The 115,343-nt window shown below is 53.8% G+C and carries 80 protein-coding genes and 1 pseudogene (2 of these 81 only partly in view); 34 read left to right on the top strand and 47 right to left on the bottom strand.

Features of this window, described 5'->3' with window-relative positions; translation table 11 throughout:
- Positions 1-3,055, bottom strand: partial view of an AAA family ATPase gene (locus BMW93_RS06175; RefSeq protein ID WP_090374318.1) — the 5' portion only. It extends 2,594 nt beyond the left edge of the window; only the first 3,055 of its 5,649 coding nucleotides appear in the window; its start codon is at positions 3,053-3,055; its stop codon lies off the left edge, out of view.
- A 180-nt stretch (positions 3,056-3,235) separates the two neighbouring features.
- Between BMW93_RS06175 and BMW93_RS06170 the strand changes: the two genes are divergently transcribed.
- The 8 genes from BMW93_RS06170 (at position 3,236) to BMW93_RS06135 (ending at position 10,362) form a co-directional block, all read left to right on the top strand.
- Positions 3,236-4,489: a styrene monooxygenase/indole monooxygenase family protein gene (locus BMW93_RS06170; protein WP_143061607.1), complete on the top strand. Its 1,254-nt coding sequence runs from the start codon at positions 3,236-3,238 to the stop codon at positions 4,487-4,489.
- A 45-nt stretch (positions 4,490-4,534) separates the two neighbouring features.
- Entirely contained in the window at positions 4,535-5,320 is a 786-nt protein-coding gene (locus BMW93_RS06165; protein ID WP_090374316.1) for a hypothetical protein, read from the top strand.
- A 228-nt stretch (positions 5,321-5,548) separates the two neighbouring features.
- Positions 5,549-7,228: a circadian clock protein KaiC gene (kaiC, locus tag BMW93_RS06160; protein WP_229240225.1), complete on the top strand. Its 1,680-nt coding sequence runs from the start codon at positions 5,549-5,551 to the stop codon at positions 7,226-7,228.
- A gap of 9 nt (positions 7,229-7,237) precedes the next feature.
- The gene (locus tag BMW93_RS06155; protein WP_090374314.1) at positions 7,238-7,543 is read left to right on the top strand and encodes a circadian clock KaiB family protein; all 306 of its coding nucleotides are present in this window, start codon (positions 7,238-7,240) and stop codon (positions 7,541-7,543) included.
- Positions 7,544-7,548: 5 nt separating this feature from the next.
- A complete protein-coding gene (locus tag BMW93_RS06150; RefSeq protein WP_090374313.1) occupies positions 7,549-7,875 on the top strand; it encodes a circadian clock KaiB family protein in 327 nt (108 codons plus the stop codon).
- A gap of 1 nt (position 7,876) precedes the next feature.
- Positions 7,877-9,166, top strand: coding sequence for an ATP-binding protein (locus BMW93_RS06145; protein ID WP_090374312.1), 1,290 nt, complete (start codon positions 7,877-7,879; stop codon positions 9,164-9,166).
- 202 nt (positions 9,167-9,368) lie between these two features.
- Positions 9,369-9,566: a hypothetical protein gene (locus BMW93_RS06140; protein WP_090374311.1), complete on the top strand. Its 198-nt coding sequence runs from the start codon at positions 9,369-9,371 to the stop codon at positions 9,564-9,566.
- A 49-nt stretch (positions 9,567-9,615) separates the two neighbouring features.
- The gene (locus BMW93_RS06135; protein ID WP_090374310.1) at positions 9,616-10,362 is read left to right on the top strand and encodes a TylF/MycF/NovP-related O-methyltransferase; all 747 of its coding nucleotides are present in this window, start codon (positions 9,616-9,618) and stop codon (positions 10,360-10,362) included.
- 45 nt (positions 10,363-10,407) lie between these two features.
- Here BMW93_RS06135 and BMW93_RS06130 read toward each other — a convergent pair whose 3' ends face one another.
- Positions 10,408-11,544 (bottom strand): glycosyltransferase, encoded by a 1,137-nt coding sequence (locus BMW93_RS06130; protein WP_090374309.1) that lies wholly within the window; start codon positions 11,542-11,544, stop codon positions 10,408-10,410.
- Positions 11,545-11,837: 293 nt separating this feature from the next.
- On the opposite strand from BMW93_RS06130, the gene BMW93_RS06125 reads away from it, so the two are divergent.
- Positions 11,838-12,554 carry a class I SAM-dependent methyltransferase gene (locus tag BMW93_RS06125; RefSeq protein WP_177194023.1) on the top strand — a complete coding sequence of 239 codons (717 nt, stop codon included), beginning with the start codon at positions 11,838-11,840 and terminating at the stop codon, positions 12,552-12,554.
- A gap of 48 nt (positions 12,555-12,602) precedes the next feature.
- Positions 12,603-14,063 (top strand): lipopolysaccharide biosynthesis protein, encoded by a 1,461-nt coding sequence (locus BMW93_RS06120; protein WP_090374307.1) that lies wholly within the window; start codon positions 12,603-12,605, stop codon positions 14,061-14,063.
- On the opposite strand, the gene BMW93_RS06115 is transcribed toward BMW93_RS06120, so the two are convergent.
- Positions 14,056-15,021, bottom strand: coding sequence for a methylenetetrahydrofolate reductase (locus BMW93_RS06115; protein WP_090374306.1), 966 nt, complete (start codon positions 15,019-15,021; stop codon positions 14,056-14,058). The two genes, BMW93_RS06120 and BMW93_RS06115, sit on opposite strands and share 8 nt — an antisense overlap.
- Between BMW93_RS06115 and BMW93_RS35110 the strand changes: the two genes are divergently transcribed.
- The 4 genes from BMW93_RS35110 to BMW93_RS06100 all read left to right on the top strand — a co-directional run bounded on the left by BMW93_RS35110 (position 15,020) and on the right by BMW93_RS06100 (position 22,273).
- On the top strand, positions 15,020-15,340 hold the full coding sequence (locus tag BMW93_RS35110) for a hypothetical protein (RefSeq protein WP_143061606.1): 321 nt from the start codon (positions 15,020-15,022) through the stop codon (positions 15,338-15,340). The two genes, BMW93_RS06115 and BMW93_RS35110, sit on opposite strands and share 2 nt — an antisense overlap.
- A 380-nt stretch (positions 15,341-15,720) precedes the next feature.
- Positions 15,721-18,852: a TonB-dependent receptor gene (locus BMW93_RS06110; protein WP_090374305.1), complete on the top strand. Its 3,132-nt coding sequence runs from the start codon at positions 15,721-15,723 to the stop codon at positions 18,850-18,852.
- A gap of 18 nt (positions 18,853-18,870) precedes the next feature.
- A complete protein-coding gene (locus tag BMW93_RS06105; RefSeq protein WP_090374304.1) occupies positions 18,871-20,379 on the top strand; it encodes a RagB/SusD family nutrient uptake outer membrane protein in 1,509 nt (502 codons plus the stop codon).
- Positions 20,380-20,485: 106 nt separating this feature from the next.
- Positions 20,486-22,273, top strand: a complete 1,788-nt coding sequence (locus BMW93_RS06100) for a M43 family zinc metalloprotease (protein ID WP_090374303.1) — start codon at positions 20,486-20,488, stop codon at positions 22,271-22,273.
- Between the two features lie 69 nt (positions 22,274-22,342).
- On the opposite strand, the gene BMW93_RS06095 is transcribed toward BMW93_RS06100, so the two are convergent.
- The 3 genes from BMW93_RS06095 to BMW93_RS06085 all read right to left on the bottom strand — a co-directional run bounded on the left by BMW93_RS06095 (position 22,343) and on the right by BMW93_RS06085 (position 27,887).
- On the bottom strand, positions 22,343-23,545 hold the full coding sequence (locus tag BMW93_RS06095; protein WP_229240224.1) for an epoxide hydrolase family protein: 1,203 nt from the start codon (positions 23,543-23,545) through the stop codon (positions 22,343-22,345).
- Positions 23,546-23,646: 101 nt separating this feature from the next.
- Positions 23,647-24,552, bottom strand: a complete 906-nt coding sequence (locus BMW93_RS06090; RefSeq protein ID WP_090374302.1) for an AraC family transcriptional regulator — start codon at positions 24,550-24,552, stop codon at positions 23,647-23,649.
- Positions 24,553-24,713: 161 nt separating this feature from the next.
- Positions 24,714-27,887: a metallophosphoesterase gene (locus BMW93_RS06085; RefSeq protein WP_177194022.1), complete on the bottom strand. Its 3,174-nt coding sequence runs from the start codon at positions 27,885-27,887 to the stop codon at positions 24,714-24,716.
- Positions 27,888-28,152: 265 nt separating this feature from the next.
- Between BMW93_RS06085 and BMW93_RS36120 the strand changes: the two genes are divergently transcribed.
- Positions 28,153-28,728 (top strand): collagen-like protein, encoded by a 576-nt coding sequence (locus BMW93_RS36120; protein ID WP_090374300.1) that lies wholly within the window; start codon positions 28,153-28,155, stop codon positions 28,726-28,728.
- Positions 28,729-28,863: 135 nt separating this feature from the next.
- Here the strand turns inward: BMW93_RS36120 and BMW93_RS06075 are convergent, their stop codons facing one another.
- The 8 genes from BMW93_RS06075 to BMW93_RS06040 all read right to left on the bottom strand — a co-directional run bounded on the left by BMW93_RS06075 (position 28,864) and on the right by BMW93_RS06040 (position 38,413).
- Entirely contained in the window at positions 28,864-29,460 is a 597-nt protein-coding gene (locus BMW93_RS06075) for a dihydrofolate reductase family protein (protein WP_090374299.1), read from the bottom strand.
- A 153-nt stretch (positions 29,461-29,613) separates the two neighbouring features.
- Positions 29,614-30,426 carry an AraC family transcriptional regulator gene (locus tag BMW93_RS06070; RefSeq protein WP_090374298.1) on the bottom strand — a complete coding sequence of 271 codons (813 nt, stop codon included), beginning with the start codon at positions 30,424-30,426 and terminating at the stop codon, positions 29,614-29,616.
- 39 nt (positions 30,427-30,465) lie between these two features.
- The gene (locus tag BMW93_RS06065; protein ID WP_090374297.1) at positions 30,466-31,437 is read right to left on the bottom strand and encodes an aldo/keto reductase; all 972 of its coding nucleotides are present in this window, start codon (positions 31,435-31,437) and stop codon (positions 30,466-30,468) included.
- A gap of 95 nt (positions 31,438-31,532) precedes the next feature.
- On the bottom strand, positions 31,533-33,662 hold the full coding sequence (locus BMW93_RS06060) for a cation:proton antiporter (RefSeq protein ID WP_229240223.1): 2,130 nt from the start codon (positions 33,660-33,662) through the stop codon (positions 31,533-31,535).
- Entirely contained in the window at positions 33,663-34,238 is a 576-nt protein-coding gene (locus BMW93_RS06055; RefSeq protein WP_090374296.1) for a hypothetical protein, read from the bottom strand.
- Positions 34,239-34,310: 72 nt separating this feature from the next.
- Positions 34,311-36,158 carry a chloride channel protein gene (locus tag BMW93_RS06050; RefSeq protein ID WP_229240222.1) on the bottom strand — a complete coding sequence of 616 codons (1,848 nt, stop codon included), beginning with the start codon at positions 36,156-36,158 and terminating at the stop codon, positions 34,311-34,313.
- Positions 36,159-36,240: 82 nt separating this feature from the next.
- A complete protein-coding gene (locus BMW93_RS06045) occupies positions 36,241-37,707 on the bottom strand; it encodes a HAMP domain-containing sensor histidine kinase (protein ID WP_090374294.1) in 1,467 nt (488 codons plus the stop codon).
- 1 nt (position 37,708) lies between these two features.
- Positions 37,709-38,413, bottom strand: coding sequence for a response regulator transcription factor (locus tag BMW93_RS06040; RefSeq protein WP_090374293.1), 705 nt, complete (start codon positions 38,411-38,413; stop codon positions 37,709-37,711).
- Positions 38,414-38,551: 138 nt separating this feature from the next.
- On the opposite strand from BMW93_RS06040, the gene BMW93_RS35670 reads away from it, so the two are divergent.
- The 9 genes from BMW93_RS35670 (at position 38,552) to BMW93_RS06000 (ending at position 45,970) form a co-directional block, all read left to right on the top strand.
- Positions 38,552-38,920: a spondin domain-containing protein gene (locus BMW93_RS35670; protein WP_218147666.1), complete on the top strand. Its 369-nt coding sequence runs from the start codon at positions 38,552-38,554 to the stop codon at positions 38,918-38,920.
- A 14-nt stretch (positions 38,921-38,934) separates the two neighbouring features.
- On the top strand, positions 38,935-39,837 hold the full coding sequence (locus BMW93_RS06035) for a spondin domain-containing protein (RefSeq protein WP_218147665.1): 903 nt from the start codon (positions 38,935-38,937) through the stop codon (positions 39,835-39,837).
- Between the two features lie 71 nt (positions 39,838-39,908).
- Positions 39,909-40,376, top strand: coding sequence for a YHS domain-containing (seleno)protein (locus tag BMW93_RS06030; RefSeq protein WP_090374292.1), 468 nt, complete (start codon positions 39,909-39,911; stop codon positions 40,374-40,376).
- Between the two features lie 16 nt (positions 40,377-40,392).
- Complete coding sequence (locus BMW93_RS06025; RefSeq protein WP_090374291.1) at positions 40,393-40,833, top strand: YHS domain-containing (seleno)protein; 441 nt, start codon at positions 40,393-40,395, stop codon at positions 40,831-40,833.
- Entirely contained in the window at positions 40,833-41,228 is a 396-nt protein-coding gene (locus BMW93_RS06020; RefSeq protein ID WP_090374290.1) for a DoxX family protein, read from the top strand. The genes BMW93_RS06025 and BMW93_RS06020 overlap by 1 nt, the downstream gene beginning before the upstream one ends.
- A gap of 61 nt (positions 41,229-41,289) precedes the next feature.
- Positions 41,290-41,796: a DinB family protein gene (locus tag BMW93_RS06015; RefSeq protein ID WP_143061604.1), complete on the top strand. Its 507-nt coding sequence runs from the start codon at positions 41,290-41,292 to the stop codon at positions 41,794-41,796.
- Positions 41,784-43,562: an NRDE family protein gene (locus BMW93_RS06010; RefSeq protein ID WP_090374288.1), complete on the top strand. Its 1,779-nt coding sequence runs from the start codon at positions 41,784-41,786 to the stop codon at positions 43,560-43,562. The genes BMW93_RS06015 and BMW93_RS06010 overlap by 13 nt, the downstream gene beginning before the upstream one ends.
- A 62-nt stretch (positions 43,563-43,624) precedes the next feature.
- A complete protein-coding gene (locus BMW93_RS06005) occupies positions 43,625-44,050 on the top strand; it encodes a hypothetical protein (protein ID WP_090374287.1) in 426 nt (141 codons plus the stop codon).
- A 186-nt stretch (positions 44,051-44,236) separates the two neighbouring features.
- Entirely contained in the window at positions 44,237-45,970 is a 1,734-nt protein-coding gene (locus tag BMW93_RS06000) for a hypothetical protein (protein WP_090374286.1), read from the top strand.
- Positions 45,971-46,021: 51 nt separating this feature from the next.
- Here BMW93_RS06000 and BMW93_RS05995 read toward each other — a convergent pair whose 3' ends face one another.
- Complete coding sequence (locus BMW93_RS05995) at positions 46,022-47,266, bottom strand: hypothetical protein (protein WP_143061603.1); 1,245 nt, start codon at positions 47,264-47,266, stop codon at positions 46,022-46,024.
- 172 nt (positions 47,267-47,438) lie between these two features.
- Here BMW93_RS05995 and BMW93_RS05990 point away from each other — a divergent pair, with 172 nt between their 5' ends.
- The 4 genes from BMW93_RS05990 (at position 47,439) to BMW93_RS05975 (ending at position 53,319) form a co-directional block, all read left to right on the top strand.
- Positions 47,439-48,902 (top strand): hypothetical protein, encoded by a 1,464-nt coding sequence (locus BMW93_RS05990; RefSeq protein ID WP_090374284.1) that lies wholly within the window; start codon positions 47,439-47,441, stop codon positions 48,900-48,902.
- Positions 48,903-49,012: 110 nt separating this feature from the next.
- A complete protein-coding gene (locus BMW93_RS05985) occupies positions 49,013-49,534 on the top strand; it encodes an RNA polymerase sigma-70 factor (protein WP_090374283.1) in 522 nt (173 codons plus the stop codon).
- A 78-nt stretch (positions 49,535-49,612) separates the two neighbouring features.
- The gene (locus tag BMW93_RS05980; protein WP_090374282.1) at positions 49,613-50,569 is read left to right on the top strand and encodes a FecR family protein; all 957 of its coding nucleotides are present in this window, start codon (positions 49,613-49,615) and stop codon (positions 50,567-50,569) included.
- Positions 50,570-50,700: 131 nt separating this feature from the next.
- The gene (locus BMW93_RS05975; RefSeq protein WP_090374281.1) at positions 50,701-53,319 is read left to right on the top strand and encodes a TonB-dependent receptor; all 2,619 of its coding nucleotides are present in this window, start codon (positions 50,701-50,703) and stop codon (positions 53,317-53,319) included.
- Positions 53,320-53,362: 43 nt separating this feature from the next.
- Here BMW93_RS05975 and BMW93_RS05970 read toward each other — a convergent pair whose 3' ends face one another.
- From BMW93_RS05970 to BMW93_RS05950, 5 genes are all read right to left on the bottom strand, one after another.
- A complete protein-coding gene (locus tag BMW93_RS05970; protein WP_090374280.1) occupies positions 53,363-53,770 on the bottom strand; it encodes a Dabb family protein in 408 nt (135 codons plus the stop codon).
- Positions 53,771-53,867: 97 nt separating this feature from the next.
- Positions 53,868-54,956 (bottom strand): Gfo/Idh/MocA family protein, encoded by a 1,089-nt coding sequence (locus tag BMW93_RS05965; RefSeq protein WP_090374517.1) that lies wholly within the window; start codon positions 54,954-54,956, stop codon positions 53,868-53,870.
- A gap of 143 nt (positions 54,957-55,099) precedes the next feature.
- Entirely contained in the window at positions 55,100-56,146 is a 1,047-nt protein-coding gene (locus BMW93_RS05960) for a glycoside hydrolase family 43 protein (RefSeq protein ID WP_090374279.1), read from the bottom strand.
- A gap of 21 nt (positions 56,147-56,167) precedes the next feature.
- Positions 56,168-57,982 (bottom strand): RagB/SusD family nutrient uptake outer membrane protein, encoded by a 1,815-nt coding sequence (locus tag BMW93_RS05955; protein ID WP_090374278.1) that lies wholly within the window; start codon positions 57,980-57,982, stop codon positions 56,168-56,170.
- Positions 57,983-57,989: 7 nt separating this feature from the next.
- The gene (locus BMW93_RS05950) at positions 57,990-61,211 is read right to left on the bottom strand and encodes a TonB-dependent receptor (RefSeq protein WP_090374516.1); all 3,222 of its coding nucleotides are present in this window, start codon (positions 61,209-61,211) and stop codon (positions 57,990-57,992) included.
- A gap of 281 nt (positions 61,212-61,492) precedes the next feature.
- On the opposite strand from BMW93_RS05950, the gene BMW93_RS05940 reads away from it, so the two are divergent.
- The 3 genes from BMW93_RS05940 to BMW93_RS05930 are packed head-to-tail and all read left to right on the top strand — an operon-like array spanning position 61,493 to position 69,798.
- Complete coding sequence (locus tag BMW93_RS05940; protein ID WP_090374276.1) at positions 61,493-65,668, top strand: hybrid sensor histidine kinase/response regulator transcription factor; 4,176 nt, start codon at positions 61,493-61,495, stop codon at positions 65,666-65,668.
- Between the two features lie 25 nt (positions 65,669-65,693).
- Positions 65,694-67,649, top strand: a complete 1,956-nt coding sequence (locus BMW93_RS05935) for a sialate O-acetylesterase (protein ID WP_090374275.1) — start codon at positions 65,694-65,696, stop codon at positions 67,647-67,649.
- A 40-nt stretch (positions 67,650-67,689) separates the two neighbouring features.
- Positions 67,690-69,798 carry an alpha-glucuronidase family glycosyl hydrolase gene (locus tag BMW93_RS05930; RefSeq protein WP_090374274.1) on the top strand — a complete coding sequence of 703 codons (2,109 nt, stop codon included), beginning with the start codon at positions 67,690-67,692 and terminating at the stop codon, positions 69,796-69,798.
- Positions 69,799-69,814: 16 nt separating this feature from the next.
- Here BMW93_RS05930 and BMW93_RS05925 read toward each other — a convergent pair whose 3' ends face one another.
- From BMW93_RS05925 to BMW93_RS05900, 6 genes are all read right to left on the bottom strand, one after another.
- On the bottom strand, positions 69,815-71,512 hold the full coding sequence (locus BMW93_RS05925; protein ID WP_090374273.1) for a GH39 family glycosyl hydrolase: 1,698 nt from the start codon (positions 71,510-71,512) through the stop codon (positions 69,815-69,817).
- A 63-nt stretch (positions 71,513-71,575) separates the two neighbouring features.
- Positions 71,576-73,159: an SLC5 family protein gene (locus BMW93_RS05920; protein ID WP_090374272.1), complete on the bottom strand. Its 1,584-nt coding sequence runs from the start codon at positions 73,157-73,159 to the stop codon at positions 71,576-71,578.
- 7 nt (positions 73,160-73,166) lie between these two features.
- Entirely contained in the window at positions 73,167-74,177 is a 1,011-nt protein-coding gene (locus BMW93_RS05915) for a GntR family transcriptional regulator (RefSeq protein WP_090374271.1), read from the bottom strand.
- Between the two features lie 113 nt (positions 74,178-74,290).
- A complete protein-coding gene (locus tag BMW93_RS05910) occupies positions 74,291-75,727 on the bottom strand; it encodes a trehalase family glycosidase (protein ID WP_090374270.1) in 1,437 nt (478 codons plus the stop codon).
- 90 nt (positions 75,728-75,817) lie between these two features.
- Positions 75,818-77,530, bottom strand: coding sequence for a RagB/SusD family nutrient uptake outer membrane protein (locus BMW93_RS05905; RefSeq protein WP_090374269.1), 1,713 nt, complete (start codon positions 77,528-77,530; stop codon positions 75,818-75,820).
- A 17-nt stretch (positions 77,531-77,547) separates the two neighbouring features.
- The gene (locus tag BMW93_RS05900; RefSeq protein ID WP_090374268.1) at positions 77,548-80,601 is read right to left on the bottom strand and encodes a TonB-dependent receptor; all 3,054 of its coding nucleotides are present in this window, start codon (positions 80,599-80,601) and stop codon (positions 77,548-77,550) included.
- A 470-nt stretch (positions 80,602-81,071) separates the two neighbouring features.
- Between BMW93_RS05900 and BMW93_RS05895 the strand changes: the two genes are divergently transcribed.
- A complete protein-coding gene (locus BMW93_RS05895; RefSeq protein ID WP_090374267.1) occupies positions 81,072-82,712 on the top strand; it encodes a T9SS type A sorting domain-containing protein in 1,641 nt (546 codons plus the stop codon).
- A 76-nt stretch (positions 82,713-82,788) separates the two neighbouring features.
- On the opposite strand, the gene bioA is transcribed toward BMW93_RS05895, so the two are convergent.
- The 12 genes from bioA to BMW93_RS05835 form a co-directional block, all read right to left on the bottom strand.
- Positions 82,789-84,063, bottom strand: coding sequence for an adenosylmethionine--8-amino-7-oxononanoate transaminase (bioA, locus tag BMW93_RS05890; RefSeq protein ID WP_090374266.1), 1,275 nt, complete (start codon positions 84,061-84,063; stop codon positions 82,789-82,791).
- Complete coding sequence (gene bioD / locus BMW93_RS05885; protein ID WP_090374265.1) at positions 84,060-84,704, bottom strand: dethiobiotin synthase; 645 nt, start codon at positions 84,702-84,704, stop codon at positions 84,060-84,062. The genes bioA and bioD overlap by 4 nt, the downstream gene beginning before the upstream one ends.
- Entirely contained in the window at positions 84,691-85,812 is a 1,122-nt protein-coding gene (locus BMW93_RS05880) for an aminotransferase class I/II-fold pyridoxal phosphate-dependent enzyme (protein WP_090374264.1), read from the bottom strand. Before BMW93_RS05880 ends, bioD begins: the two co-directional genes overlap by 14 nt.
- Positions 85,805-86,413: a hypothetical protein gene (locus BMW93_RS05875; RefSeq protein WP_090374263.1), complete on the bottom strand. Its 609-nt coding sequence runs from the start codon at positions 86,411-86,413 to the stop codon at positions 85,805-85,807. Before BMW93_RS05875 ends, BMW93_RS05880 begins: the two co-directional genes overlap by 8 nt.
- A gap of 109 nt (positions 86,414-86,522) precedes the next feature.
- Entirely contained in the window at positions 86,523-88,715 is a 2,193-nt protein-coding gene (locus tag BMW93_RS05870; protein WP_090374262.1) for an alpha-galactosidase, read from the bottom strand.
- Between the two features lie 97 nt (positions 88,716-88,812).
- Positions 88,813-91,482, bottom strand: coding sequence for a hypothetical protein (locus BMW93_RS05865; RefSeq protein ID WP_143061602.1), 2,670 nt, complete (start codon positions 91,480-91,482; stop codon positions 88,813-88,815).
- Positions 91,483-91,554: 72 nt separating this feature from the next.
- A complete protein-coding gene (locus BMW93_RS05860; protein WP_218147664.1) occupies positions 91,555-93,267 on the bottom strand; it encodes a RagB/SusD family nutrient uptake outer membrane protein in 1,713 nt (570 codons plus the stop codon).
- A 45-nt stretch (positions 93,268-93,312) separates the two neighbouring features.
- Positions 93,313-96,711: a TonB-dependent receptor gene (locus tag BMW93_RS05855; protein ID WP_177194021.1), complete on the bottom strand. Its 3,399-nt coding sequence runs from the start codon at positions 96,709-96,711 to the stop codon at positions 93,313-93,315.
- A 240-nt stretch (positions 96,712-96,951) separates the two neighbouring features.
- Positions 96,952-98,100: a FecR family protein gene (locus BMW93_RS05850; RefSeq protein ID WP_090374258.1), complete on the bottom strand. Its 1,149-nt coding sequence runs from the start codon at positions 98,098-98,100 to the stop codon at positions 96,952-96,954.
- Positions 98,101-98,193: 93 nt separating this feature from the next.
- Positions 98,194-98,799 (bottom strand): RNA polymerase sigma factor, encoded by a 606-nt coding sequence (locus BMW93_RS05845; protein WP_229240220.1) that lies wholly within the window; start codon positions 98,797-98,799, stop codon positions 98,194-98,196.
- 58 nt (positions 98,800-98,857) lie between these two features.
- Complete coding sequence (locus BMW93_RS05840) at positions 98,858-99,766, bottom strand: AraC family transcriptional regulator (protein WP_090374257.1); 909 nt, start codon at positions 99,764-99,766, stop codon at positions 98,858-98,860.
- A gap of 60 nt (positions 99,767-99,826) precedes the next feature.
- Positions 99,827-100,639: an SDR family oxidoreductase gene (locus BMW93_RS05835; protein ID WP_090374256.1), complete on the bottom strand. Its 813-nt coding sequence runs from the start codon at positions 100,637-100,639 to the stop codon at positions 99,827-99,829.
- A 176-nt stretch (positions 100,640-100,815) separates the two neighbouring features.
- On the opposite strand from BMW93_RS05835, the gene BMW93_RS05830 reads away from it, so the two are divergent.
- Positions 100,816-101,241: a hypothetical protein gene (locus BMW93_RS05830; protein ID WP_090374255.1), complete on the top strand. Its 426-nt coding sequence runs from the start codon at positions 100,816-100,818 to the stop codon at positions 101,239-101,241.
- Between the two features lie 35 nt (positions 101,242-101,276).
- Here the strand turns inward: BMW93_RS05830 and BMW93_RS05825 are convergent, their stop codons facing one another.
- The 5 genes from BMW93_RS05825 to BMW93_RS05805 form a co-directional block, all read right to left on the bottom strand.
- Positions 101,277-103,592: a glycosyl hydrolase family 95 catalytic domain-containing protein gene (locus BMW93_RS05825; RefSeq protein WP_090374254.1), complete on the bottom strand. Its 2,316-nt coding sequence runs from the start codon at positions 103,590-103,592 to the stop codon at positions 101,277-101,279.
- Positions 103,579-105,033 carry a RagB/SusD family nutrient uptake outer membrane protein gene (locus BMW93_RS05820; RefSeq protein WP_090374253.1) on the bottom strand — a complete coding sequence of 485 codons (1,455 nt, stop codon included), beginning with the start codon at positions 105,031-105,033 and terminating at the stop codon, positions 103,579-103,581. Before BMW93_RS05820 ends, BMW93_RS05825 begins: the two co-directional genes overlap by 14 nt.
- A 73-nt stretch (positions 105,034-105,106) precedes the next feature.
- The gene (locus BMW93_RS05815; RefSeq protein ID WP_090374252.1) at positions 105,107-108,586 is read right to left on the bottom strand and encodes a TonB-dependent receptor; all 3,480 of its coding nucleotides are present in this window, start codon (positions 108,584-108,586) and stop codon (positions 105,107-105,109) included.
- Between the two features lie 160 nt (positions 108,587-108,746).
- Positions 108,747-109,814, bottom strand: coding sequence for a FecR family protein (locus BMW93_RS05810; RefSeq protein ID WP_090374251.1), 1,068 nt, complete (start codon positions 109,812-109,814; stop codon positions 108,747-108,749).
- Between the two features lie 79 nt (positions 109,815-109,893).
- Positions 109,894-110,487 (bottom strand): RNA polymerase sigma factor, encoded by a 594-nt coding sequence (locus BMW93_RS05805; RefSeq protein WP_090374250.1) that lies wholly within the window; start codon positions 110,485-110,487, stop codon positions 109,894-109,896.
- Between the two features lie 182 nt (positions 110,488-110,669).
- On the opposite strand from BMW93_RS05805, the pseudogene BMW93_RS36235 reads away from it, so the two are divergent.
- Positions 110,670-110,768 (top strand): annotated as a pseudogene (locus tag BMW93_RS36235) (BspA family leucine-rich repeat surface protein); the annotation flags it as partial.
- 68 nt (positions 110,769-110,836) lie between these two features.
- Here BMW93_RS36235 and BMW93_RS35800 read toward each other — a convergent pair.
- The 4 genes in view from BMW93_RS35800 to BMW93_RS05780 are tightly spaced (at most 40 nt apart) and all read right to left on the bottom strand, a layout consistent with a single transcriptional unit that may run on beyond the window.
- Positions 110,837-111,163 carry a phosphoribosylpyrophosphate synthetase gene (locus BMW93_RS35800; protein ID WP_090374515.1) on the bottom strand — a complete coding sequence of 109 codons (327 nt, stop codon included), beginning with the start codon at positions 111,161-111,163 and terminating at the stop codon, positions 110,837-110,839.
- 40 nt (positions 111,164-111,203) lie between these two features.
- On the bottom strand, positions 111,204-112,664 hold the full coding sequence (locus BMW93_RS05790; RefSeq protein WP_090374248.1) for an NAD(P)/FAD-dependent oxidoreductase: 1,461 nt from the start codon (positions 112,662-112,664) through the stop codon (positions 111,204-111,206).
- A gap of 27 nt (positions 112,665-112,691) precedes the next feature.
- Positions 112,692-114,065: a radical SAM/SPASM domain-containing protein gene (locus BMW93_RS05785; protein WP_090374247.1), complete on the bottom strand. Its 1,374-nt coding sequence runs from the start codon at positions 114,063-114,065 to the stop codon at positions 112,692-112,694.
- Positions 114,049-115,343 carry the 3' portion of a hypothetical protein gene (locus BMW93_RS05780; RefSeq protein WP_090374246.1) on the bottom strand. The gene runs 937 nt beyond the window's last position, so only the last 1,295 of its 2,232 coding nucleotides appear in the window; the start codon falls outside the window, past its right edge — the gene reads right to left on this strand; its stop codon occupies positions 114,049-114,051. The genes BMW93_RS05785 and BMW93_RS05780 overlap by 17 nt, the downstream gene beginning before the upstream one ends.

The raw sequence follows: 115,343 nt of genomic DNA, 5'->3' as shown, positions 1-115,343 counted from the left end.
ACATCAGATGAAACGAATAGCTGTTCGAGGCGTACATGCAATATTCCAGATCGCCCATTTCGACGCCCGTCTGGTAGGATTTCCGCAGCGCTTCGAGCGACTCGTTGATATGCTGCCCCCACGGACGGTTCACGATGTTGTACAAGAGCAACGTTCGCGCCCGCGCCGTCCCGTCGGTCTGCTCGGCCAGTTTCAATGCCATATTCCCGAAGCGGTAGCAAGCCGGGGCATTATTTTCAACCGCATGGACGATCGCTCCGTAAGTGGCGAATGTGATCGCCGACTCGGCCGCTACGCCGTACCTGAGCGAAAGTTCCACCATTTTGATCACCATCAACGGGTACAGCGTCGGGATTTTCACATACACCGTGGCGGTAATGTTCTGCAAGATCCGCATGGCCGTAAGCGCAGGCACGTCCGTCATGCCCGGCAATTCCGCCAGCGACTCGATCGTCCGCCCGCGCAGCCACCATTTCGATTTCAGGTAGGCCGTAATGATATGTATGTTGCCGGGACGGCCGGGGAAGCGGATGCCCAGCTCGCGCAGAACGGCCAGGGAAATCCTTATGGCCTGCTCCTCCTGCTGGTTTAATATCAGGCAGCGGATCTGAACGTCGTAGATTTCCGCTTTGTCTTCCAGGCGCTTTGCGTGAGCGAGCATTTCGCCGGCAATCGCCAGGCAAACCTCCGGGTCGCCGGCCAGGTAAGCACTTTCCGCGCATTGAACGCCGAGCGAAAACGCAAGCGGATAGTAGTGCTGCCAGTCTTCCGCAACCAGCATTTCCCTGCCTTTTTTGAAATAGGCAAATGCTACCGAATAGGCTGCCGACGCCTCGGCCTTTTCTCCGGCTTCGCAATTGAGACGGGCTATCCTGCGGCGCTCGGAGGCCGTTGTATAGTCCCGTCCGTAATTCAGGTGATTGACGATCTCGAAAAGATGCTTATCGCGCTCTTCGGTCGATAACCTTTCGAGCAGGAAATAGCCCGTATTCAGGTGGTTATCGATCTGCTCTTCGGTTGAAAGCAGGTCGTAAGCAGCGCTTTGAACCTGATCGTGTACGAAAATGTACCGTTTTTGAATCAGGTAATGCTCCCCTGGCTGTCGGTCGGATACGACACGCAGCAGGTTTTCGGTTACGGCCTCCTGAATATCGTCGCCCGTTTCCTGCGGGGTTTTGTCGAGAAGGGCGGAAAGCACGATCAGATCGAACTCGGTGCCGATGCACGAGGCGGTGGTCAATGCTTTTCTTGCCGGTGTGGAGAGGTTTGTGATTTTGGTGGCGAGCAAATGCTGGGAAGAAACCGATTTCGCCTCGCCGTCAAGACTTTGAACGTCCCATACCCACTTCCCGTTTGCACCATCATACACAATAAGACCCTGATGGTAAAACCTTTGCAAGGTTTCAGAAACAAAATAAGGATTACCCAACGTCCCCGCCAGCACGATTTCGGCAAGCGGCAATGCGGCACTGACCGGACAGGAAACAGTATCCGCGACCAGCTCCGAAATAGCTTCTTTTTGTAAAGGGAAAAGTGCGATCTGCGTCAACCGCGATTGGCTTGCGTCGAGCTCGCTGATGGCCGTACGGAGCGGGTGCGTGGCGGACACTTCATTATCCCGGTAAGTTCCGATTATGAGCAGGTTATTACCGGTTACCGAATGGGTAACGCGGCTCAGGAAACGCAGGCTGGAAAGATCGGCCCAATGCAGGTCGTCGAGGAATATGACCAGCGGGTGTTCCGGTTTGGTGAAAACATCAATAAAATGGGTAAATACATTCACAAAGCGGTTCTGCGCTTCCAGCGGTGAAAGACGCCCGACGGCCGGCTGGCGGCCGATCAGTTTCTCTAACTCGGGGATCACGTCGATGATGATTTGTCCGAAGGGCCCTACCGCGTCCAGAATGGCGTTTTTCCAGTAAGCCACATTGCCCTGCGATATTTTGCAAACCAGCTCTTTGAAAGATTTGATCACCCCTTCGAACGGAATATTCTGTACATACTGGTCGAATTTTCCGGAAACAAACAACGCCCCCGTGGTTTCAAGTTGCTGCTGCACCGCGGCTACCAGCGACGATTTCCCGATCCCCGATTGCCCCGAGACGAGTACCAGCTCGTTGCCCTCGTGTATGCGTGCATAGGCGCCCAGCACCAGCGCGAGCTCCTGCGTACGCCCGTACAGGCGATCGGCTATCCGGAAAATGCCGGGGACATCGGATTGGCCGGCTATGAAATCTTCCGGCATTGCGTCTTTACAAACCGCCAGATCCGCCAAAATGCCGCGGGTGGTCTGGTAACGGTCTTCGGGCTTCTTCGCCAGCAGTTTCATAACGATGTTCCGAAGTGCCAGGGGCGCATCGGAAGGCCACACGGGCATGCGTGCGATGTGCGCGTGTACGAGCTCGTTGGAATCGGTACTATCGAAAGGCAATTTGCCCGTAAACAGGCGGTATAACAGCACGCCCAAATGGTAATATTCGGTGCGATAACCGACCGGCACGTCGATTAGCCCGCTTTGCTCGGGAGCCATATAATGCAGGTCGATCGCGGCATGCCGGCCGGCAGCATTGGTTCCGGCAGCGGCAGGTTGTGCGCAGGCCATGTCCGCGATCCGGAGCCGGTGCGTCGCCGGATCGGTCAGCAGGTGCGCCGGACGGAAATCACAATGCCTGATGCCATGGTAATGCAGTTCTTCCACGATCCGGACGAGCTCTTCGGCAATGGTAATGCCGGTGGGGACGTCTATTGGGTTGGTATCCAGATATTGTTGCAAAAAAATACCGTCAAAATGGTCCAGCTCGGTGATGTGGTAACTTTCCGTCCGGACGGAGCGCCGGGCATTCAGGATGCGGTCGAACTGAAACGCATTCAGCCAGGCAAATGCTTCGGGCGATTGGCCGTCAGATGGGTCGTTTCCAACTGTAACCGGAACCGCTTTCAGCATCACCTTTTCGGAAGTGCTTTCGCGTACCGCTGAAAAGAACGACCGGTTCGGCTCTTTATAAAGTTCCTGCGTGACCCGGTAATCGGGTATTTGTATAGCGTTGAGGCCCATCGCGTCTTAATAGATTCAGTTTCAAAGCAATGCAAAGGTAACTTTCGGGCAATACCGGCCAATTACGGCAGGCGGATTTTTATATTTTTTTATACTTTTTAAGGAGTACTTACCATTTGGCACCTGTCGCGCACTATACCTTTGTCAGCACCAAAATGAACATCAAAACACATCGGATCAATGAGAAAGATAGCAATCATGGGCGCGGGCCAGTCGGGGCTACACCTTGGTATCAGGTTGGTCAGAAGCGGTTACGACGTGACCATCATTTCGGAGCGTTCGGCGGAGGAAATATTCAACGGCCCGCCTACTGGCGCTACCTACCTTTTCAATGATTCGCTGCAACTGGAAAAGGAACTGGGCCTCGATCTCTGGGCCGATACCGCTTTCCATTCGACCGGCTTCCAGATCAACTTCGGCACACCGGCGGGCGACTTTGCATTTGGTATCCAATCCCGCACCAGCAAGCCCGGCACGTCCATCGATCAGCGTTTGAAATTCTATCAATGGATTAAACTGTTTGAAAAGCTGGGCGGCCAGTTCATCGTGAGTGATACCACGCCTTCCGACCTGCTGGCATGCACCGCGCAGTTCGACCTCGTAGTCGTTTCGTCCGGCAAGGGCCCGTTGGCCAGGCTGTTTACAAGGGACGACGAGCGCTCGACACATACAGCTCCGGCCCGCAAGCTTGTGCAGATCCATATCAACGATTTTGAACACACACACAGAACGCGCTTCAATTCCATCACACTCGATGCGGTGATGGGTGCCGGGGAGATCATTACGGCCCCGTTTTATCAGAAAGACGACATTCAATGCGCTTTCCTGCTCGTAGAAAGCATTCCGGGCGGCCCGATGGACGTATTCGACGAGGCCGATTCGGCGGCCGGTATTCTCGACAAGGCGAAGGAAATGATCCGCACCCTCCTGCCCTGGCGGTACGCGGCATTTGAAAATGCGGCGCTAGTGGGCAACAATGCATTCCTGAAAGGCGCATTCGCCCCCGTCGTGAGAAAGCCCGTAGTGCAGCTGAATTCGACGGCGGCCGTGCTGGGCCTGGGCGACACCGTCATTCTCAACGACCCGATCGTGGGCCAGGGCGGCAACAATGCTTCCAAAATGGCGAATGTGTATGCCCAGGCGATCATCAACCGCGGCGATGCGCCGTTCGATTTGGAATGGATGAACAGGACTTTCGAAGAATTCTGGCAGTATTCGAAGTATGTCAACCGTTTTTGTGACATTTTCCTCGCACCGCCCGCGCCCCATGTGGTCGACGTATTGCAAGCAGCCGCACGCTACCCCGAAGTCGCTTCCGATTTTGTGAATGGCTTCAACCACGCCCCTTCCCTGTTCCCCTGGCTCGACAATGCCGATGCCGCCCGCGAGTACCTCACACGCAAAACCCTGATACCTGCCTCGGCAGCTTTATGAGTAATTCCATTCTTTGCATTCTATATCCATATCCATTTAAATACCATGAAAACTACGTTCAAAACAGTTCTGGGCAATTTCACACTATTTGCCTGCATCGCACTCATATCTGCTTGCAATTCAGAAGACAAGGACCCAAATCCGTCGCAGGAAATCAATTTCACCGAGATCAAAGGCAGCGGCGATATCAATACGCAAATCGCGGCATTCAGGACGTTGCTGGGCGATCCGCTGAACACGACCGTCAATAGTACCGGTCGCCGGGAGATCAACTGGGACGCCGTACCGGATAACCAGACAAACACCGACACCTTCCCGGGCGATTTCTTCAACAGTACCGACCCTGCATTGCCTGCGGGCAGGAAGCGCGGCGTCGTATTTTCCACTCCGGGCAACGGCCTGCGGGTAAGCGACAAGGATTTCAGCGATGTGGTTTCGGGCAACAGCGAGCAATTCAAGGCATTCAGCCCGGCCCGTACGTTTGCCGCCATCGGTAGCAACAAGATGGATTTGACTTTCAAAATCCCGGGCACGGCTAATGCCGCATTCGTGAGAGGGTTCGGGGCTATATTTTCGGATGTCGACCGCGCCAATATCAGCAGCATCGAGTTTTTCGAGGGTGATAAAAGCCTGGGTAAATTCAGCGTCCCTGCGCGGAGCGATGCCAACGGCTTCTCTTTCCTGGGCGTCGTTTTCCCCGGCAACAAAGTAACGAGGGTTACCGTCACGACCGGTTCGGCGGGCATTACCAACGGGTACAAATACAATGCGAACGACGACCTGGTGGTCATGGACGATTTCTTTTACAGCGAGCCGGCGGCAAACCAGTAGCGATTGCTGAAATAGGGGACAAGGAATTCCATCAACAAACTGAAAACCCCGCTGGCCGGTACACCGACCGGCGGGGTTTTTCGCTTTTGTGCAGTGTGTATTTTACCGGACAGGGCATGGTTGGCATCGTTTTTGCAATATTCTCTTCAAACAGTTAAACGAAATGTTTTTCACCGTTAAACCTTTCACGAATTGACAATGAGTTTGGAACCCTCAGAATCAAGAAAAATGCCCCGCACACTTCCCAAATCGAACACCGGCATCCGCGGTCTCGACGAGATTACTGCAGGTGGATTACCTTCCGGCCGGCCCACATTGATTTGCGGCGAGGCCGGGTCCGGTAAAACGCTGTTCTCGATGGAATTCCTCGTGCACGGCGCTACCCAATATGACGAACCCGGTGTGTTTGTAGCTTTTGAAGAAAAAGCCGAAGAACTGGCGATCAATGTAGCGTCCCTCGGCTTCGACCTGAACCAGTTGCAGCGCGACGGCCTGATCCGGATCGACCACGTGCATATCGAACGCAGCGAGATCGAGGAGACGGGCGAATACAATCTGGACGGCCTTTTTATCCGCCTCGCCTATGCGATCGACAGCATCGGCGCCAAGCGCGTTGTATTGGATACGATCGAAAGCCTTTTCGCCGGGCTGACGAACCAGGCAGTATTGAGGGCCGAGCTCCGCAGACTGTTCGAATGGCTCAAAGAAAAGCAGGTAACGACCATTATCACCGGCGAAAAAGGCGAAGCTTCGCTCACGCGCCAGGGATTGGAAGAATATGTATCGGATTGCGTGATCTTGCTCGATCATCGGGTGGAAAACAAGATATCCACGCGTATCCTGCGGATCGTGAAGTACCGCGGCTCGGTGCACGGCACCAACGAATATCCTTTCCTGATCGATGAAGACGGTATTTCCGTACTTCCCGTCACATCGCTCCAGCTGAACCACGCCGTCTCGTCCGAAAGATTGTCCTCGGGTATCCCGGCGCTCGACAAGATGCTTGCCGGAGAGGGATTCTATAAAGCCAGCAGCATACTGGTTTCCGGTACGGCCGGAACAGGAAAAACCTCCATTGCGGGGAGTTTTATAGACAAATCGTGTAAGGATGGCGTGCGCGCCATTTATTTCGCATTCGAAGAATCGCCCTATCAGATCATACGGAATATGCGATCGATCAATATCGATCTGCAAGCGCATATAGATAATGGTTTACTGATGTTCAGCGCATCCAGGCCCACGTTCAATGGACTGGAAATGCATTTGCTGAAGATTATGAAGCTCATCGAACAGTTCAGGCCCAATGTGATCGTACTCGATCCGATCAGCAATCTCATTACCGTCGGCTCGAACAGCGAGGTAAAGAACCTGCTGACACGCCTGATCGATTTCCTGCAAAGCCAGCAGATCACCGTCATGTTCACCGCGCTCGCGCTCAACGATAACAAGACCGAACAAACCGATGAAGGCGTATCGTCGCTCGTGGATGTGTGGATACTTGTCCGCGACATCGAGTCGAACGGCGAGCGCAACCGCGGGTTGTACGTCATGAAATCGCGCGGAATGAAGCATTCCAACCAGGTAAGGGAGTTTGTCATTACCGACGAAGGCCTCAAACTGGTGGAGGTATTCCTCGGCCCCGAAGGCGTACTCACAGGCTCCGCGCGGGAGACGCAGCAGCTCCTGGAAAAAACTTCCGAAGCCATCCGCGACCATGCCTTATCGAGAAAAGACCGCGAGATCGAACGAAAAAGGCTGGTGCTCGAATCCAAGATCGCGACATTGAAAGAAGAATTCGAGTCGTTGCAGGAAGAGCTGAACAAAAGCTATGTCGAGGACGACCTCAAAAAAAGCATTATGGAAAACAACCGCCAGGAACTCACACGCAAGCGTGACGACCTGCTTTAAGAGTCAGTTATGGAAGAAGTAAAAGAAGAAGTAAAGGAAGAAGTATGGGAACTCAGGCTGTACGTCGCCGGAAAGACCGCCCGGTCGGTGGCTGCGCTTGCTAATCTCAAAAAGTATTGCGAGGAGCACCTGAAAGATAAATATGTGATAGAAGTGATCGACTTGCTGGTGCAACCGCAACTGGCCGAAGGCGACCAGATCCTGGCCATCCCCACGCTGGTCAAAAAGGTACCGGAGCCCATTCGCAAGATCATCGGAGACCTCTCCAATGAGGAAAAAGTATTGGTGGGACTCAATATTCGCGCGGCAAAATAAATCACATGATTCAGGGAACACACCAGACACAGGATTGGGACGATGGCGACGAAATGGATGACCACTTCGAGCTAAGACTGTATATCGCCGGTGCTTCCTCCAATTCGATCCGCGCCATCGAGAATCTCCGGGAGATTTGTGAAAAATATATCAAAGAAAGGTACACGCTCCGGGTGATCGACGTCCACCAGGAAAAGTCGCTTGCCTCACAGCAACAGCTTGTCGCATTGCCGCTTTTGGTCAAGTTGAGACCTTCTCCCGAGCGGCGGCTGATCGGCGATATGTCCGACACGCAAAAGGTTTTGAAAGGTTTGGGTATTTCCGGCGAATGATATGGGCGATCTGAAAACTTACGAGCAACTGCTCCGGGAAAACGCCGAGTTGAGCATTCGGTTGGAGGAAGCTAACGACACGATCGAGGCGATACGTACCGGCCAGATCGACGCGCTGGTGGTAAACGACGCCAAAGCCGGGCATCAGCTCTACACGCTCAAAACAGCCGACCACTCCTACCGCGTATTTATCGAGAAAATGAACGAAGGGGCCGTGACGCTCAACGAAAGCGGTATTATCCTGTATGCCAATTCGAGGTTTGCGTCGATCCTTGGCGCGACGCTGTCCGCCATTGTCGGGAAAGATTTCGAATCATTTGTTTCCAGCGACTGCCGCCCGATGTTCAGGGATGTGTTTGCTACTGCCTGGGCCAAGGATATCCAGATAGAAGTAAAGATTTGCCGTAATAGCGGAACTGTGCCCTGCCAACTTTCCCTGACGGCCCTTCAACTCGACGAGGGGCCTTCGCTGAGTATTATCATCACCGATCTCACTTTTCAGAAGAACATCCAGCGTTTACTCAAAGAAAACAACCAGCGGCTGACGATCGCTAATGGGGAGCTGGAAGCAAGCAACCACGATTTGCAGCAGTTCGCCTCCATCGCCTCCCATGACCTTCAGGAGCCGCTGCGAAAGATCCTGATCTTCGCAAATATGCTCAGGGACAGGCATATGCAGGACCTTCCCGCCGAAAGCCGGAAATACCTCGACAAAATCATTTCCTCCTCGCAAAGGATGCGTTCGATGGCATCGGATATCCTGAGCTACTCCGGGCTGTCGACGAACGCCCATCCCCATGACGAAGTAAGCCTGGAAGCCGTGGTCGCCGAAATTCTGGATGACTATGAATTGCTTTTACAAGAGCGGAATGTCAAGGTGATCGTAGAAAAACTGCCCGTAGTGGAAGGAAACCGAGGGCAACTCAAACAGGTGTTCCAGAATCTGATCAGCAACTCCATTAAATTTTCCAGGCAGGACAAAGCCCCTGTGATCCGAATATTCTGTAAACCGGCCGATTCGAAGCCCGGAGATACAGGCGAATTGGCATTTTGCCACATTGTCGTGGCCGATAACGGGATAGGTTTCGAGAAAGAATACCAGGAAAGGATCTTCTCACTTTTCGAACGGCTCAATAATAAGGACAAATACGAAGGTTCGGGGATCGGGCTGTCGATCACGAAGAAAATCATCGAAAGGCATCACGGAAGAATCTCCGCCGAAAGTACGCCCGGTGAAGGAGCGCGATTTACGATCAGCCTTCCGGTGAAACAACCGCAGGCCGTTGCCTGATTCGGGCAGGGATGAAAAAATATCGGAAAATCATCCTATAACGCCGTTTAGTCATTGAATTCAACATTACGCTAATTTTAAGCCCATTTTTACCCGATTCACAGGGATTAAAAACCTGATAATCAGCTTTGAATTACTGATAATCTTTCCTATCATTGATGGAAAATGCGAAAAACTGACTGACTGATTAGCACCCCTGATTATGAAACAAATTGTCCTTGATGTGGCTGCCAGGGATCAGGAAATCGAACACGAAGAGCTCGGCGCGATCCTGACTGGTTTGGTCGATGACGACTCACAGGAACAGACGTTCGTCGCGGCGCTTGTAGTCGTTACCGTGCTGGCCGGCTTGCTGCTGATCGGGCTCGGCGTATATCTGAGTATTTTTTGGGGTATTTAAAGTCCTGCGCTTGAACCGTTTAATCATTTAACACTATATCTGCCAGTTTATGATCAATTCGCTTCTGTTGAAACCTTTTGGATTGCAAGTATCCCGGATTAAAAAAGAAGAAAAATTCACCGACGATGAAACATTCCTGGCCTTGTACGAGCAATGCAGGCCCTACACGATGACTTCGGTCGAACGGATGTACGCATTGTTCAATGCTGTGAAATATGTGGTGAAAAATAATATCCCGGGGGACTTTGTCGAATGCGGCGTCTGGCGCGGGGGAAGCTCCATGATGATCGCCCTCACCCTGCTGCACCTGCGCAGTACGGACAAGCAACTGTTTCTGTACGACACGTTTGAGGGGATGTCGGAACCTACCGAGCATGACAAGACCTTCCGCGGCGAGGATGCCGATAAATTACTGGAAAAGAGTGTCGATAACAAAGAAACATCCGTCTGGTGCCTGGCGGATATCAATGACGTGAAGCAGAACATGGGTATCACGAAGTATCCCGCAGCCAGTATCCATTATGTAAAAGGAAAGGTCGAAGATACCATTCCGTCCACATTGCCATCCGGCGGCATTGCATTGCTGCGCCTCGATACCGACTGGTACGAATCCACCGCGCACGAGTTGAAGTATTTGTACCCGCTCCTGTCAGTTTCGGGCGTGCTGATCATCGACGACTACGGACATTGGGACGGCTGTAAAAAAGCAGTGGATGAATATTTCTCAGATAAACCCCTTTTGCTCAACAGAATCGACTACACGGGAAGAATTGCAGTGAAATCACAGGCGGTTTAAACCACTACCATAACAAATCCAGTCAGTACGAAGCGTGGGAGACAATTACAGTCCCGCGAACACTGACTGGATTTTTGTTTCCATGGAGTCGGCGCTGAAATTCGCGACGATAGTCTTACGCGCCTCCACGCCCAGCCTGCGTCTGAGCTCCCGGTTCTGAATTAACTTTTCAAGCGCGGCGGCCAGTCCGTCGTTATCTCTTTCCTTTACCAGCAACCCATTCACCCCGTCCTGAATCGCTTGCGGAATCCCCGCATGGTAGGTTGATACCACAGGCTTTTCCATGCTCATGGCTTCGAGAATGGAGTTGGGCAACCCTTCCATATCCCCCTTGTCGTCGGTCCGGCTGTTGAGCACGTAAATATCGGCGTCTTTCATGTGTTCGTTGACGACCCCGTGTGGTTTGGACCCGAGCAGCGCTATTTTGTCGCCCAGGTTGAGCCGGTCGGCGAGGTCTTTACACAATGGCATTTCCGGGCCGTCGCCGATAATCCGCAATTCCAGGTTATGATGATTTTCACAAAGCCTTGCGAACGCTTTGATCAGGTCGGGAACGCCCTTTTTCGCCACCAGGCGACCTACGTGCTGAATAACGACCTTTTCGCGCTCCGGCGTTTCCGCGGGGAGAAACTTCTGCTCGTCGGTGCCGTACGGGATCAAATGCACTTTATCACTGAACCTGCGAAGGTTTAGCGTATCTATGAAATGCGGGCTTACGATAATGACCGCTTTGGCATATTCGATCACCTCCTGAATGCTATCCGCATATTCCTTGTGGTCCAGCATCGCCGGCGCGGCGTCGATTCCGTGGAAACTGACGACCATCTGTATACCTAGCTTTTTGGCCACCGGCAGCAGTTCAATGCCGGACGGCCCGAAATGAGCGTGGATTACATCTATTTTGCCGCTTCGCAACAGCTCCGACACACGCGAGCGGTTTTGGAAGCTCAGTTTGTGGCTTTTTCCCGTCAAGACGCGCAGCGCCTTCGTGATCAGCTTATCGGGTAAGCCCCGGTACGGAGCCAGGAGCTCTTTTTTAACATCAATTGGAAATTTATCCTCATTCTCATAGCGATAGGTCAGCGCCGTTACAGCGTGATACCTGGACAAACCCACTACCTGACGATGGACAAATGTTTCACTAAGCGGAAAAAATGATTGATTGAATACCAGAATGTTCATATTCTAAAAAACTTCGGCCATATGCCGGTTGAATAGTGTGTAAATCCAATATGCCGAAGAAGCATTTATACAAGTTACTAGTAATGAGCAGGTAAGTTAAAAACTTCCAATCGATGTTGCCTTGCCGTTCGCTCACCCCGGAATACCGGTTGTTGTAAAACGGTCAAATATACAATGGCCGATCTGCAATTCGCTCAAAAAGAGTTATAAATTGCAGCTTCGGGAGCTACCGCCGGGTAATTCAGACGGTTAGCAAACGGTACATGTACTACAAACACTATACTTATTTTAGCATGACAGAAAGAGAACCAGGAGTCGAACGCTTGTATCCATCGATATTCGGAAGAATGGCAACCCGTTATTATTATCTCCGCCAACTTCGCCAGGCTATTGAGGATGTTATCAGAGATTTTGTAGCGCGCGATTCAAGAAACTTAACTTTGGCCGACTACGGATGCGGAAACCGGCCCTACGAGTCATTAGTTGCACCCTACGTTCACAAGTACATCGGCATTGACCTTCCCGGGAACAAGGTGGCCGACATTTTAATCTCTCCCGAGGGTAGAATCGAGCTCCCTGACGAAGCGCTCGATGTAGTGCTGTCGACCCAGGCGCTGGAACACGTCGTCAACCCGACGGAATACCTGAAAGAAGCGCTGCGCGTGCTCAAAACCGACGGACAGCTCATCCTCAGCACACATGGCTACTGGATGTTCCACCCCGACCCGACCGATTTCTGGCGCTGGACCTCCACTGGTCTGAAGAAAGTTGTGACCGACGCCGGATTTGAAGTAGTCCACTTCCGGGGGATCATCGGCCGGTCGGCCATGGGCCTCCAACTCTTCCAGGATGGCTTCACTTTCGCCCTGCCTCCTTTTTTACGGCCTGTTCTGGCAATCATTTTTCAACCCCTCATCTACCTGTTTGACCAAATACCCTCGCAGGGCGGCAAAGATAAAGATGCCTGTACTTACATTCTTGTAGCGAAAAAGAACGCTCCGAAAGCTTAGTGGTGTATTTTCCGGCCCGGAGCGGGCATGTAGTAAAACTTACAGAAAATGCGCGTTGACCAGGAAATCAAGAGAGGTACTTTTTTTGTTTTTATTTCCAAATACAGCAACATACTGATCGGGCTGGTAATCAATTCGATACTGGCCCGGTTCCTGTCCCCGAAAGAATACGGCATCGTCGGTATTGTTACCGTATTCATTACTTTTTTCAGCATTCTGGGCGATATCGGCGTAGGAACGGCGATCGTCCAGAACCGGGAGCTTACGCGCAAGGACATTTCCGACATTTTCAAGATCACCATCTTATTGAGCGTCTGCCTCGGGCTGGCCTTCTACCTGTTGTCTTACGGCATCGCCTGGTTCTATGAAAGCGACGTTTACATCCGGATCGGTCAGCTGCTGGCCATCAGCGTGTTTTTCAGCTCTTTATCCGGCGTTCCGAGGAGTCTTTTAATGCGTGAAAAATCGTTCAAATTACTGGGCGGGATAGAAATCATCGCGAGCGTTACCACGGGAATCCTGGTGGTGTTCCTCGCCATGAAAGGTTACAGCTACTATTCGATTATCTGGCGGTCGATCCTATCCAGCGTGATGGTCTGTGTAATGTGCTTCTATTTTTCCAAACTGCGGCTGATCGAAGGTTTCGGCTTTGGCGGTTTCAGGAAAATCGCGCGGTATTCGGGTTTTCAGTTTGCATTCAATTTCATCAACTACTTCTCCCGCAATCTCGACAACATCCTGATCGGCAAATTCATGGGCAACCAGAACCTGGGCATTTACAGCCAGTCGTACCAGCTCATGATGTACCCGGTCGCGAACCTCACGCACGTGATCACGCCCGTGCTCCACCCCGTGCTCGCACGGTACGTGGATCAGCCCAAAACCATTTTTGAAGAATATCTGAAAGTGGTGAATATCCTGGCCATGCTCGGCATCCCGATTTCGGTCTTCGTGTTCTTTTCATCGAAGGAAATCGTCTACTTCGTGTTAGGGTCTAAATGGATGGAAGTGGCGCCGGTGCTGCAAATATTCGGCGCGTCGATCTGGTTGCAAATGGTCAATTCAAGTGGCGGCGCTATTTTCCAGTCGATGGGCCGCACCGACAAGCTATTTAAAATGGGGATTCTGAGCACCTTCACCACCATCTCCGCGACGCTGCTCGGCATTCTCTATTTCAAATCACTGAACATGACCGCCCTCTGCATTTCCGTCGCGATAGCCTCGAATTTCATCATCGTGTACTACGTGCTGATCAACAAGATCCTGGGTGCGAGCTTCATGCGTTTCCTGAAAGTGATTGCAAAGCACATGAAACTGGCCGCGGTGCTGGTGGTACTCATGTATTTAACACAGGCTTTCGGCAACTTCGGGCAGGATAGTGTGGGACTGATCTACCTGTTCGTGATCAAATCTGCCATTCTGGGCATAACCTTCCTGGCATTCCATTACGAAATGGTGATGGGATTGGTCAAAAAAGTTTTGGCAAACGTATCGGTGAGGCTCAGGTAGTCCTGAGCGCTTGCTCTGCTCCCGCTACTTTCCGCACGCCTTTGTCTTTCAGCATCTGGCTGATCTGGCTTGCCATGTAAATCGATGCCTCGATTTCCGCTTTTCGGATAGCGACGCTTTCGATATTGAAGCCGAAAGGAATGGAACGCTCCATACAGAACGCGGTGAGCTCGGAAGCAATATCGAGGCATATATTGACCGATCGTTCCAGAATATTCTCCGACTGCCTGAGGTCCTCCTTCACTTCCTCCGGCACGTTGATGCCCAGCCAGTCCATAAACTGCAAAGTCTTTTCAGAGCCGCAGGCCGTGATCGTGAAAATAATGGTCGGTGGCGCTATCTGCTGGCTGCCGCAACGCAGCGCGAGGTCTTCGATCACCTGCTTCGCATATTCGAGGTTGAAAACGCACTGTGAAATGAAGTACGAGACCCCGCATTCCATTTTGTCGAGAATCCGCACGTCCTCGTCTTGCAGGATCTTATGCCGCTCGGGGATCGTCACGGCACCGATCACGGACGTTTCTTCGTTTTTCCGCCAGATTTTGTACGCTTCGGGAAGGCTCGTCCTGACCGGAAAATCGGGTGCGGGCACGCCTACGAAAACAGGGTAGAAACTTTGTTTGTGCAACGCTTCGAGCCATTCGGAAAGCTCTTCCGCGGAAAACTTGCCGGCGGGACGGTAAATGATCTTGGGAACGTCGAGTGAGCCCAGGTATCCGGACGCGAAATGCAGCGGATCAAGTGAGTTCATGAATGGAAAAGGCCGCTCTTCTTTCGTCCGGGCCGATTCATCCTGCACATCATATACTACCAGTGCATCGATATCCAGGGCAGCCAACCGCTCGATGGTCTTCTCGGCAATCTCCGCAACGCGTTCAGCGGTGGTGTCGGCTTTGGGCGGCGTAATGCCGTAAAGCACCACTCCTGATTCTTGGGATTTGATCTTGTTTAGAAACATGACATTATTGAATGGGCATCCTGCCGCTTCTCATAAAAGTTACCTGCATCGTGGACATCCTGTTCTCCTGCCGCCCGCGTCCATTCTCCAAACTAAACATCATTTTCCGGATTTATTACTACTAAATCAGCCAACTGCGCATTTTTTTTATTATTCAGCCGCTGCAAAGCAAGTGTTCGCAGCGGCTGATCCTTTACAAATGCAACGGGCATCATTTACGCTCCGTCAACAGCCAGGGCGCAATGCCTCCGTACGAATAGTCCGGCTTCTGATGGGCCTGCCCGGCAAGGCGAAAATGTCATTCTACATTCCGGATTAAAAGGCTGGTACTCATTCGCCGATGCGACGTTTATGACATTTCCGGCATTTTTTGTAACCGATCGACACTCGCAGCCAAGGTGCATTTTAATCTTAATTTAAGCCCATTTTAACGGCATTTAAATGTGCACAGGCCTCTTTTGGACTATATTTTTTAAAAATATTAATATACCCCCTCACCTAACATCAAATCGGACTACGCTTGCGGAACGGCAAAAAGCGATGGCTTTGCTATGCCCCGGAAATTACTAAAACCTGAAATTATTACTAAACCTGTTTGAAAATCATGACCCAAATCCGCTCGCCCGTCGCATCTGCACGGACACCCCTCCACTTACTTTTTTAAAACAAAACGCTTGATAAACACTAACTAATTTCTACATGAAAAGTTATGTACAACCGCCCGTCAACCGGTCGGGAGGGATTATGCGCATAATCCTGCTAAATCTTTTGCTCCTGATTTCGCTCTGCGCGAACGCCGGCGCTCCCGCCGACAGGAAAATTACCGGTAAGGTAACGGACCCTAAGGATTCTTCTCCGCTACCGGGTGTGAACGTGCTCATCAAGGGCACGGGCGTCGGTACCTCCACAGATGCCGATGGTAATTACCAGATCAACGTCCCCAATGAATCCAGCGTACTGGTATTCAGCTTTGTAGGATTTACGAGCCAGGAAATCACTGTTGGCAACCAGTCGGTAATCGATGTGAAGCTCGGTTCGGACGCGAAAGCGCTGAACGAGGTGGTCGTAATCGGTTACGGTACTGTCCGCAAATCGGACCTTACCGGCGCTGTGGCCACGATTAAAGGCGAACAGCTGATGGACAAGCCGGTACCCAACGTTTCCCAGGCGCTGCAAGGCAAAATTGCGGGTGTCGAGGTGAGCGTGAACAGCAATGCGCCCGGTGCGGCGGCTAAGGTACGCGTCCGCGGGATCGGCTCCATCAACTCCAATATCGACCCGCTCTACGTCGTGGACGGCGTGATCGGTGTGGATGGTAACTCGATCAACCCGAACGACATTGCCTCGCTCGAAGTACTGAAAGACGCCTCATCGACAGCCATTTACGGGGCCAGGGGTGCGAACGGTGTGATCATGATCACCACCAAACGCGGCCGTGCGGGCAAGATGAAGGTTTCTTACGACGGTAATGTCAACGTGAGCGACTTGTACCGCCACGTGAAAACACTGAATTCGGACGAGTTTGTAAAGGTGTATAATGAAGCTTATGCGAACGGTACGAAATTTGACCCGACCGGCGGCACCTGGGCACCTCCCGCCGCGCTGAACCACACCAATTTCCCCCGGCTGTTCGATGCGAACGATAAGCCATTGTACAATACAAATTGGGAAAAAGAGACCTACAAACCTGCCATTTCGACTAACCATTCCCTCAATTTCCAGGGCGGAAACGATAAAACGCTGTTCAGTCTCTCGCTGGGCTACCTGAACCAGAACGGTTTGATGGTAACTTCTGCATTCAAACGCTACAACCTGCGGTTCACGGTGGATACCGACGTCAATAAATGGCTGAGAGTCGGTGGAAGCCTCTCGCTGATCGACAGCCGCCAGCGCCTGGTTTCCGACAATAATGGCGGGTTAAATGTGCCCCGCATGGTGTCGGAAGAGGTGCCTATCCTGCCGGTGAAATATCCGGACGGCACATGGGCCGGTAATAACGACATTGCAGGACTGGAAGGCGGACCGAACCCGGTGAACATTGCCCACAACCGGTACACGATCAATAACACGCTTCAATCGCTCGGTAATACCTATCTGTTGTTCCACATCGCGAAAGACCTGGATTTCAAAACCGACCTCGGATTTAACCTGCAATCGCAGAAAAACAACTTTTTCTCTTCCCAAAATCTGGCCCACCTGTCGGCCGACCAGGGCGGCGTTGCAAACATCCGCGGCTTTTTGAATACCTACTGGCAGTCGGAAAACTACCTGACCTGGAACAAGACGATCAACCAGCGCCACCGGTTCACCGCATTGCTCGGGGCATCGTGGCAGCAGTACAACCAGGAGACCGATTTCGTTGAAAGCCAGAACTTTATCGATGACATTTTCCAATGGCACACGCTCGGCTCCGGCTCCGTAAGAAGCTCCTCTACATCAGCTGATTACAAATGGGCCATGAACTCTTACTTTGCCCGCGCGACCTATAACCTCGACGAAAAGTACCTCTTCACCGCGACGGGTCGTTACGATGGTTCTTCGAAATTCGGAGCGAACAACAAATATGCGTTTTTCCCGTCGGTAGGTGCCGCATGGCGCGTGTCGGAAGAAGGCTTCCTGAAAGGCAACAAAACGATCACCAATCTGAAAGTACGCGCGAGCTACGGGCTCTCGGGTAACCAGGAAATCGGTCAGTACCAATCCATTGCGCAAATTCAGCCAGGTACTACCAACGCTACCAGCACAGTTCTCAACGGTGCATTGCAGTCGACTTTGCTACCAAGCTATCTGGGTAACCCTAATTTGAAATGGGAAAGATCATTGCAGTTCGATGCGGGTGTTGAACTGGGTCTCGGCGAAAAAATCGACCTGACGGTGGATTACTATAACCGTGTTACCAAGGACCTCTTGCTCCAAGCGCCTATCCCATGGTCGGCCGGCCAGGTGAATGCAAACGTGTACGAAAACGTAGGTTCGGTCAGAAACTCCGGATTTGAAGTGAGCCTGAATACGACGAATATTGAAACGAAGAACTTTTCCTGGTCGACCAACTTCATTTTCGCTGCCAACGTCAACAAGATCCTGAAACTGAACCGTGGTAATGCCGACATTTTCCCCGGCCCCAACTTCCTCGGCCAGACCAATATCCTGCGCGTAGGCCAGCCGATCGGTTCGTTGTACGGTATGACCAGGCTCGGAACTTACAGCACCGACGAAGCAGCCCTCGCGGCAGAGCACAACCTGAAACCGGGCGACAGAAAGTACGTCTACAATGCCGACGGAAGCAACTATTACAGCATTATCGGCCGAACCACGCCGAAATGGACGGGTAGCATCAACAGCACCATGAAATACAAAGGCTGGGACTTCTCGTTCAATATCCGCTTTGTGGAAGGCCTCAATACCGCGGCGACTTTCAAGCACTCGACGGAGGACAGGCAAACCATCGCGAACAGCCTCGCTACCGTGCTGAACGGATGGACACCTGATAATCAGAATACGATGATTTCCCAGGTGCGTAACTACAAATTCGCGCAGGATTCGCATTTCGATACCTGGTGGGTTGAAAACGGCTCGTTTATCCGCGGCCAGAACTTCATGCTCGGCTACTCGTTCAACGATCCTGTTCTTGAAAAGCTGAGAATCGACCGTCTGCGCCTGTATGCAAGTGTTCAAAACCTGTTTGTGATCACGAAATACAGTGGGTACGACCCCGAGGTGGATACTTTCAACACCGGCTACGGGGCCAACACGTCGTTCTCGCAAAACCTGGATTTCTTCGCCAATCCCCGTCCAAGGGTTTGGAACGTGGGCTTGACACTTACTTTTTAAACCGCAACTACAAAAGATATGAAAGTGCTGAAAAATATAATGCTGGCGGCATCACTGCTGACCATGGGCTCCTGCTCGGATTTTCTCGAAGAGAACCCGACAGGCTTCCTGACGCCCGATTCGGAGGCATCCAGCAGCAAAGTGGCGCGGGCTTACGCGAATTCTGCCTATGTCAATTTGCAGGGCCTTCTGGCCGGGCAACCTGCCTCTTACGGTGGAAATACCTACAATCTGCTTGAATTCATGACCGGTAAGGCGAACAGCGACCTCGGCCAGACCGGATTCATAAACTACCAGAACCTGGGCTATACGAATACATCGTTTTACTTCGATACCTGGTGGCAGCAAATGTACCTCGGTGTGGGTGCCTGTAACCTTGCCCTGGAAAGCATTCCGGACATCAATGCGGCCGGGCTGACCGACGAGGCGAAAACCAATATGCTCGCGGAAGTTCACGCATTGCGTGCATTGTACTACTTCTACCTCGTGCGGATGTACGGCGCGGTTCCAGCCATTACGGCCCCTCCCAAGGACCTTGACCTGAATGTAGCGCGTACGCCTGCCAAGGACATTTACGACAAGATCATCATCCCCGATCTGCTCGCGGCCGAAGCTTCGACGCTACCCTGGTCGAATACGACGGGCAATGTATCGATGTCGGCAGTGGAATCGCTGCTCGCGGATGTGTATCTGACCTACGCGGGCGCGGCGATCAACGGCGGCCAGCAGTACTATGCCGAATCGGCGAAACGGTCGCTGAATGTGATCCAGAAAGGTGGCTATTCGCTTTTCAAGAACTACACCGATATGATCAACCCGGCGAACAAGAACCTGGGCGAATTCATTTTCCAGGTACAATACGCCGCCAGCGTACCGCTCACCAACCCGCTCACCCCGCTGACGATCCCGAACTACTCGGGTATTTCGAAATATGCGGATGAATACGGTTCGGTTTACCCTACTCCCGAGTTTATCAAATCATTCCCGAAAGGCGATAAGCGCGTGGAAGAAAAGCAGTTCTTCTACACCACGGCCCCGAGCGCCAAAACCGGCCAGCCTGTGGTGTTCAAGAACACGTACATCTACAAATGGTTCGATGCGAATGCGATCACGAACACGATCAAATCCGATTTGAACTACACATTGTACCGCCTCGCGGACGTGTACCTCATGTACGCGGAAGCGTCCAACCGCGCGGAAGGTACGCCCAACGCGAAAGCGGTCGAGTACGTGAACGCGATACGCACACGTGCAAACCTGGCGCCTGTTTCAGGTCTGAGCCAGGCCGCATTCGAGCAGGAAGTATGGTCGCAGCGCTATTTCGAGTTGTGTTTTGAAAACAAAATGTGGTTCGACATGCTCAGAACCCGGAAAGTGCGTAACGACGTGACCGGTGCCTGGGACAATTTCGTGGGCCACAAAACCGTTTTCGGTGCCACATTCTCCGAAAAGCAACTGCTGTTCCCCGTACCACGGCAGGAATCCGACGTAAACCCGAATTTGTTGCCTAACAACCCCGGGTTTTAATTGAAAATTCATGGTTAGAATGCAAACAGCCGGCTCCTTGGGTCGGCTATTTTTAGTTATATTTAATATAGAATTCGTTACAGAGTGAACCCTAAGCATTCGTACCATGAAAAACATTACCAGGCCTTTGCCCGTCGGGGTTTGCTGCTTTGTAATCGTTGCAGCATTATGGCTTCCGGTCGCCGTTTTACACGCCCAACCATCAGTCAGCCCCATTTGCTCTTCTACGCCTCAACATCAGAAATTAATTCTTTCGAAATCCCAAAAACAAATCTTCGACGACGCCCAAAAGCGGTTAAAGGCCTACATGGCCTCCGCCAAAGCACACCGTACCGACGCCACAGACCAGGTTTACACCATTCCGGTGGTTGTTCACATCCTGGAACCCATCGGATATTCCCTCCTGACCGACCAGCAGGTTCATGAAGGAATCGCCGAACTGAACAAGGCATTCCGAAACCAGTTCACAGAATCCGACGGGGTGGATACCCAGATTCAGTTCAAGCTGGCCGTCCGCTCGCCCCAATGCACGCCTACCACGGGAATTGACAGGATTTACACCAATAATGCAGCTTACACATCATACGGCGTCACCGGGCCCGGCGGTGCCGGACTGCCGTATGACCAGGTTTATGCGGCGGGTTATTGGAGTAACCTGGAATATTACAATGTGTGGGTTGTCAATTACATGGATCAGGCCTCCGGCTTGGCGGGGTACCCTACCGGAGGTGCGTCACCCACCGACGGTGTGCTGATCGTGGCGCCTTACTTCACTACGAAGTTGCTTGCGCATGAATTCGGACATGGGATGTTCCTGGGGCACACGTTCTCGCGGGGAATTGGCGAAGGCGATTTGGGTACAATAGAATGCCCGCTCAACGACAACTGCGCCGGACAGGGCGATAACGTTTGCGATACGGAGCCTATCAACCAAAGCGCCAACTACCTGTGTCCCGGAAACCCTAACCCGCTCAATGCGTGCAACAACAACGCTCCATACGGCAACGTCCTCAAAAACTACATGGGTTACAACAATTTCAGTTGCCAGTCACAGTTCACCGACGGCCAGCGGACCCGAATGCGAAGTGCGATCGAAACGTTGCGTTCCGGGCTGATCAACAGCAAAGGCCTCGACCCGGTCGTTGCCCCATTGAATATTCCAGTAGGAACTTCGGCAACGCTCATTGCGACCAACTGCAATGGATTGTTACAGTGGTACGACGCCCCGGCGAATGGGAACCATCTGGGAACCGGCAGCAGCTACATCACGCCGGTTTTGCAAGAATCCAAAACCTACTACGCCTCCTGCCTCCGCTCGGACTGTCCCAGCGACGTGCGGGTACCGGCTTTGGTAACCGTCGGTGCGCTGCCGGTAACGCTCGTCCGGTTCGAAGCCGGGCTGTTGGAACAAAATCAGGTAATGCTCAGCTGGGCCACGTCGTTAGAGGTAATGCATGATTATTTCGACATAGAATCGGCTATCGACGCCAAAACATTCCGGGCGAGCGGACGGGTAAAAGAACCTTTCCGGGTGGCAGCAGGGCTTTCGGAATACCAGTTTAAAGATTTGCCCGATTTGCCAACGAGCCTGATCTACTACCGCCTGAAACAGGTCGATACGGATGGCAGTTATGCTTATTCCAAAACGGTGTCCGTCAGATTACCCGAAATACAAAAGGTTACGATTAGTCCCAATCCAGCGGAGCATACTATCACCATCGGCGGCGTCTCGCAAAACTGGGACATTGACGTGATCAATACGACCGGCGTGATTGTGCATTCAGCAAAAAACCAACGCTCTATCGATTCCAAACACTTCCCCGCAGGCCTGTACGTGGTGCGCGTAACGATGGAAAATGGAACCACGGTTTCCAAAAAGATCATAAAAAAATAGCTAAAAATGCCGGCGGCGAGTTCACCTGAAACTCGCCGCCGGCATCAAACAATCCCTTTCTACCTTTTATCAATCAATACCGTAAAAGAAGCTCCGCAACTCGGTCGCGAAAATATCCGGCACTTCCAGCGCTGCGAAATGCCCGCCTTCTTCCATTTTGCGGAAGCTCACGACGTTTACAAAACGCTCAGCCCATTCTTTCGGGAACTGCGCCTCGCGGGGGAACAGCGCCACGCCGGCCGGTACCTTCGATTTTTGCAATGGCTGCGCACCGCTCCATTGGGCGATGGCATCGGCCTTGTACATTCTGGCCGAAGTAGCGATCGTCTGTGTCGTCCAGTAGATCATAATGTTGGTTAGCAATGCATCCCTGCCGCCGAATGCCGCTTCCAGGATTTCGGGCGAAGCGCCTGCATTGCCAAAGCTCACGATCCACGCCGCCAGCCCGACGGGCGAGTCGTTCAATCCGTAGGCGAGCGATTGCGGTTTGGTGGCGTGTACCATCGCGTAAGCACCTTCGCTGTACCACCATTGCTGTACAAATTGCGCAAACTGCTGCTCGGCTTCGGTCATCGTAGCGGGGTCTTCCTGGCCCATCGGATAGCCAATGTCGGTGAAATGTACGCCGGCCACCACGTCGGGGTATTTGGATGCCAATGCTTTGGTCACGCTCATGCCCACATCACCGCCGGCCGCGTAGAATTTATCGTAACCGAGATTTCCGGTCATCAGTTCTTTCCACAAATCGGCGACGGCCTCGCTGGTCACGGCCGTTTTAGCCGAAAATCCGAAGCCCGGAATGGACGGGATCACGAGATCGAAGCTCTGTTCGCCTTCGGTGAGAAGCGGGATCAGCTTGTGGAATCGGTAATAGCTGTCGGGCCAGCCGTGCGTAAGAATTAGCGGTTTAGAATTCTTACCCTTTCCTTTAATATATTGAAAATGAACCTTCACCCCATTCACATCGGCGATGTACTGTGGGTATTTGTTGAGTTCGGCTTCATGCTTGCGCCAGTCGTAGCTGGTGAGCCAGTATTGTACGAGTTCTTTCAAATAGGCCTCGCTGGTACCGAAATGCCAGCCCGAACCTTCCGCTTCGCCCGGCCAGCGGGTGTTCTGTAAGCGGCTTTTCAAATCGTCCAGTACTTGTTGTGAAACCGATACTTTAAATACCTCCATGTTTTTCATAGTTGAGATTTTTTTGGTTTGTGAAAAGGTGATCATCGGGCTCAGAATGAGCATTTTGAAAAAGAGCATGCGGAGTTTTTTCATGGCGTCCTGTTTGTTTTGGAATGAAACAAAGGTACCGCCGCAAAGCCGCGTGCTGTTAGGAAGGATTTCGGGAAAGATAGTACAAAACTCCGCTGTACAAATCAGCTCTTCCGATATTCGGTAGGCGTGGTGTTCGTCAGCTTTTTGAAAGACTTGTTGAAATGCGAAGCATCCTCAAAGCCCAGCCAGTAGCAGATTTCCTGGATCGACAAGGACGTCTGTTTCAGCAGGCTTTTGGCCTCCATCACCACATATTCGTCGATAAATGCTTTGGCAGGTTTGCCTAGTTCAGCCTGCAAGACTTCGCTGAGGTATTTGGGGGTGATATGCAATTCGGTAGCGTAAAAAGCCACCTCCTTATGCTCGGGGAAATGCTCCGCGACCAATTTCCGGAACGCTTGCGCTATCTTTTCACGGTTGGAGATGCCGTTGGAAATGCGGTTGGGAGCTTCTTCGGAAATGCTCCCGTCCGGGTGCACGCCACTCCGCCCGACGTGAAAAGATTCCGCCAGCATCAGCAGCGAATGCACGATACCGGGCACAGCGCTTTTGTCGTCTTTCAATTCTTTCAGCAAACCGAACAATGCGGCCATTTTTCTCGTCTGCTCGTCCGACAGCCTGATTACATGCCTGCCACCGTGGAAAAAGAATGGAAGCGAATGCAGAAACGCATTGTTTTTCATCCCCTCGAACAATTCTTCGGTGAAATAAACCGTGTCGTGCTCGGCCGTGTAATTGCCCGTCCATTGGCAAACCATCCCCGGCCCGACCGTTGTGAGGCAGCATTCAGTCACCAGGTAGTCCGTACTACCGATCTTGAACACATCTCCCTCACCCGTGTAGGTTATGCCCAACCCGAACGTAAATGTCCGGAACGGGAAGTTCACATGGGCGTTTTGGTAGGTATGCCTGTCGGCGAGGAAAAACGGAACATTGAAGCCATAGGCGTTCTGATGTTTAAGAAACTCGTACAGATTGAAGGACCTCAGATTGAATTTTTTCTGCATAAAGAGCTGGTTTCTATGTTCCTGTTCGTTGCGCGGCAGGCCAAACCTACCGGGCCGCCAAAATAGCGAAAAGAAACCAACGAAATGCTTTATGAACTGTTTTCGGCCGTTGTAGCCGACGTGGCCGGACGATAATGCTCATCCGGCACGCCGGCCAGCCTTCATCTCTTAATCACTTTATAATGCCGCACCTTGCCTTTGTGTTCGCTCGAAAGGATAAAAATACCCGCAGGAAGCCCCGAAATATCCAGCTCTTTCAAAGTACCCGGTGTGGACAGGTAACGCCGTACCACACCCTTCGAGTCCGTAATGCGCATGGTCTCGTATTCCAGCGGCGTGTCGAAAATGACCCTGTCCTGGTCGGCGGGATTGGGATACAAAACAAATTCCGGTGTTACGCGCTGGACGTCCCGCATTGCCGCGACGCGCGCCGGTACCGTCAACACATCGGGGCTTAATGTAATGTCCATATCAAAATAGAGATCCGAGCTGGTCGCACTGGTCTGGTGGAGCTCCACGGCGATGGTGTTCCGTCCAAGCCGGAAAAAATTTCCGTCGTTCGGCACGACGATCGTCTGCCAGGGATATTCCGGATTGGCATTGCCTGCGAAAGTTGAAAAGAGAACGGGATTAGCGGTGATATTCGGATCCCCTGGGGCCAGCTGTTTCCCATTGATATAAATAACGATCCCGTCGTCTCTTTTATAATTGATAATGACCGATTTATGGTAGGCCATATGCTGCGAGCTCATGCGAAACGAATTCCTGAAATACGTAGTCGTCCATCGGGTGGCACAAGGGGTAGTAAGGCAGCCTTCGCGCAAGGTGGAGTTGCGTCCCCGGTACTCGTAGCAATCCAGTTCGGCCTGGCAGGCGGGGATGAGCATTTTCTCCCCGTCTTCACGGTTAGGGGAATAGCCGAAAGGTGCCGGGCCGGTCGGCCAGTTTCCCTCGTCATCATAGTTCGGCGGGTCTTCCACATTGAGCTCGTCGGGGTCCTGACCACCTTTCCAGTTAAATATCCCATTGTCCGGAGGCACTGTGCCTCTGGCAAAAAAGCGCCAGTTGCTGCCCGCGTGCAGTACGACGACGCTACCGCGGGGATTCTGGTTGTAAACCTGGCCGCCTATACCGCCTCCGCCATTCAACCGCCCCACGACAAACTCGCCCGAATAGAATGGAAAGGATTGGGCAGGATAAAAGAACACTTCCGGCTGGTTGAACCCGTACCGCCACTTGTATTCCAGCGGAGTAGGTTGCTGGTCGGTAACATCGGTCTGCTTGACGTCGTACAACCAGATGCCATCCTTGTTGAAATCGGCGGCCGCCTTGATGGTATTGTGGACGCCGTTCCGGGGGTCGAGGTTATAATTCGTGGTCAAACTATTTATTTTAAAGAACCGGAGGCTGAAATGCCCGATATGCTCGTAAGCCCCGTCGTTGAACCGGAGATGGGTAAGGTCTGAATCCGTGTAGTAATGCCGCACAGTTACCTGTTGTTTTCCAGTCAGTTCGGGATTGGGTTTGACCGACCAATACCGGTTCATCACCCGCCAGTTGGAGCTGAACGACCGGGGCCTGTCCGATCGCACGTAGTTGGTAGCAGGGCCGAGCGCGCCTACTTCCGTTCTTCCGGGTTTTCCACCCAGTTTTACATCAAAAGGCGTCACCCCGGCCTTGCCGATATTCAGGTCGTGTTTGTTGATCGACAGCAGCAGGTTACCCTTGTTATCGACATAATGCGTGAAATTATCACTGCCGGGCTGGGCGTCCGTGCATTCACAGATCGCCGTGCGGGTAACATCGTCGGTTTCCGGCACGGTGAAACCATCCAGGTCTTTAAAAATCGTGAACTGGTCGAGGACCTGCTTTTTAGCACTGATATATTTGGCTGTCAGCCGCTTGCCCTCTACTTCGAGGTACATCGATCCGCCTACGAAAAAATGGGAAGAAGCCATTAGCCGCGCCGCCAGCTCGGGGTTCCTCCGGTTACTGCCCACGACCTCTTCCAATGCCCGCCCTCCGGCTCCGTTCACCACATATACAATGCCTTCGTTTTTCGCGGCAGCGCTGTTTTTGTAATAAAAGCATGAATTGGCTGTTCCGTCATAGCGCCCGTTGCCCTGCGCATTGCTGCCTACCGCGGGGTTGTGCGTAGCCATCACGAAATTGGTGGAAGTGGTAAAATGGTCGCGCATGAGGCGTGAGCGCTCGTACCCGTGGCTGTGCCCCGCTATCACCAGGTCCACCTTGTAGGCGTCCAGGATGGGTACGAGATTGTTCCGGATCTGAATCAGGTCACTTTCTGCGTCCGAATTATGCGAACCACCCGTGAAGGGCGGCATATGCGTGAAAACAATCACCCAATTGGTCGCCGGATTCGCGTTGGCCCTGGCTAGGTCTCTTTTCAGCCACTGCGCCTGTACGCTGGTGGGGATCAGGATCTTCGAGGGATCATCGCCCAGCTTTTCAAATCCGTAGGTATCGAGACTGATGAAATGGATATTGCCGTAATCGAACGAGTAATAGGCCTCGGTCGCAGAAGGCTCTCCCCCTCCTTCCCCATTCGTAAAGTTCTCGACTACACTATAATAATGAATGTTTTTATTGGCCCTCGTCTGGTTAAGCGTGGGCACGTCGACAGTCCCGTCGTAATAATCGTGGTTACCCGGCGTGGCGTAGAATGGCGTTTGCCTGAACATAAAGTCGTACCGCGACTTGGTTTTATTGAAAATATGCTCCTGGTATTGCTCTTCCTTTCCCTGCTCGTAAGCATTATCGCCCAGCCAGAGCCAGAGATCCATCGGACCGGTTTGGTTTACAGCCATGAAATCCTTCCACGCGTCGATGACGCTATCCTGGCGGTTGGGTGCTGCCGGAAAGGGTGCGGAGTAGCCAAAATCGCCCAGAATCCACATTTTGGTCTTCTTTTTAGTGCCCGGAAGCGGCGGCGTCCTGAAAACGTGGTCGGGAGATTTTTCTAGGATCACCGGAAGCTGGGACACCACCGTGGCCCCGATGTAATAGCGGTACTGCTGATCGGCTTTGAGGCCCGAGAGCGTGATCTTATGCTCCGTGGTCGCTGCGGCTTCCTCCACGATAGGCGACCCTTGCCCCAGTAACTCATATTCCGGTTCCGCGGAGTAAACTACCCGACCGACGGTGGCGACGTTTGTACGCCAGCGGACGGTCACGGATGCATTCGCCGCGAATTCATTGAGTTTTTGTGAATAGGCCATTTGCAGATAGGGGCCGCGTGTTATCACGGGTGTCTGCGCAACAGACACCGAAAACAACAGGAGGCAAAATGAGAGCACTGATAGAATCGGTCTCATAAGCATCAGGTTTAAGATGGAAGAAGAGGGACTTGGATATGCAAATAATTGTATATAAAAATTGCTATTTTTTCTTTATATATCCAAATTAAATTCAATATATTTACTCATATTAAATCCTAATTATCAGACAGTTACAACTGTTTTTTTACCCCGCCTCCGTCCGTGCTCGCTTCCCTTTTCTTGTGAAGAAGCGAGGTGGTAAACCTTGTTGTTTGCCCATGCGTTTCGAAACGTTTGCCAGTACCCCTCCTACCTCGAACCAATGATGAAAACGATACCCCTCCCCGGCAAAAATTGCCTCTGGATATTCCTGTTAATATATGTACTCATCGCCTGCAAAGGCTCCGACGGCGACGTCGGCCCCGCAGGCCCGCAAGGCCCGCAGGGAACACCAGGCCAAAACGGCGCACAAGGCCCAGCCGGACCGAAAGGAGCGGCCAACCTGATCGTATCGCCGTGGGTGAAGGTACCCAATACGGCCTGGCAGCGCGGGGATTCCACCTATTTCTCGGTCACGCGCCCCGACGCCAATATCACCCAGGCGGTCCTCGACAGCGCGCTCGTCATCGCTTATTACCGTAATGAGGGCCGACCGAATGTCGTATTTTCCCTGCCTGCCAGCAATGAGGAATTGACGCTTGGCTTTTTCATGCAGGTTCAAAATCAGGCCGGGAGCATTAACTTCGACGTGACTTATTACGCCCCAAGGCTCACGCCGATCGATTTCGACCTCGAATTTCGCTGGATCATCATCCCGCCAGACAAGAAGGGACGGGTTAATATCGCCGATTTGAAAAATTATACACTGATCAAACAGCAACTGGGCCTGACTGATTAGCCAGGCCCGGTTGCTGTGCGGATGTCACTATACGTAGCTCAAATTCCCTGGCTGGGCGCCCCCGACCGGGCGTCCCCGACTAGGCGTACCCGACTAGGCGTACCCGACTAGGCGTCCCCGACTGGGCGCCCCCGACTAGGCGTCTCCCGGCAACGCCCCAGCCGGCCGGTAGGTATTGATAATCATGCCCGTGGAGGTAACCTGCGTATCTACCAGCGCGAGGCCGCCCGCAGGTACGCCATTTTCGAACAGCCGCTTTCCGCCGCCCAGCACCACCGGAGCGATCCACAGACGATGTTCATCGACGAGCCTGGCGGAGATCAGCGTTTGTAACAGGTTACTGCTGCCCCAAATGTGAATGTCAGGGCCGTCCGACGCCCGCAGCTCGCCTATTTCTTTAACCACATCCTCCACAATCTGCGCATTGTGCCAGTCAAGGTGATCCAGGGTGCGGGTGGCAACGTATTTCTTCGCTTTGTTGAATGCTTTTCCGATGGGGTCGTCGTCGTGGAGCGGCCAGTAGGAAGCAAAAATATCGTATGTTTTACGGCCGAGAAGCAATTCAAATTCGCCGGAAATGATTTCGCCGATGATCTTGTGCAGCAGATCGTCCCCGTAATGCATAAACCAGCCGCCGTGTCTGAACCCGCTGTCTTTATCTTCGTCGGGCCCGCCGGGCGCCTGCATGACGCCGTCCACTGAAAGCTGGGTAATAGCGATGATCTTTCCCATGTCTTTGTGTTTTGAATAGTGATACAACAAAAGTACACGGTCATTGCATTTGAAAGCGGGTGCAAACCTGCCAAAAGTGGGGGCTAATCGCGTCCCTCGCCGGGCGCCCCTGGCCGGGCACCCCTGGTCGGGCACCCCTCGCCGGGGGCAACTTTAAACCACCCACTCGGTAGGCGCCTTACCGTACTTCTTCTTAAATGAATGCGAGAAATGCGAGAGGCTTTCAAATCCCAGGTCGAGGTAGATCGCCGAGGGCTTCTTATGCTTTGTTTCGATCAGGTACCGGGCTTCGGCGAGCCTTCTTTCTTGCAGCCAATGCCGGGGTGCCATGCCGAATATCCGCTGAAAGTCGCGTTTGAACCCCGCCAGGCTCCTGCCGGTAAGCCGCGCAAACTTCTCAACCGGGACATTGTAATGAAAATTGCTGACCATGAATTTTTCCAGGTCCATTTTGTAAGGTTCCGAGAAGTCGAACAACAGCTCTTCCAGCTCCGGCATCGCATGCATCAGCAAATGCACCGCTTCCTTCACCTTGAGCATTCCGAGCCGCTCGGTCAGCGTTTCGTCCGGGTTGCGCACGTACGGGATGATCGATTGAAAGAATGCGCGCAGAAAGTCGTTGACCGGCACCAGCACATTCGGTGGCCCGGTATACTTGTGCCCCGTCTCTACCTGTTCTTCGAGCGCTATCGTTCGCAGCATGTCCTCATGCAGGCATATCACCACCGTTTGATAATCCTCGCCGTCCACGGGTGTTTTGGTAATTTCGCCCAGCTGGTTCTTTTGAATGAGCAGCATTTCCCCCGCACCCATACCGATCTTCTGCGAGGCGGTTTCCAGTGAAAAACGGCCCGAAACCTGCAATACCAGTGTATTGTGTTCCATAAATGCCACTTTGTCCTTCCGCTGTTTCGAGAGGTAGGAGTAAAAGATAAGTCCGGGCAGTATTTCAGTTGGATTAGTCACGCTATAAAGATATTAAAAGCTGGGCGAAAGTAACCTCCGCTATCGTTGAAGATAAGTGCCGCCCACGATAGCACCAGGCGCGAAATGCGTATTGAGCGCATCCATTTCCGCTGCGGTGAACCGGATTTGCATGGCCTCCATATTCTCGGGCAGGCGCGTCCGGCGGCTCATGCTCACGAGCGGCATCATATGTTCGCCCTGCGCATTCACCCACGCGATCGCGAGTTGTGTAGGCGTGTGGCCTTTTTCCCAGGCCATTTGCTTCAATAGCTCAACCTTCGCCAGGTTCCTGATCAGGTTCTCACCCTGGAAACGTGGAAAATGATGCTGGTAGCTGCCTGCGGGAAGCGGGGCTGTCAATTCGCCGGTGAGAAGTCCCTCGGCGGTATTCGCGAATGCTACCACGCCAATGCCCAGTTCTTTGGCCGTCGGCAGCAGATCCTGCTCGATCTGCCGGTCGGCGAGCGAATACCCTATTTCCAATGCGGTTACCGGATGGACGGCGTGCGCTTTACGCAGTTGCTCGGCGGTGATCTCGGAAACGCCCAGGTAACGCACTTTTCCCTCGGTAATCAGGTCGGCGATGGTACCGATCACCTCTTCCACCGGAACGCTGCCGTCGAGCCGGCACGGCTGGTAAAGATCGATCGTGTCGATCCCCAGGCGCACCAGCGAATAGTTGATGAAGTTTTTAATGGCTACCGGGCGCAGGTCGAGTCCCAGCCATTGGTTATTATAAAATATAGCCCCGAACTTGACGCTCACGAATGCATCGTCGCGACGGCCTTTGATAGCCTTTCCCACCAGCAGTTCATTATGGCCGGCACCGTAGAAGTCGCCGGTATTCAGGAAGTTAATGCCATTATCCAGTGCTGTTTGAATGGTAGCAATGCTTTCGGATTCATCATTGCCTTTGCTTCCCCATACGGGCGACATGCGCATACAGCCTAGTCCGAGTTTGGAAACGAGCGGCCCGTTCAGGCCAAGGTTCATTTTGGTTATAGTCGTCATCTTTTTGTTGATTTTTAAACAATACAAAGATGGCGCACCGCTGCCCCCCGCTGATTTCCTCCACGGCTCAAATAACTTGTCTGTACGGATCAGCCCTACCCCGGGAAAATCTTCGAGATCATCCGTCCGATCTCTACGAAATCATCGTGGTTGCTGACAGACCGTTTTTCAGTTTCGTCCGCATTCTGCTGGGAGAATGGATAAATGAGCAGGAAGTTGTTTTCCATGGCATACTGGTTCAGAAAGTCGGGCAACTGGCCCATTCGCGGGAAAAATGAGGCCATCCCGCGTTTGGCCATGAACAGTATCAGTCCTTCGTCGGCCGCGATCGCGGCGGCGGCCTGCTCGGCTTCGCCCCAGTAGTCGATGGTATGCAGGGTCAGTTCAATGGCCGATTTCTTCGCGACCCGCTCGATGATACCGATGATCGGCGCGCTGGCGTAAAAAGCCATTTCCGCACCCGACGACTTGCCTATGTTCCAGACACGCAGCAATGCATGAAAAAAGCCCGGTTCCTTGTCCGCCCTGGGCGGGATTAAAACAATGTATTTTTTGATGGTTGAAATCGGCTGCGCCGAGTGGTAGATCAGCGTATTTACATTCTCATTCTGCAAATAGCCGTTGGTGAGATTGTAAACGAAAGACGGCGTCAGGCCGGTATCGGGCTGCAATGTGAGGATCAGGTCGGTTATTTTTTGTTCCTTGATCACATTGCTGATGCCCGTTGCCGCATCGCTGTCGTACCGGGTCAGCGGCTGGATATGCACGTCGGCTGCCGCGGCCGTTGTTACCGCCGTATGAAGCGTTTTCTCCGCATTTTTGACGGACGACTCGTTCTTCTCGTCGTTGATCACATTCAATGCGAACAGCCGGTTCTTGTTATTGGCTGCTTTGATGAGCAGACCGAGGTTCACCGACTTCTCCACCGCATCTTCATAATTCACTGCAATGAGAATATTTTCCGATTCCGGATTCGCACCCGACGCCGTGGCTTCGTTATCCGCCTCCGCAATTTTCGCCGCGCTCGACATCGACACAAACGACGAAATCGTACAGGAAATGAGTATCAGCAAAATACTCCCGTTGAGCACGTGCTCGCTCAGCAAACGGACCGGCTCGCCGGTTTCGGTTTCTGAAAGGATAATGTTGTAGCCTACCATCACCGCCGCCAGCGTTGCCGCCGCCGATGCCGAACTCAACCCGAAAATGATCATGCCCTCATCCTTCGTCAGCTTGAACGTCTTTTGCGTAAATATCGCCGCCAGGTACTTCCCGCCAATGGAAGCGACGAGCATTACCGCGGCAACTACGAGGGTTTCCAGGCTTTTGAAAAACACGGTGAAGTCGATCAGCATCCCCACGCTGATCAGGAAAAAGGGGATGAATATGGCATTACCGACAAACTCCACGCGGTTCATGAGCGCAGACGTGTGCGGGATCAGCCTGTTCAGCGCAAGCCCGGCGAAGAAAGCACCGATAATCGCCTCGATACCCGCCAGCTCGGCCAGTACAGCCGCGAGATAGATCATCACCAACACAAATATGTATTGGGAGATTTTATCATCGACTTTCTTGAAAAACCATCTTCCTATAATTGGAAAAACAAACAATACCACCAGGCTGAATCCCACGACAGAAAGCCCTAACCTAAGCCAGAATGCGCTATTCACCTCGCCTTGCGTCATACCCACCACCACGGCCAGTACCAGCAGCGAAAGCACGTCCGTAAGCATCGTCCCTCCCACTGTGATATTGACGGACAGGTTTTTAGCGACGCCCATCTTGCTCACGAGCGGGTAGGAAATGAGGGTATGCGAAGAAAAAAGGCTGGCAAACAGCACCGACGTGAGCATCGGGAAATGCAGCACATAGTACCCGCCTATCAGACCCAGGATAAAAGGAACGGCAAATGTGAACACGGTAAAAGTGATGCTCTTGCCCATGTTCTTCTTGAAGTCGCCCATGTCGATTTCGAGCCCGGCCAGGAACATGATGTACAACAGGCCGGTGGTACCGGTCACCACCACGCTGCTATCGCGGGAAAGGAGGTTCAGGCCGTTGGGCCCTACAACGGCCCCGGCAATGAGCAGGCCCAGCAAATGCGGGACTTTGATTTTATTGAGCAGCAGCGGCGCACCGAGGATGATAATCAGTTCGAGCAGGAATTTCAGTACCGGGTCTTCGATCGGTAAACTGCCGATGTGGATGTTGAGCAGCGGCATCATCTAGCGGTTGGTTAAGCGGTTCAGCTCGATGGAAAATTTCGCGGTACAGGATTTATCGATGCCCGTCGTTTGCATTCCCTTGATGAGGTTCCTGCTGTCACGGCTCAGCTCGACGTTCAATTCGAGGTTCTTGCTCGCCGAACTGTCGCTGGCATAGTGCAGTTGAATGCTGGTGCTGTCGAACTTCGCCGAAAACACGCGCACGACCTTGTTGTTGTTGATCACGCGGGTATAAAGCCCGGTAGAGTCGCTCACGAACTCCCACGTGTTGGAACGCTGGTCTCCGATCACGTAGTCGCTGCAATTGGACTCCCGGCAAATTGATTTACTGCTCCACAAACCGGCGATATCTTCCGGCCAGCGCCGGATGGCAACGGCCGTATCGCGCTTCGTAAGCAGGCTGTCGCGCATCCGCAGCAGCGACTGGTAATCCGCCTCTTTGATGGCAAATTCTTTCTCCCGCGCGAGTATGCCCTGTTCGCGAACGTCGAGCTCATGGGCTCTTTCCTTATCCTGACAACCCCAGAAAAGGCCCAGGAATAGAAGTAAAGCAAGAAGGTATTTGTAAAATGCCATAAGGATGAAGTTCAGGTTCCCTTGATTATGGCCAGCCAAGTTAAAAAAGTATTCCTTTAAACAAAGGCAAAATCAACCCGAATGCGCTTGGAGCAGGCCGCGGTAGCGGTCGAGTAATCTTGATTTGGTAATGAAACCGACGTAACGTCCGCCGGGATCGGTAACCGGCAAATACCAGGAGCCGGTCTGGTCGAATTTAGTGATGATCCTGGCAACGGGCTCCGTTTCGGCGACGGTCGCGGGAGGCTGGCGCATAAAAGTAGCGACCGACAAACCGGGTTCGCCGCCCGGGGCAAAAAGGTAGGGATGCAGCTCACTGACGATGATAATGCCCTGCAAAATCCCCTCGCTATCCACGACGGCCATATGGTTATGCCGGTTTTCGTGCAATGCATCCACAAAGTTTTCAAACGGCAGGTCGATATTCACCACCGGCACGTCGCGGTCGATAAAATCCAGGGTATTCAGCTGCGAGAGCAGGTTCCGGTCGTGTTCCCGGGTAAATATCTTCCCTTCGTCGGCCAGTCTTTTCAAATCGGGCGAAATGGCCGAAAACCATTTGGCGATCAGGAACGACATCACGCCTACCACCATCAAAGGAATAAACAGGTCATACCCCGAACTCGATTCGGCGATCAGGAATATCGCCGTCAGGGGTGCATAGAGCACGCCGCTCATCACACCGGCCATGCCTACCAGTACGAGGTTGGCCACCGGCACGTCGGCAATGCCGATGAAGTTGCAGAACAATGCGAACACGAACCCGAGCGTGCCGCCCGCAAAGAGCGAGGGCGCGAAATTACCGCCATTTCCGCCGCTGAAAATGGTAATGGAACTCGCAAAGGCTTTCAAAAGGCACACGATCGTGAGGAACACCACGACCGCCCACCGCTGCCCGCCGACAATGCCGAAAAAGCTGTTTTTCATCAGCTCGCCTGCCTGCCCGTTCACCAGCGCCTTGACGGTTTCGTAACCTTCCCCGAAAAGCGGCGGATACAACACGCAAAGCGTGGAAAGAAACGCCCCTCCTATCATCGCCTTTCGCAGCCTTCCGCCTTTCAGGTTGGCAAAAAACCGCTCGACCTGATGCCCGATCACCACAAAATACCGGGCATAAAGTCCACACAAAATACCTAGTACCAGGTAAAAAGGCAGGTTATGGTAGTTGAATGGATTCCGGCTGCTGAAATGGAACAGGGTCTCTTCATTAAGCAACATTCTTGAAAGCACATTTCCGCAAACGGCCGCCAGTACGAGCGGTATAAAGTCCGTGAACACCACGCCCGTGAGCAGGATCTCCACCGCGAACATCATCCCGGCAATCGGTGCATTGAATGCCGACGCGATCCCGGCCGTAGCCCCGGCGGCCAGCAGCAATGTCCGCTCGCGGTAATCGAGCTTGTAGGCCTGCGCAAAATTGGACCCGATCGCCGACCCTGTCACCGCAATAGGGCTTTCCAACCCCGCAGAACCCCCAAGTCCCACGGTAATAGCACTTTGTATAACCTGCGAATACATTTTCACCGGCGCGACGATACTGGAATTCTGGGCGATCTCGTGCAGGATTGCCGGTATGCCCTTGCGATCGTTGCCGCCGAAGAACAGGATCACGACAATGGAAGTGAGTACAATGCCCAGGAACGGAAACAGGGCATAAAAGAAGACCTGCGTTTCGAAATGCACCCTGTGTGTGATCAGGTTATGGATCGCGTGCACGAGCGATTTGAGGATGACGCCCGCCAACCCCGCGCTGCAACCCACCAGTACCCCCGACAAAATCAAAAACTGCGACCGGGTAAGGATGCTTTTAAGCCAAAAGATCACCACTTCATACAGCTTGAACTTCCTTAAACTATATGCGGTCAATCCTCTTTTGAATTTCAGGAATGAACGGAATTTCTTGATGGTCGCCTGTTTCACAATAATCAGCTTGGTCCTCCTTTACACTATGCGCCGGTTAGCCGTAAAGTAAAGGTAAAAATCCGGGCCGGGCAATGTTTACCTAGGCCCGATGCATGACAAACTCAAAAGCGGCCCCCTTCCCGCTGTCGCTCACTACATCGATGGTCGTCTGGTGCAGTTCGAGGATTTTCCGGACGATCGCGAGGCCGAGCCCGGTGCCTTTCTGGCCCGAGGGGTACATTTCCGCTTGCTTGTACCGTTCGAAAATCTGCTCCTGGTAGGCTTTCGCGATGCCTACCCCCGTATCGGCCACTTTGATTTTGACCCCATCATCCGCCTCCGTAAGGTACACGGTAATCTGACCGCCGTCGGGTGTGAATTTAAATGCATTGTCGAGTAAATTCTGGAACACCCGTTCCGTCAGTGCAATATCGGCAAAGACCGGCGGCAACGGGGCCGCCGCTTCCAACGACAGCCGGATATTCCGTTCGTCCGCTTTCAGTTGATATGCTCCGAGAATGTCCGAAAGCAGTTCGCCCAGGGGAAACATCTCTTTTTCTACCGAAACCACATTCGCTTCCAGCTTCGAATACTGGAACAACTGGTCCACCAGCCCCGAAAGCCTGCGGGTTGCCTCCTGCACAATGGACATATACCGCTCTTTCTCCGGCTCAGAGAGCGCATCTTTTTTAATCATCATCGTCTCGACATACCCTTGCATGATCGAAAGCGGTGTGCGCAAATCGTGCGAAACGTTGGCGATGAGCTCCTGCCGGAGCCGGTCGGTGGCGGTGATTTTTTCAATATTGCCGACGATCACGTCGGCCATATCGTTGAATGTGGAGGTAAGCACACCCAGGTTTCCCTGCGCATACCCGTGCACACGGGCCGCGTGGTCGCCATCCCTGAACCTTTTCACCACCCCCGCAATGCTGCAAATACTGTCGGTAATGAGAAAGAATGTAACCACGCCCACGACAAATGCCCCCAGCAATGCGGCGAAAAAAATGTAGGCGGCCAGCCTGAAATTCAGGTCGTCGTTGAGCGAGGCGAGTATCCGCTTCTGGGACTCGCTCGCGAGCACGGCATACACATACCCGACCTTCACACCGTTTTCGAGCACCGGCGCCACGGAAAAGATACTCGCCTCGCCCGGATGTTTCGGATTGTCGCCCATCGGTTTGCCGTCGTCCGACGCCAGCCATTCCCGCACTTTCGCCATATCGACCTTCTTCATATGTACGGTCGCTTCGGGTACCACGTAGTCGGTAATGTTCCCCAGCGTATCGAGCAGGTACACCTCCACGCTCGGGTTGGCCACCATCGTGGAATGGATAATGTCGTGGGTGACGGTGGTATCGGGCTTGCCGTTTTTAATGGGTTGCGTAAATGTGGCTAAATGCTGGGCGATACCGCCGTACAACTGCTGGTGGGCCGTCATGTAATAAGACTTCGAAAACCGGGAAGCGATCATGACGAATATGATCCCGAGGATAATGAGCAGGCTGGCGAAAACGCCGCTTATTTTCCAGAAGAGGAGGTTTCCCCCGATGGTTCTTACTGACATTTCACAGATCTTCGTTAAACCGGTAGCCAATGCCCCAGGTGGTTAATACAAAAACAGGGTTGGAAGCGTCGGTCTCGATTTTCCCTCTCAACCGGTTGATATGGGTATTGACCGTATGCTCATACCCCTCGAAATCGTAGCCCCACACCAGGCTCAGCAACTGCTTGCGGCTGTAACTCTTTCCCGGATTGGAGGCCAGCAGGACGATCAGTTCAAACTCCCTCGGCGACAAATCGAGCCGCTCCCCGCGGAGCATTACCTTGCGCTTGTCGATATCGATTTCGAGCCCCGCAATGCGGATCAGCTGCGGTACGGGCGCGGCGTACCGCGCTTTCTCCTCGCTTCTCCGGAATATCACCCGTACCCGCGCGATGAACTCCCGCACGCTGAACGGCTTGGTGAGGTAATCGTCGGCACCGGTTTCGAGGCCCATTACCTTATCTATCTCTTCCGAACGTGCAGTGAGCATCATAATCGGCGTCTGCCGGTCGGCCTGCCTGATTTTCCGGCAAATCTCCATACCGTTCAGGCCGGGCAGCATCACGTCGAGTATAATGAGGTCAAACGCGCCGTCCTGTGCCCGCGCGAGGCCGTTCTGACCGTTTTTTTCCGAAACCACCTTGCATCCCAGATCGGAAAGGTGGATCGAAAGCAATTCCGTAATGTTGGTATCGTCCTCGACGATCAGCACATTCTTGGTGTCCATATCCGCTGATTTTCTGCAAAGTTTACAAATAAAACAGCGCGGAATGCCGCTGTGATACTTTTGTTATAATTCCGTGACGCCACCGGGATACCATGTCTGTTGTTTTGCATCATCCAAACATTCAAAAAGGAAACAGACATGATGAAAACACTGCTCGGGCTGTCGCTGACCGCCCTCGTTCTCGGAGCCTGCACCGAAGACCACGACCCGCAGCCTGCCGCCAAAACCCTTACCATCGAAAACGTCCTCGACAGCAAACCGCTCGTACAATCGGGGACATTTAAAGGTACCGGCACACCACCGGTGATATTGCCCGGACAATCGGTCTCCTTCTCGTTTTCGGCCGCTAAAAACCAGCGGCTCACATTCGCAACCATGTACGGTTGGAGCAACGATCTGTTTTTTGCGCCCGCCAATCCGGGTATTAAATTATACGAAGACAATGGCACACCCATTACGGCGACGTTTCGGCGCAAATCAAACTCTGGGACAACGGCTCCCGCGTGAACCAGGCGCCCGGCATGAGCGTAACGCACCCGGGCAGGGCCGAAGCCACACCGCACAATATCAAAGAGGTAACGGGTACGGACGATTACGGCCACGCGTTCCTGCCAGCCTCCCAGCTCATGAACGTCTCGCTCGCCTACGACGGCAACTCGATGTTTACCATTACCATTAAAAACCAGTCGGGCGGTACGGCGAACGAAACGCCGTTCAGCCCCGGCGTATGGGCCATTTCGTACGTAGCCGGCGGCAATCTGCTCCTCCCCGAGCCCCTTTACTCCGAAGGCAAAGCCACCAGCGAAGCGCTGACCCGCATTGCCGAAGCGGGCGACAATGCTCCGTTGAGTACCTGGCTTACGTCGCAAACCGGCATTTTTACGCCGCTTTCGCCCGTATTAGTGGTGGTTTACAATGGTAGTGAAAATCCGTTTTTCAAATCCGGGGAAAACGACCGCGGTGAAGGCTTGAAGGACCTCGCACAGAAAGGCAATGCCGACGTACTCGCAGCCGCATTGAAAATGAAAGCGGGTATTAAAAACGTATACGTGCTCAAAGAACCCGCAAGCACGGTATTATTGCCCAAAATCGGCGGGAATGCAGGGGGCAAAGTTTCACAGCCGCTCACACTCGCATCCGGCGACCGCATTGCCATTGCTACCATGTACGGCTTTTCCAACGACTGGTTCTTCGCAACGAGCGGCAACGATATCGACGGTAATGCGAGCGGCGATGTTTCGGGCTCTGTCGGGTTGTACGATAATGGAACGGCCGTCGACCAGTTCCCCGGCGCAGGCATCACCCAATTCAATCTCGCCGGCACGCCGCTGAACGAAAGCAAAGCGATCGGCCCCGTACCGAATCCGAATAAATTCACGACGCTTCCGGCGATCAACAATATCATTAAAGTCACCTTGCAATAACCCACGAACAATGTCCTGCGCGGACCCAGGTTCTCGCAGGACGCATTGATTTACATTGAAATACATTGATAATGAAAAGACCAATCACGATCCTGCTGCTGCTCCTTCTGATGGCAGGCACTGCCTTCGCACAAACACCGGAGGCCCGCAAAAAACAGTATAATCTCGAATCGTCCGGCCTGGCGATACAAGGTTTTGATCCGGTGGCCTATTTTACCATGAACAAAGCCATCGAAGGCAAAAAAGAGTTCTCGGCGAATTACAATGGCGTCGACTACCGTTTCGCTTCGAAGCAGAACAAGGACGAGTTCGCCCGCAATCCCGCACGTTACGAACCGCAGTTCGGCGGCTGGTGCGCCTATGCCATGGGCAAGAAAGGTGAAAAAGTGGAGATCGACCCGGAGACGTTCAAGGTGCTCGACGGCAAGCTCTATCTTTTTTACAATAAATATTTCAACAACACCCTCAAAAGCTGGAACCAGGACGAGGCCCGCCTGAAAACACAGGCCGACCGAAACTGGGTAAAGTTTGTACCTTAAAATAACCTGCATTACTATGAACAAAGTACTAACCGCTGCCGCGATGCTGCTGGCAGGCCAGGTAACATTTGCCCAGAAATCCGAAATTTTCGCCCCGAAAGGAAAGGCGATCAAAGGATATGATGTCGTCGCGTTTTTCAAGGACGCCAAGCCGGTTGAAGGCGCCGACAGCCTTACCTTCCATTACAAAGATGCGGATTGGCTCTTTGCCAGTCGCGCCAATCTCGAAGCATTCAGATCGGCCCCGGATAGGTATGTGCCGCAGTATGGAGGCTACTGCGCCTACGGGACTTCGGAAGGCCATAAAGCGCCTACCGAAGCGGAAACCTGGACGATCGTGGACGATAAGTTGTATTTCAATTACAATATGAAAGTCAAAAACAACTGGTCGAAAAAACGGGAAGAATTCATCGAAAAAGCGGATACACAATGGCCATTGATCAAAGACAAGCAGTGATGAACACGCAAACACATCGGAAATGGTCGTGGCTGTTGCGGCTGATAGCGGCGGCGATCATGTTACAGACCCTGTATTTCAAATTTTCGGCGGCGCCGGAATCGGTATACATTTTCTCGACCGTGGGCATGGAGCCCTGGGGACGTATATTCGTCGGCGTATTGGAGCTGATCGCCTCCGTCCTGATCCTGATCCCCCGCACGACCGCCTACGGCGCGCTGATCGGCATCGGCGTGATGACCGGCGCCGTTTTCATGCACCTCACCCGCCTGGGCATCGTCGTGCAAAACGACTCGGGCAAGCTTTTTGTTATGGCATTGATCGTGCTCGTTACCTGCCTGATCCTCGTTTTCCGGCATCGCAGCGCGATCTCGGGCATGCGCTCCCGCGATTAACAAATAGACCCATATCTCGCTAAAACGGGCATTGTTTTTGTCCTATTTCAAAACGAACGACATGAACAGGCAACTCACAAAATCAATTGAAACAGTGCTGGCCCAGATCGGCGCGATGCTGGATGCATTGTCCGACGAGCAATACCGGCGGACCTTACCGGTATTGTCGGGCGCCTCTCTCGGCGGGCATGTACGCCACGTGATCGAGTTCTTTATAGAGCTCGACCGCGGTTACCAAACCGGCAAAGTCAACTATGACGCACGCAGCCGGGACAAGGCCATCGAGCAGCACCGGCGGGTCGCGCTGGCAAGCCTGCGCCGGGTTACGGCCAGCCTGAACAAGGAAAACAAAGTACTGCTTCTGGCGAGCGCCGCCGAAGCGGGCGATACCGGCTTTCACGTAACTACCAACTATGAGCGGGAGCTGGTGTACAACCTCGAACATGCGGTACATCATATGGCATTGATCAAAATCGGCATCGGAACGCTCACTGCGCTGCATTTGCCTGAAAGTTTCGGGGTAGCCGGTTCCACCCTCAGATACCGCCAGGCGCAATGTGCACCGTAACCTACATCCCCACCGCGAACGGCGCGTTCCTGACCTCCAACCGGGACGAACGCATCAATCGCGCGCCGGCCGAGGCGCCCGTGACGCGCTACGCGGGCGACGCGCTCACCTACCCGAGAGACGCGCAGGCCGGAGGCACGTGGATTGCATTAAAGGGCCGGCACGACGCCGCGGTACTGCTGAACGGCGGTTTTCACAACCATGAGCGCAAAGCGCCCTACCGCAGGAGCCGGGGACTGGTGATGCTCGAAATCGTCGAAGCACCTTCGCCGAAAGCGTGTTTTGACAAGATGTCCCTCGAAGCAATCGAACCGTTTACGCTTATTCTGTTTACGAATGGGAAGCTCATGCGCTGCACCTGGGACGGCAGCCGGAAACACCGCATCGACCTCGAAGCCGCGCGGCCGCATATCTGGGCGTCGGCGACATTGTACGGTCAGGAAGCACAGCGAATGCGTGCGCGACGCCTGGAACATTGGTATCGCCAAACCGCCGTCAATGCGGAAAGTATTCTCGATTTTCACCTTCAAAACGACATCCGGTTCGATCCCGGCCACAGTTTTCATGCGCAACGCGATGCGATGGCTACGGTAAGCATCACCTCCATCGACCTCACCAGTCCGGAGCCGGTAGTGCATTACCACGATTTGCGGGCCGACAAATCCTTCATTGCCCGGCCGGAACGCACAAACTATGTTAATACCGGCGCGTTTAACAGCCTCTGGTGGAAAGCGAAACGGTTCCTGATCCGCGCCCGGAACTGGGAATACTGGCCCCTGGAATGCGTATACCTGCCCATGGTACCGATGTGGCTTTGGCTGGCCGCGAAAGCCCGATCGGTTTGCTTTTTCGGCGCGGCCAATCCTTCCATGCGATATGGAGGATTTGCCGAAGAACGAAAAAGCAGGATTTACGCACTCATGCCCAGGGGCTCGTACCCCGAAACGCTCCTCTGCCGGGCGGGCATTACGCGCCCGGGAATGCGGTCGTTACTGAATAGTTTTTCCATGCAATTCCCGCTCATCGCCAAACCGGACATTGGCGAGCGCGGCGTGCAGGTAAAGCTGCTCAGCAACGAAGCCGACCTCGAAGACTACCGGCAACGCAGCCAGGTCGATTTCCTTTTGCAGCCCTACATCGATTATCCGATCGAAGCGGGCATATTTTACCATCGAATGCCCGGAGCGGAACGCGGACACATTTCAGGGATCGTCGGAAAGGAGCTTTTGAGTGTTACCGGCGATGGAAAATCGGATATTTTGACCCTTATCTTAAAAAACGACCGTGCCATACTGCAACTTCCGGCGCTGAATGCGGTTTGGGGTGAAAAATTGAAAGCCGTCCCCGCCGTCGGCGAGCAAATCGGCCTTGTACCGTACGGCAACCACAGTCGCGGCTCGAAATTCCTGGATCTCAGCGCTCGCATCACCCCCGCGCTCACGCAGGCGATCGACCGGATTTGCAGCCAGATACCCGGTTTCCATTTCGGTCGTCTGGATATCCGTTTCGAAAGCTGGGAAGCCCTCGAAGCCGGCCGGCACTTTTCGATCATTGAACTCAACGGCGCCGCCAGCGAGCCTACGCACATCTACGATCCGGGGCATTCCTTGCTCTTCGCCTGGAAGGAGATTTACCGGCATTGGAAAATACTGTTCAAAGTCAGTACGGCGAATGCAAGGAGCGGTGTACCGATGATGACGTTCGGGGAGGGCGTGAAAATGGTGAGGGAGCACAGGAGGCATTTGCGGTTGATGCGGAAGATGTGATTTTCTAGTACATTACAACGTATCACCTGCGTAATGCGTCTGAATAAAAAACCGGTGACATTATGAACAGATTAATACTTCTACTCCTGCTCGCATTGGCCTTCACGCAATGCAAACGCGATAAAGATCCCGAGCCTGCGCCCGAAATCTCCGGTATCACCGGTGAATGGCACATGGTGGAAACGCGGTATCAGATCGGCGATTCGACGGTTGTCAAGAACACGACCAACGACGAGCAAAGAGCATTTTCGATCCGCTTCGACGGTGTGATGCTGTACGATGGATATGCCTCTTGCTGCGCGGCTTCCGAGTACATGGTCAACGGAAAACCTTTTACAGTAGTGCCTCTTAAAGACTTATCTTACGACCTTAATTGCGCACTGGTCGATTGCATGGCCTGCCCGACCCTCACCATTACCCAAACGGGCGATGATATGACGATCGAATCGTGCAATGGCATGGTCACGAAATATGTGAGGAAGAAATAGCAGCGTATAATACCCAAAGTTATTCCATCGACTTTCGCTTCGGGCTGCAATCCAGACCGGACCCACCATTCACTAAGCAACCCGCAACACACTCACTTCCAATACAATATTCCCTATATTTGTAGATACCCGCCCCGCGGCATATTTCTTTCAAAAACATGTTCTGTGACTCAAACTTCTACGCACATGAAGCACGGCCATTGTTACCTCGCATTGATTGTGATACTTTCGTCCTGCTTCAAAAAGAAGGAGGAATCGGAAAAGCCGGCATCCGACAGCACCGCACGTATCACGGTTTGTTTCAATCCCAAAACCACCGACGCCGAATGGTATAGTTCGGGTAAAAAGGCTCCCTTGCTCGATGGATTGCAAGGTGTCGATTTCAAGATTACGACTTCCCAACCGGAGGTTCAGGCCTATTTCAACCAGGGTTTGATGCTCGCCTACGGTTTCAACCACGCCGAGGCCGCCCGCTCATTCTACCAGGCCACCCGGCTCGACACTACCTGCGCCATGGCTTACTGGGGCTACGCCTACGTGCTGGGGCCCAATTACAATGCGGGAATGGAAGAAGACAACTTCCAGCGCGCCTGGGCCGCCAGTGACAAAGCGCAGCAACTAGCCGGTAATTGCACACCGAAAGAAAAGGCGCTGATCGAAGCATTGGCGACGCGGTATGCCAAAGTTCCTCCCGCCAACAGAGCCCCGCTGGACATTGCATTTGCCGCTGCGATGAAGAAAGTATATACACAATTCCCGTCCGATCCGGATATCGGCGCGCTGTATGCCGAGGCGCAGATGGACCTGCACCCCTGGGACCTGTACGAGAAAAAAACGAAGGCGCCCAGAGCCTGGACACCGGAATTGGTGGCCGTTCTGGAAAGTCTGCTGAAAAAGAACCCGCGCCACCCGGGCGCACATCACCTGTACATACATGCGCAGGAAGCGTCCGCAACGCCTGAAAAGGCGCTGGCATCGGCCGCCTTGCTCGATTCGCTGGTCCCCGGGGCAGGGCATTTGCTGCACATGCCGTCGCATATTTACATCAACACCGGTGACTACCACCTGGGCTCGCTGTCGAATGTGTTTTCGGTGGAAGCCGACAGCACTTACATCACCAAATGCTATGCGCAGGGCGCCTACCCGCTCGCCTATTTCCCTCACAATTACCACTTCCTGGCGGCTACCGCTACCCTGGAAGGCAATTCGGAGCTCGCGTGGCTGGCCGCGCAGAAAGTACAACAATACACCGCGAAGGAAGTCATGCGCCAGCCCGGATGGGGCACATTGCAACATTACTATACGATCCCCTATTATGTCGCTGTAAAATTTTCAAAATGGGACACCATTCTGGCGGAACCCAGCCCGACCAAAGACCTGGTTTACCCGCGGGCTATATGGCATTACGCGCGGGGAATGGCTTTTTTGGGTAAACATGACCTTGCTAATGCACAAAAAGAAATGACCGCGCTCGGTTCGCTGGCTGCGGATACGACGCTGAAAAATATCACCGTCTGGAACATCAATACTTCCGAAGACCTGGTCAAAATCGCGTCCAAAGTGCTCTCGGCCGGCATTGCGGCACGGCAGAACCAGCTCGACAAATCCGCTACCCTGCTCGGCGAGGCCATTGCCATCGAAGATAACCTTAACTACAACGAGCCGCCAGACTGGTTTTTCTCCGTCCGCCATCATCTGGGATCGGTGCTTCTTAAAGCCGGGAAAGCTGCCGAAGCTGAACGCGTCTACCGGGAGGATCTGGCAACCTGGAAACGAAACGGCTGGGCGCTAATTGGCCTCCACAATGCTTTGGTACAACAAAAAAACAGCAGCCAGGCACAGGTTGTCAAAACGGAATTCGATAAAGCATGGCAGCATGCGGATGTTAAGATCGCGGCTTCGTCTACTATTTTGGATTAGGGAAAAAGATCCGATTGGTGTAAATAGTATCAGAGAGCCGGGTACCCATTTTCAAAACGCAAAACCAATCCCCGCTTTCGCCTGCAACTCGCCATACCTTGCCTTAAAGAGTTTTTTTTCCAGCATGGTAGCAGAAAAGCTGACTCCTGAATCGAAATAAAGTTTGTTGAACAGGCGCTGCTGATATCCTGCTACCATTCCCGCGGAAGTCGTCCAGGAATGGTAAACTCCCCGCTGCGGGCGAATGAGCACGTCATACCATTGAACCTGGCGGTCATAATTCTGAGCAAAACGGGGACCGACATACAATCCCGACAGGTTGTCCGAGGCTTTCCCTTTCCTTACCTGGTGCTTTTGCAGGTAATACCAACGAAACTGTGCCTCCCCGACCGCGACGAGCCAATTTCCTCCGTAAGAACCGCGTTCCGTTTCGTTGCCGACACTCAGATTGACGGAGAACGGACTCTTTCCCAGTTTTCGCTCATAACCTACCTCCGCCCGAATGGACTGATTGTTAAGCCCGATATTTACTTCCGGCAAGCGAACCTTGAAATGCTGTCTCACAAAATAATCACAATGTAAAATATCACATAATGGCCCGTTGCTGTGCCGCTTCCAGTCCCCAAAAGCGAGACCGACAAGCGAGCGGGTTGCAATAACTGCGTTTCTGGCGCTAAGGCCGGGCAACTCACGGTAGCCGACGTTATACAATGATAAATACGGGGTTACGTAATACAGGCCCAGGGAGAAATCGAGGAATCCATTCGCCAGGAACCGGCTTTGAAACCCGTATGAAAGGCTAAAATGCTGCCTGGGCCTGTCGCTCTGGATGGCGGCCAACGATCTTTCGTAGGCCATCGACAGATAACTGCCGCTAAAATTGTTGGCACTCTGCTGTCGGGCAATCCGCCTGTTCATATTGAAATACCATCGGCTTCCAATGCCCGCAAACATATTTCTGCCGCTCAACTGCCGTTCGAACCGGTCGATCGTGATGACGCTTTCGAGCTTGTTCGTGCGCGAAGCAAGTGTCGCTTCCAATGAAAGGCCTGGTAAAAGCTTGTATTCAAATGCCGCATTGAATCCCAGCCCATTGTAGGTCGTCGCCAGATACCCCAACTTAAACATCTTCCGTGTAGGGATTTTGGTCATAAAAACATTCTCATACCGATCGATAAAGCGCTGCTCGGCCACCGGAATGTTTTCCTCCGTGAATGTGATAGAAGTGGTATCCTGTGCCCATGAAGGCAAGGCAAAAGCGACCAGGAGAATAAATAGACGAAGAAGTTGACGCATTAACGATCACATAAAGGGCGGCCCGCCACAGGTTACGTTAAAGAGGCCGTCAGTTACTTAAAGGGTTGTATGCCCCGAAAAATAATGTGCAGCGACGATCAATATCAGCCGGTCTAGATATCTAGTAAACCAACTGTTACAAAAGTTGGATGTTAGATAAATCTGTACACAAGTGAATATCAGACTACTTCGACTCGTCAGTATCTTTTACCTGCTATTACCCAATCTCCTGTTTTACGTTTTCTGGACCAATCAACTGATTAGCATAGTCGCGGGCGTTTCATTTGCTAGCATTGCTTATTTCGAAATCAGGGACACCCGCTTTTCTCCTGATTCAATACTAAAAACAGGCGAACTGATCAAGATTATCCTGTGTGCCTCCATACTCTGCCTGCTCTCGGGCGTGTGCGGGTTCGCGTACCAGGCCTTCGACTACTGGGCCCACAATACCAAGTTTTTCGAGCTGTTTAAACACGACTGGCCCATTCGAATCCCGTCAACGGGACCGGCTATCGGATACTATTATGGTTATTACGTGGTGCCCGCATTGTTTTCAAAATTTACAGGGCATTTGTGCGAAGGTGCCATTTTCGTCTGGACAACGCTCGGTATTTCACTCGGAATCTGCTGGTTATACATTTCGCTTGGGCGCAAGCTCCGGTACGCCTTGCTCGTGCTCACATTTGGCGACCTGGCGCACGTTTGCGTTTCGGTACTCGCGAAAACTGGCTTTACCCCCTATCGGTTCGGCGATTTCGGGATCGAAGTCTGGTCCAATTTTGAAAACCTTTTCTGGGTCCCCAACCAACTGATCCCGAGTTTACTGATCGGGGGAATGCTGGTATACTGCCTGACCGAGCGGATCGATGTTGAACGAATGGTGTTCCCCGTCGTGCTATCGTTCTGGTGGGCGGTATTTCCGGCGATTACTTCGTCCGTTCTCCTGGGAATTATTCTTTTAAAGAAATGGATCAAATCCGGCTTCCCCAACCGCAACTTCGTAAACACCGTTCTCCTGCCTTGCCTGCTTGCAATACCCGTATTGTTGCTGTTCATATCACACGAGAGACAGGCCGTCGCAGGGTTTGTCTGGAATTTTTCGGGCGGATTCAATGGGAGGATGATAGAATACCTGCTGAATATCGTCCTGAACGTCGCCATCTCGGCCTCTGTTTTCGCTTTTTTATCCAAAAGAAAGCCGCTAAGCACACCCGTCTTTCCCTATTACGCGGTGCTCGGCATGATGCTGCTGTTGCCTGTCTTCCGGATCGGGAAGGTTAATGACTTTTTATTCAGAGGCTTAATGCCGCTGCTCATCGTGGCGGGTTTCTACGTTTATCAATTCCTTCCAGCGCTCGATTCGGGTTCAAACATGATTAAAAAGAGGGCAAAAGTCGTATTACTGGTTCTGTTAATACTCAACGTATCGTTGGCGGCGACGCGGGTTATGCGCGCGATCCAAATCAACCGGCTCTCGGCTCAATTGCTCCCCGGTTCAATAGCCTTCCGGCCGGTGCCCTATGATACCTACCCGAACGTTTACGAAGCATTACAGGCAAAATGGTCACAGGCCGAGGCGGATCAATACCTGGGAAAGGCAGGGTCATTATACGAAATTTTCATCGCACCGAAATAGCTCCGAAAGTCCGAAATGTGCATTTAGCAGCAATACTTAATTTGTAATTAAACTAAATAAGCCATTTATTTGCCGAAAATTCGCCGTTCCAAGGCGTTACACCTCAGGCAATGCATAACCACCCGTCGCAGTTGATCACCATTGACGAGCAGTCGTTCGAGATGCTGTACACGACGTATGCCAAAAAACTTTTCCGCCTCTGCTGCTCCTACCTGCGCGACGAGGAAGAATCGAAGGAAATCGTGCAGGGGATTTTTCAATCACTCTGGGAACGCCGGGCCGAGCTGGAAATCAGGTCGGCACCGGAAAATTACCTCATCCGCGCCGCCAAATGGCAGGTTAACAAGCATTTCCGCGACAAAGCCATTCATGACAAACACCTCGCATTGATTGGAATGCAGGCCCCGGCGCAGGAGAACACGACGGAAGAGATGGTTTCATTTCAGCAACTTTCGGGCAGGGTTTCCAGCCTGCTTACCCAGCTTCCGGCCGCTACCCGCCGCATTTTCCAGCTGAGCCGCGAACAAGGTATGGGCAATCGCGAAATCGCCGAGGAAATGCAGGTTTCGGTCAAAACGGTCGAGTACCACATCAGCAAAAGCATCGCATTACTCCGGAGCGGGCTCGAATAATTTTTTATTTTTTTCAAACTGCATTTAGGGATGTGCCGCCGGTTATGGAACTAACCTGTTGTACCCGTCGACCATCCCATGCGCATTACGCCCGAATTACTCCAAAAATACCACCAGGGCCTTTGTACCGAAGAAGAAACCCGGGCAGTGGCGCATTGGCTGGCCGATACCGGCGACCTGGATGAATACGACCAGCACGACGATGAAAACGACGCCACGGCCGAAATCTGGCAAAAACTCGATCTGCGCGAAACATCCGGTTCGAAAATCTCTCGCATGCGCTGGCTTTACCCACTCCTGGCAGTAGCGGCCGCGAGCCTTTTGCTGGTTGCCTCGTGGAATTATTTTCGGCATACGCCTTCGAAAAATACGGCAGTCTTTACCCGCAAGACCGAATACCGCTATTTGCAAACGGTAGCCGGTGAACGCAAGCGTTTCTTACTGCCGGACAGCACGGTGGTTTACCTCAATGCAGGTAGTCGGCTGACTTATCCCGTCGGGTTCAGCGACACGGCGCGCGTGGCATGGCTTACCGGCGAAGGCTATTTTGAGGTAGCCAAAGACAGTACGCGGCCGTTCAGCGTTTACACGGCTACCACACGCACCACGGTGCTGGGCACTGCATTTAATCTCAAATCCTACCCGGGCAGCGGCAATGTGACGCTGGTGGTGAGCGAGGGCAAAGTCCGTTTTGCTCCTAAAAATGCTAATGCCGTTCCGCTTATCCTCACTGTCAACGAGCGCGGCATTTACGATCATGAGGAAGATCGTCTCGCACATGATCGTGTATATGCACGCGGGCACTTCGGGTGGGTACGCGGGAAGCTGGCATTCGACAATCAGCCGCTGTCGGAAATCGCGCCGGTGCTGGAAAGGTGGTATGGGATAAAAGTCGTGATTACCGAGCCGGAGCTTGCGGATCGGCGCTGTACGGGCTCCTTCGACGATCCTTCGCTGGAAAACCTGATGGGCAGTCTGGCCTATTCATTGAATATCCATTACAAAATCCAAAACAAAAAACTGACCATTTACTGATGAAGCAAGCTCCCTGATAAACCGTAAAAAACCCCACGGCGAGGCCGTGGAGCTGTTCCGGCGTGCGTTTGGCGACAGAACGCCGGAGTCGACAGCCAATCGAGTGATCAATTAACCATTCTTTCAAAAGTATGCATTCTTATTTAAAATCCGGCTACCGCAAGCTGTGGACGCTCGTGGCGATGCTGGCCCTCCAAATCGGCATCAGCCACGCGCAACAATCCATCCTGGACAAAAAAATCACCCTGAAACTCACGCAGGTAAGCGTGGCCGAGGCGTTGCGTGCCGTGGAAGACCAGGCCGGCTGCACATTCGTTTACAGCAGCACATTAATGGACACCCAACGGATCGTCAGCCCCGATTATCAGAATACGGCAGTCGGCGACCTGCTGAAAGACCTCCTCGGAAACTACGCGCGGGGCATACAGGTCCAGGGTACGCGCATCAACATCAGGCCTGCGAAAGGCGAAAGCAGGGGACATCTGAAGGGGGCCGTCCAAACCGCCGACGGCCAGGCCGCCATAGAAGTTACCGTACGCGTGGAAGGTACTTCCAAAGGAGCCCAGACCGACCCGCAAGGCAATTTCAGTATCCGTAATATTCCCGTGGGCAAACACAAGGTCATCGTGAGCATGCTCGGCTACACATCGATTGAGCAGGAGGTGGAAATCAATGAAGACCAGGTCACGACGCTGCCGGTCATTTCGCTTAATGAGGATAGCAAGGCTTTGCGCGAGGTGACCGTCAGTGGTAACGTCAACAAATTCGCCCGGAAAGAAACCGAGAACGTCGCACGCCTGCCGCTGAAAAACCTAGAAAACCCCCAGGTATATAATGTGATCGGAAAGGCGCTGATGCAGGAACAGCTCGTGACCGAGCGCACGGACCTGTACCGGAACGTACCCGGCGCGGTGCCCAATTTCGCGGGCGGCGGCTCTCAGGGGATGATCCTCAGGGGTTTCGCCAACTTCAACGGCGTCCGCAACGGGCTCACGACCAGCGCAATCCTTCCGATGAACCCGGTGATCCTCGAAAGCGTGGAGGTCTTGAAAGGCCCTTCGGGCACATTATATGGTAACAACCGCTCGGCTACGTTCGGCGGGGTTTTTAATTATGTTACCAAAAAACCTTACGATGCATTTGGCGGCGAAGTGAGCTATACCGCCGGCAGCTACCGGTTCGCACGAGCCGCTGTGGACGTGAATGCACCGGTGAACGAGAAGCGCACGGCATTGTTCCGGCTCAATGCGGCCGGGCAAACCGAAGGGACGTTCCAGGACCAGGGTTATGCCAAAAATTTCACCGTCGCCCCGAGCTTTTCCTACCAGGTCAACGACCGGTTGAAATTCCTCGTGGATGTGGACATTACCCAGGCCGCCTACACTACCTCGACTTTCAATATCGGCTCACTCTCGAAAGTGACGGCCCGTAATTTCAAGGACCTGCCATTGGGATACAAACAATCATTACTCAACAACGGCATCGACGCCTCCGTGGGCGTGTACAATTTGCAGGCACAAATCGAGTACAAGTTGTCTTCGCAATGGAAATCACAGACCAGCTATCTGTTTTCCAATGGTTTTTATAAACATTTATACCTGGTCACATTCTCGATGCTGACCGACTCGACCGTCTCCCGCACGGCCCGTAACCAGACGCCCGAGACGTTCGGCAACATTCAGCTGCAACAGAATTTCATCGGAGATTTCCAGATCGGTCGCATGCGCAACCGTGTTGTGCTGGGCGCCGATTACAACCAGAATTACTATGACCTCTATCGGGTAACCGTCCGCTACGACACCGTCAACATCCGCAAGCCCCTGCCCGATTTCAATGCCGACAAGCTCAACCAGAAATCATCGCAGCAAGGTTTTGTCGGTACCAGCTACAAAGGCACGAGCTTCGGGGTATATGCTTCGGATGTGATCAACATCACCCCTTCGCTTATGGCCATGCTTAGTTTGCGCTTCGACCGCTTCACCACCGACGGGACATTGGCCCTGGCGAGCGGCAAATACACGGGCGATTACAGCCAGAACTCTCTTTCCCCCAAGCTCGGGCTCGTGTACCAGCCCATTCCGGAGCGGCTATCGGTTTTCGTGAATTACCTGAACGGATTCGTCAACCAGGCGCCCGTCACACAACCCGACAACACCGTTTTGAACCTGAAACCGCAGTTCGGCAACCAATGGGAAGGTGGTATCAAATTCGACCTCGTCCGCAACAAACTCAACGGGTCGATCAGCTACTACAACATCGCCGTCACCAACTCGACGCGCACCGAGGTGATCAACAGCCAGAACTTCACCGTGCAGGACGGTACCCAGAAAAGCAAAGGTATGGAGCTGGAACTCATCGCAAACCCCGTTACCGGCCTGAACATCGTGGCGGGTTACGCCTACAACGACAACCGCTACGACAAGGCCGCCGAAGCATTACAAGGCAAACTGCTCATCAATAGTCCGCAGCATGTCGCCAACATCTGGGCGAGCTATTACATTTTGAAGGGCAACGCCAAAGGGCTCGGCATCGGCGCGGGAGGCAACTACGTGGGCGCCTCGTGGTTCGAAAGCTCCAATGTATTCAAAGTACCTGCCTACACACTCGTGAACGCATCGCTTTTCTACGACCAACCCCGCTACCGCCTGGCCCTGAAAGCCAACAATCTGCTCAACGAACGCTACTGGAACTCCAACGGCTCCCCGCAGAAACCGGCGAATGTGCTGGCTAGCATTACTTTTAAATGGTGATTTGAGAAGGAAAGGGAGGCCCTCCCTTTCCTTCCTCTAAACCCTAAACGTCCATCGCATCATACACGATCACCTTATCCCAAAGGTGGCTGCAATCCTTGATGAATTTTTGGTGGATCGGGTGGTCCTGATAGATAGCCTGACCGGCGAGGTCTTCGAAAAACATCAGCTCGGACACCGCCCAGCTATTATCGACGACGTCCCTTTTTTCCGTGCTCGCCACCACTCCGATGCGAAGCTCCTTAATCGCCTCGATCTTCCGCAACGTTTTCAGGCCTTCGATGATCTTGTCGCGATCAGCGGTAGAGCCCGGGTTTTTGAGCCAGAAAAATACGTGGTGTACCAATGGGGTTTTGCTTTTCTCCGGAGCTACCGGGGCGGCTACCGATGCGGCAGCGCCTGCTGCGAGGGTAGCGGAGGCAGCCAGAAATTTACGACGGGTGTTGTTCATTGTAGATGTTGAATTAAAGCTTGAATGACGCAATTTAGCTTGCTTTTTTGAATTTGAACATTTGATCAAGCTAATGCAGAAGTCCTGGGCCGCCTGCCTATATCTTCACGCTCTTGCCCGAAGCCACCGATTTGTAGATCGCCTCCACCACGCGGATATCGCGCAAGCCTTCCTCACCCGGAGCGATCAGGTCGGTGTTATTCATGATGGCCAGACAGTCTTCGTCCATTTGTTTCGCCTGCTGGCTTTTGATCGGGAAATTAATAATCGTTCCGTCCGACATACTGCCTTTATTGCCATTGTAACCCGACTGCGGTTCCATTTTCACCCAGCCTTTTTCGTAGTTCACTTGCAGGTAGTTCATATTAATGCCAAAACTCGTCTGGCAGGCAGCCCGGGCGCCGCTGGGGAAATCGAGCATGAACATCATCGTTTCTTCCACCTCCTTGTAAATGTCCGGGCGGGTGGTTGAAGCCTGGGCGATCACGCTGATGGGTTCCTCGCCCGTGGCCAGGCGCGCGCCTTGCAATGCGTACACGCCCATATCGCCCATGCAGCCGCCTCCGAGCGCTTTTTTCTGCTTCCAGTGGTCGGTGCGGGCGTCGAAATATCCTGCTGCGCTGTTGACCATCTTCACTTTCCCGAATTTCTGCTCTTTCGCCACTTTCATATAGGCCTGAATATTTGGGTCATGCTGGCAGCGGTAGCCGATCGCCAGTTTTACCTTGTTGCTTTTACAAGCCGCGATCATCGCCTCGCAGTCGGCCACGGACGGCGCCATCGGTTTCTCGCAAAACACGTGTTTGCCCGCTTTCGCAGCCCTCACCACATATTCGCGGTGCATCGACGGTGGCAGCACCACGTACACGATGTCGATATCCGGGTTTTTAGCGATCTGGTCGAAGTTCTGGTAGTTGTAAATGTTCTTGTCGGGAATGTTGTACTTGGCTTTCCATGCCTCGGCTTTGGAAGGCGTGCCGGTTACGATGCCCGCGAGGTAAGCCTTTTCGGTGAGTTGCAGCGCGGGTGCGAGCAGGTCGGTGCTGTAATAGCCCAGGCCTACGAGCGCAATGCCGAGTTTGTCCTTTTTCGGCGAAGTGGCGGCGATGAGCGGGTTACCGGAGAACAATGTAGCAGCTCCCGCGAGTGTTAATGTCGATAAAAAATCGCGTCTTTCGATTTGCATAGCTTGTATGAGTTGAATGCTTGGAATGAGGTTTCCGGTATGAAATGCGCCGGTACAGCCTGTAAAAGCTCGTACCGGCGCTTCTATCCCCAAAATATTCACATTATTTCCGTTTGGAGCACGACCGGGACGATCGCGCTGGCTCAGGGCACGATCGGGGCGATCGCACCGTCCGCGCCGCGTACAAGCTCCCGTACCTTCACATTGCGCAGGTGGGTTTTACCTGAAATCTCCGAATCGTGGTAAAAAATGTACCATTTCCCTTTGAACTCGACAATGGAATGGTGCGTCGTCCAGCCCGTTACCGGCTTCATGATCACACCTTTGTAAGTAAAAGGCCCGTAAGGCGAAGCGCTTTCGGCATAACAAAGCAAATGCGTGTCGCCGGTAGAATACGAAAAGTAGTATTTGCCATTGAACTTGTGCATCCAGGCGCCTTCAAAAAACCGGCGGTCGTGGTCGCCGCCGAGCAGGGGCTTACCGTGTTCGTCGAGTATCTGCACATCGCGCGGCGCTTCGGCGAATGTGCGCATATCATCGCTCATTTTAGCCACTTTGGCACTCAATGCAGGTTCTTTGTCGTGGCCCTTGCCCAGGTCGGTAGACAGCGCTTTGTCATACTTTCCCGAATGCCACCGCTGCAATTGCCCGCCCCAGATCCCGCCGAAGTACATGTAAGTCTGTCCGTCGGTATCAGTAAAAGCGGCCGGATCGATGCTGTAACTGCCCGGTATCGGCTTTGGCTCCGCTTTGAATGGTCCCGCGGGCGATTTTGAAGTGGCTACACCGATCCTGAAAACGTCCTCCTTGTCCTTGGCGGGAAAATACAGGTAATAAGTACCATTTTTGAATGCCGCATCCGGCGCCCACAGCTGGCGCCCCGCCCAGGGAATGTCCTTCAAATCGAGTACAACGCCGTGATCGGTCACCTTACCGCCGATATTGTCCATTGAATACACGTGGTAATCGCGCATATTGAAATGCCCGCCTTCGTCGTCCTGCGGCACATTGGCCTCGATGTCGTGGGATGGATAAATGTAAATTTTATTATTGAAAACATGCGCGGACGGGTCGGCGGTGAACAGGTCGCCGATCAACGGCTTCACTTTGGTTTCCTGGCCGTAGCCGGTGCCCGGGCTGGCGAGGGCCAGCAGCACGGCCAGTCCGGCGGGTAAAAAGGTGCGGATCATAAATGGAGTGATTAACAAGGTTTAATATCCGGAATTTTGTACAAAAGCAGGGCCATCCACCACTCTATCGATCTGCGCCTGCGGGATGGGCCTCAGCATATTGAAATCCTTCACATAAGGCGCCGCCTCCTGGTTCCATTCCTGCACGCGGCGCACGAGGGAGCGTGTACGTACGAGGTCGTGCCAACGCTGCCATTCGCCGAAAAACTCGCGGCTCCGCTCGTCGAGGATGAAGTCCAGCGTCACATCTTTGGCGGCGATGGTCATGGCCGCCGCTGCCGCCGCGTTCTGCGCGGTGGTATTACTCTTGCGGAATGCCGCACGTTGGCGTACGACGTTGATCAAAGCGGCAGCCTTCGCGGCGTCACCGGCTTTGAAATATGCTTCCGCGCCCGTCATATATACGTCCGAAAAGCGGTACAGCACACACGGACGCGTGGAAGGGTCGTTGAAGTTCGCCCCGCGGCTCGGGTCCATGAATTTTTTCAAAGCAGGAAAAATACCATTGTTCCAAAGGCTCGGCGGCACGACAATACCCTTGAACGGGCGATTACCAATAAACTGCGGCGCCCCCGGCACTTCGTAATCGGGCAGCCACACGGCGGTATCCTGGCCTACCACGGTGGTGTAGCCGATCCCGCGGCTGTTGTTGGCCGCATTAGCCGCATTGGTAATGGAGGTATTTGAAATATACACCGTGTAAAACGAGTTGGCAAAACGCGAATCCACGTCGCGGTTGGTAAAGGCCTGATCGAGAAAGTAGTTTTTGCCCGCGCGCGGGCCGGTGGCCCATTTGTCGGAATTCGGACGCATGCGTATGTACGGGCGGCCGTAGTACGAATCGCGGATCATGCCGGAGGTTCCGCTGTTTACAAATGCGCCCGAGGCATTCCTGAACGAATTGATACCACTGTTGTTCGGATAATTCCAGTTGGTAAACCACGGGCTCAGGTTCTGTGCCGCGCCGCCGCCTGCCGCAGCCCCTACGCTGTAATAGCCGTATTTCGGATCGAGTACGTGGTCGCTGACGAACATGGTTTCCTTGCCATAGTCGTTCGCAGGCACGAATGCATCCCCGTAATCCTGCCAGAGGTCGAGCGCGTAAGCCGATTTGTTGGCGATGATCTCGTCGCACAATGCGGCTGCCCGGGTGAAATCGGCGGCGGTGTTGTTCAGCCAGCCGTGGGTGAGGTAGGCCTTCGCGAGCAGAAATTGCGCCACGGGCTTGGTAGCCGCCTTGCCCAGGAACGGTGCGGTAGGCTGGTTGGGCAGGTCGGCCGCGGCTTCGGTCAAATCTTTAATAATCAATTCATAAACCTGCGCCGCGGGTTGCCGCGACGCGGCCTGCGAAGGCACGGTGATAAATTCCGTGTGCAAAGGCACATCGCCCCAGGTTTGCACGAGGTAGAAATACCAGAATGCCCTCAGGAACTTGGCCTGTGCCAGATACTGCTTGCGGGTCGCCTCGGGAAGGTCGGTCGTCTGCCCGTATTGCAGCACGCCGTTCAATGTGTTGATATCCTGGAACGCAATGCCCCAGGCCGAACCGAAGTTACTGCCGTTCAGGCCATTGTAGGTGTAAGGAATGGGCGTACCGGCGCTAAGGCCCTGGATAAACTCGTCGGTGCCTGCCTGCATTTCGACGGTGAAGCCCTCGGTGCCCCATTGGCTGCGGATGTCGTTGTACACCCCGGCAATGCCGCCGAGCACGCCCGACGGGCTGTTGAAATACGAAGGTACGATCTGGGATTGCGGATGCTCTTCGAGCACTTTTTCACACCCGGAGCTCAGCAATGCGACCGTCCCGGCGATGATGAATATTTTGATGGATTTCATAGTCGGATCAGAATTTAAGGTTTACGCCTACGGTGAATTGCCTTACCGGCGGGTTGTTGAGGTTCACGGCGATCTGCCGCTCCGGTGCGCCGCGCTCGCTCGCGCCCTGCGGATTAAGGGTCGATTGTCCGCTGGCATAGCTGTTACCTTCCGGGTCGACGGCGAGGTTATCTTTCACGAGCGGCGAATAGATGACGAACGGGTTAGTGAGGTTGACGTAAATGCGTGCCGATGTCGCGCCGATCTTTTTGACGATATCACTCGCGAACGTGTACCCGAGGTTGATGCTCCGGCATTTGATGAACGAGCCGTCGTAATACCCGAGCGTAGAACCGAAGTTGGCGACAGCGCTGCTCGCATCAGGGGCGGGGAATGCGTTGGTGGGGTTGGTGTCGGTCCAGTAATCCACTTTCACCTGGTTCACACGGCCCTGGTTGAAGAACGCGAACCCGCCCGAACCCGTGGAGTTGCCGGTCAGGTATGGTACAAGCACTTTCATGCCCATCCGAGCATAGGTAACGATCGACGCGTCGAAGTTTTTGAAACTGAAACGGTTGGTAAGCCCTCCCTCCCATTTAGGCTGGAAATTACCCAGGATCTGCCGGTCGCCCGCGTCGATTTTACCATCCGCATTCAAGTCTTCGACGCGGATTTGCCCCGGAAATTGTACCGGCGAGGTTTGTTTGGCCAAAGTACCATTCTCGGCGTCGCTGAGCTGCCAGATGCCCAGTTTTTTGTAATCATAAATCACCGAAAGCGGCTGCCCTACGAACCATCCCGCGCCAAGATTGGCCTTTTCCTGTGGCGTAGTAAGCTGCGTGATTTTCTCGCGGTTGAAAAAATAGGTCGCGTCCACGCTCCAGTTAAAGCCTTTCGGTTTTCGTGCTATCTCAAAAGTAACGGCCACTTCCAGTCCCTTACCCTCGGTTTTACCGAGGTTTTTCAGGGTAGAACCGGCGCCGTTGCTCGGTGGAAGCGGTACCGAGAGTAGAATGTCCTTGGTTTTCTGGTGATACCAGTCCACCGAACCGGTAATGCGGTTGTTCAGGAAGCCGAAGTCGACGCCGATGTCGACCTGTGAAGTCGATTGCCAGCTCAGGTTGCTGGCCGGGAGACTGGTAACGGTATAGGCCAGCTGCTGCCCCGCGGTGCCGGTCCCGAAGTTGTAATACCCCGCCGATAATGCACCGAGCGTCGAATAGGCGCCCACGTTCCGGTTGCCCGACACGCCCCAGCCACCGCGCAGTTTCAGGTTCGAAACAAAGGCAATGCTTTTCATAAAATTTTCCCCCACCGCATTCCAGCCAAGGCCAATAGCGGGATAGTTGAAATACTGGTTACCGGGTGACAATGTCGAAGAACCGTCGCGGCGCAATGTCAAAGTGAGCAAATAGCGGTCGTCGTAGCTGTAATTGAGCCTTCCCATGTAAGAAAGCAGGCCGGTTTCGGAAAAGGAGTTGCCGAAATCGGAGTTGGCCACAGGCTGGCCGGATGCCAGCGAGAAGTTCGAAGTCTTAATGTAATCGGCGGGAACACCGGTCACGGTAAAGCGGCTGCCAAGCGAATGGTTTTTGGTGTATTCGTACAATGCGGTGAAGCCCAGTTTATGCTTGTCGGCAAATGTTTTATCATAATAAAGCAAATGTTGCAGGTTCACGTCCCAGTACTCGGTGTTGCTGATCTCGGCTGTGGAAGAGGACTGTACGGTCGCGGAATTGAAATACGTCAGCGGGCCGTTGTAGCCGTTGTAATTCGATTGACTGAAATTCAACCCCGCGTTGAACCGGTATTTCAAACCCGGCAGGATATTCACCTCCGCGTACAGGCTGTTGAACGTGCGCACCGAGCGTGTGCGGCCAAGGTACGAGTCCTCCTTGGTGAGGATCGTGAGCGGGCTCACCCCGGCGGCGTCGATCGAGCCCTCGGACGGGAATGTGTTCACGCTGCCGTCGGCATTGTAGGGCGATGCCAGCGGCGTAAGGCGCACAAGCCCTCCCGGTACCCCGCCCCCGCCTGGCGTGTTCTGGTAAGTAAGGGTATTCAGCGTATTCAAGCCGATTTTGATGTTTTTCCCGATCCGCTGGTCGATGGTCGCACGGAGGTTGAAGCGCTGGAAATTCTGGTTGGGAATGATGCCCGTCTCATTAAAATACCCCAAGCCGAGCGAATACTGGGTGTTTTCGACACCGCCCTGCATACCGAGCTGGTGGTTGGTCATGAAGCCCGGCTTGTAGATCAGGTCCTGCCAGTCGGTGGACACGCCCTTGTCCAGTGCTTCCTGTTCTTTCGGGGTAAGCAGGTAACCCGATGTTCCCGGGCTGGTACGGTTGTATTTGGCGGCATCCGCTTTGAACTGCGCATATTCGGGGCCGTTCATGACATTGAATTTGCCCATAATGCGGGTTTCGCCGTGGTAGCCGTCGTAGCTGAACACAGGCTTGCCGATTTTCCCTCTTTTGGTCGTCACCAGGATCACCCCACCCGCGCCACGCGAGCCGTAAATGGCGGTTGCCGAGGCGTCCTTCAATACTTCCAGGCTCAGAATGTCGTCGGGGTTGATGTCGTTCAGCCCGCCGAACGGGATGCCGTCCACGACCACGAGCGGGCCGTCGAGGCCGTCGCTCGATCCCGAACTGGTCGTGAGCGTGCGGTTACCGCGGATGCGGATCTGCCCCTGCGAACCGGGCGTGCTGCCGTTGCTGATAATGGAAACGCCTGCGGCACGGCCTTTGAGCTGGCTCACGAGGTTGGGCGCGGGCACCTCTTTGAGCGTCGATTCGCTCACCGAAACCACCGAGCCCGTCACGTCCCGTTTGCGCTGCGTGCCGTAACCCACCACTACCACTTCTTCCAATACCTTATGATCGGGTGCGAGCGAGACATTCATGATTTTCTGATTCCCGACAACCGCCTCTTTGGACGCATAACCGACCAGCGAAAACACGAGTACCGTATTTTCGTTATCCGGGACCTGGATTTTGAAATTTCCGTTCTCATCGGCACTGGTACCGCGTGCCGTACCTTTTATCAGGATACTCGCGCCGGGAAGCCCCTCTCCCGTCTCCCCCGTGACTTTCCCGGTCACTTCCACATCCGCGGCGATATGCCGTCCGTTCCGATCCGCTTCCGATGCACGGGCGATGCCGGCATGGCCCAGCGTGACGGTCAGCATGAGCGACCATCGAAACGCGCAGAGCCGGTTTCTCTTGTTCAGTAAAAAGTAGCGCATACGCTTGCAGGGTTTTTGTTGAAAATTTTTATTTGTCATTTTGACAATATATTTTTAGAACATAATGATTCCAATAATTTATAGTAACCTGACAATGGACAAAAGTAGGGCGCGCATGAGGCTGGCCGTGAGCACATTTGTTCAAAGTATGGGAACAAATGTTCAAAAAGAGGCTAAAACTGACGGATTCATGGACAAAGTTGCATTTAACCTATCCTGGGGGAAGGAGAAAAACACGATTTGTTCGTCTTTACTAATGACCATCCATTAAAACATCGGCATTGAAACCATACCGTTCGCTTCTGCTATTCCGGATATGCCTGCTGCTGCTTGTTGCCAGCCCGGGAGGGATAGCCGTCGCCCAACACGAACCGCCCCGATTCACTGCGATTACCTCGATGGACGGGCTCTCGTCCAATACCGTCACCGCGATCCTCAAAGACCGGCACGGACTATTGTGGTTCGCCACCGACGACGGCCTGAACAAGTTCGACGGGACCGGCTTCACGGTTTACAGGCATAAGAAGACAGATTCGACCTCCCTTAAATCCAACGACGTTTCGGCGCTCTTCGAAGACCGCACCGGCCGCATCTGGGTCGGGACGATCACCGGCTCCCTGCATTGGTACGACCGCCGGAAGGATTCGTTCGTCAGGATCAAAACTTACCACAGCATTAACTCGATCTGCGAGGACGGGCAGGGGAAAATCTGGGTAGGCACCACCCAGGGCCTCGTTACGATCGACCCTGCGACATTCCGCGTGCACACATTTGCCTCCGTCGCGCACACACCTGCGCAGGTGGCGGGCATGCATGTACACCGGGTCTTCCGTGACGCGAAACAGCAAATGTGGGTTGGTACGGGCAATGGTCTTTTCAAATATTTAAGTAAACAAAACCGGTTTATCCCCGTCGATTACCGGGGTGCACGAAGCTATGAAAATGGTTCGGAATTTGTGACGACCCTGCGTGAAGACAGCTCCGGCAGCATATGGATCGGTACCCAAAACGGGCTGTTTGTCCTCTCCGAAACGGGTAAACCCATGCGGCATTACAGCTACCATCCGGGGAATAGCGGTTCGATCAGCAACAACATGATTTTCGCGATTAGTCCGCAAGGGCGGGATGAGGTGTGGGTAGGCACCGACGGCGGGCTGAATATCATCGACACACGCACGGGACGCATTACGCTTCATGCGCCGGACCCGCGCACGCCGTTCAGCATAACGAACAAGTCTATACGCAGCATTCTTACCGACGCTTCCGGCATTACCTGGATGGGTACTTACAAAGGCGGCGTAAACAAGTATGACCGTAACCTTACGCTTTTCGGGCTGAAACGCTGCGATCCTTACGACCCCTACGGCCTCAGCGCACCGTTCGTAACCTCCTTCGCCGAGCATCCCGACGGCCGCATGTTCGTAGGTACCGACGACGGCGGTGTAAACCTCTACGACCGGAAAACCAACCTGTTCCTTAAATACCCCATCCATGCACGAAACAAGGCAGCTTCGGCCGGTCTCGCCGTCCTGTCCCTGAAACTGACCGCGCCGGACGCGCTCTGGATCGGCACATTTCAGGACGGCCTTTTCCGGCTGGACCCCGCCACCGGCCGGTACGAACAATTCACGCAGGGCCCGGAAGCGGGCTCGCTCAGCAACAACAACGTTTTTTCCCTTACCCAGGACAAAAAAGGAAGGCTGTGGGTCGGTACCAACGGTGGGGGCGTGAATGTTTATCACCCTGAAACAAAGCAGTTTGAAAGACTTTTTAACCAGAATATCTCGCTACCCCACCGCATTATCCCCCTGAATGCCTACATCCGCGACATTGTGGAAGACCGGCACGGTAAAATGTGGATCGCTTCGCACGGCACCGGCATCGCCGTTTTCGATCCCGAAAAGCGCACCTCCCTGCTACTGAACAGGGAAACCGCCGCTTTGCCGAGCAACAATGTGCTGACGCTCCTGGAAGACAGCCGCGGCAACATCTGGGCCGGTACCGGTGGCGAAGGCCTGGCCCTGTTCGACCCGAAAACGCGCAAATTCGTCCCGTTCGGCGTGAACGAAGGGCTTTCGAGCGGGATGATCAACAAAGTTTTGGAAGATGCACAGGGGCGTATTTGGGTGAGTACCAATGAAGGGATCAGCTTTTTTGATATACATAAAAAGAAATTCACCAACTACACCACGCATAACGGGCTGCAAAACAACACATTCGCGTTGGGCGCGGGTGCGCGCACCTCCGACGGAATGCTCTTTTTCGGCGGCATTGCGGGCTTCAACTACATCGGCACCCAGGCCCTGAAAAGAAACCCGGGACAAATGCCGGTCCTGCTGCGGGAATTGAAAGTCGGGAACCGCACGGTAACTTCCGCCGATTCGGGGATGATCGACGCCGACATTTCCGTGGCGCAGTCGATCCGGCTGGACTACAAGCAGAATTTTTCGATCGGTTACGGCGCACTCAATTATACCAACCCCGAGCAGACGGCCTACCGGTACCGGCTTGTGGGGCTGCAAACGGAATGGCAGCAGGCGGGAGGGGCTACCACGGCCAGCTATACCAACCTCAGTCCCGGCGAATACCGTTTCGAAGTGCAGGCCAGCAGCGACGGGAGCGATTGGAGCTCTCCACCGGCGGCCGTCGCCATCACCGTGAAACCGCCGTTCTACCTCACCATTTACGCCTATATTTTTTACATACTCGCGCCTGTTGCTGCGGTGTACCTGATGCGGCGGCGGGGCATTCGCCGGCTGCACCGGAAGTTCAGGAAAGAGCAGGCACGCCGGGAAACCGAACGCAAGCAGGAGCTCGACAGGCTGAAAATCAAGTTCCTCACCAACCTTAGCCACGAATTCCGCACGCCTATTTCGCTGATACTCGCGCCCGTAGAAAACCTGCTCGGCCAGGAAACACAGCAACAGCCGCAGCTTTCGGCCATCCGGCGCAATGCGAAGCGGCTGCTGAATCTGGTTGACCAACTACTGGATTTCAAAAACTTGCAGGAACAGGAGCTGAAAGCCGACCTCCGCCGCGCCGACATCGTGCCTTTTGTCCGCGACGCCTGCGATTCGTTCAGCGATCTGTCGCATCGAAAGCGCATCCGCTTCACATTCGACAGCGCGGTAGAACATTTGATGATGGATTTCGATGCCGGAAAAATGGAACGTATCCTTTTCAACCTGCTTTCCAATGCATTCAAATTTACGCCCCAGGGCGGCGAAGTGGCGTTGCAACTGAGCTGCGGCACCGACGATGCAGGGCAAAACCGGCTGTATATCAAAGTATCCGACACCGGCATAGGCATTTCCCCGGAGCATTACGAAAAAATCTTCGACCGGTTCTTCCAGGACGACGGCGACGCGTCGGTGCTCAACCAGGGCAGCGGGATCGGGCTGTCGATCGTGAAGGAATTTGTGCAAATGCATGGCGGCTCCATTACCGTCGCAAGGAACGGGGATAAGGGCAGCGTTTTTACGGTTGGCCTTCCTTGTGAAATTTGGGTCTTCAACCCGGTCGAAATTGCGCCTGCGGTTCCCTTCCCGGACATTGGCCGCCCCGAAAACGAACCCGCTCCAATATTACCGCAAACCGGGAGCAGCGCATTACCGGGCAACGGTTTGCCGGGCAACGACTTGCCGGGCAACGACTTGCCGGGCAACGGTTTGCCTCGTATACTGATCGTGGAGGACAATGCGGAGTTCCGGCATTATCTCAAAGAAAACCTCGAAACCCACTACCGCGTGCTGGAAGCCGCCGACGGCAAAGAGGGCTGGCAGAAGGCATTGAGCTACCACCCGGAGCTGATCGTGAGCGACATCGCGATGCCGGAAATGGACGGTCTGACGATGAGCGAAAAAATCAGGGCCGACAAGCGGACGAGCCATATCCCGATCATATTGCTCACCGCGTCGAGCGGTGAAGAGCAGCAATTGAAGGGCCTCAGCTCCGGCGCGAACGATTACCTGACCAAGCCGTTCAATTTTGAAATACTGAATGTCAAGATCAATAACCTGCTGCTGCTCAACAGGCTGCTTAAAGATTTGTATTCGAGGCAAATACAAATGACCGGCCGGAATGAAGCCATCGAATCCGGCGATGTGAAACTGCTGCGGGACATGCTTTCCTACATCGACGACAACCTGAATTCAACCCAGCTCAGCGTTGAAAATCTCGCGCGCCACGTAGGTATGAGCCGCGGGACGCTTTACACCAGGGTGCTGGAAATCAGCGGACAAAGCCCGATCGAATTCATCCGGTCGATCAAGCTGGAAAAGGCAGCGTTACTGCTCGAAAAAAGCGATATGAACGTATCGCAAATCTCGTACACAGCCGGTTTCGCGACGCCCAACTATTTTACCAAGTCGTTTAAGGCCAGGTTCAACATGCTGCCTTCGGAATACAAGGCCATGAAACGGAAGCCTTTTTATATCCATCAAATTGATTTACCCTAACTTAAACACCGTCGGATTGATCCGGATGAAAATTCTGAGACTTCTTGTCCTGCCGCTCCTTTACGCAGCCGTTCCCCTGCACGCGCAGATCCGCCTGCCCAAACTGATTTCCGACCATATGGTTTTGCAGCGCGACCAGCCGCTTACAATCCGGGGTTCGGCGTCGCCGAAAGAACGGGTCAGCCTTCAATTTGACCAAAAAACCTACAAAACCTCCGCCGACGCCGACGGGAAATGGGAAATGTCACTCCCGCCGCATGCCGCCGGCACAGGCTACTCCATGGTGTTGAAAGGCCGGAACGAAATCCGCATTACGGATATCGCATTCGGGGATGTGTGGCTTTGCAGCGGGCAAAGCAATATGGTGATCAATATGGAGCGCGTGAAGGAGCGCTATCCGAAAGAGATCGCCTCAGCCGATTATCCCGAAATCCGCAATTTTTTCGTCCCTACCCTCACCGATCTGAACGGCCCGGCAGGCGATTTCCCGAAGGGCAGGTGGGAAACCGCAGTTCCCGAAAACATCCTGGGCTTTGGCGCCGTCGCTTATTTCTTTGCAAGAGAGATTTATGAAAAACACAAAGTGCCGATCGGCATTATCAACAGTTCCGTAGGCGGAACGCCCATTGAGGCCTGGATCAGCGAGGGAGGTTTCACGGATTTTGAAGACATTCGGAAAACCATCATGCAGAACAAGGATACGAGCTACGTACATGCATGGGCGCGCAACGTAGACGCAAACCCGCAAGAGCGTGTAACGGACGCGGGCAGGACGGAACATTGGGAAGGCAATTCCTACCAGCCCAAAGGATGGAGGAATTTCAATATCCCCGGTTACTGGGAAGATCAGGGACTGAAAGCGCTGGACGGCGTGGTATGGTTCAGGAAATCGATCGAAGTTCCGCCGCATTGGGCGGGAAAAGCTGTAAAACTCTACATGGGGCGCATTGTGGATGCGGATGAAATGTATGTCAATGGCCGGAAAGTCGGCAATATCACCTATCAATACCCGCCCCGGCGGTACGAAATCCCGGCCGGTCTGCTCAAAGCCGGGCACAACAGTTTCGTGGTAAGGGTTACGAATACATCCGGCAAAGGCGGTTTCGTGCCCGACAAGCCCTATTTCATGACCATCGGCAGCGACACCATCGATTTGAAGGGCACCTGGCAATACAAAGTCGGGGCCGTATTTCCGGCCGCGCAAAGTCCCGGTAAGCCCCGCCTGGTACAACAAAACCAGCCCACCGCGTTGTATAATGCAATGGTCGCCCCTATTTTATCCCTGAAAATCAAAGGGTTCTTATGGTACCAGGGCGAATCCAACACCGGCAACCCGGAACCTTACAATGCATTGCTTCCGGCGCTGATCCGCGACTGGCGAAAGCATTGGCACGACGACCGCTTGCCGTTTCTCGTCGCGCAGCTGCCCAATTTCCAGGACATCGACTACACCCCGGCTGAGAGCAACATTGCACTGCTGAGGGAGGCGCAGAACAAGGCGCTCACATTACCCAACACCGCCGTAGCGGTTACGATCGACCTCGGGGAATGGAACGATATCCACCCGCTCAACAAAAAGGACATTGGTAAACGACTCGCGCTCGCTGCCCGCCACCTCGCGTACGGGGAAAAAGACATTGTTTACTCCGGCCCCGCGCTGAAATCACACAGCATTGAAAACGACAAAATGATATTGACTTTCGATCATGTCGATAAGGGCATTGTCGCATCCGACGGCGAGGCCCTGCGCTGGTTTGCATTAGCCGGCGACGACCGGAAATTCTTTTGGGCCGAGGCCGAGATACTGGGAAAGGACCGGATTGCATTGCGCAGCGGACAGGTCAAATCGCCCAAGTATGTCCGCTATGCCTGGCAGGATAACCCCGAGGGTGTCAATTTTTATAATGCTGCGGGGCTGCCTGCCTCGCCTTTTCGGACGGATGGACAGGATTCCGGCACATTAAAAGCGGAAAACCGGTAAGCCGCCACCCTTTACATACATTTTTTAACCATTGAAATAAATGAAAACCTGGCCCCTGCTTTGCTTGCTTATTGCCTTATCCGTTACCTATGCATCCGCTGACGACGGTTACCGCCTCTGGCTGCGCTACGAGCGTATCGCCGACCCGGCAGTCCGCGCGGCATACGCCAAAACTTTCGGCTTTATAGCTGTTTCGGACAGTGGCGATATCGTTCATAATGCGGCCAGGGAGCTGCAAACAGGGATTGGCGCGATGACCGGCAAGCACATCCCAATCGTCAAAACCGTGCCGAAAAACGGGCGGGGCATCCGGCTGAGCCTGTCCGGCGCTTCCGATGTTACGCCGGTCAGCGCCGATAGCTACGCCATTAGCCTGGAAGGCGGGAATGTGGTGATCAAAAGCGCGGGGAATACCGGGTTGCTTTATGGAAGCTTTGCGTTATTGCGGCATTTACAACAGCATTTGCCGGTCGAAAAAGTCGTCACGCAGAGCAAGCCGAAGGTCCAGTTGCGTATGCTCAACCATTGGGATAACCCCGAAGGCACCATCGAGCGCGGGTATGCGGGATCGTCGTTGTGGAAATGGTATGAGCTACCCGAGACCGTCGATCCGCGGTACGCGGATTATGCACGGGCTAATGCCTCCATCGGGATCAACGGGACCGTCGTGAACAATGTAAATGCCAGCGCGCGCTTCCTGACGGCCGAGTACCTGCATAAAGTGGCCGCATTGGCAGGTGTTTTTAGAAAATATGGTATTAAAACCTATTTATCCGTCCATTTTGCCGCGCCCAAAACGCTGGGCGGGTTGAAGACCTCCGATCCGCTCGATCCGGAAGTGCGAAAATGGTGGACGGAAAAAACAAAAGAGATTTACGGCATTATCCCCGATTTCGGAGGTTTTTTGGTCAAAGCCAATTCCGAAGGCGAGCCCGGCCCGCAAGATTACGGGCGTACCCATGCCGACGGCGCCAATATGCTCGCCGAAGCCCTCGCGCCATTCCACGGCGTCGTGATCTGGCGGGCATTCGTTTACAAGGCCGATCCTAATGCTGATCGTTTCAAAGCAGCCTACGACGAATTTGCCGCGCTCGACGGAAAGTTTGCCCGGAACGTGATCGTGCAAGTCAAGAATGGCCCGATCGATTTCCAGCCCCGCGAGCCGTTCTCGCCGCTGTTCGGCAACATGCCACGCACGCCGCTCGGCATGGAATTCCAGCTCACGCAGGAATACACGGGTTTCGCGACGCATTGGGTTTACGAAGCGCCTATTTTTAAAGAATGCCTCGATTCGGATACTTATGTGAACGGCAAAGGCTCGACGGTGGCCCGTATCGTGGACGGTTCGTTGCACAACTATCCATTGACCTGCGTGGCCGGTGTGGCCAATACCGGTTCCGACCGGAACTGGACCGGCCACCCGATGGCGCAGGCCAACTGGTACGCATTCGGGCGCCTGGCCTGGGACCACACGCTCAGCGCGCAAGCCATCGCCCGCGAGTGGACGCAACTCACCCTGACCACTCATGCCAAAGCCGTTGCCACGGTCAGCGACATCATGCTGCGGTCACGGGCTATTTATGTGGATTACAATACGCCGCTCGGCCTTTCGCGGCCTTGGACGGGCAGCCACTACGCACCCGAGCCCTGGCAAAACCGCAGCTCCCGCCCCGACTGGACGGCCATCTATTACCACCGCGCCGACAGCCTGGGCCTGGGCTTCGACAGGACGGCAAGCGGCAGCAATGCATTGGAACAATACCGGCCGGAAGTGCGTCGCGCCTGGGAAAATGCGGAAACCTGTCCGCTCCCATATTTGCTTTGGTTTCACCACGTTCCTTGGTCGAAAAAGCTCAGTTCCGGCAGAATCCTCTGGGACGAACTGTGCCACCGGTTCTACACCGGCGCCGATTCGGTGCTTTGGATGCAGAAACAGTGGGACGGCGCGCAAACCGCCATCGATCCCGCAATCCACGCCGACGTGACCGGCCGCCTTGCGAAGCAATACAAGGAAGCGTTATGGTGGCGCGACGCGTGGATATTGTATTTGCAAACCTTCTCGAAACAGCCGGTTCCGGCCATTTATCCAAAACCCGAAAGGACATTGGAAGAGGTAAAGAAGAGTGTTAATGTGTATTTGATGAGGTAATTATCACTAATTTCCCTCACCACTTGAAATGCAGCAACGACACGCCCTGGCGTGGCAGCTGCATTTCCACGGTTGCAGTGCCATTCTTCGGTTCGATCCATTGCGGCGAGGTGAGCAATGCGAGCTGCCCTGCCTTTTCGAGTGTTCTTATCTGTTCCGCGGTCGGCTGTTTGGGCGAGCCCATGGCTTTCCAGGCTTCGTAAGAATTGCTGTTTTCCTTGTCGATGCGGTAGTGGTACAGCATCATTTTCTGCGCCGGCAACCCTTGTACCGACACTTTCACGGTCGCATCCGGCGAGGGCACATTGTCATCGTGGTAGTTCCACACCATAACCGCCGCCGAGTTGGCGCTTTTGGAGGCAATACCATTGATATCAGCCTCTTTGCGAATGCTTTCGTCCCTTACCCGTTTGAAATCATAGGCCAAATTTTGCTTCACTTCCACCCGGTTTCCTTCCATCATGCCAAACATCCGGAACACATTCAGTACCGGCTTGTCGACGCCATTGGTAGCGAGGTCGCGGAACCCCCGGAACCATGCCTGGTCCTCGAACTCGAACGACCAGCTCACCGCGCCCAACAAGTTCACGCCCCGCGCTTCGGCGAGCTCGTATTTGCGGGCAAAAGACGCCGCCGTGTAGCTCGAATACATGGTACCGTTGCGGTAGGCATTCTGCGGGCTCACATCCTCCGAGCATGCCGCGCAGCCCTCGGGGTCGGATTCGCCGATGATGATCGGCAGCTTTTTGAGCGCCGGGTAAGAGGCTACGATCTCGAAACCCTTGTCCAGATCGCGCAACTGCGTGCCCATGTTCATCTGCACATGGCCTTCCACGATTTTGGGCGCGCCTTTGGCGTGGTAGGTGATGAAATCGACCGGCGTACCGGTTTTTCCGGTCACGTAATTTTTACCGGCGGTCACGTGGTCGAGGAATTTTCGCATGAATGCCTCGGACTTGTCCCAGGATGGACCGGTCACTTCCGGCCCGCCTATTTTGGCGGTAGGCAATGCGCGCTTGACGGCGTCGGCGGTGTAGTCGTATAGTTTAATATATTCGTCGACAGTGCCTTTCCAGTAACTGATATTCGGTTCATTCCAAAGCTCCCAATACCAGCTTTCCACTTCCTTCCTGCCGTAGCGGGCTACCGAGTGTTTTACCCATTGGTACACCAGCTCCGCCCATTTGTTATAATCGTTGGGCGGATAGGCCCAGCCCAGGTAAATATCGTTGTAATTATCACCCGGCTTCCAGTGGTGGCGGTATGGCTCGGGTTTAGAGGAAAGCGCCTGCGGCATGAAGCCGATCTGGGCAATGGGCTTCATGCCCCGCTCGATGTAGGTATCGAAAATTTTATCGACGATCTTCCAGTCGTACACCGGTTTTCCTTGGGCATCTTCCGTGTACGCATTGGTGGAGCCCCATTTAAGCGCCGCTTCGCCGTCGCCCGTCACGAGCAGGCTGTGCGCACGTACATACACGGGGACTTTGCTGAATTGCGAGATTTCCGTCAGCAACTTTTTCCCGTCCTTCATATAGGTGTAATTAGGCTCGTCGTAGCCGAAAAATGCCCAGATAGGCTGCATCGGGGCTTTTATCTTGGCCAGGTTGACGTCGATCACGACGGGTTGCTGCTGACTGAAAACAGGTGTGGACAATGTCGCGCCCAGGGTGGCGGCGTGGAGCAGGGCAAGCTTGGTTCTTTTGAAAAACATGTGACTGTATTTAGGCGATAAGGAAAGCCTGACGGTCACAAAATCTATCCGGGAAACCCGTTATTACCTGAATAAAAAATAAAGGCACCCCATCAGCACACCAATGCAAGCCCAGCCCAGCCATACCTTCCGGCGGTCGTAATGCGGCTGGGAAGCGTAAGTTTCCCCCAGGGTAGGCAACGATGCGGTAGTTTGTTTCCCGGGAAAAAGCTGGGAGATTACAGCCATGAAAATCATCAGAAATGCCGTAAGCAGGAACGTAAGCAACATGAAATGCGGCCAGAATGCTTTATGGGGAAAATCGGTGAGCTGCATGGTGCCTGCGCACAGGCACAGGGGCGTACCCAGGTATAATGTGAGGTTAGCGGCGCGACTGGTCGCCTTTTTCCAAATCACACCCATCAAAAACACGGTGGTGAGCGGCGGGGCAAGGTAAGTGCCGACAGCCTGCGAGAGATCGAAAAGCCCCTTGTCGACGGTCGACAGCAGGATCGACATCATCATCGCGACGAACGACGAGCCGATGATCACCATTCGCCCGACAGCTCGGAGTTTCCGTTGCGACGCATTAGGGTCGATGATTTTGGAATAAACATTCAAAGAAAAGACCATACTGAATGCATTGATTCCCACCGCAACGTCGTATACCAATGCCGCGATGAGCGCCGCGAGCGTAATGCCGACGAGCCCGACAGGCAGCAGATTGGCCGTCATCACGAGGTAAGCGTGGTCGGGGTTGGCGAGGTTAGGGAACAGAATGTAGCAGTAAATGCCGGGTAGCAGGAAAATGAAGGGTACCAGGGCTTTGAGGGCGGCCATGAGCATGGTACCATATTGGCCGTGCTGAATGCTTTTGGCGGCGAGGGTTTGCTGGACGATGGTCTGATCGGTACACCAATACCATATTCCCACCACAGGATAACCGAGCAATACCGCGTGCCAGGGGTATACGGGGTCGTCGGACGGGCGGAAAATCGTCCAGAACTCCTTCGGCGACCGGCTCACCACCTCCCCGATGCCGCCAATGCGGTCGATGGCGATTATCCCGACGATCAATGCCGCGACCGTCACCACGACGGATTGCAGCACGCCCGTCCTGGCAATGGCGCCGAGACCGCCTGTGGCCGTAAAGCTCGTGGCGAGCACGGTAGCTCCTACCGCCGCCATCCAGAAAGGCACATCGAGCAGCTGCGCGATCACGAGCCCGCCCGTAAGCAGCACAAAACTCACCGAAACGATGAGCGTCGAAATCATGGAATAGTAAGTCAGAAAAGTAAACGAGCGCTGCCCGTAGCGCCTAAGCAGGAATTCGGGCATGGTACTCACTTTCGTGGCAAAATAATGCGGCACAAATACCATCGCCAGCAGCAGCAGGAACCACCAGGCGAGCCAGTCGAAGTTGGCCGCGACCATGCCGGTAGTGTAGGCCATGCCGCCGTAACCCACCAGCATTACGGGGCTCACATTACTGCTGAAAATGGATAGTCCGACATTATACCATTTCAAAGACCGGCCGCCGAGGAATAGGTCATTAGCAGTCTCGATGCGCCGTTTACGGGAAAAATAAAGCCCTACCCCAACCAGAATGGCCAGGTAAAGCACGATAATGCCGGCATCGACACCGCTGAGGGCCACTTTTTCGCGCATGGGACCGTCACAAGGTTTTTCTGCGGATCAGCACATTGGGCAGGATCACCTGAATCCGCTGCTTTTGCATAATCGACTGCCCGGCAAGCTTGCCCATCAGCGCAAAGTCGGTTGAGTACGTGGTGATGTCCACAAACTCCTTGGCAGGTTCGTCGTTGACCGACAGCAGCCCGACGTCCACACCCATTGTGAGCTTTTTGCCCTTGCATTCTTTCAGGATCGACCACATCGTATAGTTGTCGAGCGTGAAATAGGCTTTCCCTTTCTCGACCGAACCGGGCACAAACTCGCTCACGATCTGCCCCTTAATGGCGTAATCATGCAGAAACCGCTTGAACGACGACACGATTTCCTTCGGGTCGAGGGATTTGGGAGAATGATAAAAAATAAACTCGTCGAACTCCCTGATCTTATCCGCAAGCGTTTCGAGCACCGCGTAGGTGGAACGCTCGAATTCCTGCGCGATGTAGCTCACCTCGCCATCGAGCTGTTCAAACCGGTCGAATATGAGCAGGTTGCTGCGCGGAACGGTTTCCAGGATTTCCTTCGTCCTGCGGTGCGGGATCGGCGCTACCACGTACATGCCGTATTTTCCTTTGATCTGGAACAATGTACTTTCGAGCACATCGATACTGCCGTGGTGGAAGAACACGTCCAGATGCACTTTCTTCCCCAGTTCCTGCCTGAAATTCCGGTAAAAAAGTTCTTCGAATGTATCGAGATTATACATGATCAGGGCCACTTTCATGAACTGGTCGGTCTGGGCATTGGTCACATAATACCCGATCCGGTTTTTGGATTCGACCACTCCCCTGTCCACCAGTTCGCCGTACCCCTTCCGGATGGTCTCGCGGGAGAAGTTCAGCTCCTGGATCATCTGGTTCACCGACGGCAGCAAATCATTGGGTGACACGATCTTCTGGTCGATGGCATTGATGATCCCCGTGACGATCTGGTCGTGTTTGGAATAGGACGTTACCTCCCGCAATTCCTTTATTTTATCAAATATGCTCTCCATTCGGCGGTCATTACTGCGTAAAGCTAAAAAAGTTATTTATTGACTAATGAGGTTGCATCGAAATGCGTAAGATTGGGCGAATTACTGTCACACATTTGGTACAACCTCAAAGATCACTCAACCCGCGCGGTGACTTGCTGATCAGCCGGGACGGCCACGTCCAGGTACGAAACTGTCCGCGAGCCCTTCACGACCATCTGGCTTGCCTTCCGTCTCGCCCCGTTTACCGTGATAAACGGGTGCTTTCCGGCAAACATCACCCGCCATTGCAAAGGGCCGCGGCCGGCATTGGCTAGCGATGCGGTTTTGGCGCTCTCCGTAACGGAAATGGTCTGTTGCAGAACGGGGAGGTTCTCTATCGTATGTGTATCCTCCGCCCGGCCGTTGAAGAAAGTAGTGATCCTGTTCACCCGCGCATCCGCATCGATGCCCATAACACCCTGAATGATACCCTGTACCGCTCCATAGGAAACTTCCGGGTATTCGCGGCGCTTGGTCGCTGGATCGGTCAAATGGAGTATCTGGCCGCGGATCTGATCGGGATAACCGTATTGTCCCAGCACATAAGGGAAATACGATTGGTTTTCCATGTTCCAGTCGCGCGCGAGGATCTGATCGATCGTTTTGCGGGTGCGGGTCGTGTCTTTCAACACGTCGAACCAGAGCAGGAAGGTCTCGCCTTCGGTATAGCCAAATGCGCCTTTGGAAGAATAGTAGGTAAAATATTTGTCCTCTTTTTCGCTCCACCATTGGGTCTCGATATGCCGGCGGTATTGTTCGGCTTTCTTGTCAAAAGTAGCCGCTTCCGTCGTTTTGCCTTGCACGCGGAGCATATCCGCGTAGGTCTGCATTCCGCGCGAGAGTGCCGCGATCAGGTCGACGCCCATTTTCAGGTCATGCACGCCTTCGGAATAGGACGCCAGCCCGCGGCAGCGGTGGAAGGAATCTTTATCGTCGTAAGCCGCATGCGCATTCGGGTGGAGCGGCCTCGAAAGCAGCGAGTCCGGCTGCAATACCCAGCGGTCCACATATTCGCGGACCGATTTCCGATGAAAATCCGCAAACTCGGGGCCGTTAATGTACCGCTTGTCGCCCGTCCACAAATAGAGCTTCCAGGAGGCATTCATCACATCGAAATTGGCATTGAGGTTGTACCAGAACTCGTCGTCGTTCCGGTAATCTTCCGGCGCGGGCTTGCCTTCCTTGTTAATTTCCCAATACGAGCACCAGTCCTTACCGTCGGAAATGTTTTTGGCAAAAAGGGAAAACATATTGCTGTTCGCGTTGCCCAACCCGAGCATTTCGGCGGCCATGCTCTGGTGCGCCACGTCCCGCATGCAGAACGCGAAACGCGAAGGCAATGCGGCTTCATACCAGTCGCCTACCGGATCGGCCGGATTGCCGCGATGGCTCAGGGCCATTTCCTTCGCCCGGTCGAACGCCGTTTGCAATGCCGCGTCCGTCGACCGGAACCGTAACGTTTCGCTTTGCGCCATACCAACCTGCTGAGTGGCGAGCCAGATGGAAACAGCTGCGATGAATCTGATCATTCCTTTTGTTTTTGGATTAAAATACAATGTTTTTAAAAATATCCTCTTATGTCAGCCTGAGCGGACGGGGCCGCCCGCTCAGGCTGACATTTAATTATAATTCGGGTTCTGGGTTAATGCCGGGTTCCGCTGCAATTCGGTCCTCGGGATTGGGTAGAAATACAGGGCTTGTTGCCACACCCGTTTCTGCACGACAGCCGATTGATAGGTGAATGTCCCATCGGTTTGTTTTGTGATGATCACCCCCAATGCATCTTTCGAACCCGTCTCGGCAATGCCCCAGCGGCGGATATCGAAATACCGGTGCCCTTCGAAGCAAAGTTCGATGCGGCGCTCCTGCCGGATCTTGTCCATTAATGCGGTGCCCGAAGCATTCACCGGCGGCATTCCTGCTTTTTGCGACCGCAGTTTGTTCAGGTAAGTAAGCGCTTCCCCGTCCTCGCCCAATGCGGCGCAGGCTTCCATGTAATTCAGGTAAATCTCGGATAACCGGAAACCGACCCATTGCGAAGCGGCATAGTCCTGCTTCTGCCAGTCCACCGACTCATCCACCATTTTGCGCATCACATAACGCGTTTTCGAAGCATTCCAGGGCGAATACGGGCTTTGCGGCGAATCGTCCCCGCCTTCGAAAAACTGCGTGGAGCGACCTTTGAACGGCTGGTTATTGGCCAGAATGGTTGCATAAAACCTTGGATCGCGATTCGCGTAGGGATTTTTAGCATGTACCGGGTTCGTCCAGCTGAAAGGAGTTCCGTCGGCCATTTCGAATGCATCCACCATTTGCTGGATCACATTGTAAGCGCTGTACCCTTCGTAGCCGTTCGGGCTGAGGTCGCGGCTGACGGTATTGTACCGGTCGGCCTTCACGAGGCCGCTGTATACACGGGCAAAGATCACTTCCGGGTTGAAAAAATCGAGGTACGTCTTGTTATAGGTACCATTGCCCGCATTACCATACAATGCATACGACACTTCTTTGAAATCGATCACCGCTTTGGCGGCCGCCTTGGCCTGCTGCCAGAGTGTTTTATCGCCCGAAGTATTGAAATATGGGCTCGCCGCATACAATAACAAGCGCGATTTGAGCGCCAGGGCAGCTCCTGTCGTAGCCCGGCCTTTGTCGAGGTCGGCCGAATAGGTAGCCGGGAGCAACTTCGTCGCCTGTTCAATGTCCGCCAGGATGAACTCCTTCGTTTCCGTCCAGGTAGCACGCTTTTCGCTGAAAGCCTTGTCGTTCACATCATACACTTTGGTGATCAGCGGTACACCGCCGAAGCGTTTCAATAATTCAAAATAGGCCAATGCGCGCAGGAAATGCACTTCCCCGCGCATGTTACGCACGGCCTGGCCGTTGGAAGCGGTGTCCAGCTGACTTACATTTTTGAGAAATACGTTGCAATTGCGGACAGACGAATACAGATCACCCCAGCGGTTCAGGGAAGAGGAAGTCTGGTTATCGGGCGTCGCTTCGCCTTGCACGTAACTGTTTTCGTTGGTCCAGTTGAAGTTACCGTACAGCTCGTCGGTCTGCGCACCCCAGCCGAAGCCGCCGTCTTTGTAAGCGAGCACGGTCTGGTCGTAAATGCCGTTCACAAACACCTGGGCCAGGTTCGGATCGGTCCATACGTCGGACTCCGAATAGGCATTGAGCGGTTTCAGGTCGAGCACATCCCTGCAGGAGTTCAGGAAGACCATTCCAGCGGCGAGGGAAATGCCTGCAAGCAGCTTTCCTGACCAGGCCGCCATGCTTTTGGCAGCCTGAACGGCGGATTGCGTTTTATAATTGGTTTGAGTTTTCATGAGTTAAAAGGTAAGGGTTAGAAGCTGATATTGGCACCCAGGTTCACGACGCGCTGCTGCGGGTAGTAGTAACCGGTGTTGTTGGGAATTTCAGGGTCAAACGACGGCCCGAATTTGTCTATCGAGAACAGGTTACTGCCATTGATATAGATCCGCGCGCTGTGCATTTTGGCTTTTTTCAACAAGCCGGAAGGCACCGTAAAACCCAGTTCCACGTTTTTCAGCCGCACGAACGACGCATTGCGCAGCCAGAAATCGGAAGTAAGCGTATTCACCCCTCTCGACGCGCCGGTAGGGCCATTGAAATTGCGGGGAAACTGGTTATCACCCTCTTTCTGCCAGCGTCCATCAAAAAACTCCTTCGCCATATTCAGCCCGGCCGGTGCGAGGTACGATTGCGCCATCGCCTGTCCCTGCACGAACACAGAAGCGTCGAGATTCCGCCAAGAAAAACCCAGCGACGTGCCGTAGATCAGCTGCGGCGTACGCACGGACGATTTCCGCACCTGGTCAAGCCCGTTAATTGCCCCGTCGCCATTGATATCCTTGTAGCGGATGTCGCCGGGCGCCGTGTTGGCCGGGTGCGGACTGGCATCAATCTCCGCCTGGTTCTGGTACAAGCCGTTCGATTCGTATACGAGCCATGAGTCGATCGGAATGTCGGTTTTGCGCTGGTAGGAAGGTACACTCGCAGCCTCGTCCATGAATATCACCTTGTTGCGGGCAAAAGTGAGGTTCCCCCTGATGTTATACCCGAACTCCGAGCCGATGGTACCATTATAGTAGGCTTCCAGCTCGATACCACGGTTCAGTACTTTTCCAAGGTTCTGGTTGGGCAGGGTCACGCCTGTGTATGCGGGTACGGACTCGCTGCGCGTGATGAGAATGCCCGTACGCATGGAGCGGAAATAGTCGATCGTCACGCCCAGTTTGCCTTTGAGGAACTGCGCGTCGAGCGCGACGTCGGTGGTGGTAGCCACTTCCCAGGTAATGTCGCGGTTCGGCGTCGGGCCGGGCACGAGCGAGCTGACCTGCGACGCATTTGGCCCGAGCGAGTAGCCGAAGCCCGTTCCCAGGAGATAGGTCTGGATGTAGTTGAATGCGGAAACGTTGTCGTTACCCGTCTTCCCCCACGAGCCGCGCAATTTCAGCTCGGTAATGCTTTTTGCATTGAAAAAATCCTCCTGCGAAATGCGCCATGCCGCCGAAACCGCCGGGAAAAAGCCGTAGCGTTTTCCTTCCGGGAAGTTCTGCGAGCCGTCGTAACGCATGTTGTAGTCAAAAAGGTATTTGTTCTTGAAACCGTAGGAAGCACGCGCAATGAAGTTGTTACGACCCGTTTGCGCAGCGGTGGAATTATTCTGCTGGCCGATCAGGCTGCCCGCCGAGAGCTGGTCGAGGGAGTTGCTGAGGAAGTTCGACCGGAATGCGCTGATCTCGTCGGCATTGCCTTCGAAACGCTCGTATGCCGCAAAACCCTCCACGGAATGGTCGCCGAAACGGTTGTTATAGCCCAGCCGGATGTTCATCAGGTTTTGTTTCAACGTACCCCGCAGCTCCGACAAGCTCGGTTTAATGGCGGAATTGATCTGGATGTAGTTCCCCGTGGCGCCATCGTAACGGAAAGCGGGCGGCGGTGTTTTGGTAAATGACCTTGTTTTCGAAAAAGTAAGGTCATAGGCATAATACCCATCCACGAACAGGCCATCGACCGCCTTCGACAAGTCCCATTTGAAATAGGTCTTGGTTTGCAAAAAGTCGTTGGTATTCCGGTTGTAACCGGCTTCCCCGCCGGTAATATACACCATGCTGTTGTTGGGTCCGCCGCCGATCCCCGGCCCCACGAGCCCGTTGGGATACACCGGAACGAGGTACGGATAAGCGAGCCACAACTCCCGGAATATCGCCCCGGCATTGTAATTGCCCACGGCCGAATTGCGGAATTCGTTGCGGTACAGCACATCCACCCCGATTTTCAGGTTATCGGTCACGGCAATATCCACGTTGGCGCGTGCCTGGGCTTGCTTGTAATAGGCCGCATCCCTTTTGTAAATGCCGTCCTGCTTCTGATACTGGCCCGAAAGGAAATAGGTAACCTTATCGGTACCGCCGCGGAGCGAAATGACCTGGTTATGTTGCAATGCCTGCTTTTTCATGGTCGCGTCCCACCAGTCGGTGCTGGGGAACGAGAGCGGGTCGGAGCCGTCGCGGAATTTTTGCAGGGAAGCGTCGGGCCAGGTAGGGTTCTGGCCAATCATGCGGTCGTACTCGTTGGTAGCCAATGCATATTCGTACGAATTCAGCATTTGCGGCACGCGCGTCGCCTGCGTGAGCGACCAGTTGGTACCGATGGACAGCACCGGTTTGCCGGCTTGCCCGCGCTTGGTCGTGATCAGGATCACGCCGTTGGCCGACCGTGCCCCGTAAATCGCCGCCGTAGCGTCCTTGATTACCGTAAACGACTCGATATCCGCCGGATTGAGCCGCGCAAAACCGCCGGAGCGGTCGGGAATACCGTCGATCACGACCAGCGCACCGGTACTGCCGAGCGTCGCTTTTCCGCGCACGAATATTTCGGCATTATCATTACCCGGCTCGCCGCTCCGGGTGTTGGCGATCAGCCCCGGCACGCGGCCTGCAATGGAGTTGGTGAGGTTGCTGGCGGGCGATTTTTCCAGTTCAGAGCCTTTGATCGTCGAAACCGAGCCGGTGAGGTCCGCGCGGGTTTTAGTCCCGTACCCTACCACCACCACTTCGTCCAGCGCTTTGGTATCGGCTTCGAGCAGCACATCGAGCTTGCTTTGTCTGCCTACCTGTATTTCGCGGGGAATATAACCTATGTAAGAAAAAACGAGGATTGCATCGGCAGAAGGCACATTAATCGTGAATTGGCCTTCGGTGTTGGTGGAAGTGCCGCCGTTGGCACCCTTGATGATCACACTCACACCGACGAGCGGGCCGGAAGCATCCGTTACCCGGCCCGAAACCGGTACCTGGGCCCTGACCGCGAGTGCGCTGAAAAATAGCAGCGCGGCCAGAAGCAATGGAGAAAAGCGGGTAGAAAAAACCATGTTCGAAAGGGATATAAAAGTGAAACACGAACTGTACTGGCCAGCCTCCGGATGCCGCCCGATACAACCACTATGTCTAATTTTTTATCAAAAGAACACAATTTTTGATTAACCTATACTATTCTATACTATTTTAAGAAAAAATATTTTTCGATTGATGCGATCAATGGTTCATGTAACGGTATGACGACAAAATGCTATAAATAAGTATCATAGTGACACTTTTTATCACAATAACTTAAAATACTTTGGATCTATACTATTCTATACTTTTAATAGTAGCTCAAACGGTTAGCCAATTACCCGCACTTCCACGATGCCTACCTGTTTTTTTTCAATCGCCGGGCCGCGCGTAGCTTAATGAATACATTACCAATTGTTTATTTGATTTTTGTATCCAATGTTTACATTTTTGTAACATTGCATGATAAGCATTGAAATTCTCCCGCAAAAACTGATAACTAAGAGCTATGAAACACCTTTTACTCGTCATCTTCCTATCCGCCTTTTTTACAAGCTACGGGCAAGGCTCCCTCGAATCGGACCGCCTGGCATTGATTGCACTTTACAATTCCAGCAATGGCCCCCAATGGATCCAGAAAGCCGGCTGGAACCCTGCCGGGAACCCCGGTGACAGCCCTTGCGGCTGGTGGGGCGTCACCTGCGAGGGCGGACGCGTAACCGGATTGAACCTTCAGGGAAGCGCGCTCGACGGAAGCATACCGCCGGAGATCGGCAATCTGGATCAGTTGAAAACGTTCATTGTCGACTGGACGATGATCGTCGATAACCAATTTCCCGGTAACACCCAATACCTTCCTCTTCCGACGGAAATCGGTAACCTTACCAACCTGGAATACCTGGATCTCAGTGGTAAGGTTAGCGATTGGCCATGGGTCGGCGGATTCCCGTTGCAGGGTCCATTGCCTTCCAGCCTGGGCAATCTCACCAAGCTGACTTACCTTGACCTGAGTTGCAGCCTGGTGGACTTGCAGTATCATGGCTCTGTCGACGGTGCTATTCCGAGCACGCTGGGCAATCTGGTCAATCTGAAACACCTGGATTTGGGCTATCAGCAGTTCTCGGGCCCCATCCCACCTGAACTGGGCAATCTTACCCAACTCGAATACCTTAACCTGACCGGCGCCAACACATTTACAGGCGGCATCCCGGCTTCATTCAATAACCTGGTAAATTTGAAAACATTAGGGCTGGGTTATTTCAATTGCTGCACGATTTACAACGGCACACTCGGCGGACCTATTCCAGATCTGTCGGGAATACCGGTTTCAGCCATTGTCAATATCGAGTCTAATGCTTTCAATTTCGACGGTCTGGATTTGAATATCAGCCGGATAGATTGGTACGGGCGTCAATCTCCCATTAAACTTGACGTCAGCATGCTGGGCCTGACCTTACTCACTGCACAAGCAGGCGGAATTATTGCCAACAATACTTATAAGTGGTTCAAGGATAATGTGCTGATCGCGACGATTACCGGCGATAACACCTATCTCGCATCCGAAAATGGCATCTATTACGCCACGGTTACCAGCAGCGCTGTCCCGGGCCTTGTACTGACTACCGAAAAGGAAGTGGTGATTGTGCTACCGGTTACGCTCGTCTCGTTTTCAGCCAGCAGCGAAGGCGACCAAAACAACCTGACCTGGAAAACCAGTTTTGAAAGCAACAGCAAGGGTTTCGAGGTGGAACGCAGCTGGAACGGAAGCCATTTCGAAAAGGTAGGATTTGTAGCCGGCCACGGCGACAGCAATAACGGAAGCGATTACAGTTTCATCGACAAAAGTCCGCTTTTCAACAGTTACTACCGACTCAAACAGCTCGACTTCGACGGTACTTTCGCGTATTCAAGCATTGTTTCAGTTAAAAATGCCGGCTCGGCGATCGTCGCTTATCCCAACCCGGCAGCGGATCATTTTTACCTGAAAAACCTGAAAGGTAATGGGGAAGTCGTGATCCGTACCCTCGAAGGCAAGACGATCAGCAGGCAGGTTGTCGAGCCGGGCAAGCCGGTAATCACTACCGGCATCGCTCCCGGACTGTACACCGTTACCGCGGAGGGCTCGGTGCAGAAGATTGCTATCCTTTGATGGCCAACCTCGCCCGGAGCGCTTTATCAGGCGCTTCGGGCCGATTTTACACCAGGTCTCATGCGTTTGGCCTGCTTTACTCCAAAACTTCAATTATCGCATCATAGATGTATCGCAGATCATCATCACTGATGCAATACGGAGGAACCAGGTACAGCACATTGCCAAGCGGCCGAAGCAGAATGCCTTTTTGCAGTAATGCCTTAAAAACAGCGCGGTATTGATTCCGAAAATAAGAATCCGCCCCGTCGGCCCCCATGTTCATGGCGAGGATCGTCCCGCATTGACGAACACTATTGATCGTCGCGTGCGTCGCTACCCGCGCCCGAAATGCGGCGTGCCGGTTACAAATTCTGGCAATGGACGCCCGCGTTTCTTCACTTTTGAGCAAATGCAAACTCGCGAGCGCCGCCCGGCATGCGAGCGGATTGGCCGTGAATGAATGTCCGTGAAACAATGTCCCGTATACGTTGTCCGTACAAAATGCCTGATGGACCGCGTCTGTACAAGTAGTGACGCCCAGCGGCATGGTACCGCCGGTCAACCCTTTGGAAAGACACATCATATCCGGCTTTTCGCTGAGATGGTCGGCGGCGAACATGCGCCCCGTGCGCCCGAAACCGACGAATATTTCGTCCTGAACGAGCAGGATACCCTTCGAGCGACAATGGCGCAGCAGCGCGTCCAGGTGTGCGGCCTCGTACATCACCATCCCGCCCGCGCCCAGTACCAGCGGCTCGTACACAAAACAGGCGATCTGATCGGCATGCTCGTCGATGACCGTCCGAATTTCCCGCAGGTTGTCCGCTGTGGGCAGGTCGATATGAATGACATCGAAGAGGAGTTCGGCGAAGGGTTCCGTCCAGCCGCTGCGGCCGCTCACGGCCATTGCCCCGAACGTGTCACCGTGGTACCCGAGCTTGAATGCGAGGATTTTAGTCTTCTTTTCGCCCCGGTTGTAGGCGTATTGCAAACTCATTTTGAGTGCTACTTCTACGGCTGTGGAGCCGTTGTCGGAGTAGAAAACTTTGCTTTGGTTGTCAGGCAGAACGGTTAGCAATGCTTCGGAAAGCGCTACCGCCGATGGATGCGTGAAGCCCGCGAAAATAACGTGTTCGAGCGTACGCAACTGCTCCGATACCTGCCCGGCGATGTACGGGTGGGCATGGCCGTGCAGGTTCACCCACCACGACGAGATGGCGTCGATGTAGCGCTTGCCGTTTTCATCATACAAATAGGCGCCTTCGCCGTGTGTGATGGCCACGGCTTCGCCTGCTGTTTTTATGGCTGTAAACGGATGCCAGTTTACGGCACTGTCGCGTTGCGCCCAGGTAAGGTTTTGCGTATTCATGATGGAACAGGATTGCCGTGCTCCCTGCGCAACCGGCGGGCGGCGCGGGCAATGCTTTCGGCATTTAAAGTTTTGAAATCCGGGATCGTCAGGACCGTCGCCTGAACATCCGGGTAGGAAAGGATGACGCGCCGGGTATCTTCATCGAAAGGCCCGTTGAAAATAAGGTATTTCAATGGAATAGACCGCTGTTTGAGGGCCTGAATCGATAGCAGGGTGTGATTAATGCAGCCCAAGTAGTTCCGCACGACCAATGCGACCTCAACGCCAAGGCTTTCGATCCAGTCGATCATGCAAAGTTGCTCGTTGATAGGCACATACAGGCCACCAGCGCCTTCGATGATCAGGTTATTCCTTGTTTCCGGGAGTACCAAATCGTCGACGGTAATGCTTTTACGCTCCTTTCGGGCGGCTTTGTGCGGTGAGGCAGGCAGTTTCAGGCGAATGGCTTCCGGGTGCGTAACAATGCTCCGGCTGGTCAGTTCGGCAACCGCTTTTCTGTCGGTATGGCTCAGCCCTCCCGCCTGTACGGGCTTCCAGTAGTCGGCTTTCAGCCATTCCATCAGCACGGCGGAGCAGATTGTTTTGCCCACATCCGTTCCAATGCCTGTCACAAACAAAGTGGTTCTATTCGGTGTCATGGAATTCTTTTAACAGGTCGGTAAGTTGGCGGATTTCCGCAGGGGTATTGAAAGCGTGGAGGCTCACCCGCAAGCGCTCGGAACCGGCTTTAACAGTTGGCGACCGGACCGCGAACGCAAACAGCGATTGGCTTTCGAGCATTTCCCTCGCTGCCGTCAGCCGGTCAGCGCCGGGAAATGGAATAGATTGGATCGGGCTGGCGGTAGCCGATAATGTCGGTAGTCCGGCTGCGGAAAAGCAGGTAATCCGGTTTTGCAGAACTTCGCGCAGGCCCGGGTTCATTTTCAGGAATTCATAATTATTCCTGATCGTCGCCGCGAACAAATCGGGCTGGCCGGTGGTGTAAATGAAAGGTGCCGCGAAGTTCACCAGGTAATCCACGACTGTTTGGTTGCTCAATATAGCCGCCCCGTGCGCGCCCATCGCCTTCCCGTACGTGACCACGGTCGCGAATACGCGCTCCTGCAACTGCGCGTCGCACACGAGCCCGTGTCCGAACACGCCCATGGCGTGCGCTTCATCCACGACCAGGGAAGCCCCGAAACGCTCCGCCAACCGTACCAGCTCTCCGAGTGGCGCAAAATCGCCTTCCATTGAATACAGGCTCTCCACCGCGATCCAGCATTTGCCCGGCGTTTTGGCAAGCCGGTTTTCCAAATGGTCCAGGTCATTATGCTGAAATCGCATTTTCTTTCCAGGTGAAAGTCGGCAACCATCCAATACCGAACGATGCACGAACTCGTCGAGCAGGATGGTATCATTCCTTTTAGGCAGACAGGAAAACAACGCCAGATTGGCCATATACCCCGACGGGAACAGCAGCGCCCGCTCGGTTTGATGTTCATTCGCGATAAAATCCTCGACGGATACTATGAAAGCCGAGTTACCGCTCACCAGCCGCGAGCCCGTAGCACCGCGGAGCCATTGGGGATTGTCGGCCAATGAAGCCAGGAGCATTTCGTGGCAGGCATTGCAGGATGCCAGGCCGAGGTAATCGTTGGAATAAAAATCGACGCCCGGCTGCCTCGTCCGGAGCTTCCGCAGGATTCCCTGTTCCTGCCGGTCGGTAAGCGCATGCGACAGATGGGCCAGCACGTCGTCATGCATGGGCGAGCTCGCTTTCCAGGCAACCCAGCCATTGGTTGAACAGCCCCTGCTCCATTGCCTGCAATAGGTGGGCATGCGTCTGCCAATCCTCCGAAAACCGGCTCAGCTGCGCGGTCATTTCTTCCAAATGGCCTTCCTCCTCGGCGATAATCGACTTGACCGTAACACGATGCGAGGCAGCCGAAAGCGCACGCTGGTAAATGGGGTACAACTCGTCAGCCCGAACCTCGATGAGATAGGTCACGAACAGGTAAGCCGCATAACGAAGCTGGGCGCCCTTTAATTGGAACACATTTTTAATATACCTGCTGCATTGAATATCCAGCATGGCGAGGTATTGCCGCGTTGCTACCGAAGCAAAAAGGTAGGTATCCGAATAGTCCGGGCAGTCCGCGGGCGCCAGTTTTGCAATCTGTTTTTTTAAAATATAGGCATGCCTGTGTTCCTCGGCGGCGTGTTTCAGCTGGATGATCTCCACCAGCGTGTTGTGCTCGCAAGCGGATATCTTCCTGGCACCGGCATTTTCCAGATATGACAGCGTATTCAGCCAGCGGGCATGCAAATGGTCTTGCTGTACAATTCGTTGGATCAGGTTATACATCGGGTTGTTTTTTCTCCAAAAGTATAACCCGACCGGACGCCCCGGACGTACCGGTTTTGTTTTTAATGGTAGTCCGGGACGCGTAGTCCGGGGATGTGTAGATACCTCCTTATTCCATCACCAGCCAGGTATAACTTTCCGCGGGGATTTCCACTTTGTAGTCGACCTCGTAGTTCCGGCCCACTTTGTACGATTGCGCCGCGCCTTCTTTCACGCGGATCTTCACCGTTTGGTCCTTACCAGTATAGTACACCGGCAGTTTCACATTCCTGATCATCTTCTCGCCCGTCGGGTTGTACAGCATTACCAGCCCTTTCACCGGTAGCCCGGGATTGACGTGCATAATGCCGTCCCAATCGCGACCGTCGGCGCGGCGGAGGTGGATAATGTCCGAATTGAGGATATCGCGGTACTTTTTATACCAGCTGATCACATGGCTGACCGTCTTTTTCGTCTCCTCGGTATCGTACAGGCGCGGGCCGCGATAGCATGCCTGCACGCCGGCGCCATAGTATTGCATCATCAACTGCTCATAAGCGTCCAGGTGCTCCGAGAGCGGTTCCAGCACTGCCTCCGGTCCGCCGCCCTGGTATTTGGTGAGCGGCACGAAGCCCCATACCATCGAGGGTGTTTCGTTCCAGGTGGCGTCGTAGATATTTTGCCGGTTCAGGATTTTCTGCTGCTCGCGCGAGAGCGAAAAGTTCACCTCCCGGTAGCCGAGACCCACTTTATTGGTACCATCGAGGAAATACCAGTCGGGCGCATTCACGTAAATACCATTTTCGGCGCACCAATGGTAAAGGCCTTTTTGCAGCGCCATTTGCTTCCATTGCGAATCGGCCAGGCCCTCGTGCCCGGGGTGCGAGGTAGAGGCACAAACGTCGCCCGGGTACGGCCCGTCGTTTTCGAAAATATCGAAACCGGTGTGGCCCATGAACTTTTTCAGCTTATCGATATAAGCGAGGCCCCATTTGCTGCCGAGGCAGGGCGCATTGCCGAAGAAGGCGCCGCCTGTTTTACCGGTTTTAGGATTGATCACATCATCCTCTTCACTGATCTTCCGCGAACTGAAAAGCGAATAGCTGCCGATCAGTACCTTCTTGCTGTGGGCATAATCGGCCAGGTCTTTCCATTTTTTGAGGTTTTCGGGCGAAACGTCCTCCATATTGCAATGGCTTCCGAAGCTGAGGATCAATGCCTCATAACCCGTCGCCGCGCATTGGTCGATCGCCGTGCGCACCTGCTCGTCGTTTTTGCTCACCAAATGCATGAAAATCGGGTTGATCGTCGTCCAGGGCGCAATCGTCCGGTACATTTTACGGACCGCCATTCCCTTACGCTCGCGATCATAGCTGTCCATCAGCAACTCGTAGGTACGGATCGATTCCAGGTTTCCGCCCGCTTTAAGGCGTGTGCCCACCGGTACTTTCGGATGCACTTCGAGGAGGCAGGGCGTCTGGTAATCGTAATTGACCTGCGAAGTATAGGCTTTATCCACCTTCCAATGCGTCGCCTGGTCGCTCAGCCCGTAGCGCATGGCGTTGTTGAATGCGAAGTTGTTTTCAATGTACAATCCATTGGGCTTGGCCATTTCTTCCGGCTTGCCTACCACGGCACTCTCCTCTTCGGTCACGGCCAGGATCTCGTTCACTACCTGGTCGACGGCAACGTCTTTACTGCTTTTATTTTCGATAGTTACCCATTTGGAAACCAATGGGATGCCGTCAAAAATCGCGTAATGCACGTATACATCCACACCCGCAAGCGCAGGAAGCGACGAGCCGAAACGGAATGTTACTTCACTTCCGGTCGCATTCTGTTTGTTTCCGGCCCACATGGCGGTTTTCCATTGCAGATAGGGTTCTATTTTCGAGATTTTATGGTCGATATAATGAAAGGCGCTGTCTGACACTTTCAGCTGGTCGATCCATTGTGGCAACAGGTAAGCATTCTCCTTTTGTCCGTACAAACCTCCCACATTATAAGCGACACCATTCAGTACGACCCTCGCTTCGGGTTTCACCGCGCGGAGCAGTTGCTGGCCGTTCGTCAGATTCTTGTACTCGATGCACGCCAGGTCGGGTTTGAGGCGGAACGCCCTTCTCACCAGGCCATTAGACAGCACAATATCCTTACCATCAGGCGATTGTTCGATGCGCGCTTTGGCCGGTCCTGACTTGATGAGCCAATCGCTATCGGCGGCCGTGGCACCGGCGGCCGGCGCACCCGCGCCCGGCGATCCGGTCATTTGCCCTTTGACGGTAAAACTGAGCAGGCCGAGTGCTAAAAAAAGGTATTTCATAAAAGGTAATTAAGAATTGATTAAGGGCTATTTAAAAGATTTTGGCCAGATGTTTCTCCCGCAATGCGCTAATGGCGAGGTTCTTTTTTCAAAAATACTATAAACCTTTCCCAACATAAAGCCGCACCGTTTCGCGCCGGGTACCATTGTTGATCGGCCATAGCAGGTTCTTGCCTGCCGGTTTCAATGCAGACGCCTGTACTTTCCGACGCTCGGCGGTCCGACGCTCGGCGGTCCGGCGGCCGGCGATCCGGCGGCCGGCGGTCCGGCGTTCAACAAGCAGATGACTTTCAAAACCAGTTTTCTTATCATAGGAAATAGTGATACGCTGGCCTTTGTACGCCCGCAGGTCGAAAGCGTGCATATTCCACGGCCGGGCCTTTTCGCTGATCATGCCTGCTTTGGCATAGCTGGCGAATTGATTAATGCTCGATTTCGAACTCCTGCGAGGTGAAACAGTGGCTCCGTTTATTTTAATCAAAGGAATATCCGGGTAGCCGATCAGCAGCAGGTCGCAGCGGTCGGCGATGTCGTTGGGCACAGTCAGGGTCGTTTCCGTGCCGCCGGTAGGTTTGTCAGTAGTATTCCAAACGATCTTGCCGGAAGGCCTGGCGGCCGCCATTGATTTTCCTTTGTTGAAAGAAAATGCCATGGTAGCATAGCCCGGCAGCTCGACTTCTATCTTTCCACCCGATTGAAATGCAGCCGGATAGGAATCCTGATAGGGAAACAGCACGGTTGCGGCGTAGTTTTCTCCCTTCTTTTGGTAAAAACCAATGCTTTCATCAAAAGGAATGACCAGTTTCTGCGTTTCCGCTCCGGGGTTGCGGGCTATGAGGACGCCATTTTCCCGGTGCCAGCCCATGTACCCGTACGCGTGGCCTTCGTCGGGCCTGCCGCCCACATACACGTTATTGTTGAGCATTGCGCGGTTCTCTTTTGCCCAATTATCAACGGTGCAAAGCGCTTTCCATTCATCGGGTTTCAGGGCGGAGGGGGTAATGTACCATTCTTTCAGCAGGGTACCCCGGCCGTAATGCATGAGCACATGTTCCAGCCAGTCCTGCAAATCGTCCTCCTTGCTTTCCATCCGGCCGTCGGAGCTTTTGATGATGCCGTGGGTCATGAGGCGGGAAACAGGCACGAGCGGGCGGTCGGCAGCATTGCCCCACATGCGCCAGATGAACGTGTCGCGATCGGTAGTGGCCATGGCGCGGGTGGAGATTTCGGGTGTGTTGCCATTGGTACCGTCGTCGCCGGCGAGCATCCACAGGTAGTCGCTATACATGAGCCACCAGGGCGAAAACCAGACCCAGTTTGTCAGGTTTTGCAAAATATCCGGCTTTACTTTCCGCGTGGCCAGCAATACTTCAATGGCCGCATCCAGGTTGGCTTCGTGCCCGTGCCGGTCCGTGGCCGGGTGACCGTTGCCCTCGCCGGTGTCGCTGAGCTGGTTGAAATCATGTTTGTAATAAACTGCGCCCGTTTCTTTTACGATAAACGGCACCTGCCCAAGCAGTTCGCGCTTGTACGCGGGTGACGACAGGCTGTAATACCGCCCGAATTGTTTGAAATAGGAGTTAGGAATAGCCTCATGGTAACCGTTGCGAATGCCCCAGTCGATATCATTGACGTACCCGTTCAACGATAGCCAGAAGCCGAAATCGACGCCCTCTTTTTGGAGTTTACCGGTGAGAGTTTTGACGTCCGCCCAGCCGTTCGGGAAAAATTTGGGCAACGGCTGCCATACCGATTTCCGGTCCTGCCAGCCGTTATCGACCACCATGGCGTCGAGCTTCACGCCGTAAGGCTCCGTAGCGGCACGGAATTCCCTGTAAATATCGACCAGCGCATTGCCGCTCAGGTCCTTGGCCCGGGGTTCAAACCAATTGTTATAATGTAAAAACGACCGCGGCGCTTTCCAAACAGTAGCCAGGTACTGCATAAATGCATGCTGAACGGAAGCGCCATTTCCGGCAAATCCGAACACGGAAGTTTTGCTTTGAATACTAAATCTAACCGAATCCGCCGTAGCCGCGTAACCCGGGAAATGCATCAGCCGCACCATACCGGCCTTTGCGGCAGGCTCGATATCCTTTCCTTCGAGGTCGATGAAACTGTAATTTCCCACTTTCTCGTAATGCCTTGCGTAGTCGGCAGGGGTATTGCCGTCGGTATGGCGGCTGTACCCGCCCGGATATTCGAGGCCGGCGAACCATTTATTTCCGATAAAAACGGGCTCTCCCCTGCCCCCGCCTGCGGCTGGCTTTTCCGTAACGAAGCGCTCCACTTCCAGACGATCAACGGGCGCCGGTCCGCCGGCCGCCGGAACGCCGGGCGCCGGGCCGCCGGCCGCCGGACCGGCGTATACCAGTACCAGCTTTTTGCGGATATGTGCCTGCCCTTTGACGGCAAAATAGGTAATGCGCAGCTTTTCCGGCACGGCGGGCTTGCCTGCGATCGCCGGTTTGGGCCGGTAGGAAATGCTGAGAAAGCTGGTATCAGCCGAATGTGAACGGGCCGGCTGGCCATCCGCAACGAAATCGCTGACCGTGAATCCCTCGCCCGCCTGCATGGGAAGGATATGAAACTCATCGCTCCGGGTGATTAATGCGATTTTACCGGAAACATCCGCAAGGCGCGTCGTCCGCCAGACCTGCCCGTCGTAGGACAATACACGTTGTATCCTGTCATTTTGAATAACCAGTTCCTGCGCGAAGGACCATGTGGTAACGCAAAGGAACATTCCCGCGAGAATTCCTCTCATTATGTGTTCAGGAAAAGTGGGTGAAAAAATAGGGTGCCCCGGCGGCAACTTCCGTGGGGCACCCGTTAAACCTTACATACCTTCCAGCGGGTCGAAAGTACCGTCGCCCCAGCCTTTGGTTTGTTTCAAATTGGCATTGCCCTGAATGGTAGTCGTATTCAATGGCAGGAAATACATGTTTTCGTTGTACACCATCGGCGCGTTGTCGCGGTCGTAGAGCGTGTAGGTGAAACCGCCCGGCCTGGAAGCGTCTGTGTTGAGGATCATCGCGTGACGTTTGTTGTTACCCGTCATTTTGAGGTGCATTAGCCGCCACCTGCGCAAATCCCAGAGCCGTTTCTGCTCGAATGCAAACTCGATGTAACGCTCGTCCCGGATCGCCTGACGCATTTCGGCCTGCGTCATGCCGGGGTTCAGTCCGTACAGCTTTCCTGCCAGGGAAGCATCGCCCGGCGTGGTTTCGTTAATACCTGCACGCTTACGGATCTGTTGGAGCACGTCGAATGCCTCGGGCAGCTTGTTCAGCTCCACGGCGGCTTCGGCGTAGTTCATCAGCACTTCGGCATAGCGCATTTCGATGTAATCCGTTCCCGAGATCTGCGAGTTGGTAATGTCCAGCGACTCGTCGATGGCCTTCCGCGAATAGTAGCCCGTGAGGGTACCATTCTGTTTGCCATAGGAATAGCCGTTGCCGGAAGCGTCCGCATTCAGCTCCATGGTTTTACCCAAATACGACGCGCCATTGTAAACCACCGTGGTGTAGAACCGGTTATCGCGGTCCTTCCAGCTTTTGGTCACGTCACCTGCATATTGCGGATCGTTCCAGGCCGTCTTTTTGCCGCTTTTCAAGGGGAATGCATCCACGAGCTCCTGCGTAGGATGGCAGCCGCCCGTTGCATTGGCCGTGAAATCGATCGGCCGTACGGCCGCGTCGCGGTTCTGCGTGCGTCCGGCGGGGTTCAGGAAGCGGATCGCGAAGATCACCTCCTTGTTCATCTCGGCCAGGAACAGTGCCGCATTGTTGTACGTATCGATCAACCCGGCGCCCCTGGACGACAAATAGGTGATGGCCTCCTTGTTGGCATCGTAAGCCGCCTGCCAGTGCGCCGCGTTGTTGGTGGGGTTGAACTGCGGGCTCGCGCGGAACAACAGCACACGCCCCTTCATCGCCAATGCCGCGCCTTTGGTCACGCGCCCCAGATCGGCCGCCGGATAGGATTCCGGCAATTCGCCTGCCGCGGTATTCAGCTCGGATAGCACGAAATCGAAGCATTCTTTCGTCGAGTTACGCGGTACGAGCAGGTCGTCCCCGCGTTCCTGGGCGGTGGTGACGAGCGGCACGCCGCCGTAGCGTTTGATCATTTCGAAATACACGAATGCCCGGATAAACCGCACCTGGCCTTTCAGCTGCGTTTTGGTCGCCTGGTCGATGGTACTCGACGGCTTATCGATTTCCTGCAAAAACAGGTTCATTTTACGGATATCGGCATAGGGCCAGTAGCCCGGCATTCCCCCGTTCAGGACATTATCGATCGTGGTGGTACCCGAAATCCAGGGATTACTGCGTGAGGCTTCGTCCGTCGCATCGGCCAACGACACATCCCACGAAGGAACGGAGAGGTACACGTTGTTCACGAATGCCGTAGCCAGCGTAGGGTCCTTCCAGACATCCTGCTCGGTAATGGCCGACAGGTTCTTTTTGTCGAGCACATCCTCGCAGGACATCAGCCCCAAAGAAGACGCCAGCATGATTGCGCACAGGTATTGATATGTTTTCTTTCTCATATTTATCTAAAATCTTGGATCAACTGAAATAACCTGCCCGCCGGATCAGAACCTGAGGGACAATCCTGCATTGTAACTTTTCATGATCGGGTACTGGTACACTCCGTAGGCCCCTTCGATCGCCTCGGGGTCGGAAACCTTGATTTTATCGAGCGTCAGTAGGTTAGCACCGGATACATATATACGTAATGCACCGATACCCAACTTGTTGGTCAGCGCTTTCGGCAACGAGTAGCCGAGTTCGACGTTCTTCAACCGGATGTAGTTACCATTCATCAACCAGAATGACGAGGCCTCCCTGCTGGCCCCGTAGCTGCTCGCGCCGATGCCGCCCACACGCGGGTATTTCGCATTCGGGTTTTCGGGAGACCAGGAATCCGTCCAGATTTTCAACACCGCCTGCTCGTCCCAAAGGTCGCTCCGGTTGGGGAATATCAACTTCCGGTTCGCCACGCCCTGGAACAACACATTCAGGTCAAAACCTTTCCAGCGGCCGCCGGTGGTAATGCCGTACATAATTTCCGGCGTCACGCCCTGCCTAGACAACACCACCATATCCTTCGAATCGATGGTACCGTCGCCATTCTGGTCTTTCAGGATCACATCGCCGAGCGACCATTCGTAGGTACCCCATTTGGGCAGGTTTTCGAGGTCGGCCTGGGTGCGGGCGATGCCTGCGGCTTCATAACCCGACAAATAGCCTATCGGGCGCCCGGTCGGAATCTGGTAATCGAATGCGCCTGCCGCATAATCCTGCTGTTTCACCTTGTTTCTTGCAAAACTGAAATTACCGCCCAAAAAATACTGCAAGCCGTTTTTCAGGGTATGATCGTGCCGCGCCACGATTTCGATCCCCTGATTGCTCACGATACCGTAGTTCTCCTTGGGAAGCGTAGCCCCGAAAGTATTGGGGATTGAAATCACCCTGGAACCCAGAATATCGTAAGTGTATTTTCTGAAATAATCCAATTCGAAACTCAGCAACCCTCTCAACAGCGAGCCTTCGAGACCGATGTCGGTAATGCGCGTTTTTTCCCAGGTAATGTTGTAATTCGGCAATGCACCCGGCGCAATCCCGGAAGTTGCGGAACCGAATACGGCACCACCCGCCACCGAAAAGATATCCTGGTAACCATATTCCGCCACATTTACGCCACCGTCATTACCCAGCAAACCATAGGAAGCCCGGAGTTTCAGGTTATCGATGTTTTTGAAATTGTTTTTTACAAACGACTCCTCCGACAACCGCCAGCCTGCCGACACCGATGGAAAGAAGCCCCAGCGGCCTTCCGGCGCAAATTTCAGGGATGCGTCCGAACGGAAGTTGGCTTCGAACAGGTACTTTTCATTGTAGGAATACGTCACACGGCCAATGTAGCCCAATCTTCCCGTTTCCGTAGCGTTACCCGTCGCACTCTGGTTCTCGGCGGCTGCATTACCGATAAAAAGCTGCTCGATCGTAGGCGTCAACAGCTTGTTGCGCATGCCGTAGAGATAGTTACCCGTGCCTTCCGCCTGCTCGTACATCCCCATGATGGTGAGGAAATGCTTTTCGTTGAAGGTCTTTTCGTATTGCAATCCCGCATTGAGCTGGTAGGAATTCACCTCGTTGAAAGATGCGTAGGCGCTGTTCTCCCAGTCGCCGAGCAGGAGGCTGTTCGTTACTTCTTCCGTCAGCAGGTGGTTATGCCCGCCGGTGGTTTTGAATTCCGAAACCGGGTATTTTTTGCGGACGGTTTTGTCGTAATCGTAGTATTTGCGGTAGTTGAAAGACACATTCGCTTTCAGGCCGTCGATGTGCGGGATGGCGTAATCGAGTTTCAGGATACCGTTGAATGTATTCTTTTTAATGCTCCTGAAACCGGCGTTCTCGATCAGGCCGATCGGGTTCCATTGCTGGAATGCGCGGACGTACTTGTCCCCTATTTTCCAGGGCATGAACGACGGTTTGTTCAGCAATCCGCGGTATAGGTCATACATCCTGTCGTCGTCGCCGCCGTCGTAGGGCCAGTAGGGCCGGTCGCGTTTTTGAAGGCTGGCATCGACCATCAACGCCATATTCAGCCCTTTGGCGATTTTGGCATCCACATTGGAGCGGAGGTTGAAACGGTCGTATTTCAGGTTTTTGAAACCGCCATCCTGGAAATTGTAACCCAGGCTGGAAAAGTACTTCACCTTTTCACTCCCGCCCGAAACGCTCAGGTTATGCTGGGTGAAAACCGGGTCCTGCCAGGCGCCTTTGAACCAGTCGTAATTGACATTGTTGTTTTTGAAATAATCGATTTCGTCCTGGGTATAATAGGAAGGATCGGTAATGGGCCTGTTGTTGAACCGGGCTACATTATTTCGGTACAGGGCGTGCTCATAGGCATTCATGCGCTCGGGCACCTTGCTGGGCGTTTCCTTGCCCACATACGCGCTGTACGTGAAGGTAGGCGCATCCGCGGTACCGCGCCTGGTGGTCACGAGGATTACCCCGTTGGCCGAGCGCGCACCGTACACCGCCGCCGAAGTGGCGTCTTTCAATACCGAGATATTCTCGACTTCCGTGGGACTGAGCGCCTCGAAATCACCCGGCGTCCGCACGATACCGTCGATCACATAAATAGGGTCCGTGGAATTGAATGTGCTTTTACCCCGGATGATCAGCGTACTTCCCGAGCCCGGCGCACCACTTTTCTGGGTTGCGAACAAACCCGCCACACGACCGGCCAATGCGTTGGTAATGTTGGCGGTAGGCACGTTTCTGATCGCCTCGGACGACACCGTACTCACGGCACCGGTCATGGAAACCTTCTTCTGCGAACCATATCCCACGACCACCACCTCGTTCAGCGCGCTGGCCAGCGGTTCGAGTTTAACGTCCAGGAACGTTCTCCCGCCAATGGGCACTTCTTTGGATACAAATCCTACAAAACTGAATACCAGAATGCCGTCGCCGCCCGGTACATCGAAAGAAAACTCGCCTTCCGCGTTGGTAAGCGTCCCCGTAGTTGTGCCTTTGAGCAGAATGCTGACGCCCGGGAGCGGCACGCCGGTCTCGTCGACGACCTTTCCCTTCACCGGCGCCAGGTTGATCAGCTGCGCCTCGTTCACTTCCACTTTCACGGGCGTGGGCGCCGCGGGGATGCGCGAGAGGATAATGTGCTTCCCGCTCAGCTCGTATCGGATGTTCATGGGTTGGAAAAGCTTGTCGAGCAGATAACCCAGCGGCGCGTTGGTCACTTTGAGCGTAACCACATGCTGCGACTGGCCGATCTGCGGCGTGTAGGAGAACTTCACATCGGCGATCTTTTCGAGTTCTTTCAGTGCGGGCCTGAGCTTGACCTCCGTCAGGCTCAGGCTCACCCGCCGGCTCAACAGCTCCTGCGCCGACAGATCATTAGCCCAGGAAACCCCCATAAACACAAACGCCAGTAACGCCTGAACCAACGATATTTTCATACATTGGAATAGTAAATGTCTTGCTTGTTTCATACTTTTGAATGAGTTGTTCGTTTGGAAAATTCGGACAATAGCAATCCTTACAACCTCTCCGGGATGCTAAGGATTAACACAGGCCAATGATGGAGCAAGCATCATTGGCCGCGTTGCTTAAGAAGTATGGGATCGTAGTTATGTTCTCATCATGACAGAGGGGGTATGGGGGTTAAAGGATCAGGTTAGGCAAAAATATTTATAGCGTTATGGTTTACATCCCGTGGTGGTGATCACTACCTGGGCATCGATGATCTCGTACGACGCGCCGATGGTCTTGCAAACCACATCCAGCTTCTCGGGCAGGCTTTCGTCCGAAAACGATGCCGAAAACTGGCAATTTTCCAGCAGTTCGGGGTTGTAGACGACATTTACCCCGTATGCTTTTTTAATATCCTCAAAAAACCGTACTGCATAGCCGTCCTCATATTCGAATCTGGGCAGCGACTTTACACCCGGCAGCGATACCGGGTTTTCCACCAGGCGTTTGTCGAACAGCTCCGCCTTCCGGTCGAACACCACGAGCTGGTTCGGCAGCAACAGAACGGCCGACTGCTTGGGTGCGGCATTTGCCCCGTTATTCCTCACATTGTTCTGATAGACAGTTACTTTACCATTCAAAACCTTCACAGTAACGTCCGAGCCGTCGTCGAAAGCCACCACTTCGAATTTGGTACCCAATACTTTGGTGACCACTTCATTGGCATACACATAAAACGGCTTGCCTGCATTCGGGAGCACATCCAGTGTAGCTTTTCCCGACAAATACACGCTCCGGTTATCCTGGTTATACGCGGAAGTGAAACTGACTTCGCTGTGCGGCGCGAGCATGACCGACGAGCTATCGGGCAGGTAATAGAGCTCCGGTTCTGCCGATTTATTGGTGTGCCGGGTCACTTTGGAAGTGTTTTCCAATGCGGAAATGGTTTCGGCATAATATGCTTTGGGGGTATTTTGGGGCCGCCAGATCAGGTAACCCGTGGCAATGACCGCCAGTGCGACGACCGCCGCGACCGCGGAGGCGGACCTCCGGTACCAAACTGTATCCGGGCGGAGCGGCTTCACCGGCGCGTGTGTGTGCGTACCATCATGCGCCTCCGTCGTGCGCAGGATCCTGTCGAGCAGGCGTGCTTCCTCTTCTTCGGACAGATACGTTCTCGAATAGCTCGTCAGCCCGATCAGCACTGCGTTCAGCAGTTCCGCGGCTTGCTGCCATTCCGGATTTTTGTGGGGATAAATGCGGAGGTAGGCTTCCCAAAACGCCGCCGAATCCGCCGAGGGAGCCAGTTGGTGTTGGAGAAACCGATCGTCCGTGACGAAGTCTACTGTTCCAAAATGTTCGTATGTGTTGTCCACTGCAAGATTGTTTTACAGTTAGATAACAGAACGGTCATTTTCATACTCGGCAGGTTGGATAAATTTTTAAAAAAATTTTAAAACTACCGGGAGTTACAAAATATTATTTCCAAAAGGGAGCATATTGAAAAATGAAAAGTGCCGCCAGCAGCCAGCCACGTAGTTTTTCCATCGCCCGGAATACCAGGTTATGGCCGACTGGGTATTGACTTCCAGCACCTGCCCTATTTCATGATAATCCATGTTTTCGACAAACCGGAGCCGTATCGCCTCCTGCTGGCGTGGCGGAAGCTGGGCCACCAGGCGGTTAAGCATTTCTTCCCTGCTGGCCGATTCTTCTTTTTGGGTCAGAATGTCTTCCGCCGAAGACTCGAACCACAGGTCGTCTAAATGCTCTTGCGGCACGAACATATGCGGGCGCTCCTGGCGTTTGAGCAAATGCAACAGCCTGTTTTTCAATGCCACAAACAGGTAGGAACGGATATTGTCGGGCACGCTGAGCCGGTCTCGCTTGATCCAGATCTCGGCAAACACGTCGTGGATGCAGTCGAGCACAAATTCCTCCGAAATGGATACCAGGCTCATCCCGTAGCGGTACATGGCCTTCACATGCAGCCCGTAGATCGCAGCATAAGCCTCTTTATTGCCCGAAAGGAGTTCCTTCCAGTATGTTACTTCATCTGTGGGTTCACCAGCCATTACCCGGATATTTTTCACAGGTAAAGTGAAAGAGAAAAAATTTTAAATACAAAAAAATCTAGTTCAAACTCCGAAACTGGACAGGCGTCTTGCCGGTCTTTCTCTTGAAAAGCTTATTGAAATACTGCGGGTACTCGAAGCCCAGGGAATAGGCGATTTCGCCGACGGACTTGTCGGTACCCAGCAGTATATTCTTCGCTTCCTCCACCAGGTAGAAGTGAATGTGATCCTGGGTATTTTTGCCGGTTTCGCGTTTTAAGAGGTCGCTGAGGTAGCCGGGCGACAGGTTCACCGATTCGGCGAGGTGCTTCACCGTGGGCAGGCCCTTCTGGCTCAGGTCGCCGTCGCCAAAATAAGCAGCCAATGCCCGCTCCACTTGCCCTACCACGAAGCTGTTCGAGGTTTTTCGTGTGATAAACTGCCTTTCGTAGAACCGCGAGCAATAACTGAGGAACAACTCGATCGTCGACACGATGATCGACTGGCTGTGCCGGTCGATATTCTCGTCCAGCTCGGTATCGATCTTCGAAATGCATTCGAAAAGCGCCTGCCGCTCCTTTTCCGACAAATGCAATGCTTCCGAGGTTTCGTAGGAAAAGAAGCTGTACCCCTTCATCTTGTCAGCCAGGGACGTGCCGCGGATCAGATCGGGGTGAAAAAACAGTCCCCATCCTTTGTTGAATGTTCCTTCGGTGTCGCTATCCATTTCGAGCACCTGCCCCGGCGCCATGCATATGAGGCTGCCGTCCTGGAAGTCGACCGGTTTGCGGCCGTACCGGATATTGTTTTTAGGATAATGCTTAAAAATAATGGCGTAAAAATCGGCGGATACGCGCACATTTTCAATCACGTGGTCTTTCACGCGCGTAAAATCGACTACCGTTACGAGCGGGTGCCGTGCGTCGTCGGCGAGCCGGAAGAATGTAAAAATGTCGCTGACGGTGCGCAGCTGGATGATTTGATTCATGGTTCCTGGATTGGATGAATAAAGATAGAGCCATTGCGGGTACAATGGCTCTCGGGTTTACTATGCAAACTGTTTTTTTATCGCGCCAATGAAGGAGTCGTCGTCCAGCTGTCCGCGAGTGGCGATGATCTCCCGCGCGTCGTCGCCCGCGGTGTAGCGCAGCTGGTCGGTGCCGTCGGTCGCTGCCCGGTAGATTACCTCCGCCACTACCGTCGCCGGCGATGCATTGCTGAACATGTCGTTCACGCCCGCCAGAAACGTCCCGACGAGCGGCTGGTATTCGGTCAGCGCCTCGTCGTGGCTGAAATCCAGCGACCGGCCCGAGAAGTCGGTGGCGATGGCGCCCGGTTCCACGATCTTCACTCTTCCGCCAAACTGCTCTACTTCGAAACTCAGCGATTCCGAAATGCCTTCGACGGCAAATTTAGTCCCGTGGTAGAGCGCTCCGAGCGGAAAAGTGATCTTGCCGCCAATGGATGATATGTTGATAATCACCCCATTATGGTTCTGACGAAAATGCGGGAGCAATGCTTTGGTAACGTCCAGCAGGCCAATCACATTCGTGTCAAACTGCCGGACGATCTGTTCCCTCGAAAACGATTCCAGTGTGCCGTAAGCGCCGTAGCCGGCATTGTTGACGAGTACATCTATGGACCCGTACGCGTTGATACCGGCATTCACCGCTGCCGCGATCGACGCAGGATCGAGGACATCGAGCCGGGTTACCAGCACGTTATCCAATGTCGCGAGTTCGGTGTCGGATGCCGGGTTACGCATGGTTGCAACTACATTCCAGCCTTGGTTATGGAACAGCTTCGCAGTTTCCTTACCGATCCCGCTGCTGGCGCCTGTAATCAAAATTGTCTTTTTCATTTGCTTGCTTGTTAAAGTGACGATACAAAGGTCACTCAACATGCCCGGCGGCATTTAACACAAATCCACGGAAGTTGTATCCTTTTCGACGGTCGGAACCGGGTATGATTTTTGTACAAAAAAATGTCCTGGCCGCTCCTCGTTCAAACATGTAACCACTTTTCGTTCAGACGTTTATGAAAACACTATTCACATTTCTCACACTCATTAGCCTGATCATGCCGCTTACCGGCATGAGCCAGATCGCTCAAAACCTCCTCGTTTCAGCCGCAGAAGAAAAACCCGCCAAACCGGTAGCCGGCTATTTCTTTTCGCTTAAAGATGTGCCCCTGTCACAAAAACAATACATTTTCCGCGCCGATCCGCTGAAAAAGGCTGTTTTGATGGACGGAGACAAGAACGTGATCCTCAGCCATACCATGACCGTCAAAAGCGCGCGGGGATTCGATATGTATTTTTCCGCCGGCCAATATAATGTGACGCTGGCCCTCAAAGACGCCCAGGAAATGGACGGGGGCACGACCGAATACAAGGGCACGTTATTCGTCAAGCGAGGATCTGAAAAACATAAGTACGCCGTGCATGGCTTTCAAAACCATTGATCAGCTATATCCAGAATGTTGAATAATTACCTCAATCAGTCCGGCTGGCGCAGTGTTATTTTCGCTCCGGCCGGCGCATTGAATGTGATAATTTGCTCATTCTCTTTCACTTTTCGCACACCTTTCGACGTCGTTAGCTCCAAGCCGGGGGTAGTTTTTTTCACCGAAAACGCTCCGGCTTGTTCTGTTGTGAGACTCACCTCAACGACTTTCCCTCCTTTTCTTTTCGCGCTTACCAGCACCGCTCCCTCCGCACGGAGGTTACTGAATGCGGCATCCTTCCAGTCCGCCGGCACCGCGGGCATTGCCTCGATCACACCTCCGTAGCTTTGCAGCATCATTTCCTGCAAACCCGAGGCAAATGCGAAGTTGCCTTCGAGTGTAAACGGGCGATAAGTAAATTTGGAAAGCCCCGATTTCGTCTGGTCGCCGTTGGCATGGAAGCTGTTGGGCAGGCAGAATGCGCGGGCAAACGTCGCGAGCGCGTCCCTTGCACCGGCACCGTCTTTGGCGCGTGCCTTCAGGTTGGCAAGCCACGTGTAAGAATACCCGCACCACCAATCCGGACCGACCTTATCGAGCAGCGCGATGGTGTTGGTAATTGTCTTCCGGGATTGCTCGCCGTCTTCCCATTTGATCAGTCCCAGCGGGTGAATGGCCATTAAATGCGAGAAATGGCGGTGTGACTCATTGTAGGGCAAGGTCCGTGCGAACATGAGCTCGCTGTTTTCCGTCTGTGCAAAATCCGGGAATTCGGCGAGCAGTTTGCGCCATTTTTCGGCCTGCGGCTTGTCATTCAGTACTTCCGCCAGCTCTGCACCGGCCTGGAATGTGAACTTGATGAGCGCCAGGTCATAATTGGTCGTTTCCGGGAACCATGCTTCGAGACGATTATCACGTATCTCCGGGCTCGAACTGATCGGAAGATGCCGCTCACCCTTTTCATTTTTCACGGTAATGTTCTCAAACAAGGCACACGCCTGCCGGAACCAAGGGTACGCACGCGTTTTCAGAAAAGATTTGTCCATACCATACCGCCATTGCAGGTAGTAATGATGCGCCAGCCAGCCCGACACGGTGGGCGATAGCGAGTACTGTATCCAGCCGCCCATTTCGGTACCGTCGAGGGTGGTCACGCCGGGCACGGCCAGGCCGCCGACGCCGAAATACAGTTTCGTATAACGGAGATAGTTCTCCTTGTTTTCGTCGAGATGGTCGAGGTAGCCCAATGCTTCTTCCAGATGGTTGCCGCTGTATGCGGGCCAGTAGCTCAGCTGGGTATTGAGGTCGTGGTGGTAATCTCCTTTCCAGGGTGGAATGCGGCCATTATCGGCGGTCCAGACGGCCTGCAAGGAAATGGGCGGTGCCCCGCGCCGGGCGGCCGACCCGAATTTGTATTGTTCGAGGTACCATTGCTTTTCTATGAGCGGATCGGGTACCGAAATGGCCGACATGCCCCAAAAACGCTTCCACCAGGCCTGATGCGAGGCCATAGCCGAGGCATAGGTTTGCTTCAATGCATCTTGGGCAAGCACATTGGCGGCCGTCGCGTCCGCAGCTTTCGGGTAATGCGACGAAACACTCCAAACGCCTTCTATTACCCCGTTTTGCAAAGGCTTCCAACGCACCGATACCTCATAGGTGAAGCCTCCCCAGCCCTCCTGCCGGTAGGTGATGCTGCCTGGACCGGGGGTAATGGTACCCTGCTTGTAACCCAGCCGCGCGAGGTCGTCGCCTACGAGGGAATTCACCGTACCGCCTTCCTTCACCGCGCCGGTATACCGCGGCGCGACGAGCTGCGGCGCCAATTCCTGCTGCACATTCTCGAACCGGAACCAGCCAACCGGCTCGGTAGCATGGACAAAAGTTTTCAACAAAACCCCATTCGACCATTCCACTTCGGCGGTGGCCGACGCGAGCAGCACCTCCGCCCTTTTTACCTTCCATCCGGCCGGCAAATCAAACTCCAACGCACCCGCAGGAATTTTGGACGGCGCGGGTTCGCGGTCGTAGGGCGCATCGAAATACTGCTGCACCGGCTTGTAATCTTTTTTGCGGACCTGCTCCTGCACCCATTTGTAACTGAATTCTTCACGATGCAGGCCGGCCATCGGGCGCATGTCCCAAATATCGGCGCGGTCGAGCGAGAAGCGCAGCTTGCCTTCCCGCTCCCAGATCAGCGCCCCGACGGTGCCATTGCCCAGCGGAAGCGCCTCGTCCCAGACTTTGGCCAGTTTTTCGAAATGAAGGTTATGCCTGGCAGCCGGTTGGGCGTGAGCTGCCGGGATTACCAGCGGCCACACGCATGCCAGCAGGATTGGAAAGAAAATACGACTTTTAATATCCCTCATTTTGTACCAATGCTTTGTTAATGTCCATTTCGCTTTGCGAGAACGGCCAAATATAGAACTTATCGTCCCATTTCAACCGGATGTTGCTGTGGATCAGCTTGTCGTTGATATCCTTGCCAATGCGCCAGCGAACCACATCGAACAGCCGCAGGCCCTCGAACGCGAGCTCGCGCCGGCGCTCCTTACGTACGAGCACGCGGGTGAGCGTCGTGAACGCCGGCACGCCTGCGCGGGCACGGATCGCGTTCACGTAGGAAAGCGCTTTGGCATCGGTGGTGGTACCGCCTGCTTTCTCCATTTGCGCCTCCGCATGCATGAGGTAAATGTCGGAAAGGCGAAAGAGTACGATATCGTGGCCGGTGAGGATGTCGCGCTCGCTCGGGATGAAACGGCCCGGGTCCCAGATGGCGGCGAATTTGATCAAACCGTAATTCGTGGCGGTGAATTCCGTCTGAAATTTAAAACCGTCCTCCCGTTCAAATGTGGTTTTGTTGGGTGAAAAGTAATACCACTTTTTCAGTCGGAGGTCGGCGGCTTCGTATTCGTCGATCAGGTCCTTGGTCGGTGTGAGACCTCCCCAGCGGAAAAATTCTACCTCCTGCCCCCCGTCGCTCGACTGGCGTCCGTCGCGGGTTTCGATGTATTTAATGGAGAAAATGATCTCCGGGCACGATGCCTGTCCTTTTCCTTTGATAAACGGCGACTCCAAATCGGTCGCGAGCGAATATTTGTTGGAGGAAATAATGGACGAGGTCAGCGCGATCACATCATCCCATTTACCCTGAAACAACGCAATGCGCGCCTGCAATGCCTGGGCGCTGCTTTTCACGGCGTGTCCCGATTTGTAAGCGTCGTCGGGAAGGTTCGCCACCGCGAAAGCCAGGTCTTCGTCAATGAATTTGTAAACCTCCTCTTTGGTAGACTTCGCGATCTTCAACTGCTCCACATCGGCAGGTACTTCCTTGTAAATCACCACCCCACCCCAATGCTGCACGAGCTCGAAATAGAACATCGCCCGCAGGAAACGCGCTTCGGCTTCATAAACTTTCGCGGCCGCATCCGGCAGGGCCACTTTCGTGAAGTTTTTGAGAAAAATATTGACTCCCGCTATACCGGCATAGCACGAGGTGTACAACGACCTCGGCGCTCCCGAGTTCGCAGGATCGAGCGTACCCGACTGCATGAGTCGGATGTCGCCGTAATGCTGCGCCCACCCATTGTCGGCGGCCGCATCGAAATAGCTGCGGTGCCAGGTCACGTAAGTGCCTTTCATGCGGGCATAACAGCCTGCCAGGCCCATTTGCACGTCGCCCTCCGAGGTCCAGAACTGCCCCGCGTCGATTTCCTGCGGCGGATTTTTATCCAGAAAATCATCGCTGCAACCCATGATCGACGCTACGAACAACGCCGGCAAAAGAATACGGTTTAGAAAAGTTTTCATATCAAGTATATCTTTTAAATCATCATTCAATCAATCATTCACTCATTCACTCATTCACTCATTTTTTATACCCTCAGAATTTCAGGTTCAAGCCCACCGAATACACTTTCAGCTGCGGATATTGCGCATGCCAGCCGTCGCCCGCCCGCTCGGGATCGAGGTCGGGGTATTTGGTGAAAGTGAGGATGTTATCGCCTGTCAGGAATACTTTCAAATGGCTGATACCCACTTTTTTCGTGATGGAGGTTGGTATGGTGTAGCCGATCTGCAAGTTTTTCAGGCGCAGGTACGAGGCGTCTTTGAGAAAATAGGTGGAATTCTGGGCCGTTCCGCCGGTCATGGGCGCGTATCCCCAGCCATAGATGGCCGGCACTTCCGAATCGGGATTGGTAACGGGATCGTAGGCATCGAGGAATTTCGGGTGTGGCGACGAGCCTTGCGAGAATGGGTCTTCACCAAAGAAATAAGTCCTTACCTTCTGACCCTGCACGCCCTGGAAGAAAACGGCGAGGTCGAAATTTTTCCACCGCACATTACCCCCGAACGAGTAAATAAAGCCCGGATAAGCGCCTTTCACACGAATGCGGTCGTCGCCGTCAATCTTGCCGTCGTTGTTCTGGTCTTTGAATTTAATATCCCCCAGTTGCGGGTTACCGGGTGTTACCACGGCTTTGAGCTCCTCTTCGGATTTGAAAAGACCGGTGTATTCGTATAAATAGTAGTCGCGGTACGGCAGGCCCTCCTGGATAATGCGGTCGCTGTAAGCCGGTGCGGGAAACTTGATCACCTTGTTGCGGTTCACCGAAAGCTGCCCATTCAACCCATATTCCACCGAACCAAACTTGCCTTTGTGCCCGAGCTCAATTTCAATACCATAATTTCTGAGCGTACCGTAATTGATCACCGGGGCAGACATGCCTGCACTGGCGGGGATAATGGCGCCGGCCAGAATGCCCGTCGTCAGCTTGTTGTACCAGTCGATGGTACCGTAAATCAGATCGCTTTTGAGGTTGAAATCCAGGCCGATGTCGGCGACGGTGGTTTTTTCCCATCTTAGCCCCCGGTTACGGAACGCCGTTTGCTGAACGCCCTGCATAAGGGCTTCATTGAACGCATAGGTTGTAGAAACATAAGTGTCTTGCCAGGGATACTCACCCAGATTGGCATTCCCGACTTTGTATTCACTGATATTGGCATTACCCAGCAACCCATACGAAGCCCGCAGTTTCAGATTATCGATCCAACTGGCGCCGTCGCGGACAAAAGCCTCCTCGCTGATCCGCCACGCGGCCGACGCGGACGGGAAAAAGCCCCAGCGGCTGTCCTTGTAAATGCGTGAGGTACCGTCGTACCGGAAATTGGCTTCCACCAGGTATTTCTGGGCGAATGCATAGGTAGCACGCCCGAAAAGCGATTGGAATGCCCATTCGGTGAGCCCGCCGGTGGTAGTCTGGTTCAACGGGCCCATACCGTCGAGTTCGTACATGTTTTTGACAGGAAACACATTGCGCGTACCACCCAGCCAGCGGTATTTCTGCTCCTCCTGGCTGTAACCGACCATGAACGAAATGTCCTGCCGGTCGGGATTCCAGTTCCAGTTCACCGACGAATAGAAGGTATTCAGCAGCGTACGGAAATTGCCCTGGTTCACGCCCAACGCTTCCGGCCCGAACGGGGTGCCTTTTTGGTACACATTGGCACCGCCTGCCATGTATTCATTTTCAGGAAGATAATAGTACGCGTCGGCACCGTAATGGTAGATGTTACGGAACTGTTCGGCGAACCGGCTGGCATATTTGGAACTCCATTTCAAACCCATTTTCTCGGTTTGCAGGAAATTCACATCGAGCCAGCCCTGCACGTTGGCCTGCCAATCCTCATAATCGCGGTAAGTTTCGTTGGCGATCCAGAACGGGTTACGGTTGTTCTGCGTACCGCCGACGCCGGTGGGTATGGCCTTGTCCGTATAGCGTCCGCTCCCGTCGGGCAGGTAGGGCTTCACCAAAGGCGCCTGGGTCATGGTCATGAGTACGAAATTCTGGTTCTCGTAATAGGGAGAAACCGAATTTCCTTTCATGTAACTCACGTTGGTACCCACTGTAATGTACTTGTTGATCGTCGTCGAAAGATTGGCCAATCCATTGAAACGCTTGTATTTATGGCCCATCAGCACGCCCTTCTGATCGATGATCCCGGCCGACATATTGTATTTAAAAGCGTCGGAACCGCCATTTACACCCACATTATGCTCCTGCATCGGGGCTGATTGCCATACCGCATCCGCCCAGTTGTAGTCCGGGAACATATCCTTGTTCCGGTTGGGATCTTTGTATTTGTCAATCAGCGATTGCGGGAATGGCACGGCGCTCACCGCATTCCGGGCTACGGCCTTGTTGAAAAGCTCCATATACTGCCCCGAATTCCAGATCTGATTCGGTACGCCGGTGGGTGATTGCGTGCGCAACGACATATTGTAGGTCAATGCGGGCTTGCCTTTCTTACCTTGTTTGGTAGTAACGAGGATCACCCCATTCGCAGCGCGTGCCCCGTAAATCGACGCCGAAGCGGCGTCTTTCAGCACGGAAATGCTCTCGATATCCGACATAGGCAGCACGTCCAGCGAACCCACCACGCCGTCTACCAAAACCAGCGGGCTCGTGTTGGTACCCCACGAGCTCGCCCCGCGGAGTGTGAGCGAAACGCTCTCGCGCCCGGGCATACCAGTACCCTGGCTGATGCGCAGGCCCGTGACCTGGCCCTGCAATGCGGCCAGGCTGTTGCTTACCTGGCGGCTCTGCATATTATCGACGTTCACCGTCGCCACCGAGCCCGTGAGGTTAACTTTCTTTTGTGTTCCGTAACCCACTACCACCACTTCTTCGAGGGCTTTCTCGTCCACTTTCAGCAAAACATCCAGTGCGGTACGTTCCGGGGCTACGACGATTTCCTGCGAAATGTAGCCGACCGACGAGAAAACGACGGTTTGGGGGCCATCGGGTACCAGGAGGCTGTAACTGCCGTCGGCATTGGTTACGGCACCGCGCTGGCTGCCCTTGATCACGATATTGATCCCCGGCAAGCCTTCGCCTTTTTCACTGGAAACCTTCCCTACGAGCGACCGGTCTTCGACCACTGTCGCATATTTCGCCGCATTCGGATTGGACACCGGCTCTACGGCATTGATTACCTCCGGTTGATTGCGGAGGACAATGCGGTTGCTCACCTGCTTGTAGCTGATCTTGTTAGGCAATAGCAGCTTATCGAGCACCGCAGCAAGCGGTTCGTTCTGGGCATTCAGGCTCACCGTGAATTTCAGCGGCAACATGCGCGAGTTGTAGGAGAATTTGATCTCGGCTGTTTTTTCCAGCTGTTGCAATGCGCTACCCAGCGTGGCGCGGTTAAGGCTTAGCGTAACTCTTTTTTCCAACAGGTTCTGACCGGCCAGCGGTCCGGCCATTGCCAGCTGGGCTACGACAATCAAAAGGACGATTTGTTGTAACGACTTCATCAAGAGTTGACACAATAAGCGTTTGGCAGTCAAAGTTTTCTTCATAGATTTGACGGTTTATTGTTTCGATTCGACAGAAAAATTGGGCAATAACACCCCACTCCCAGGGCGTAATGCAATCGGAGTTGTGGATTTCGGGAGTCGGCCTGCTGGAACCAGTCCGGCTCTTTTTTTACATGCAGGTTATTAATTCATAGGCAGGCTGTTAATTACATCCGGTGGATTCTACTATGACATGGTTCCCTTCCATGCGGAACTGCGTACCGGAGCTGATACTTTCGCAGACGATTTTCAGTTTTGACAGGAGCGGCTCGTCGGACAAAGAAGTGGAAAGGTAGCAGTCGCGCAGCGCGTCGTGAGGGTAGTCGATCGTAACGCCGTAGGCGCTTTCGAGGGTCGAGAAAATCGTCCCGACAGGCGCATCGGCAAAGTCGAAATTCAGGTATTCGATCGCCCGCTTGGGAATATCCTTGTTTTCGGGTTTTTCAAAGAGGTTGCGAGATTTTACGTAGCTGACGGATTGGTTGGGAAGCAATACCACGTTTTCAGCGGCATTACGATCCTTCGGTTTGATCTGCCGGACATGTACTTCCCCGGTTTTCACAAAAACCTCCACTTCGGGCTGGTCGTCGGCGGCTTTAATGCGGAAGCTCGTACCTACCACCTCCGTCACAATATCGTTGGTATAGACCAGGAACGGCCGTTTGCGGTTTTTACTTACTTCAAAAAATGCCTCGCCCGACAAATGTACCTCCCGTTTTTCCGCTGCAAACTTCCGGGGGTAGCTCAGTTTTCCATTGGGTTGCAGGATAATCGTGCTGCCATCTTCGAGGTTCACAAGCCTGGCGACTTTCGAATCGTTGAATACCTCAATCGCGCCTTCCGTCGGGGCGGGCACTGACGGCTTGCGTATAGCAATACCCGTTTCTCCTGAATTTTGGCGTGCCGCATACCACGCCAGCCCGATCGCAAATACCAGCACGGCGGCGGCCACGCGCCACCAACCCGCAAGCGGCCGCACACGATGCTCTTGTTCGTGGATCCTCCACCAGGTCTCTTCCAGCGCCTGATCGGTTTCGGCAACAGTAGCAGCGGCGGTATCGTCGCCGATCGCCAGGATCAGGTAACGTGCTTCCTGCGCCATCCGCTGCCTGTCGGCATTGGCTTCGAGCCACTGCGCCCAGCCCGCATTGTCGCGGCCGGTGGTCACCCATTCGCGGAACAAGGCATCATCACAAAACTGCGTAACGGTAGTATAACTTTCTCGCTGCATGAAGTATCGGTTTTTCAGGCAGGAGAGGACAGTACCGGCAGGCGATACTCACCAATATTTCATTTTTTTAATAAAAATTTTAAAAATACACACAAACGAGCAGCGCGAACGTGTGCAGCTCTCCTACCCACACTTCCCGGATATGCTTGATGCCGCGGTGGAGCAGGTTGGAAGCGGATTGCGGGTTGATCTGCATCAGCCGGGCGATTTCGTCGATGTCGAGCTGCTGATGGTACCGGAGATAAAGCGCCTCGCGCTGGCGTGCGGGAAGCTGGTTCAGTAGAGAATTGAGCTGATGGACCTGCCGGCGCGTCTCCTCGTCGGAGATCATGGCGTCGAGCGGGGTAAACTGGAAGGAAAACTCGGCCCCCTCAATGCCCCGTGAATGCCTGAAAATGCGGTCGCGTTCGAGCCGGCGCGCGATCCGCCTGCGTACGCCCGCGAGCAGGTAGGCCCTCACGGAATCGGGTACGGCGAGATTTCTGCGGTAGAGCCACACTTCCATGAATGTTTCCTGTACGCAATCGGCAGCCAGCCCGTGCTGGTCGGTCAGCGACTTGGCGTAACCGAGCAGCGAGGGGTAATATTTCCGGAAAAGCGTCGTATAGGCTGCCTGGTCGTCGTCCTTGGTCAGGCACCAAAGTTGTGAATCCGGAAGCGTAAAGTCTGACATTTACCAGGCCGTGGGTTAGGACAAAAAAAGAATATTTGTGCATTTTACTCATTTTGCAAAGAATTCAAAAATGACCTGAAATATTATTCCGTCGCAGCGCTTTGGCCATTTTCATATACTTGCGGGTACATACATCCTTTCCCCGGTCGATCAATGACTGATTATCAGAGCCGCTCCGGCTCCTGGGACAGATCATCCCCTGGAACACCGAAAAAGTCACGACGATGAAGAGCATGTTTGCGAACAACCCGCTCTTCAATCAGTCGATGAGCATATGGAATACCGCCGGTGTGAGGCTTCGGGGCAGAAACGCAGAAACTTGTGATTCAGAAATAGGTTATACTTTTCTTCAATTTCCCCGCGCTTTTCTGTGCAGCTCTTCGACGAGCTTCGAAGATCTATACCCGAAATCGGCACCGAAGCTATTGATAACCAAGCCATGGATATCGTGCTGCGAAGACGATATGGCAAAAACAATGCTTTCATCCGCCGGGTCGGTCATACCTTCGAAACGATGAATTTCGTCGATGACAAATTCCTCCGGCGAGAGTTCCAGCGAACGCTGGCGGCAATAGAGGCATTCCTTGCCGTCTTCGATGAGGAAATCGTGGGTGTAACCCCTTTTTTGCAAATCATTTACAGCCTCGCTCAGCGTATCGTAACGGTATCCGTCCATTTTTTGAAAAGGTTTATAATAAAAAAACACCTTTACAATACTACTGAACAATCTCCGCGCCCCAAAGGAATCCGAGCACCTTTTTGACATCGCCATAAGGAAAGTGCCGGCACCAGGTTTCGATGGCGGTGCCATAGGTCGCTCCTTCGTCCAATGCATTTAAAAGCGGGGGAATTTCAATGTGGTTCAGGTAAACCACGGGCCTGGGAAGGTTGGGATGTACCATTGCGCGCCGGATTTCGACGCGGTCGCCGGTGACGGCGAATTCGGAGCTGAATGCAAGCTGGCCGGACAAGTGAACGGGTTTGTCCCAAAGGAACCGGATGAGCGGGTCGATCGGTACGGCGGCAGGCTCTTTGGCCGCTTGTGTTGCGGACGGGCGCATTAGTCGCTGTTTGACCAATGCGGTGAAGTCGTTGGAGGCTTCTATTTCGCCGGTGCGGAAGCCTCTTCTTTTCTCCCAGAAAGGGAACGGGGAATGGGCCTTGGCTGCTTCCGCGTAGTATTCCGAAGTCCAGCGCTGATGGCTGGCGACAGCTTCGGCGAGTTTGTTTTCATAAAATGCCTTCGCGATGACCGGATCGTCATCGGCCAGCATCGTGTGGACCGCAATGGCCGTTTGCAGTGAAAAGCGCATGGCTACTTCCACGCCTGTGGAAGATAGCGGATCGAGTGTAAATGCGGCCTCGCCAATTTTGATGAAGTTCCGCTCCCATGGGCGGGTATGCACGTAGGCGCTCACGAGGCAGGTTTTTATATCAAAATCCAAAGTATCGGCAGCCCTTTGTCCGAACAACTTCGAACCGGCCTGCATGCGTTGCATTGTGCAGGCCTTGCTATGCCCTTTAAGCGACTCAGGATCTGTGAATGCCATGATCCGGTAATGGTTTCCCGGCACCGGTGCGCCCCATATCCAGCCTTCGTCTACGGTTTCAATACACGCTTCGTACGCGCCAGCAGGTACGTGTGTCCACAGCGCGACGGACGCGGGCGCCAGTGGCATACGCTCGTGGATATGTGCACCGCCGCGTCCCCGGGCGTCCAGGAGCACGCGGGCAGTTATGTGATAATCAGCCTCCGTTGATTGTATTTTCAGTTCATACCGATCGTTTTGGAACAATGATCCTGCCATTTTCGCAGGCTGGAAGACGCGGAGTCCTCTGCTCATTGCCAATGCCAGCAACCGTGCATCCAAATCCGCCCGGTCGACCATCAGTCCTGCTCCGCGCTGGCCGGGTTGCAGGAGGGCGGGCTCTCCCCCGCCCCATGCAATTCTGCTAGGTATGTTATGCAAAAACTGAGGATTCTCCAACAGGTCACCGGCGCCGAGGTAATCGAAAATGGGACGCACGCCGGGCGAAAGCGATTCCCCGATTTGCGGACGGGGAAATGCTTCCTGCTCGACAAGCGCTACCGAATGGCCCATTTCCAGCAAGCGGATCGCCGCTGTGAGCCCGGCCGGACCGGCGCCGATGATTACTATTTCAAAATTTTGAACCATAAATACTTACATATTCTTTCCCGGGTTTCACCCGGCATTCCATGCGGGTTTCAACCGCGACAGCCGCTCATGGGCCTGTATCGTATAATGCAGCCACGAACGGATATAGTCGCAGGCGGTACGGCCTTTGGCAATTACCTCGTGATGGCACCCGCCCCCGCAGAGGTAACGGGCCCAGCATTGTGTGCACGGGCTCTGTGCGCTCACATGGCGCGACGACAGCCAGCCATTTTGCAAAGCCGGGTCAATGCCGTCGGTGAGGTTACCCATTTTACCTTTGTCTTCATTCACAAAACGATGGCAGGCAAAGAGCTCCTCGTCGGCCGAAACGCCCATGTAGCCCGCGCCGGCTCCGCATGGATACGGCCGGTGTGTGCCTTTGGCTATTTCTTTTAATGCATTCACCATATTCAAAAACGGGTACCGCCGGCCGGCAAGGACATTCTTTTCGAAATTCAGGCCGCAGGCGATCATATTTTCGAGCAATACCGAGAGTTCTTCCGCGCCCATTTCGTCCCGACCGTTCATGGACCTTAACAATGGCGAAAAACCGACGCTGTGAAAGCCCATTTGAATGAATTCATCGAGCATTACCGGCAAATCGAGGTTGCGCGGCGTGACGGTGACACGGGCCGAGACTTGCATTTTCTCTTGCATCGCCAGCAGTGGTACCAGGTTTTTCATGATTAAATCAAAACTTCCCTTACCGCCTTTCATAGGCCGTAGCTGGTCGTGACTTTGGCCGATGCCGTCGAGGCTGATGGTTACCGCAAAGCCATATTGTTCGAAAAAACGGGCGTCCGCTTCGGTGACCATCGTACCATTGGTGGTGATCGAAAAACCGACGTTAATGTTCTTTCTCTGGGCTTTGGCTACGGCATATTCAGTGGCTTCCGTCAATGCTTTGCGGTTCGCAAGGGGCTCTCCACCCAGGAATGTAAGCTGGACTTTTTCACCCTCGGGACATTGGTCCATCAACAGGTCTATCGCCCGCATCGCGGAGTCCAGCGACATGCTTTTGGCCTTTCCCCCGAAACTGCCCTGATCGGCGTAGCAATAGGTACAGCCCATATTGCATTTCTGGGCAATGGCCAGCGAAAGGGCGTAGAGCCTGGGGCTTTCCAGCGGCGTATTATCGACGTAGTCGGGTGCGGAAAGGCCGTAACGGACCAGTAAATCCTGCAATTCTTCGTGATCGCCCATATCCAGCGCGCGCGAGATCCGCTGCTCCACATCCCCGGCCACGGCGTAAAGCCTGCTGCCGTTGGGAATGAAAAGCTGCGTCTGCCGGCCGCCTTTGATCAGGTGCGCCCAGGGCGATTTCGGCCGGGATTGTGTGGCGATAGTTCCGGCCAGCCGCGCCAGGGCGACGGCCGGTTCCATTTCAGCTGTTGAGTGCATCTTTTCCCTCCACGATAAAGTTGAGCTCGCCCTGCCAGTTGATAAACAGGTCGTCATAGGACAGCAACCGGGTATTCACGCGGTCGTCGGGAATGTATTTGCCGGTGCGCTTCTTCGCCATCCAGCTGTCGCCGGTGCTCAGTCCCTTTTCATCGGGCACGACGTTCACGTAATCGGGACGGCTGGCGGCCCAGTAATAGCAGGCGCATTCGCGGTAATCGTTCTGCCAAGGGGCGCAGAGGCCCTGGGTAAGTTCGCCGGGCTTGATGATCTGCTCCGAAAGTGTGGCGCTATCGCCCTCGAAAACTTGATTGACGGTCAGCATTACCTTGGTGTACAGGGCCGGATCTTCGAGTTTATCCAAATCCACCACTACTTCGTGCGTGCTCTTTTCAGCCGTGAAATAGCAGGCGACCTGCTGTCCCTGTTTTTGCAGGACATTCACCATTGAATTGGACCATTCCATAAACGATACCCCGTTCGGGTTCGCTTCCGTGCGGAGCGGCACGCTGTCGCCATCGGGGAACACGGGCCCGGAGGTGGCTACCATGGTAGGCTTTCCGTCGATGGCCACCAGGCGGTGATGGACCAAATGCGCATTGGCGTCGTCGGCGTCGATCACATAATTGTTATTCTCGATCAGGACAATGCCCTGGAACGCGCGGCGCCAGAGGTTCCGGAAATCGAATTCCAGTCCCGGAAAGCAGTTGGAGATCGCGGTACGCGGCAATACGGCTACCGGGTTGCCTTTTCCACGGTAATGCAGCTGTGCGGTAAGGTTGGAGGGAACGAGCGGGTCATCGCCGGCAATGTCCGCCACGTCGCCATCCGGCATGAGCGACCTCGCCGCCGCTTTGATCACCATATTGATCTGCCGTTTGGTAAACGTAAGCGACCGGCCATCGGCTCCGCGCATCAATGCGGGCATTTTGCGAAGGGCCTTCGCCGAAAGGTCGCCGATTTCCTCCGGCTTGCGGAGCAGGTCCTCGAACCACGGCGACGCGCCGGTGCTGAGGCCACCGAAAACACGCTCGTGCAATACCTGCAACGCCATATTGTCCACCAGCGAGGTGGCCATGATCGGCTCGTAAAGGCGGCCGAAGTCGTTGGTGTTTTGCCGTACCATCGTGCTCGCCACATTCAGCTTGCCTTCGTAGGCGTTGCCGTTCATGATGGCCGTGTTCATCAGCCGGATGGTTTCGAATGCGCGGCGTACGATGTCTTCCGCTTCGTCGATCGTCACTTCGTCGTCGACCTCGGTACCTTTGAGAATTTGTT

The organism is Dyadobacter sp. SG02, from assembly GCF_900109045.1.
GTDB lineage: Bacteria > Bacteroidota > Bacteroidia > Cytophagales > Spirosomataceae > Dyadobacter.
Note: the sequence above shows the minus strand (reverse complement) of the source record. Positions and strands in the feature narration are given on the sequence as shown.

What these genes read in the sequence shown, in the direction of transcription:
- BMW93_RS06170 (WP_143061607.1), top strand. Translation starts at nt 3,236, where the DNA reads ATGAGAAAGATAGCAATCATGGGCGCGGGCCAGTCGGGGCTACACCTT.
- BMW93_RS06165 (WP_090374316.1), top strand. Translation starts at nt 4,535, where the DNA reads ATGAAAACTACGTTCAAAACAGTTCTGGGCAATTTCACACTATTTGCC.
- kaiC (WP_229240225.1), top strand. Translation starts at nt 5,549, where the DNA reads ATGCCCCGCACACTTCCCAAATCGAACACCGGCATCCGCGGTCTCGAC.
- BMW93_RS06155 (WP_090374314.1), top strand. Translation starts at nt 7,238, where the DNA reads ATGGAAGAAGTAAAAGAAGAAGTAAAGGAAGAAGTATGGGAACTCAGG.
- BMW93_RS06150 (WP_090374313.1), top strand. Translation starts at nt 7,549, where the DNA reads ATGATTCAGGGAACACACCAGACACAGGATTGGGACGATGGCGACGAA.
- BMW93_RS06145 (WP_090374312.1), top strand. Translation starts at nt 7,877, where the DNA reads ATGGGCGATCTGAAAACTTACGAGCAACTGCTCCGGGAAAACGCCGAG.
- BMW93_RS06140 (WP_090374311.1), top strand. Translation starts at nt 9,369, where the DNA reads ATGAAACAAATTGTCCTTGATGTGGCTGCCAGGGATCAGGAAATCGAA.
- BMW93_RS06135 (WP_090374310.1), top strand. Translation starts at nt 9,616, where the DNA reads ATGATCAATTCGCTTCTGTTGAAACCTTTTGGATTGCAAGTATCCCGG.
- BMW93_RS06130 (WP_090374309.1), bottom strand. Translation starts at nt 11,544, where the DNA reads ATGAACATTCTGGTATTCAATCAATCATTTTTTCCGCTTAGTGAAACA.
- BMW93_RS06125 (WP_177194023.1), top strand. Translation starts at nt 11,838, where the DNA reads ATGACAGAAAGAGAACCAGGAGTCGAACGCTTGTATCCATCGATATTC.
- BMW93_RS06120 (WP_090374307.1), top strand. Translation starts at nt 12,603, where the DNA reads ATGCGCGTTGACCAGGAAATCAAGAGAGGTACTTTTTTTGTTTTTATT.
- BMW93_RS35110 (WP_143061606.1), top strand. Translation starts at nt 15,020, where the DNA reads ATGACATTATTGAATGGGCATCCTGCCGCTTCTCATAAAAGTTACCTG.
- BMW93_RS06115 (WP_090374306.1), bottom strand. Translation starts at nt 15,021, where the DNA reads ATGTTTCTAAACAAGATCAAATCCCAAGAATCAGGAGTGGTGCTTTAC.
- BMW93_RS06110 (WP_090374305.1), top strand. Translation starts at nt 15,721, where the DNA reads ATGAAAAGTTATGTACAACCGCCCGTCAACCGGTCGGGAGGGATTATG.
- BMW93_RS06105 (WP_090374304.1), top strand. Translation starts at nt 18,871, where the DNA reads ATGAAAGTGCTGAAAAATATAATGCTGGCGGCATCACTGCTGACCATG.
- BMW93_RS06100 (WP_090374303.1), top strand. Translation starts at nt 20,486, where the DNA reads ATGAAAAACATTACCAGGCCTTTGCCCGTCGGGGTTTGCTGCTTTGTA.
- BMW93_RS06095 (WP_229240224.1), bottom strand. Translation starts at nt 23,545, where the DNA reads ATGAAAAAACTCCGCATGCTCTTTTTCAAAATGCTCATTCTGAGCCCG.
- BMW93_RS06090 (WP_090374302.1), bottom strand. Translation starts at nt 24,552, where the DNA reads ATGCAGAAAAAATTCAATCTGAGGTCCTTCAATCTGTACGAGTTTCTT.
- BMW93_RS06085 (WP_177194022.1), bottom strand. Translation starts at nt 27,887, where the DNA reads ATGAGACCGATTCTATCAGTGCTCTCATTTTGCCTCCTGTTGTTTTCG.
- BMW93_RS36120 (WP_090374300.1), top strand. Translation starts at nt 28,153, where the DNA reads ATGATGAAAACGATACCCCTCCCCGGCAAAAATTGCCTCTGGATATTC.
- BMW93_RS06075 (WP_090374299.1), bottom strand. Translation starts at nt 29,460, where the DNA reads ATGGGAAAGATCATCGCTATTACCCAGCTTTCAGTGGACGGCGTCATG.
- BMW93_RS06065 (WP_090374297.1), bottom strand. Translation starts at nt 31,437, where the DNA reads ATGACGACTATAACCAAAATGAACCTTGGCCTGAACGGGCCGCTCGTT.
- BMW93_RS06060 (WP_229240223.1), bottom strand. Translation starts at nt 33,662, where the DNA reads ATGATGCCGCTGCTCAACATCCACATCGGCAGTTTACCGATCGAAGAC.
- BMW93_RS06055 (WP_090374296.1), bottom strand. Translation starts at nt 34,238, where the DNA reads ATGGCATTTTACAAATACCTTCTTGCTTTACTTCTATTCCTGGGCCTT.
- BMW93_RS06045 (WP_090374294.1), bottom strand. Translation starts at nt 37,707, where the DNA reads ATGTCAGTAAGAACCATCGGGGGAAACCTCCTCTTCTGGAAAATAAGC.
- BMW93_RS06040 (WP_090374293.1), bottom strand. Translation starts at nt 38,413, where the DNA reads ATGGACACCAAGAATGTGCTGATCGTCGAGGACGATACCAACATTACG.
- BMW93_RS35670 (WP_218147666.1), top strand. Translation starts at nt 38,552, where the DNA reads ATGATGAAAACACTGCTCGGGCTGTCGCTGACCGCCCTCGTTCTCGGA.
- BMW93_RS06035 (WP_218147665.1), top strand. Translation starts at nt 38,935, where the DNA reads ATGAGCGTAACGCACCCGGGCAGGGCCGAAGCCACACCGCACAATATC.
- BMW93_RS06030 (WP_090374292.1), top strand. Translation starts at nt 39,909, where the DNA reads ATGAAAAGACCAATCACGATCCTGCTGCTGCTCCTTCTGATGGCAGGC.
- BMW93_RS06025 (WP_090374291.1), top strand. Translation starts at nt 40,393, where the DNA reads ATGAACAAAGTACTAACCGCTGCCGCGATGCTGCTGGCAGGCCAGGTA.
- BMW93_RS06020 (WP_090374290.1), top strand. Translation starts at nt 40,833, where the DNA reads ATGAACACGCAAACACATCGGAAATGGTCGTGGCTGTTGCGGCTGATA.
- BMW93_RS06015 (WP_143061604.1), top strand. Translation starts at nt 41,290, where the DNA reads ATGAACAGGCAACTCACAAAATCAATTGAAACAGTGCTGGCCCAGATC.
- BMW93_RS06010 (WP_090374288.1), top strand. Translation starts at nt 41,784, where the DNA reads ATGTGCACCGTAACCTACATCCCCACCGCGAACGGCGCGTTCCTGACC.
- BMW93_RS06005 (WP_090374287.1), top strand. Translation starts at nt 43,625, where the DNA reads ATGAACAGATTAATACTTCTACTCCTGCTCGCATTGGCCTTCACGCAA.
- BMW93_RS06000 (WP_090374286.1), top strand. Translation starts at nt 44,237, where the DNA reads ATGAAGCACGGCCATTGTTACCTCGCATTGATTGTGATACTTTCGTCC.
- BMW93_RS05995 (WP_143061603.1), bottom strand. Translation starts at nt 47,266, where the DNA reads ATGCGTCAACTTCTTCGTCTATTTATTCTCCTGGTCGCTTTTGCCTTG.
- BMW93_RS05985 (WP_090374283.1), top strand. Translation starts at nt 49,013, where the DNA reads ATGCATAACCACCCGTCGCAGTTGATCACCATTGACGAGCAGTCGTTC.
- BMW93_RS05980 (WP_090374282.1), top strand. Translation starts at nt 49,613, where the DNA reads ATGCGCATTACGCCCGAATTACTCCAAAAATACCACCAGGGCCTTTGT.
- BMW93_RS05975 (WP_090374281.1), top strand. Translation starts at nt 50,701, where the DNA reads ATGCATTCTTATTTAAAATCCGGCTACCGCAAGCTGTGGACGCTCGTG.
- BMW93_RS05970 (WP_090374280.1), bottom strand. Translation starts at nt 53,770, where the DNA reads ATGAACAACACCCGTCGTAAATTTCTGGCTGCCTCCGCTACCCTCGCA.
- BMW93_RS05965 (WP_090374517.1), bottom strand. Translation starts at nt 54,956, where the DNA reads ATGCAAATCGAAAGACGCGATTTTTTATCGACATTAACACTCGCGGGA.
- BMW93_RS05960 (WP_090374279.1), bottom strand. Translation starts at nt 56,146, where the DNA reads ATGATCCGCACCTTTTTACCCGCCGGACTGGCCGTGCTGCTGGCCCTC.
- BMW93_RS05955 (WP_090374278.1), bottom strand. Translation starts at nt 57,982, where the DNA reads ATGAAATCCATCAAAATATTCATCATCGCCGGGACGGTCGCATTGCTG.
- BMW93_RS05950 (WP_090374516.1), bottom strand. Translation starts at nt 61,211, where the DNA reads ATGCGCTACTTTTTACTGAACAAGAGAAACCGGCTCTGCGCGTTTCGA.
- BMW93_RS05935 (WP_090374275.1), top strand. Translation starts at nt 65,694, where the DNA reads ATGAAAATTCTGAGACTTCTTGTCCTGCCGCTCCTTTACGCAGCCGTT.
- BMW93_RS05930 (WP_090374274.1), top strand. Translation starts at nt 67,690, where the DNA reads ATGAAAACCTGGCCCCTGCTTTGCTTGCTTATTGCCTTATCCGTTACC.
- BMW93_RS05925 (WP_090374273.1), bottom strand. Translation starts at nt 71,512, where the DNA reads ATGTTTTTCAAAAGAACCAAGCTTGCCCTGCTCCACGCCGCCACCCTG.
- BMW93_RS05920 (WP_090374272.1), bottom strand. Translation starts at nt 73,159, where the DNA reads ATGCGCGAAAAAGTGGCCCTCAGCGGTGTCGATGCCGGCATTATCGTG.
- BMW93_RS05915 (WP_090374271.1), bottom strand. Translation starts at nt 74,177, where the DNA reads ATGGAGAGCATATTTGATAAAATAAAGGAATTGCGGGAGGTAACGTCC.
- BMW93_RS05910 (WP_090374270.1), bottom strand. Translation starts at nt 75,727, where the DNA reads ATGATCAGATTCATCGCAGCTGTTTCCATCTGGCTCGCCACTCAGCAG.
- BMW93_RS05905 (WP_090374269.1), bottom strand. Translation starts at nt 77,530, where the DNA reads ATGAAAACTCAAACCAATTATAAAACGCAATCCGCCGTTCAGGCTGCC.
- BMW93_RS05900 (WP_090374268.1), bottom strand. Translation starts at nt 80,601, where the DNA reads ATGGTTTTTTCTACCCGCTTTTCTCCATTGCTTCTGGCCGCGCTGCTA.
- BMW93_RS05895 (WP_090374267.1), top strand. Translation starts at nt 81,072, where the DNA reads ATGAAACACCTTTTACTCGTCATCTTCCTATCCGCCTTTTTTACAAGC.
- bioA (WP_090374266.1), bottom strand. Translation starts at nt 84,063, where the DNA reads ATGAATACGCAAAACCTTACCTGGGCGCAACGCGACAGTGCCGTAAAC.
- bioD (WP_090374265.1), bottom strand. Translation starts at nt 84,704, where the DNA reads ATGACACCGAATAGAACCACTTTGTTTGTGACAGGCATTGGAACGGAT.
- BMW93_RS05880 (WP_090374264.1), bottom strand. Translation starts at nt 85,812, where the DNA reads ATGCATGACGACGTGCTGGCCCATCTGTCGCATGCGCTTACCGACCGG.
- BMW93_RS05875 (WP_090374263.1), bottom strand. Translation starts at nt 86,413, where the DNA reads ATGTATAACCTGATCCAACGAATTGTACAGCAAGACCATTTGCATGCC.
- BMW93_RS05870 (WP_090374262.1), bottom strand. Translation starts at nt 88,715, where the DNA reads ATGAAATACCTTTTTTTAGCACTCGGCCTGCTCAGTTTTACCGTCAAA.
- BMW93_RS05865 (WP_143061602.1), bottom strand. Translation starts at nt 91,482, where the DNA reads ATGAGAGGAATTCTCGCGGGAATGTTCCTTTGCGTTACCACATGGTCC.
- BMW93_RS05860 (WP_218147664.1), bottom strand. Translation starts at nt 93,267, where the DNA reads ATGAGAAAGAAAACATATCAATACCTGTGCGCAATCATGCTGGCGTCT.
- BMW93_RS05855 (WP_177194021.1), bottom strand. Translation starts at nt 96,711, where the DNA reads ATGAAAATATCGTTGGTTCAGGCGTTACTGGCGTTTGTGTTTATGGGG.
- BMW93_RS05845 (WP_229240220.1), bottom strand. Translation starts at nt 98,799, where the DNA reads ATGGCTGGTGAACCCACAGATGAAGTAACATACTGGAAGGAACTCCTT.
- BMW93_RS05840 (WP_090374257.1), bottom strand. Translation starts at nt 99,766, where the DNA reads ATGAATCAAATCATCCAGCTGCGCACCGTCAGCGACATTTTTACATTC.
- BMW93_RS05835 (WP_090374256.1), bottom strand. Translation starts at nt 100,639, where the DNA reads ATGAAAAAGACAATTTTGATTACAGGCGCCAGCAGCGGGATCGGTAAG.
- BMW93_RS05830 (WP_090374255.1), top strand. Translation starts at nt 100,816, where the DNA reads ATGAAAACACTATTCACATTTCTCACACTCATTAGCCTGATCATGCCG.
- BMW93_RS05825 (WP_090374254.1), bottom strand. Translation starts at nt 103,592, where the DNA reads ATGAGGGATATTAAAAGTCGTATTTTCTTTCCAATCCTGCTGGCATGC.
- BMW93_RS05820 (WP_090374253.1), bottom strand. Translation starts at nt 105,033, where the DNA reads ATGAAAACTTTTCTAAACCGTATTCTTTTGCCGGCGTTGTTCGTAGCG.
- BMW93_RS05815 (WP_090374252.1), bottom strand. Translation starts at nt 108,586, where the DNA reads ATGAAGAAAACTTTGACTGCCAAACGCTTATTGTGTCAACTCTTGATG.
- BMW93_RS05810 (WP_090374251.1), bottom strand. Translation starts at nt 109,814, where the DNA reads ATGCAGCGAGAAAGTTATACTACCGTTACGCAGTTTTGTGATGATGCC.
- BMW93_RS05805 (WP_090374250.1), bottom strand. Translation starts at nt 110,487, where the DNA reads ATGTCAGACTTTACGCTTCCGGATTCACAACTTTGGTGCCTGACCAAG.
- BMW93_RS35800 (WP_090374515.1), bottom strand. Translation starts at nt 111,163, where the DNA reads ATGGACGGATACCGTTACGATACGCTGAGCGAGGCTGTAAATGATTTG.
- BMW93_RS05790 (WP_090374248.1), bottom strand. Translation starts at nt 112,664, where the DNA reads ATGGTTCAAAATTTTGAAATAGTAATCATCGGCGCCGGTCCGGCCGGG.
- BMW93_RS05785 (WP_090374247.1), bottom strand. Translation starts at nt 114,065, where the DNA reads ATGCACTCAACAGCTGAAATGGAACCGGCCGTCGCCCTGGCGCGGCTG.